The organism is Klebsiella sp. BIGb0132 (assembly GCF_024810075.1).
GTDB lineage: Bacteria > Pseudomonadota > Gammaproteobacteria > Enterobacterales > Enterobacteriaceae > Klebsiella > Klebsiella terrigena.
Map to the genome: position 1 here is coordinate 1 of NZ_JANUDW010000002.1, position 115,343 is coordinate 115,343.

97 protein-coding genes, 2 tRNA genes, 2 other RNA genes, 3 pseudogenes and 1 other annotated feature (1 of these 105 running past the window's edge) are annotated in these 115,343 nt (G+C 56.5%); of the genes and pseudogenes, 62 read left to right on the forward strand and 42 right to left on the reverse strand.

Features of this window, described 5'->3' with window-relative positions; translation table 11 throughout:
• The 8 genes from M2416_RS06875 to M2416_RS06910 all read left to right on the forward strand — a co-directional run.
• On the forward strand, window positions 1–1,266 hold a 1,266-nt coding region (locus M2416_RS06875), incomplete at its 5' end, for a type VI secretion IcmF C-terminal domain-containing protein (RefSeq protein WP_310505756.1).
• The gene (gene tssA / locus M2416_RS06880) at window positions 1,266–2,852 is read left to right on the forward strand and encodes a type VI secretion system protein TssA (protein WP_259222884.1); all 1,587 of its coding nucleotides are present in this window, start codon (window positions 1,266–1,268) and stop codon (window positions 2,850–2,852) included. The genes M2416_RS06875 and tssA, both read left to right, overlap by 1 nt.
• Window positions 2,853–3,218: 366 nt before the next feature.
• Window positions 3,219–4,973, forward strand: coding sequence for a type VI secretion system baseplate subunit TssF (gene tssF / locus M2416_RS06885; protein ID WP_259222885.1), 1,755 nt, complete (start codon window positions 3,219–3,221; stop codon window positions 4,971–4,973).
• Window positions 4,937–6,022, forward strand: a complete 1,086-nt coding sequence (tssG, locus tag M2416_RS06890; RefSeq protein ID WP_259222886.1) for a type VI secretion system baseplate subunit TssG — start codon at window positions 4,937–4,939, stop codon at window positions 6,020–6,022. The genes tssF and tssG overlap by 37 nt, the downstream gene beginning before the upstream one ends.
• Window positions 6,000–6,545, forward strand: a complete 546-nt coding sequence (gene tssJ, locus M2416_RS06895; protein WP_259222887.1) for a type VI secretion system lipoprotein TssJ — start codon at window positions 6,000–6,002, stop codon at window positions 6,543–6,545. The genes tssG and tssJ overlap by 23 nt, the downstream gene beginning before the upstream one ends.
• Window positions 6,545–7,000: a type VI secretion system baseplate subunit TssE gene (gene tssE / locus M2416_RS06900; protein ID WP_123708335.1), complete on the forward strand. Its 456-nt coding sequence runs from the start codon at window positions 6,545–6,547 to the stop codon at window positions 6,998–7,000. Before tssJ ends, tssE begins: the two co-directional genes overlap by 1 nt.
• Window positions 7,001–7,103: 103 nt before the next feature.
• Window positions 7,104–8,444 carry a VasL domain-containing protein gene (locus M2416_RS06905; protein WP_259222889.1) on the forward strand — a complete coding sequence of 447 codons (1,341 nt, stop codon included), beginning with the start codon at window positions 7,104–7,106 and terminating at the stop codon, window positions 8,442–8,444.
• Between the two features lie 258 nt (window positions 8,445–8,702).
• Complete coding sequence (locus tag M2416_RS06910) at window positions 8,703–8,915, forward strand: transposase domain-containing protein (RefSeq protein ID WP_259222890.1); 213 nt, start codon at window positions 8,703–8,705, stop codon at window positions 8,913–8,915.
• A 330-nt stretch (window positions 8,916–9,245) separates the two neighbouring features.
• Here the strand turns inward: M2416_RS06910 and M2416_RS06915 are convergent.
• The 10 genes and pseudogenes from M2416_RS06915 to M2416_RS06960 form a co-directional block, all read right to left on the reverse strand.
• Window positions 9,246–9,376: pseudogene (locus M2416_RS06915) on the reverse strand (phage integrase central domain-containing protein); the annotation flags it as partial.
• Window positions 9,377–9,536: 160 nt separating this feature from the next.
• Window positions 9,537–10,271 carry a hypothetical protein gene (locus tag M2416_RS06920; RefSeq protein ID WP_259222891.1) on the reverse strand — a complete coding sequence of 245 codons (735 nt, stop codon included), beginning with the start codon at window positions 10,269–10,271 and terminating at the stop codon, window positions 9,537–9,539.
• Entirely contained in the window at window positions 10,268–13,006 is a 2,739-nt protein-coding gene (locus M2416_RS06925) for a glycosyltransferase (protein WP_259222893.1), read from the reverse strand. Before M2416_RS06925 ends, M2416_RS06920 begins: the two co-directional genes overlap by 4 nt.
• A gap of 16 nt (window positions 13,007–13,022) precedes the next feature.
• Entirely contained in the window at window positions 13,023–20,015 is a 6,993-nt protein-coding gene (locus M2416_RS06930) for a hypothetical protein (protein ID WP_259222894.1), read from the reverse strand.
• A gap of 67 nt (window positions 20,016–20,082) precedes the next feature.
• Window positions 20,083–20,556, reverse strand: coding sequence for a hypothetical protein (locus tag M2416_RS06935; RefSeq protein ID WP_259222895.1), 474 nt, complete (start codon window positions 20,554–20,556; stop codon window positions 20,083–20,085).
• Window positions 20,549–20,845 carry a hypothetical protein gene (locus M2416_RS06940; protein ID WP_154144784.1) on the reverse strand — a complete coding sequence of 99 codons (297 nt, stop codon included), beginning with the start codon at window positions 20,843–20,845 and terminating at the stop codon, window positions 20,549–20,551. Before M2416_RS06940 ends, M2416_RS06935 begins: the two co-directional genes overlap by 8 nt.
• A 20-nt stretch (window positions 20,846–20,865) precedes the next feature.
• Window positions 20,866–24,471, reverse strand: coding sequence for a hypothetical protein (locus M2416_RS06945; protein WP_259222904.1), 3,606 nt, complete (start codon window positions 24,469–24,471; stop codon window positions 20,866–20,868).
• A gap of 43 nt (window positions 24,472–24,514) precedes the next feature.
• The gene (locus tag M2416_RS06950; protein ID WP_259222905.1) at window positions 24,515–24,880 is read right to left on the reverse strand and encodes a hypothetical protein; all 366 of its coding nucleotides are present in this window, start codon (window positions 24,878–24,880) and stop codon (window positions 24,515–24,517) included.
• 158 nt (window positions 24,881–25,038) lie between these two features.
• Entirely contained in the window at window positions 25,039–25,407 is a 369-nt protein-coding gene (locus M2416_RS06955; protein ID WP_259222907.1) for a hypothetical protein, read from the reverse strand.
• Window positions 25,408–25,611: 204 nt separating this feature from the next.
• A complete protein-coding gene (locus M2416_RS06960) occupies window positions 25,612–26,088 on the reverse strand; it encodes a hypothetical protein (protein WP_259222909.1) in 477 nt (158 codons plus the stop codon).
• A 177-nt stretch (window positions 26,089–26,265) separates the two neighbouring features.
• On the opposite strand from M2416_RS06960, the pseudogene M2416_RS06965 reads away from it, so the two are divergent.
• A pseudogene (locus M2416_RS06965) lies at window positions 26,266–26,396 on the forward strand (IS3 family transposase); the annotation flags it as partial.
• Between the two features lie 139 nt (window positions 26,397–26,535).
• Window positions 26,536–27,370, forward strand: a pseudogene (locus M2416_RS06970) (IS3 family transposase); the annotation flags it as partial.
• A gap of 179 nt (window positions 27,371–27,549) precedes the next feature.
• Here the strand turns inward: M2416_RS06970 and ychF are convergent.
• Entirely contained in the window at window positions 27,550–28,641 is a 1,092-nt protein-coding gene (ychF, locus tag M2416_RS06975) for a redox-regulated ATPase YchF (protein ID WP_041146109.1), read from the reverse strand.
• A 117-nt stretch (window positions 28,642–28,758) separates the two neighbouring features.
• Window positions 28,759–29,343: an aminoacyl-tRNA hydrolase gene (pth, locus tag M2416_RS06980; protein WP_041147674.1), complete on the reverse strand. Its 585-nt coding sequence runs from the start codon at window positions 29,341–29,343 to the stop codon at window positions 28,759–28,761.
• Between the two features lie 271 nt (window positions 29,344–29,614).
• Between pth and ychH the strand changes: the two genes are divergently transcribed.
• Window positions 29,615–29,890, forward strand: coding sequence for a stress-induced protein YchH (gene ychH, locus M2416_RS06985; RefSeq protein ID WP_041146108.1), 276 nt, complete (start codon window positions 29,615–29,617; stop codon window positions 29,888–29,890).
• Window positions 29,891–30,118: 228 nt separating this feature from the next.
• Window positions 30,119–31,162, forward strand: a complete 1,044-nt coding sequence (locus M2416_RS06990) for a MerR family transcriptional regulator (protein ID WP_259222915.1) — start codon at window positions 30,119–30,121, stop codon at window positions 31,160–31,162.
• Here M2416_RS06990 and dauA read toward each other — a convergent pair whose 3' ends face one another.
• The 4 genes from dauA to lolB form a co-directional block, all read right to left on the reverse strand.
• Window positions 31,163–32,842 carry a C4-dicarboxylic acid transporter DauA gene (gene dauA / locus M2416_RS06995; protein ID WP_259222916.1) on the reverse strand — a complete coding sequence of 560 codons (1,680 nt, stop codon included), beginning with the start codon at window positions 32,840–32,842 and terminating at the stop codon, window positions 31,163–31,165.
• Between the two features lie 251 nt (window positions 32,843–33,093).
• Window positions 33,094–34,041 carry a ribose-phosphate diphosphokinase gene (gene prs, locus M2416_RS07000; protein WP_004863536.1) on the reverse strand — a complete coding sequence of 316 codons (948 nt, stop codon included), beginning with the start codon at window positions 34,039–34,041 and terminating at the stop codon, window positions 33,094–33,096.
• 183 nt (window positions 34,042–34,224) lie between these two features.
• Window positions 34,225–35,073: a 4-(cytidine 5'-diphospho)-2-C-methyl-D-erythritol kinase gene (gene ispE, locus M2416_RS07005; RefSeq protein WP_259223948.1), complete on the reverse strand. Its 849-nt coding sequence runs from the start codon at window positions 35,071–35,073 to the stop codon at window positions 34,225–34,227.
• Window positions 35,073–35,684: a lipoprotein insertase outer membrane protein LolB gene (gene lolB, locus M2416_RS07010; protein WP_041146104.1), complete on the reverse strand. Its 612-nt coding sequence runs from the start codon at window positions 35,682–35,684 to the stop codon at window positions 35,073–35,075. Before lolB ends, ispE begins: the two co-directional genes overlap by 1 nt.
• Before the next feature lie 271 nt (window positions 35,685–35,955).
• Between lolB and hemA the strand changes: the two genes are divergently transcribed.
• The 6 genes from hemA to kdsA all read left to right on the forward strand — a co-directional run bounded on the left by hemA (window position 35,956) and on the right by kdsA (window position 41,346).
• Window positions 35,956–37,212: a glutamyl-tRNA reductase gene (hemA, locus tag M2416_RS07015; RefSeq protein ID WP_041146103.1), complete on the forward strand. Its 1,257-nt coding sequence runs from the start codon at window positions 35,956–35,958 to the stop codon at window positions 37,210–37,212.
• 42 nt (window positions 37,213–37,254) lie between these two features.
• Window positions 37,255–38,337, forward strand: coding sequence for a peptide chain release factor 1 (gene prfA, locus M2416_RS07020; RefSeq protein ID WP_045858977.1), 1,083 nt, complete (start codon window positions 37,255–37,257; stop codon window positions 38,335–38,337).
• Window positions 38,337–39,191: a peptide chain release factor N(5)-glutamine methyltransferase gene (prmC, locus tag M2416_RS07025; protein WP_259223950.1), complete on the forward strand. Its 855-nt coding sequence runs from the start codon at window positions 38,337–38,339 to the stop codon at window positions 39,189–39,191. The genes prfA and prmC overlap by 1 nt, the downstream gene beginning before the upstream one ends.
• A complete protein-coding gene (gene sirB2, locus M2416_RS07030; protein WP_123708328.1) occupies window positions 39,188–39,580 on the forward strand; it encodes an invasion regulator SirB2 in 393 nt (130 codons plus the stop codon). Before prmC ends, sirB2 begins: the two co-directional genes overlap by 4 nt.
• Before the next feature lie 3 nt (window positions 39,581–39,583).
• Window positions 39,584–40,396 carry an invasion regulator SirB1 gene (gene sirB1, locus M2416_RS07035; protein ID WP_045858970.1) on the forward strand — a complete coding sequence of 271 codons (813 nt, stop codon included), beginning with the start codon at window positions 39,584–39,586 and terminating at the stop codon, window positions 40,394–40,396.
• A 95-nt stretch (window positions 40,397–40,491) separates the two neighbouring features.
• A complete protein-coding gene (kdsA, locus tag M2416_RS07040) occupies window positions 40,492–41,346 on the forward strand; it encodes a 3-deoxy-8-phosphooctulonate synthase (RefSeq protein WP_041146098.1) in 855 nt (284 codons plus the stop codon).
• 96 nt (window positions 41,347–41,442) lie between these two features.
• Here kdsA and chaA read toward each other — a convergent pair whose 3' ends face one another.
• Window positions 41,443–42,543, reverse strand: a complete 1,101-nt coding sequence (gene chaA, locus M2416_RS07045; protein WP_076947671.1) for a sodium-potassium/proton antiporter ChaA — start codon at window positions 42,541–42,543, stop codon at window positions 41,443–41,445.
• Between the two features lie 265 nt (window positions 42,544–42,808).
• Here chaA and chaB point away from each other — a divergent pair, with 265 nt between their 5' ends.
• Both chaB and M2416_RS07055 read left to right on the forward strand, forming a co-directional pair.
• Complete coding sequence (gene chaB / locus M2416_RS07050) at window positions 42,809–43,039, forward strand: putative cation transport regulator ChaB (RefSeq protein WP_041146096.1); 231 nt, start codon at window positions 42,809–42,811, stop codon at window positions 43,037–43,039.
• Between the two features lie 152 nt (window positions 43,040–43,191).
• On the forward strand, window positions 43,192–43,872 hold the full coding sequence (locus M2416_RS07055) for a gamma-glutamylcyclotransferase (protein ID WP_076947670.1): 681 nt from the start codon (window positions 43,192–43,194) through the stop codon (window positions 43,870–43,872).
• Window positions 43,873–43,941: 69 nt separating this feature from the next.
• Here the strand turns inward: M2416_RS07055 and M2416_RS07060 are convergent, their stop codons facing one another.
• Together M2416_RS07060 and M2416_RS07065 are read right to left on the reverse strand one after the other, a co-directional pair.
• The gene (locus M2416_RS07060) at window positions 43,942–44,184 is read right to left on the reverse strand and encodes a DUF1883 domain-containing protein (RefSeq protein ID WP_076947669.1); all 243 of its coding nucleotides are present in this window, start codon (window positions 44,182–44,184) and stop codon (window positions 43,942–43,944) included.
• A gap of 240 nt (window positions 44,185–44,424) precedes the next feature.
• A complete protein-coding gene (locus tag M2416_RS07065; protein WP_259222930.1) occupies window positions 44,425–44,778 on the reverse strand; it encodes a DsrE/DsrF/TusD sulfur relay family protein in 354 nt (117 codons plus the stop codon).
• A 68-nt stretch (window positions 44,779–44,846) separates the two neighbouring features.
• On the opposite strand from M2416_RS07065, the gene nasR reads away from it, so the two are divergent.
• The 7 genes from nasR (at window position 44,847) to M2416_RS07100 (ending at window position 57,393) form a co-directional block, all read left to right on the forward strand.
• Window positions 44,847–46,043, forward strand: coding sequence for a nitrate regulatory protein NasR (gene nasR / locus M2416_RS07070; protein WP_259222931.1), 1,197 nt, complete (start codon window positions 44,847–44,849; stop codon window positions 46,041–46,043).
• Window positions 46,044–46,292: 249 nt separating this feature from the next.
• Complete coding sequence (locus M2416_RS07075; RefSeq protein WP_259222933.1) at window positions 46,293–47,549, forward strand: CmpA/NrtA family ABC transporter substrate-binding protein; 1,257 nt, start codon at window positions 46,293–46,295, stop codon at window positions 47,547–47,549.
• 1 nt (window position 47,550) lies between these two features.
• Window positions 47,551–48,444, forward strand: coding sequence for a nitrate ABC transporter permease (ntrB, locus tag M2416_RS07080; RefSeq protein ID WP_041146091.1), 894 nt, complete (start codon window positions 47,551–47,553; stop codon window positions 48,442–48,444).
• 8 nt (window positions 48,445–48,452) lie between these two features.
• Window positions 48,453–49,241 (forward strand): ABC transporter ATP-binding protein, encoded by a 789-nt coding sequence (locus M2416_RS07085; protein ID WP_259222935.1) that lies wholly within the window; start codon window positions 48,453–48,455, stop codon window positions 49,239–49,241.
• A gap of 9 nt (window positions 49,242–49,250) precedes the next feature.
• Window positions 49,251–53,312 carry a nitrite reductase large subunit NirB gene (gene nirB, locus M2416_RS07090; protein WP_259222937.1) on the forward strand — a complete coding sequence of 1,354 codons (4,062 nt, stop codon included), beginning with the start codon at window positions 49,251–49,253 and terminating at the stop codon, window positions 53,310–53,312.
• A complete protein-coding gene (locus tag M2416_RS07095) occupies window positions 53,312–55,930 on the forward strand; it encodes a nitrate reductase (RefSeq protein WP_259222939.1) in 2,619 nt (872 codons plus the stop codon). The genes nirB and M2416_RS07095 overlap by 1 nt, the downstream gene beginning before the upstream one ends.
• An 86-nt stretch (window positions 55,931–56,016) precedes the next feature.
• Window positions 56,017–57,393 carry a YchO/YchP family invasin gene (locus tag M2416_RS07100; RefSeq protein ID WP_259222940.1) on the forward strand — a complete coding sequence of 459 codons (1,377 nt, stop codon included), beginning with the start codon at window positions 56,017–56,019 and terminating at the stop codon, window positions 57,391–57,393.
• On the opposite strand, the gene narL is transcribed toward M2416_RS07100, so the two are convergent.
• Both narL and narX read right to left on the reverse strand, forming a co-directional pair.
• Complete coding sequence (gene narL, locus M2416_RS07105) at window positions 57,390–58,040, reverse strand: two-component system response regulator NarL (protein ID WP_041146087.1); 651 nt, start codon at window positions 58,038–58,040, stop codon at window positions 57,390–57,392. The two genes, M2416_RS07100 and narL, sit on opposite strands and share 4 nt — an antisense overlap.
• A 9-nt stretch (window positions 58,041–58,049) precedes the next feature.
• Entirely contained in the window at window positions 58,050–59,828 is a 1,779-nt protein-coding gene (gene narX / locus M2416_RS07110) for a nitrate/nitrite two-component system sensor histidine kinase NarX (RefSeq protein WP_259222942.1), read from the reverse strand.
• Between the two features lie 311 nt (window positions 59,829–60,139).
• On the opposite strand from narX, the gene M2416_RS07115 reads away from it, so the two are divergent.
• The 5 genes from M2416_RS07115 (at window position 60,140) to narI (ending at window position 68,586) form a co-directional block, all read left to right on the forward strand.
• A complete protein-coding gene (locus tag M2416_RS07115) occupies window positions 60,140–61,531 on the forward strand; it encodes a NarK family nitrate/nitrite MFS transporter (protein WP_041146085.1) in 1,392 nt (463 codons plus the stop codon).
• Between the two features lie 392 nt (window positions 61,532–61,923).
• Complete coding sequence (locus M2416_RS07120) at window positions 61,924–65,667, forward strand: nitrate reductase subunit alpha (RefSeq protein ID WP_076947662.1); 3,744 nt, start codon at window positions 61,924–61,926, stop codon at window positions 65,665–65,667.
• Window positions 65,664–67,202 carry a nitrate reductase subunit beta gene (gene narH, locus M2416_RS07125; protein ID WP_041146083.1) on the forward strand — a complete coding sequence of 513 codons (1,539 nt, stop codon included), beginning with the start codon at window positions 65,664–65,666 and terminating at the stop codon, window positions 67,200–67,202. The genes M2416_RS07120 and narH overlap by 4 nt, the downstream gene beginning before the upstream one ends.
• Window positions 67,199–67,909 carry a nitrate reductase molybdenum cofactor assembly chaperone gene (gene narJ, locus M2416_RS07130; protein ID WP_159871198.1) on the forward strand — a complete coding sequence of 237 codons (711 nt, stop codon included), beginning with the start codon at window positions 67,199–67,201 and terminating at the stop codon, window positions 67,907–67,909. The genes narH and narJ overlap by 4 nt, the downstream gene beginning before the upstream one ends.
• Window positions 67,909–68,586: a respiratory nitrate reductase subunit gamma gene (narI, locus tag M2416_RS07135; RefSeq protein WP_041146081.1), complete on the forward strand. Its 678-nt coding sequence runs from the start codon at window positions 67,909–67,911 to the stop codon at window positions 68,584–68,586. The genes narJ and narI overlap by 1 nt, the downstream gene beginning before the upstream one ends.
• 17 nt (window positions 68,587–68,603) lie before the next feature.
• Here narI and M2416_RS07140 read toward each other — a convergent pair whose 3' ends face one another.
• The gene (locus M2416_RS07140; protein WP_076947660.1) at window positions 68,604–69,500 is read right to left on the reverse strand and encodes a DMT family transporter; all 897 of its coding nucleotides are present in this window, start codon (window positions 69,498–69,500) and stop codon (window positions 68,604–68,606) included.
• A 109-nt stretch (window positions 69,501–69,609) separates the two neighbouring features.
• Between M2416_RS07140 and M2416_RS07145 the strand changes: the two genes are divergently transcribed.
• Window positions 69,610–70,053: an Lrp/AsnC family transcriptional regulator gene (locus M2416_RS07145; protein WP_259222950.1), complete on the forward strand. Its 444-nt coding sequence runs from the start codon at window positions 69,610–69,612 to the stop codon at window positions 70,051–70,053.
• 70 nt (window positions 70,054–70,123) lie between these two features.
• On the opposite strand, the gene M2416_RS07150 is transcribed toward M2416_RS07145, so the two are convergent.
• The 6 genes from M2416_RS07150 to M2416_RS07175 all read right to left on the reverse strand — a co-directional run bounded on the left by M2416_RS07150 (window position 70,124) and on the right by M2416_RS07175 (window position 72,282).
• A non-coding RNA gene (locus tag M2416_RS07150) (RtT sRNA) lies at window positions 70,124–70,255 on the reverse strand.
• A gap of 46 nt (window positions 70,256–70,301) precedes the next feature.
• Window positions 70,302–70,433: non-coding RNA, RtT sRNA (locus M2416_RS07155), on the reverse strand.
• 46 nt (window positions 70,434–70,479) lie between these two features.
• Window positions 70,480–70,564: transfer RNA gene (locus M2416_RS07160), tRNA-Tyr, on the reverse strand.
• Window positions 70,565–70,695: 131 nt separating this feature from the next.
• Window positions 70,696–70,780: transfer RNA gene (locus M2416_RS07165), tRNA-Tyr, on the reverse strand.
• A 158-nt stretch (window positions 70,781–70,938) separates the two neighbouring features.
• Window positions 70,939–71,781, reverse strand: a complete 843-nt coding sequence (gene purU, locus M2416_RS07170) for a formyltetrahydrofolate deformylase (RefSeq protein ID WP_041146078.1) — start codon at window positions 71,779–71,781, stop codon at window positions 70,939–70,941.
• 42 nt (window positions 71,782–71,823) lie between these two features.
• Entirely contained in the window at window positions 71,824–72,282 is a 459-nt protein-coding gene (locus M2416_RS07175) for a YchJ family protein (RefSeq protein ID WP_143716341.1), read from the reverse strand.
• 111 nt (window positions 72,283–72,393) lie between these two features.
• Here M2416_RS07175 and rssA point away from each other — a divergent pair, with 111 nt between their 5' ends.
• From rssA to galU, 3 genes are all read left to right on the forward strand, one after another.
• Entirely contained in the window at window positions 72,394–73,296 is a 903-nt protein-coding gene (rssA, locus tag M2416_RS07180; RefSeq protein WP_076947658.1) for a patatin-like phospholipase RssA, read from the forward strand.
• An 89-nt stretch (window positions 73,297–73,385) separates the two neighbouring features.
• Window positions 73,386–74,399 (forward strand): two-component system response regulator RssB, encoded by a 1,014-nt coding sequence (gene rssB / locus M2416_RS07185; protein ID WP_041146075.1) that lies wholly within the window; start codon window positions 73,386–73,388, stop codon window positions 74,397–74,399.
• Between the two features lie 195 nt (window positions 74,400–74,594).
• A complete protein-coding gene (galU, locus tag M2416_RS07190; protein WP_259222955.1) occupies window positions 74,595–75,497 on the forward strand; it encodes a UTP--glucose-1-phosphate uridylyltransferase GalU in 903 nt (300 codons plus the stop codon).
• A gap of 117 nt (window positions 75,498–75,614) precedes the next feature.
• Here galU and hns read toward each other — a convergent pair whose 3' ends face one another.
• Window positions 75,615–76,022: a histone-like nucleoid-structuring protein H-NS gene (gene hns / locus M2416_RS07195; protein ID WP_041146073.1), complete on the reverse strand. Its 408-nt coding sequence runs from the start codon at window positions 76,020–76,022 to the stop codon at window positions 75,615–75,617.
• 560 nt (window positions 76,023–76,582) lie between these two features.
• Here hns and tdk point away from each other — a divergent pair.
• The gene (gene tdk / locus M2416_RS07200; RefSeq protein ID WP_041147671.1) at window positions 76,583–77,200 is read left to right on the forward strand and encodes a thymidine kinase; all 618 of its coding nucleotides are present in this window, start codon (window positions 76,583–76,585) and stop codon (window positions 77,198–77,200) included.
• Between the two features lie 189 nt (window positions 77,201–77,389).
• Here tdk and adhE read toward each other — a convergent pair whose 3' ends face one another.
• The gene (adhE, locus tag M2416_RS07205; RefSeq protein WP_041146072.1) at window positions 77,390–80,068 is read right to left on the reverse strand and encodes a bifunctional acetaldehyde-CoA/alcohol dehydrogenase; all 2,679 of its coding nucleotides are present in this window, start codon (window positions 80,066–80,068) and stop codon (window positions 77,390–77,392) included.
• A gap of 476 nt (window positions 80,069–80,544) precedes the next feature.
• Here adhE and M2416_RS07210 point away from each other — a divergent pair, with 476 nt between their 5' ends.
• From M2416_RS07210 to M2416_RS07240, 7 genes are all read left to right on the forward strand, one after another.
• Window positions 80,545–81,192, forward strand: coding sequence for a YchE family NAAT transporter (locus M2416_RS07210; RefSeq protein ID WP_076947656.1), 648 nt, complete (start codon window positions 80,545–80,547; stop codon window positions 81,190–81,192).
• Window positions 81,193–81,944: 752 nt separating this feature from the next.
• A complete protein-coding gene (gene oppA / locus M2416_RS07215; protein ID WP_076947655.1) occupies window positions 81,945–83,576 on the forward strand; it encodes an oligopeptide ABC transporter substrate-binding protein OppA in 1,632 nt (543 codons plus the stop codon).
• Window positions 83,577–83,660: 84 nt separating this feature from the next.
• On the forward strand, window positions 83,661–84,581 hold the full coding sequence (oppB, locus tag M2416_RS07220; protein WP_076947654.1) for an oligopeptide ABC transporter permease OppB: 921 nt from the start codon (window positions 83,661–83,663) through the stop codon (window positions 84,579–84,581).
• Between the two features lie 14 nt (window positions 84,582–84,595).
• Window positions 84,596–85,504, forward strand: a complete 909-nt coding sequence (gene oppC / locus M2416_RS07225) for an oligopeptide ABC transporter permease OppC (protein ID WP_076947653.1) — start codon at window positions 84,596–84,598, stop codon at window positions 85,502–85,504.
• An 11-nt stretch (window positions 85,505–85,515) separates the two neighbouring features.
• Window positions 85,516–86,529: an ABC transporter ATP-binding protein gene (gene oppD, locus M2416_RS07230; protein ID WP_259222959.1), complete on the forward strand. Its 1,014-nt coding sequence runs from the start codon at window positions 85,516–85,518 to the stop codon at window positions 86,527–86,529.
• On the forward strand, window positions 86,526–87,530 hold the full coding sequence (gene oppF, locus M2416_RS07235) for a murein tripeptide/oligopeptide ABC transporter ATP-binding protein OppF (protein WP_041146066.1): 1,005 nt from the start codon (window positions 86,526–86,528) through the stop codon (window positions 87,528–87,530). The genes oppD and oppF overlap by 4 nt, the downstream gene beginning before the upstream one ends.
• A gap of 45 nt (window positions 87,531–87,575) precedes the next feature.
• On the forward strand, window positions 87,576–88,424 hold the full coding sequence (locus M2416_RS07240; protein ID WP_259222962.1) for an ion transporter: 849 nt from the start codon (window positions 87,576–87,578) through the stop codon (window positions 88,422–88,424).
• A 67-nt stretch (window positions 88,425–88,491) separates the two neighbouring features.
• Here M2416_RS07240 and M2416_RS07245 read toward each other — a convergent pair whose 3' ends face one another.
• Both M2416_RS07245 and cls read right to left on the reverse strand, forming a co-directional pair.
• Window positions 88,492–88,821: an HI1450 family dsDNA-mimic protein gene (locus tag M2416_RS07245; RefSeq protein WP_041146064.1), complete on the reverse strand. Its 330-nt coding sequence runs from the start codon at window positions 88,819–88,821 to the stop codon at window positions 88,492–88,494.
• Window positions 88,822–88,855: 34 nt separating this feature from the next.
• The gene (cls, locus tag M2416_RS07250; protein ID WP_076947651.1) at window positions 88,856–90,316 is read right to left on the reverse strand and encodes a cardiolipin synthase; all 1,461 of its coding nucleotides are present in this window, start codon (window positions 90,314–90,316) and stop codon (window positions 88,856–88,858) included.
• A 144-nt stretch (window positions 90,317–90,460) separates the two neighbouring features.
• On the opposite strand from cls, the gene M2416_RS07255 reads away from it, so the two are divergent.
• Window positions 90,461–90,634, forward strand: coding sequence for a YciY family protein (locus tag M2416_RS07255; RefSeq protein WP_095102028.1), 174 nt, complete (start codon window positions 90,461–90,463; stop codon window positions 90,632–90,634).
• A 50-nt stretch (window positions 90,635–90,684) separates the two neighbouring features.
• Here the strand turns inward: M2416_RS07255 and M2416_RS07260 are convergent, their stop codons facing one another.
• Window positions 90,685–90,981, reverse strand: coding sequence for a YciI family protein (locus M2416_RS07260; RefSeq protein WP_041146062.1), 297 nt, complete (start codon window positions 90,979–90,981; stop codon window positions 90,685–90,687).
• A gap of 210 nt (window positions 90,982–91,191) precedes the next feature.
• Here M2416_RS07260 and tonB point away from each other — a divergent pair, with 210 nt between their 5' ends.
• Window positions 91,192–91,935 carry a TonB system transport protein TonB gene (gene tonB, locus M2416_RS07265; protein WP_076947650.1) on the forward strand — a complete coding sequence of 248 codons (744 nt, stop codon included), beginning with the start codon at window positions 91,192–91,194 and terminating at the stop codon, window positions 91,933–91,935.
• 19 nt (window positions 91,936–91,954) lie between these two features.
• Here tonB and M2416_RS07270 read toward each other — a convergent pair whose 3' ends face one another.
• From M2416_RS07270 to pfkB, 3 genes are all read right to left on the reverse strand, one after another.
• Complete coding sequence (locus M2416_RS07270; RefSeq protein ID WP_041146060.1) at window positions 91,955–92,827, reverse strand: fructosamine kinase family protein; 873 nt, start codon at window positions 92,825–92,827, stop codon at window positions 91,955–91,957.
• A 105-nt stretch (window positions 92,828–92,932) separates the two neighbouring features.
• Window positions 92,933–93,217, reverse strand: a complete 285-nt coding sequence (gene ghoS, locus M2416_RS07275; protein ID WP_041146059.1) for a type V toxin-antitoxin system endoribonuclease antitoxin GhoS — start codon at window positions 93,215–93,217, stop codon at window positions 92,933–92,935.
• A gap of 87 nt (window positions 93,218–93,304) precedes the next feature.
• On the reverse strand, window positions 93,305–94,237 hold the full coding sequence (gene pfkB / locus M2416_RS07280) for a 6-phosphofructokinase II (protein WP_041146058.1): 933 nt from the start codon (window positions 94,235–94,237) through the stop codon (window positions 93,305–93,307).
• Window positions 94,238–94,526: 289 nt separating this feature from the next.
• Between pfkB and M2416_RS07285 the strand changes: the two genes are divergently transcribed.
• From M2416_RS07285 to ihfA, 10 genes are all read left to right on the forward strand, one after another.
• The gene (locus M2416_RS07285; protein ID WP_076947649.1) at window positions 94,527–95,285 is read left to right on the forward strand and encodes a DUF481 domain-containing protein; all 759 of its coding nucleotides are present in this window, start codon (window positions 94,527–94,529) and stop codon (window positions 95,283–95,285) included.
• 269 nt (window positions 95,286–95,554) lie between these two features.
• Window positions 95,555–95,788 (forward strand): YdgH/BhsA/McbA family protein, encoded by a 234-nt coding sequence (locus M2416_RS07290; protein ID WP_041146056.1) that lies wholly within the window; start codon window positions 95,555–95,557, stop codon window positions 95,786–95,788.
• 447 nt (window positions 95,789–96,235) lie between these two features.
• Entirely contained in the window at window positions 96,236–98,164 is a 1,929-nt protein-coding gene (gene thrS / locus M2416_RS07295) for a threonine--tRNA ligase (RefSeq protein ID WP_259222974.1), read from the forward strand.
• 3 nt (window positions 98,165–98,167) lie between these two features.
• Window positions 98,168–98,710, forward strand: a complete 543-nt coding sequence (infC, locus tag M2416_RS07300; RefSeq protein ID WP_049267827.1) for a translation initiation factor IF-3 — start codon at window positions 98,168–98,170, stop codon at window positions 98,708–98,710.
• A gap of 96 nt (window positions 98,711–98,806) precedes the next feature.
• A complete protein-coding gene (gene rpmI, locus M2416_RS07305) occupies window positions 98,807–99,004 on the forward strand; it encodes a 50S ribosomal protein L35 (protein ID WP_001124225.1) in 198 nt (65 codons plus the stop codon).
• Between the two features lie 50 nt (window positions 99,005–99,054).
• The gene (gene rplT, locus M2416_RS07310; protein WP_004102963.1) at window positions 99,055–99,411 is read left to right on the forward strand and encodes a 50S ribosomal protein L20; all 357 of its coding nucleotides are present in this window, start codon (window positions 99,055–99,057) and stop codon (window positions 99,409–99,411) included.
• Between the two features lie 118 nt (window positions 99,412–99,529).
• Window positions 99,530–99,655: a sequence feature (Phe leader region), on the forward strand.
• Window positions 99,535–99,579 carry a pheST operon leader peptide PheM gene (gene pheM, locus M2416_RS07315; protein WP_001386830.1) on the forward strand — a complete coding sequence of 15 codons (45 nt, stop codon included), beginning with the start codon at window positions 99,535–99,537 and terminating at the stop codon, window positions 99,577–99,579. It overlaps the preceding feature by 45 nt.
• Before the next feature lie 169 nt (window positions 99,656–99,824).
• A complete protein-coding gene (gene pheS / locus M2416_RS07320) occupies window positions 99,825–100,808 on the forward strand; it encodes a phenylalanine--tRNA ligase subunit alpha (protein ID WP_041146054.1) in 984 nt (327 codons plus the stop codon).
• A 15-nt stretch (window positions 100,809–100,823) separates the two neighbouring features.
• Window positions 100,824–103,211 (forward strand): phenylalanine--tRNA ligase subunit beta, encoded by a 2,388-nt coding sequence (gene pheT, locus M2416_RS07325; RefSeq protein ID WP_259222976.1) that lies wholly within the window; start codon window positions 100,824–100,826, stop codon window positions 103,209–103,211.
• 4 nt (window positions 103,212–103,215) lie between these two features.
• Window positions 103,216–103,515 (forward strand): integration host factor subunit alpha, encoded by a 300-nt coding sequence (gene ihfA, locus M2416_RS07330; RefSeq protein ID WP_004102960.1) that lies wholly within the window; start codon window positions 103,216–103,218, stop codon window positions 103,513–103,515.
• 55 nt (window positions 103,516–103,570) lie between these two features.
• On the opposite strand, the gene M2416_RS07335 is transcribed toward ihfA, so the two are convergent.
• From M2416_RS07335 to admX, 3 genes are read right to left on the reverse strand one after another with little or no spacing between them, the layout of a single operon-like run.
• Window positions 103,571–103,924 carry a RidA family protein gene (locus M2416_RS07335; RefSeq protein WP_123551559.1) on the reverse strand — a complete coding sequence of 118 codons (354 nt, stop codon included), beginning with the start codon at window positions 103,922–103,924 and terminating at the stop codon, window positions 103,571–103,573.
• On the reverse strand, window positions 103,921–105,186 hold the full coding sequence (locus tag M2416_RS07340; protein WP_259223954.1) for a D-amino acid dehydrogenase: 1,266 nt from the start codon (window positions 105,184–105,186) through the stop codon (window positions 103,921–103,923). Before M2416_RS07340 ends, M2416_RS07335 begins: the two co-directional genes overlap by 4 nt.
• 38 nt (window positions 105,187–105,224) lie before the next feature.
• Window positions 105,225–106,139, reverse strand: a complete 915-nt coding sequence (gene admX, locus M2416_RS07345; protein ID WP_041146050.1) for an HTH-type transcriptional regulator AdmX — start codon at window positions 106,137–106,139, stop codon at window positions 105,225–105,227.
• Window positions 106,140–106,416: 277 nt separating this feature from the next.
• On the opposite strand from admX, the gene M2416_RS07350 reads away from it, so the two are divergent.
• Window positions 106,417–107,850, forward strand: a complete 1,434-nt coding sequence (locus tag M2416_RS07350; protein WP_259222978.1) for a gluconate:proton symporter — start codon at window positions 106,417–106,419, stop codon at window positions 107,848–107,850.
• Window positions 107,851–107,983: 133 nt separating this feature from the next.
• Window positions 107,984–108,970: a vitamin B12 ABC transporter permease BtuC gene (gene btuC / locus M2416_RS07355; protein ID WP_041146048.1), complete on the forward strand. Its 987-nt coding sequence runs from the start codon at window positions 107,984–107,986 to the stop codon at window positions 108,968–108,970.
• Between the two features lie 62 nt (window positions 108,971–109,032).
• Here btuC and M2416_RS07360 read toward each other — a convergent pair whose 3' ends face one another.
• On the reverse strand, window positions 109,033–109,833 hold the full coding sequence (locus M2416_RS07360) for a MetQ/NlpA family ABC transporter substrate-binding protein (RefSeq protein ID WP_259222980.1): 801 nt from the start codon (window positions 109,831–109,833) through the stop codon (window positions 109,033–109,035).
• 225 nt (window positions 109,834–110,058) lie between these two features.
• Here M2416_RS07360 and M2416_RS07365 point away from each other — a divergent pair, with 225 nt between their 5' ends.
• The 4 genes from M2416_RS07365 (at window position 110,059) to selO (ending at window position 113,991) form a co-directional block, all read left to right on the forward strand.
• On the forward strand, window positions 110,059–110,610 hold the full coding sequence (locus tag M2416_RS07365) for a glutathione peroxidase (RefSeq protein WP_045858875.1): 552 nt from the start codon (window positions 110,059–110,061) through the stop codon (window positions 110,608–110,610).
• Window positions 110,610–111,359, forward strand: a complete 750-nt coding sequence (gene btuD, locus M2416_RS07370; protein WP_076947641.1) for a vitamin B12 ABC transporter ATP-binding protein BtuD — start codon at window positions 110,610–110,612, stop codon at window positions 111,357–111,359. Before M2416_RS07365 ends, btuD begins: the two co-directional genes overlap by 1 nt.
• Before the next feature lie 81 nt (window positions 111,360–111,440).
• Window positions 111,441–111,905, forward strand: coding sequence for an NlpC/P60 family protein (locus tag M2416_RS07375; protein WP_041146044.1), 465 nt, complete (start codon window positions 111,441–111,443; stop codon window positions 111,903–111,905).
• A 643-nt stretch (window positions 111,906–112,548) separates the two neighbouring features.
• Window positions 112,549–113,991, forward strand: coding sequence for a protein adenylyltransferase SelO (gene selO / locus M2416_RS07380; protein WP_259222984.1), 1,443 nt, complete (start codon window positions 112,549–112,551; stop codon window positions 113,989–113,991).
• Between the two features lie 53 nt (window positions 113,992–114,044).
• On the opposite strand, the gene hemP is transcribed toward selO, so the two are convergent.
• Window positions 114,045–114,224, reverse strand: a complete 180-nt coding sequence (hemP, locus tag M2416_RS07385; RefSeq protein WP_175636995.1) for a hemin uptake protein HemP — start codon at window positions 114,222–114,224, stop codon at window positions 114,045–114,047.
• A 171-nt stretch (window positions 114,225–114,395) separates the two neighbouring features.
• Window positions 114,396–115,343: the 3' portion of a 3-deoxy-7-phosphoheptulonate synthase AroH gene (aroH, locus tag M2416_RS07390; RefSeq protein WP_259222986.1), read on the reverse strand. Its footprint extends 99 nt past the window's final position; only the last 948 of its 1,047 coding nucleotides appear in the window; the start codon falls outside the window, past its right edge; the stop codon is at window positions 114,396–114,398.

A 115,343-nucleotide genomic window follows, 5' to 3' on the forward strand; every position in this document is an offset into this window, starting at 1 on the left:
TCACCGCTGATTGCCTTAATGAATACAATCGCCTGGCAGGGGCAAACCGGCGAGCGGAGCGAAGGCCTTTCGGACTCTATCATCAAATCCGCTAAGGACCTGATGAGCGGGAAAGACAAACCCATAATTGACCCGTCTGCGTCAGGCCCACAGGGACCACTGGATGAAACCTTTGGCCCGCTGCTGACGCTGATGGGCAAAAGCAAAGGCGGCAATGTGATGTCGGCCGACAGCACCCTGAGCCTGCAAACTTATCTCACGCGAATTACCCGAGTGCGTTTACGCCTGCAACAGGTGGCGAGCGCTACCGATCCGCAGGAGATGATGCAGACCCTGGCGCAGACCGTGTTCCAGGGCAAAAGCGTTGACCTTACCGATACTCAGCAGTACGGCAGCCTGATTTCCGCAAGCCTCGGCGAGGAGTGGAGCGGATTTGGCAGCACGATGTTTGTACAACCGCTGACCCAGGCATGGGAAACGGTCTTACAGCCCTCAGCCGCCAGCCTTAACGACCGCTGGAGTCGCTCTGTGGTGGCGAACTGGCATACGGCCTTTGATGGTCGCTTCCCGTTTGCGGTCAGCAAAAGCGATGCCTCGCTGCCGATGCTGGCTGAATTTATCCGCAAGGACAGCGGACGCATTGACCGGTTCCTGACCACCGAACTTAACGGCGTGCTGCACAAAGAGGGGAGCCAGTGGGTGCCGGATACGGCGCACAGCCAGGGGCTGACGTTCAATCCGGCGTTTCTGCGGGCGGTCAACCAGCTTAGCCAGCTGTCAGACATTCTGTTTACCGACGGTAGCCAGGGAATCAGTTTTGAACTGCAGGCACGACCCGCATCTCAGGTGGTGGAAACCCGGCTGACCATTGACGGGCAGAAATTGCACTACTTCAACCAGATGGCCGAGTGGCACTCTTTCCGCTGGCCCGGGGACACCTTCAAACCCGGAACCATGCTGACGTGGACTTCTACCAGCGCGGGGGCGCGTCTGTTCGGCGATTATAGCGGCAGCTGGGGCTTTATTCGCTGGCTGGATCAGGGTAAACGTCAGCGGCTCGACCGCAGTCAGTGGATGATGAGTTTTACCGCTCCGGACGGCCGCACCCTGCAGTGGGTACTGCGCTCTCAACTGGGTAATGGTCCGCTGGCGCTTCTGGCGTTACGCAACTTCAGCCTGCCGGAGCAGATATTCAGCGTGGATCCCTCTGCGACCTCTCAGGCTCTGGCAAGTTCGGAGAATTTAGCCATAGATGGAATGGAATAATGACGACATTACAAAGTGTACTTCAGGCCTGCTGCGCCGATGAAAAGACGCTCTTGAGCAGTGCCCGGTCGCGCAGCGCTGACTGGGAGCGCTGGCTGAAGCCGATTGGCGACAATGAGCCAACCGGAGTGGATCCTGGATACGACGATGATTTTCAGCGTATCCGTGAAGAGATCAACAAACTTTCCGATACTGATACCGGCCTGATTTGCCGGCTGGCGGAAAGGCTGCTGACCGGCACCAGTAAGGATTTACGTGTTATCACCTTTTACGTTTGGGCACGTCTGCATCAGGATGGTGAGCTTGGGTTTACGCAGGGACTTGAGCTGATGGCCTCGATGCTGGAGCGGTTTGGCAGCCGATTGCATCCTCTTCGCGATCGCAGCCGTAAGGCTGCCCTGGAATGGCTGGGCAGCAGCCGTGTGACAAACAGTCTGTGTCTGTACCCTGAGGTTGATATGTCTATCATGCAGCGCATTACCGCTGCGCTGTTGCTGGCTGAACAGACGTTCCAGACGTTTGATGAGAAAGCCCGGCCAGAATGGGCAGGACTGTACCTGGCTCTGGATAACAGGCTGGTACAAAGCGGTGGAGCCAACAGTCTGGTGCCACAAACGAGCCGGGAAGAGGGCACGATTGCCGCGTCAGCGCCGGTGATGAACACCGTCACCTCGGGACGAGATTTGCTCGATCAGGCCAAAGTGTTGGCGCAATATCTTCGCGATCGACCGGGAGGCTGGCTGGCCGGGCACCATCTGCTGAAGTGCGTACGCTGGGACACGCTAATGGAACTTCCGCCGCTGGATGCGTCCGGGCGCACCCGCCTGGTGCCACCGAAGCCAGACAACAAAGCGCACCTCAAGCGCCTGTATCTGCAGAAAAGCTGGTCTGAGCTGCTGGAGCATACGGACACTTTACTGGCGCAGGGTGTCAACCACCTTTGGCTGGACGTGCAGTGGTATGCATGGCAGGCGCTGGCGAAGCTGGATAACGACACTGTACGTGCAGACATCCTGTGCCGCGATCTTAAGGGCTTACTGGCCCGCCTCCCGGGGCTGGAAGTACTGGCTTTCAGCGACGGCACTCCTTTCGCCGATGAAGCAACGCTGAGCTGGATAAGCGAAAGCGTGCTCGACGATATGCCCGGATGGAAAGATGAGCCGGTATCAGCCGCGGTTGCTGGAGGCGATGATGTACTAACGCTGGAGCCTGAAGTACTGGCGAAAGCAGACGATGAAGGCATTGAAGCCGCGCTCAACTGGCTTCAGGTGCAGCCGGGTTATACCTCCTCCCGGGACCAGTGGCTGATGCGCCTGTTAATGGCCAGGGTGAGTGAACAGTACGGTAAACACGAAATGGCACTGCATCTGTTGGGCGAACTCGACGGAAGCGCCAGGGTACTCACGCTTGAACAGTGGACGCCAGAGCTAATGTTCGAAGTAAAAGCCCGCAGGTTAAAGCTATTACGGGGTAGGGCCGGGCGCAGTGAAGCAGACAAAACGCGGCTGCAACCTGAAATGGACGCTCTGCTATCCGGGCTTATCTCACTGGATCCTGCTCGGGCAGTTGTACTCTGCAGCGGATGATATTACGCGCATCAAAATAGGTTTGAACTGTTCTATAAATATGGGGAATATTCATAAATTCCGACTTCAAATAATATATTTTGATGCTTTTGGCGATACGCCTGATAAATCAGTGCCCCCTCAAGAGAAAAACATTGGTATTGGAATTTAGATAATACTAAAAAGACTGGCGGTGATTTAAAAACTCTTCCGGAGGATTATGTTTAAAAAAGATAAAATTGTTTCGGTATCAATATTAGTTTGTATCAATGTCGTGTTGGCAAAGATTTCGACAAATCAGTAAATCCGAAGTTATTAGGTTTTAGATGCCTTTTTAGAACTTATTATTTCGCTATTCGGTAAACAAACATTAATAAAGACGAATCTATGGACGACTTAACCCTGCGTTATTACGACGCTGAAATGCGCTACCTGCTGGAAGCCGGGGAAGAATTTGCCCGTGCTCATCCTGAGCAGGCGGCAATGCTCAATCTGGATAAAGCGGGCGCGCGCGACCCGTTCGTGGAACGCCTGTTTGAAGGTTTTGCCTTCCTGATGGGCCGATTGCGCGAGAAGCTCGATGACGACCTGCCAGAATTGACTGAAGGGCTGGTCAGCCTGCTGTGGCCGCATTACCTGCGCACCATACCGTCGATGTCGGTGGTGGAGTTCACCCCGGACTGGGGCGAAATGAAGGAGCAGATGCGCATCGACAAAGGCTTTGAGGTACATTCCCGACCGATCGGTGAGAAGGGTACGCGCTGTCGTTACTCCACCACGAAAGCGATAGACCTTCAGCCCTTCTCGCTGGAACGCGTCAGCCTGGCGACCGACTCTGATGGCCGCTCGGTTGTCACGCTGCGCTTTAGCTGCAGCAAGCTGGCGGACTGGAGCCGTATCGATCTCAGCCATGTCCCGCTTTACTTCAATGCCGACGCGCCTCTGGCCTGCGCCATGCACGAAGCCTTCACCATGAATGTGGCCAGGATGTGGCTGCGGATGCCCGGTGATGTGGAAAGAAAACCGCTGGACGGGTATTTCACCGCGCTCGGGTTTGGTGATGATGATACCCTCTGGCCGAAGGGCAGCAGTAGTTTCAGCGGCTACCAGCTGCTGCTGGAGTACTTTACCTTCCGCGAGAAATTTATGTTCACCGGCCTGTGTGGGCTGGAGACCGTCGCGTTCCCGGCTGAGCTCCCCTGGTTTGAAATCGACGTGGTGCTGGCTGAGCGCTGGGAGCATGACTTCAGCTTTACCGGGAAGCACCTGCGGCTGAACTGCGTACCGGTAATTAACCTGTTTCCACTGGAATCCGATCCGCTGACGCTCAACTCGTTGCAGACGGAATACATGCTGCGCCCAATGCGGGTACAGGATGGTCATACCGAGATTTACGCCGTGGATTCGGTGATGTCATCAAGCCAGCATACCTACGTCCCGTTCTCGAGCTTTCGCCACAGGGGCGGGATGATGCGCCATGAAGCGCCGGAATACTACTATCACACCCGCCTACGCCGCGGACCGTCCGGTCTGCATAACACCTGGCTAATTCTTGGTGGCGAAGCGTTTGATACCCATACCGTGCCGATAGATGAAAGCCTGTCCCTGACGCTCACCGGCACCAACGGTCAGCTGCCTCGTCGGGCCCTGCAAAGCACCGTGCTCGATACGGTGGTGAAAACTACCTCAGTCAGCATCGCTGTTCGCAACCTGTGTGCGCCGACGCTGCCTTGCTATCCACCGGATAGGGATCGCTTTCACTGGCGTGTGCTAAGCCATCTTGGCAGCGGTTTTCTCTCGATGATGGATAACGCAGAGGTGCTCCGCGGTACCCTGGCGCTGTATGAGTGGACAGACAGCGAGATGAACCGGCGCCGTCTGGAGGCCATTATCGATGTAAAGCACAGCGAAACCGAGCGTTTTGAGCAGGGCTACCTGGTACGCGGCGTGCAGATTGACGTCATGCTCGATAGCCACGGCTTTGCCGGAAGAGGGGATATCTGCCTGTTCGGCGAGATGCTGAGCCGCTTCTTCGCGCTTTATACCGATATATATCTGTTTAATCGCCTGATTATCATCCTGCAACCGACCGGAGAACGCCTGGAATGGGAAGAGAAGCACAATCGCCGCATTCCCGGCTGACCCTTCAGCTGGAGGCAGATCTTCAGCGTATTAACTTTTACCGTTTCTGCCAGCTGCTGGAAAAGCGCCATCCGGGTAAACCGCTGATGGGCTCAACCAGCCATCCCGCTGATGATCCGGTACGCTTTGCTCCTCATCCGGGAATGGGATTTCCGGTCAGCGAACTGAAAACCGTCGAATACGGCGAAGACGATGACGGCAAACCAGCGGTCATTCGTACCACCTTTATGGGGATGTACGGCGTCGATTCACCGTTGCCGACCGCTTATCTCGATGACATCGCTCAGCTCCGGGAGGGGCATGAGGCACTCCAGAGCTTTTTGGATATCTTCAGCCACCGCATCCTGACCCAGTTTTATCGCATCTGGCGGAAGTACTCCTGGCCTGCCACGTTCGAGCCCGGAGGGGGCGACAATATTTCGCAGTCGCTGTTGGGGCTGGTGGGGCTGGGGATCCCCGGAACCGCAGAGCATATAGCCACCCCGGTGTCGCGCTTTCTGGCTCTGCTCGGCGTGTTACGCCAGCCCGGAAAAACTCAGGAGGGGATGCAGGCGCTGGTGAGCTTGCTGGCACCTGAGACAACGGTGCGGGTGAGTCCGTATTGTCTGCGGCCGGTGGAAATCAGCCAGCCCATGGGGTTTTGCGGCGAGCAGGATTTTCTCCTGGACGGCAATACACCGCTTGGCGACGAGGCGATGGATGCCAGCAGCCAGCTGCTGATTGCGCTTTCAACGGATAACCGGCAGGAAGCGCAGGGCTGGAAGCCGGATGGTCTGCTGTATTCGGATTTTCTGGTGATGCTAAGGGTCTATCTGGGCTGGCGCTTTAAGGCAAAAATCACCCTAACCACGTTGACTCGCTTGTTGGCTGCCCCTCCGCTCGGTGAGGGTCATTTCTGGCTTGGCATGAATGGCGTGCTGGGAGCTGAAGATCGCGTGTTCCTGGACGATATCCCGCAGACCTTTACGACGGAACTGGGTTACTACAGCGGCATGAACCCCGCTATACCACAACAAGGAAACCGATGTGTTACGTACAAGTTCGACTAAAATCGCCTGCTGGCTGCTGCCGTTGGTGGCGTTCAGCCTGACGGGCTGTGGGGTGACGCAGAGCGTCACTGAGGGGACTAAATCGGCCTTTAGCGCCATTTTTTACAAGAAAATTAAAGTCCTGCATCTCGATTTTATAGCGCGCGAGGCGCTGAATACCGATGCACGTGAGAGCAATTCGCTGTCTGAGCCGCTGGTGGTGCGGGTGTATCAGCTTAAGAAACGCAATACCTTCGACAAAACGGTATATCAGCAGCTGCTGAAAGAGGGCGATACCCAGCTGAGCGCTGATTTGCTGGCCACGCGTGATGTGGTCGTGAAGCCGGGTGGTGATGCGAATCTCGATATGCCAATGGAAGCCGATGCGCAGTTTGTGGCCGTTGTCGGGCTGTTCCGTCATCCGGATATGGTGAATAACACCTGGAAGCTGGTCATCGAACGTGAAGACCTCGATCCCGGTAAACCGCGTATCCTGGAAGCCGGAAACAACCATCTGAGGCTACAGCCCGTTAAGGATGATTAATGTCACAGGGACACAATACCCCCTCATTATATGAAATTCTCTACGGCAACTTCACCGGCGGCCTCGACCTCAACCACGTCAACGAGCAGGACCAGGCGATCCTGTCCGTGCTGGACAACATGCAGCGCATTCTCAACTGCCGCGCCGGCACGCTGGCGCATCTGCCGGACTACGGCCTGCCGGATATGACCAAAATCCTGCAGGGTATGCCCGGTACCGCCCATGAGCTTATGGGGACGCTGTCGGCCGTTTTGCTCAAATATGAACCGCGGCTGAAAAGCATTAGCGTTATTCTCCTTGAGCAGGCGATCCCCGGCGAGCTGCGCTATGCGATCGATGCGGAGCTGAAAGGGGTGGGGCTGGTGCGCTATGGTACCGAGTTTATGCCCGAGGGGCGGATATTCATTCGCCACCTAAAGCAACAGCATTATTTCGACAGAAATCCCCGCATGTAGGGATGCCGGGCAGGCCGGCACGACATCTTCCTCGGGACGAATGACCGCCAGCTCCCGGAGTGAATCGCCAATCTCTGTCTGCCAATCCATGGATGAATTCATTATGAAAAGCACAGAACCCCAAGATATTCGCACGGGCGGCGATCCGCGCCCGTTTCCTGACTTCATCGCCCTTCGCGATGAAATTAGCAAGCAGACGCATCCCGCCAGGCCTGATATTCACTGGGAGCGGGTGGAGAAATTGTCGCTGGCGCTGTTTGATAAAAACGGGATTGAGCTGCAGACAGGGGCCTGGTACACCCTGGCGCGCAGCCATCTGGCACGGGTGGAGGGCATGAACGAAGGGCTGAAGCTCGTTGCGACGATGCTCCGTCGCCAGTGGGCGCAGTACTGGCCACGAGCCAGCCACCCACGGGCAGAAATTCTCTCAGGGCTGTTTCAGCGGCTGCAGAAAGTGTTTCGCACCTTTACCCTGAGCCATGAGGATTATCATCCGCTCCTGCAACTGGAGTCGACGCTTGATTCCCTGAGCAGCATCCTTGCCCGTCAGGAACTGCTGCAGATAAGCCAGATAGAGCCGCTGGTGCAGCAGGTATGCAGCGCGTTGACGCGCGTGGAAAATGCGCCAGAGCCACAATTATTATCCGCTGCAGCCATTACTCTTCCTGCCGTGCAGGTTCCGCCGATCGGATTGAACGAATCAACACCGGAGCCCCGGCGGCCGGATGCAATCCCGCCGGGTTCCGCCGTCGCCGTTAACAGGATCCACAAAACGGCGCCTGCGCCAAAGCGGGTCGGCCTATTCGCCTGCGGAATGCTGACGGCCTTTGCGTTGAGTGCCGCAGTCTTTATCGGCGGGCACTATCTGGCTCGCTCGGATCCAGCGGGTCAACAGCCCGACAGCAGCCAGCAGCCGCTACCCTGGCTGCCCGGCGCGGCGGCAGGCGAGACGTTCAGCTCTTCTGGCTCAGCCGCCGGCTGGCTGAAGGATGCCTCGCTGAGGTTAGAGGCGCTTTCTGCCCTCCCGCCTGACTGGCATCTTCGCTATGGTCAGGATTTGATAAACCAGGCTTATGCACTGTGGCCGGGGCTTCCCGAAACTGAAGAGTTGGGTACTCTGTGGCGGCAAAAGCTTGCCCTGAACGGGACGCCCGATGATTCGCTGGCGGGCTGGCATCAGGGCATGCGCAGGCTCCAGAGCCTGAGCGAGCAGCTTAACGCGCTGGATGGGCAAAAGGGGAGATACCTGACGGTCAGCGAGCTGAAATCGCAGGTGTTTGCAGCCGTTCAGGCATTTAATCAGTCGGTGCCGGTGGAGGAGCAGCTCCGGCAGATAGCTGCACGACAGGTGTCGGGGATGATCCCGCAGGCGCAGAAACTGGAGGTGGAGCAGCACCTGCAGCAGCTCATCATCCGATACTCGGCGCTAACCAACAGGGAATAGCGTTGCTCTCCGGGGAGCTTGTTCGCCACGCAACCGGGTAATTGTTCCGCAGTCAGCCCGCCGCTGACCCATCGCTGAATAGCCTCGTAAACAAGCGCCCGAGGCATTTTTACGCACTGCGCAGAGCGGCCTGCAGTATCATCCGCGTCAGAAACAAAAAACCACGCCATGGCATAATACCGATCAGTTAAGGATCGGTTGACCGATCCAGTGGCTGTGTAAGAATCCGGAAATGCTTACCCGTTTCCGGATTCTTTTATGCTTCTAAGTCAGGCACTCAACACCGTTCATAATTTTACGCCGGAGGCGTTTTCCACTCTTTCTGAGCTTCTTTCACCTGAAATTATTGATGAATGCCTCGCCGACACGGGGATTGTCACTGTACGTAAACGTCGGCTTACGATGGAGATGATGGTCTGGGTCATTGTACTCATTGTTGTACTCATTTTGGAGTTGGCTCACATTGCGTAATGCAAAGGCCGTAGATTCGCCCCCCTATTATCGGCACCATTTCAACTTCCCAAAACGTCCGTATTAGTCCGTAAGTGATCTGATTTATAAGTTTTTTTTACTTTATGTCCATAATAATCCGTAACCATCCAGGGGAATTCGATACTGAATGTGTATAGGATTGTGTATATGTTCCTGTTCGGTCTTGGACTCCTATACACATGCCTTTAAACGATATGCAGATTCGCCGCGCTAAGCCTTAAACGAAAGGTGATCCTACCCACGTAATGTGGACACCGCCCTAAGTGAGGTTTTCGTTTTCAAATTGTTCCGGGCTGAGGCCGCCACAGGCACTGTGACGACTGCCAGGTCGAAAACGGATGAGAAACGGTGCGCCGGGCTTTCATGGCAACGGCTGGTGCTCCTTGTTTAGCCGTATCCTGAAATCTCTTAAGAATGTGGTGCGGGGCGATCTCTCTGACCGATTGCGGGGAAAACCATTAGGCTCAGATATATCCCACCCCAGTTTCAGCCCCGCAACCAGTGCATCCAAGTCAATAATTTCATTGTTGCCCTGGAAGGTGTAATGCCCGTTCAGCAAAATGTGCTAGCCAGGCTAGCCAGGCTAGCCGGGGGCAGGGATCACTTCTCATTCAAGAGTTTTACCAACTGGTTAATGCCGTCCAGCGATTTTTGCCAGCCAGGCATCCCATCCCAGCATGCCGGAGCGGGAGTGGTTTTGACATACAGGGTCGGAACATCATTAATCAAAAAACCGCCGCTGCGCAGGTAAAAGCCCTGCAGATCGCAAATGCGGCTGTATTTACCCGCCCCTGGCGTCATGAAACTGGCAATTTTTTGCAGGTCCGAGCGGGTGGCTGCCAGCCCTTTTTCTGAGGTATTACTTCTTATCTCATCAGCTACCTGCGCAATGGTGCCTGCCTCGATAGCGTCATCCAGGTTGACGAATTTCCCCTGTCTTACCCAACTGGCCAGGTAGCCTGTACAGGTTTTGGCTTTTTCAGTGGCACAGTTGAGCGGTGTCAGCAGGCTGGGGCGAAAATCGACCGTCGCCAGCCCGGATTGTTTCACCTTTGTCAGATTGCTGACTTCCTCATTAATCAACGCGTTGCAACTCTTGCCGTCATAGTCGGTATTCTGGCAAACCAGCAGGGCAATCGTAGGGATACTGGCTATCTGACAGGCCATTTTATCCTCACCTTTGGGCGTGGCGGAGCAAAAGGAGGAGTAAGGAATATTGGGTTTAATTTTGTCTATTTTGGCGGCTGCCTGAGAGAAATCATCGGCATAGCTGTTACTGACAGAGGCAAACAGCAGTGCGGCGATGCTGGCAGGCAAAAGGTACCGGGTATTCATCGTGTTGCTCCTGTGACTGAGGTTTCAGGGAAAGTGCCAGACGTAGGGCTGGCGGCACGTTGTGCATGATGAGTGCAAATGGCTTTGATCACCTGCTTAACGAGAATATCGGGTGCAGTATCTGGGGAGGATAAAGCAGGGCTAATCGCCAGTTGCTCCGGCTGTGTCACCACGCGCAGCGCTTCGCCGTACATTGCATGAAGCTGCTGCGCGAGCACGGAGTGCTCTACCGGGCAAACCATCGTCACGCTACCGTCCCAGGGGGCCGAGTATTTTGCGGGCGGCGGGAAGTGTTGACTAAAAGCTGTGCCATGGTGAACCGTACGGAGTTGTTGCAACCGCTGGACGTTCTGCGCGTAGTGTGGGTTGGCGGCAATATGTTCTTGCTGGCGACAGTAACCGGCACTCAGGGGATGATAAAGATGCCAGAGTGGGCGCCCTGTGTCGCGGGTGAAGGCCGCCGTGCCCAGCACGTTGGCCTTGTGGAACCAGGCATTATCCTCTCCCCCCCAACCCACAAACGTTTCATCCATACCGCCGTGGCGGAGGACAAAATCGGTCCGTGCCAGCACGGCTCCTCCCTGTGCGCCACTGCGTTGCTGGAACACCGGCGAACAGGTTTCTGGTTGACGTTGTTCAGCCTGCACCTGCAGGCTCTCTTCTTCGCCGAGGAAATTGATCGTACTCCAGGGGATCAGGCAGTCGAGTTGCCGCGCCTCGCACTCCTGCCAGGCCAGGCGGATAAAATCTTGCGGCAGCAGTAAATCCGCATCCAGCCACAATAGGTAGCGGGTATGCACAAAAGGTAAGGCGATATTCAGAGCCCGCGCTTTACTAAATGGCGATGATGTACAGGCGAACAGGTAGTCGTCGGCAAGCTTCGTCGCAACGGCCTGCGCATGAGGCTGGTTATCCAATTCGACGACCAGCACGCGGCGCACGTCAGGCTGCTGTTTAAGCCCTGCCAGCATACATTGCAATGCCGCTATCCGGGGTTTTCCGGCGAACGGCACTATAATGCTCACACCATCATCGAGCTCTGCGGGCGTCGCCAGATGTGGCACGGTGGACGTGTTACGAAGTAGCGGCGCCCGTGGATGCAGAGAAGGCGGTGTGTTACCCAACAGCGCCTGTATCGCCGGCAACCAGAATTGCGGCCATTGCTCGGCAAAATCCCAGTGTTGTTGTAGCCAGGCCCGGTTTTGCAAGCCGCGCTCGCGCAGGCGCTGGGGGCCAAGTATTATCAGCTCGATGAGGACATTTTCCAGCGTATCCAGGCTGGCGCAAACAAAAGGGGAGCTGGCGTCAGGGGCACACTGCTGTAAAACGGCGGCAATATCGGGTTTAAGCCCTAAACCATTGACCACCACAGCACCTGCCGCCAGGCCTTCCAGGCTGTTGCGATGGTAGCTGCCGGTGACACACTCATCGATAACGATATGCGCGCGCCGTTTCATCTCCATCGATTGTGTAAAATCGACCTGCCCGGTTTCCAGCGTCAGTAGACTAAGTGGATAGCGCTGTGCCAGTCGCGTCAGGATAGCCATTGTTCGTTGGTAACCTTTGCCGTGCCAGTACAAACGATGATTGGCCGGGTACACGTCATGTTTCACACTCGGCGTGTAAGCAATGGTCACCGTGGACTCTTTCTCGGCATCGTCAAAGAGCGGATTGCACAGTGGCATCGGGTTCGGTACCGCCCGCCACTGTGCGAACTCTTCCAGCGAGGCCTGATATTGCGCTACCACCAGCCCGGGCATGCCGCGCGCGACAAATTGTCGATCGACATTGCTGATGTAATTATGGGCGAGGGTGATCACCGGTTTGTTCGCCAGCAATGCCTTGTGCTGCGGCGCGGTAAAACCGTTATGCACGATCAGCAGATCGGCCGCCTCCAGCAGGGCGCAGGCAATATCCGGCTGTTTTTCCCACTCCACTTCACGCTCAAACCGCACGCCATTCCCATAGTGGTTTGTCGCCCATACGGTGCGGCACCGATGCGGGGTGTAATGTTCGATGCATTCGCTCAACAGTTTTGGCACTCCGACAACTGGCGTGGTGGCATAAGAGACGATATTCAGGGATTTAGTGCTTTTCGCCTGGCGGCCGAAAGCGGAAAGCGACTGGTACGGCAAGGTTTCGACAGCGCTGTGCTGGCTGAGGTTAACCACCTCCACACCATGGCGTGCGGCGGCATCAACCAGCCGGGCGTATTCCTGGCGGATTCTCGGCAGTTCATGGCTGAGCGAGTGACGCCCCGTTTGTGCGAAGAAGTGGTGATCGGTGAAATCCATGCCGATAAAACCGATGTGTTTAGCGCCCATGAACATTGCCAGGCACGCCGCAACGTAGGTGGAGTTACGGGTGTAAGGCAACGAATGACGGTCGTTTATCTCCACGCCGCCGTAATGCCCCAGCATGAAACGCACCATCCCCGGATGCGCAATATCCAGTGCAAGATGGCTGAATATCGCTTTCGCCTGCGATTGCTCGATATGAGCAAAGCGCTCGGGGGTGAACTGATGGCGTGAGTTGAGCACGACCAGGTAATCCGGATGAAATTTACGGCCAATGTCGTTTACGCCAATGGTCAGGTAGTGCTCCGCGTCGTGCAACTGGTTGAGGGAGTTACCGCAGCCGCACACCAATATGGTTTCGCCGGCGTGGCGCTGATAATAGTCCGCGAAATTTGCCGGCAGGGCGGGCGGTTGAACTAGCGACTGGGCACTTTCCATCGGCTTTCCTTGTTTCTCAGTCAAAAATCACGGGGATATTGTTGATTTGCACCAGCGGTAATTGCTGGTCGTCGACGGAGCCAAACAGGGTCAGGGAGAAGGACATCCTGGCCGCCGTTGAGGCCTGCAGCGCGGCATGCTGATACCATTGCCAGACTTCCGCTGCTATCTGGTCGGCAAGAGGCTGCGGTGACGTATTATTTATTTCCAGAGCGTTGATCATCAGGACCGGGGACTCCACCAGAAGGTCCGAGCCGGGACGCAGTGGCCAGGCATAGTTCACCTGCAAATTAATCACCGGATCGATGCCCAGGTTACCCACTTTGGTTAGCGGCGTGATGAGCTGCTGAATCATCTGTTGCAGCACGCCGAGGCTAATTGCCCCGACGTGAACCGCTGGCAGGCTATCCCGTTCAATCAGGGGAATCATCACGTCGGGGAAACGCAGCGTATCGGTTTTATAGATAAATAAAGTGTTTGTTTTTTCGTCACTCAACAATTCGTCGTTGCGAACGCTCCAGGCGGAGAACTGGATACTCTGGCAGGTGAGAATAGCCAGAGGTTCCCAGCGCAGCACCGTGGTGGTGAAGTCCGGTCGCTGTTTTAACGTGCAGTTGATTTGCCACCACTCACCCTGTTTTGTGGCTTTGCTACGGTCTGGTGCCCACTGGACATTCCCCGCCAGTTGCAGCGTGGGCCAGATAGCCGGATTTTGCCCGCCGTCATCAGTGCGGCCACGGAGTTGCAGCGTTTTATCGCTGAAACTGAGGCAGAAGTGATCGATTTCACGCACATTAGCCATCAGTGACATAGGCTGATACCAGTTCGTTGGCCAGTTGGTGGCAATGCCGCTGGTCAACTTGCAGAACTCCTGCAGAATCGCGTCGGCATCCGGGGCGGGAGAGCCAGAGCTACTGGACAACTGCAACAGGCTTTCCAGCTTTGGTGCCAGGGCAGGCCAGGCCTCGGTAAAATGTGCCAGAGCGGCGAAAAGGCCATCCAGGATCGGGCCGGTTTGCTGATGGCTGTTAAGCTTCAGTGGCTGCCGGGCCAGTACGTTACGTTCGACGTCAAAATAGAAATCATCCTGATCCTGCAGATCCAGCGAAAGCTGAGTCTGGTAACACCACTGCAACGCCTGGGCGATTTCATCAGCCAGTGAACCAGGGCTACCGGCGGGGGAATGCATCGCGACGCCCAGACCCTGCTGTGAAGCTAATACCGGCAAGGGAGGCTCAAACGGCAGCGGAATGGGGATATCAACCCTGCTTGCAGGCGAGGTGAGATCGGTGATCGGCATCGTGAGCTGTGTGGTTTCCGGGAGTACGAATTTTAGCCAGGTACTTGGAATGTAACCTTGCTGCTCCTCACTCACGGCAAAATCGTGCTGCAGATAGCTGACCTGGTATTCCAGTGGGAGCGAGATAAAGGATTGATCGCCCGGTTTCGCAACTGTCAGCAGGCTGGTGGCCCATTGCGTGCCGGAAGCCAGATCCAGCGTCACTGGCGTAAACTGATACAGATTGTTGCTATCGCCCGCCTGAAGCGGTGAACCTGCCGCAGGCTGTTGCAGAATGCCATACAGCTGCGGGGCTTTCTGGGGACTGGTGTCATCGGCGCTCCCATTAACCTCAACCTCGACTGGGAACTGGACAATCGTCGACACCATGTAAGCACTCGACAGGTTTTCCAGCAGCGCCTGTTCCAGCCTTTTCTGCGCGATACTAACATCGCCACCGTTGTCGATATCTTTTTGCAGCACCGACACCAGCCCGGAAGGAATAGATTTTGCCAGCAGCTGCTTTGCCTGCATCAGCTGGTTGTAACTGGCTGCATCAAGCCTGGCAATCGCCACGCCCATCTGTGGAGACATCACGGTATCAAAGGCGTTGAAGAAGCTTTTTGCCCAGGCATCCATATCGACGTTGTTGTACTGAACGCCGTCAACGAGGCTGTTACGTGGGCTGGTATTCAGGGGACGCAGCGCAAAATAGCGTGGATCGTTGGCGAATTGCGCAGTGAATCCGAGGCTGCTGGCGAAGCGGACCGACCACAGACCCTGGGAGGCATCGCCGCTATCTCCGACCTGGACACCGGCGCGCTGCGCCAGTTTGAGCTGGCCTCCCTTACCGTCAATGTTGCAGAAAGCCTGTTCAAAACTGCGGGCAAAGGGCGTGATATTTCCGCCATCATGTTGTGGACTGGCCTCGGGTGAGAGCTGTGCCAGTAGTGGGTAGGAAACCTCAATGATCTGCGGCAGCTTTTGCGAAACATTGCTGTCAACGCGAGCGGGATCGCGCCAGGCGCGGGCGCTGACGCCAATCGCCACGATGTCGTGTTCCTGCTGGGCCAGCAGGGTAAACGGTATCGTGAAATCCAGCGACCACTGCATTTCGCCGTCGGGTGAGTAATGCGCCGGGCTGCCTGTAGCCTGGGCATTTATATAGTCAATAATCTGTTGTGCTGCCGCCAGTAACGGACTTTGCAAATCACCCGGTACTCCCCCCTGAAGCAGGCTACAGGTCAGGGCATATTGGGTTCCACTGTCCGTCAGCTGCTGGCAAATGCGGCGGTATTTATCCCCCATTCGGCGCCACTGTTCACGTGGGTCGCTGCCTGGAGATGCCACGCTGTCAACGATATCCGGGTTAAAGGCCAGCCGGATTTGCAGACAGGCGCTTTGCGTGGTGTCCGGCACAAAGAAGAAAGTGCTCTGCAACCCAGGCCATTCTCCCAGCGCGATCAGCGGGTCACTGTAGAGCGGCGTAAAGCTGTCATTGTGCCCTTCGGTCAGCGGGTTGCCATACATATCACACAGACGAAATGCCAGATTCACCGTCTGGCCGATAAGCGCATAAGGATTTGTGCCTGGAAGCGCGCTGAACGGCAGAAGTGGCACCTGCTGTTGAAGCTGCCATGTGGCCGCCGGCGAAGTGGTTTCGCCGTTTTCCGTCGGGCCAACCGGCAGGCTCCACACCGAACCACGCCACTGCGGGCTGGCTTCAGTAATACGGTACTGCAGCAAATGGTAAAGATGATGCACCGGGATTGTCGCTGTCGGAGAGGTATCGCCAGCCGGGGTCCAGCTGGCGGTAAAGCCAATATTTCCTGGTGCAAGCGTGGATTGCCAGACATACAGCGGCGTTCCGGCACTGTCATACGCCCGGCAGTTCAGGGCTGCGAGATCGTGCTGTGCCGTTATCCAGAGGCTGTTGTGGTATGACGCTAGCACCAGCGCATTGGCAGGCTGGGTGTCAAAATCGACGACGATCATAAAATCGGCAGTGCCGGAGGAAGTGCCGTCCACGGCCTGCTGGTTTGGATCATTGGGTGAACTGTTTGACGCCGCGGTATCCGCGAACAGCGAATCCGGTAATCCCTGGCCATCGGCAGTCTGGTAATAAAGGTAATAACCTGGCGCCCGCACGACGCTCAGTTCCCAGACGAGCTGCAGGAAATTCTCTACGTTACTCAGGCGTGCGGTATCGCTATTGGAGGTAAACGTGGCCCGCATCATCGTATGCATCTGGCTAACCTGCGCGACCTGATTCAGGGTCGACAGGTTCATTTTCGCCAGCAGCACATCCGGCGAAAGCGTGTCTGATACCCATTCAGATTTACCCGGTGGCAGGTAGAGCAGGCGCAGTGATGTGTGGGAAAGATCGGCGTTTTGTAGTGCCTGATAAATAAGCTCGCGGGTTGTTTCATCGGTGCCGTTCAATTGATAGATCGGCGCGGTCTTAGCATGGTCTGGTGAAGAGGGCGAGCCTGGCGTTTTGCCCTGGGGCGTGGCCACCTGCGTCAGCGACAGGCGGATTTGCAGTGAGCCAAATGTATTGACTGGCGCATCGTCCGTATCATCATCGTAACTGCTGGCTTCAGGTACCAGGCGTAAGGTGCCACCCGCCAGCGACTGAAGGCGGTTAAGCAGCGGCTGGGGGAAAATAAACAGCGTGCGCAGGGCGTCCGGGCTCTGCCAGGCCAGGCTGTTTTTCAGTTGATACCCGAGCGGGGCCGCGATAGCGCCGGGCAAGGGTTGAATCAGCAGTGTACCGGGGGCGACCGGCGCGGGTGACGCAGGTGCAGCGTCAAAAATCCAGTGAGGGTCGGGGTTATCCGGTAACGCGGCAGGCACCGTAAACTGAGTGGTGGCGTTCTGTGGGCTTCCATTCCCAAAGCGTAACCAGTCGACCTCCAGGCCGGGAGTGAAGCTGAGCGTGGCCTGCGCATCTTGCGGGCTGCCGCTGACGACAAACTGTTGCCCGGAAAGAACATACAGCGAAGAGGTTGGCAGACTGGTTATGTTGTCTGGCGTCACTATGGGCGGAATGTGTGACGGATCGGGAAGTTGCAGGCCTGACATCAAATAGCGTGAACCAAACCCGGCGATGCTCCAGTACGCCAGCTTGTCGAGCAGTTCGCTAAGTTCTTTTGTGGGATTATCTGTGAGCCAGGCGAGAACCTGCGCATCCTGAGTGATTAGCGGATTTTGCTCATCCATACCGGCCAATGTCGCACGTTTGGCCCAGCGGCGGAGTGCGGTCTCCTGCTGCTTTTCGTACTGCTTTGCATCTTCAATCAGGGTCGAGAGGGTGTAGCGCGCAATCATCAGGAAATAGTCGCCGAACAAATAGCTGGCCATACTTGGGCCGTCGGGCGGGGTCTCTGAGGCCCGCAGGCTGGCCTTCTGTTTACCATCCGGGACGGATGGTCCTACCAGGCCGACATTATCAAAATAGATTTTTACCGCTTCCGTGTAGTTATTCGGGGTCAGATTGAAGCGGGAGAAATCAATGTCTATGCCGCTGGCCTGCAGATGCAATGCGTCAAACATTGGCAGCATTGCCGCCGTATCAAAGGGCGCTTCTCCGGCACCCAGCCCGCGGAGGACAAAGCGCAGGCGAGAGGCAAAAAAGGCGTTCAGTTTGTCAAGGAACCCATTCCTGCCGCCAAACACCGGGCCAGGCTGCGCACTGCCGTTACCGAGCATATCGGCCACCTGTTGCAGCGTGACTGACAGCGGCCGATCTCCGCCGTTATCCGGCGTGAAAGTCAGCAGCCACTTCACCAGGCGAATGATCATCTCTTCGTAACCGCTGGCGATCGCGGGTGAAGCCAGCGGTGGCTGGCCTGGCGAAGGGCAATCCATCACCAGCGTGGCAATCAGATTGACGGCGGGCGGGTGTTGCGCCTGCCACACAACAGTAGGCTGTAAAACAAAAATTACCTCAAGCTCAACCTGCGTTGCGTCATCGGCCTGCCAGCGCATCCACGGCGCCGGTGTGGCACGAAAGCGCGGAGGTTCCCGGACGTCGTGCAGCGGGCGAAGCGTATCGATCAGTTGGGAACGTTGCAGCGCGGCCAGAGATTTAGCACGTGAGAACAACGCCTGCCATTCCTGCGAGTTGTTTGATAATGGACTTAGTCCTGGCGCAAGAGGACCGTTGAGCGAGGCAGGAGAGCCTTTGCCGATATGAAACGTGTGATGGACAGTTGTGTGGAAAGAAAGATGGATAGTAAAGAACACCACTTTCAGCGATACGCTGACTTTTACCGAAGCGGCAATCGGGATTATCGTTTGATAACCGCATTCAAAGGCAACGCCAGCGCTGACGCTGAAACTGACCAGCACAGAGGCTTTGATGATAGCCAAATCGACACAGCCCTGCAGCACGACGGAAATCGATGCGCTGCCGGCGAACCAGTAGTGATCCGGCTTATTGGCTATCGAGCTACCGCTGGCTTTCCACGCCAGCAGGCCCTGGAAACTGGCTGAGAGATTGACTTCCAGACTGGCGCTGAGAGGCCCGGCATTGATACTGATCCCGGCCGTGACCGCGACGCCGATACCAAATTCAAGGATAGGGTTGTAGTTGACGCTTGGCAGCGCGCCGGGGTTATCGCCACTGCGTAATTTGGCAAAATAGAACCCTGCCCAGCCGGTAAGAATATCGAAGGAAACGCCTATCGCGTTATTCGGCGTGACCGGCCAGCCGACGTTAATGCGAAAGTCGCCATTGGTATAAATCCAGGCGGAAAAACCGGGCAGGATGAGAATAAATCCCTCCAGCGGAATCCGTCTCATACCATAAGGCAGGCTCAGCGCACCGTAGTAGACCCCCAGATTAGGCCCCAGTTTTTGGTAGAGGATTTCAAACAGCAGGCCGCTGAAAAACGACGGCGGGCTGGTCATCGGAATGCTAATTTCGAGGCCGTACATCGCGGGATCGTTAAACAGCATCCGCAGGCGCAGTTCGCGCAAACGCATATCCGCTGCGATAAACCAATCGCGATCCGGTTGGTAAAATGTTTTTGCCAGCTCGGTAATAATGGTTTCAGGATCGCTACCCACCAGTTGGGTTTCCAACTGATTAAAAATGATCTCCATCGGGTTGCCGCTGGCAGGAAGCTTCACCGTAGGGCCAACTCGCTGGCCAATCCCAAGATAGTTCAACTCGAACGAGGAGATAGAGTTCTGGGCGGGCAACGGGAAGGGGAAATTCACCAACTGCTCTTTGCTTTTTTCTGGTGTCGGGCTGCCCGTTGCGAGCAGTGTATTACCGCTGCTGACCGTGGTTTTGATGCGTGCTTTTACCGTCAGGCCGTCGCCTGCGCCGTCATAGCCGATCATCAGGCCGAGAATCGTTATATCCGGTTCAATCGTGATGTCAAAAGGTCCTGCGTTGTAGTGAGTGCCGAGGTGCAGTTCTTCTGCAAGCGTGAGCTGTAAAAACGAGCTTGTATTGCCAGTGTTGCGATCTGGTGTGACCCACAGCGAGGGAATAATCCCCACACCCATTATCTTCTGCCATGGTCCAGGGGGGATCTCTGGCAAGCCCGTTCCAATCACTGTTTTCAACTGGCTACTGAACAGATCCCAAATATCATTCAGGGAGATAGGCTCGACGGTACTAAGCGAAAACGAGACCGGCCCGCCAGCCACCCGCAGTGCGACGTCCATAGGCACCTTAAAGGCGCTCCCTGTAATTTTTAGAATGATATCAGTCATGATCGGCCCATCAGTGAGTGGATGTGGGGATTAGATTCTCTGCAAGTCAGAACGACCAAACCTCGGCTTACGGGCTAGTCGGCACAGTTTCTACTGAACCGATTTCCACGCCGATGGTCTCCAGGCTCAACACATTGAGGATGTTGATGGGAGTATGGGGCGTCATGGTGACGCCAAAGCGGTACTCGCCGCTGGCAGTATTGACCGACAGCACGGTTATCGTGATGGCGGCAGCCAGAATTCCGTTTAGCGCATCTTTGATGTTTTTGATGACCAGCGGCGAGTCCGGGAGCTTGTTGATCATATCCCCCAGATCCTTCGAGGTCAGCGGCACGCCAAAGGTGTCTTTTAGCCAGTCGAGAAAGTTATTGATACTGCCCAGCGTTACCGGCTGCGCGAGCTGGAAGTTAATCCCTTTCTTGACGTTATCGATATCCTGGCTGCTGATCGCCACCGACTGCCCGTTGATAAGAAAGGAGCTGCTGATCGCTACCGTAATAGGATTTGTGGGAGGAGAACCCACCACCGCCAATCTAGTCATCTTGCGTTCCTCTTGTGGTTGAAGGGGTACTGCCGGTTGTATCGGACTGGCGAATGACAATCCGAATCTGAGTCACGGTAAAACGGCTGCCTGAAAGCGGCTGCCAGTCGCCCTCGACGTCAATGCTTTGCGGTAGCGGCGCGTCATCGGGCAATTTATTGACCGCTTTTTGCCATAGGGCGACCACCGAACGGCTCCAGCCTGCCAGCGGCAACAGCGGTAAAGCGAGGCCGTATTTCTGGTTTAACCAACTCATCACGTCGTTGACGACGTGGGATGTTAACTTCATCGCTGCCTCCTTCTTTCCACTCATGGGCTTTTTTTCTGCGGCTGCGCACTGAGAAACCAGGCCAGATTATTGGTATTGGTTGCGACTTTTTGTCCCGGCGTTACGGCCCCGGCGAACACCAGAAAATCAATCAGTACGCCAGGTGGGAAGCGATAGCCGAAGACACTGAGCTGAATGTTATTGAACAGAAAGGCGTACACCGTCTGCTGTTTATCTTTGAGATCCACTTTCAACAGATTTGCTGCACCGAACGTGGTCTTCAGGATCCCTTCGAGTTCGAAACCGCCGGCACCTGCCGAAAGCTGTGGGAGTTGAACAAACAACGCTGCCGCGTCGTTATCCGGCACCGTCGCTGAAGGCCCCCAGCCAAGGATCACCTTGGCATTAAGACGGGCGTTGGCCCCTAGCGCGCCCAATGAGCCGAGCTGCATGTCATATTCCAGGCCATATCGAGCGGAGCTGGTGGCGTAGGAGACCGGCAGGGTGGCGGCGGGTTGCGGTGGCTCGGGTGAAGCGGGAGGTGGCAATGCGCCAGCAGTGGGCAGATGGCCTTCCAGTTGCAGAATATTGACGGTTGTCGCCCCCAGCGTGCTGGCGTTGAGCGGCTTGCCGTCGGTTGCGCTCAGGAAACGCGAAAACTTTAGCGGGATGCTGTAAAGCAGGCTGTCGGGGCGGATAGCCTCATTTTTTGGCTGCACGTTCAGCGTGCTCATATCCAGGGTGACTTTTTTACTGTCAGAAATACAGTTACCGGCAGCATCTAACGTGAACTCAATGTGGGTTGTCAGTCCCGAAATAGGCAGGCCGGTGTTCTCCTGCCCGTAGGAAAAAAGATCCAGTTCACCGCTGATGGGGAAGGGGGTGGCGTTGAACCACAATTGCCCGCCAAGCACAAACTGGGCTTTGACGCATGTCCCCATGGTCGGACTGCCGCTCGGCGTGCTGCTCACCGGCACCAGCGAGGCATTGTCAAACCGGATAGTTTTCACCACGTAGGTGGCGTCATTACTGGCTGGAACGATGTCGTAGATAAAGCCATTATCACTGGTAAACACCACCCTGCCGACGCCGTCACTGGTGGTCTGGTATTTCCCTTTAATGCTCAGTGTATTAGGGTTGCTCGCCGTCGCAGGCGAGGGGTGAGAGCGCAAGGCGACATTGCGGCTGAACAGTTGGTTCAGCGTCAAACCTACGGTGGTATTGAATTGTGCTACAGCCGAGTGGCTGAACACGACAATTAACGTTTCCACTTCATAGTCAACCACCTCCTGTTGCACCACAGGGTTGGGTGGCAAGCTGTTTTCGTCATAAAAAATCACGCCAAAAAGCGATGACTTTTTGATACCCAACTGGGCAGGAGATGCGCGGTGATCAAACATATTGCCCTGGATGCCAACATGGTGGGCTCTCAGACCCCCGTTGATTCCGCCGAGCAGCATTTGCAGGTCTGGCGGCATCCCGTTGCCATCGATGGCCGCGTTGAAAAACAGCACGCCGGTCCAGGCACTATCATTCACTATGCGGTTGAAGTTTTCAAACGGGTTGTCTGGCGCATGAGCCTGGCTGCGGGCGAAGTCGATGGCCTTTATTAACGAGCCTGATACTTTGGCGGGGTCGGTGTTGTAACGTTGCGCGCCGGTCCACAGCGTGTGTTGTTGACACAGCTCTGCCAGCGTGGCGGTGGTGTTGAATTTAAACACCATAATCGTTTGATGCTCAGAGGTACTGGGATCCTGTTCGCCAAAGCCCATATTGAACTGGAAGCCGCCGAGCCATGTTGTGCTGTCAAAAGCCCAGTCATCTCCCGGCACGGTGACGACATAAAAGAGCTGATTTTGCGTCAGGGTCAATGCCAGATCGGTTGGCACGCGTGACGGTGAACCTTTCGATGAAAAACGCAGGAAGCTCTGTGGTTCAGGCGGGCTGGCGGCAGAGTGAGCCTCTTCCATTGACAGCGTCAGGCTGCGCAAGCTGCCCTGTTCATCGATATTAAATAATAAGCTTTGTGGCGTGGTGGCGCTGCGTAATCCTGGGTCGGCTTCGGTTGTGTTTTGCGGCATGAAAATCGGCCCGCCAGACTGTTCAGTTAGCATTCCGTGGCGCACGGCGCCGATGACCGTCGCCTCAAAACGCATAAGATCGGTTCCGCTCCCGGCCAGGCTTTCATCAAGTCCGCCATAGGGAACCCAGGGGAATAGCACGCTGGTGGTGAATGTTTCCAGCAGGACATCAATAGCTATTGGAAATGCGGCCCCGACAATGTCACCGAAAAAAGGGGCGGAAGCTGGCTGGCCGTAATATCGCGCCTCTGCGGGCAGGGAATACCACTGCGCCCACGAGGTTGTATAGGTCGCGTCGAGAATATCCCTGGCATCATGGGCGAGAGCATCCGGCGTGAGCTGGAGCGAAAAGGCCCCCGCTCGTGCAGGTTGATCGGCCACAAATCGAAGGATGTCGTCGCTGTTAATGCGAAAATATTCGCGGGTAAACAGCCCAGGCATGACCTGTAACGCGCTGGTGGTTGACGGGGACTGGAGTCGTGTCACCCGGTAATCACCGACCGGAGAGAGATAGAGTTCTCCGGGGGAAGGGGGGGATGAGACGACAGGGCGCCAGGAGAATGCAAATCCTGCCCCGACAGTATCGGGGGTGGGTGTCTCCGAGGCCCACGGATCGACAGGCTGAAACCGCAGCGTTGCCCCGTCGTTGGCGTAGAAATAATCAGATTTCAGCAGAGAGGCCTGGTTTTGCCAGCTGATTTTGCCGATCCTCCCCGTCGTGTCGAGTTGAAAGCGTGTGGCGCTGGTCTGGCGTGGCAGCAGCGGATTAAGCCAGATCTCAAACGCGCAGTAACTTCCGGGCTGGAACGGCGTGGGGTCGTAGAGTGGATAAGCAAGCGTCTTATTCAGCTGCGTGCCGGGTACATAATGAAAATCCCCGCCAAAGTTGCTCAGCAATTGTGGGATGTTTAAGCCCACGGAGAAATTAAAGCTGCCGGCCGCGGGGCCATCCAGCCAGATATTGACCAACCAGCCTTCGCTACGGTAGCCCAGTGTCTGGGTGACCTGATAATACTGCAGGCCAATCAGATCGGCATCGCCGGGGTCACTGGTGCTCAACTGCAGCGACGGATAGCCGTTCTCGACGATCAACGCCAGCGGTAATCCGCTCTGCATGGTCAGGGATAAGCCTGACCAATTAAACTGAGATTCGTTAGTGACGACATCGAATTGCCCCACTTTTTGTGAGTAAATGCAGTGCAGAGCGGCCGTGATGGCGTCCTGGCGGGTCAACCATACGATATTGTGTGCCACGACAGATGAACCTGACAGCGGAGGAAACCCTTTTCGTGCGGCACGAATAAAGGCTGGGGCCTGCTGCGGGTTAATGGTCTGCGGAGTGAAAAAATACCAGCCTGAAATTGAGTCCCAACTGCTTTGTAAGGTCACCTCCGGGGCGCTTGCCGCTGCCGCTTTCTTTTTTCGTGTTTTTGCAAGCGAACTGCCGCTAGTGGCCGTCAAAAAATAAACCCACAGCGGGCTGCCGTTGGCTTCTGACGATCCCGGCGCAGCAATCAAATAAAGCCCAGGATATATCTCAGGTAAGGGGCTGGTGACGCTCGACATAAATGGCAAGCTCCTCAAGTGTTGCTATGTGTAGGGAATAAAATTACGGTAAGCTAATAGCTTTAATATATTGTCCGGCATTACATACTACTGCGCCGAGATGACTCGCGTCTTTCCAGTAAAGATATATTTGTATTGAGATGGCACTAACGTCCTCTGGAATGTCAATATTCACAGCTCCTGCATATTGCGGGCCGCTGTTTGCAGGATACATTGTCAATATATTATTACCCAATCCTAATCCGCCTTTGGGTGGGTTAAGTTGATTGTAAAAAGCAGGGTAACTAGCAGGGGGCAACGGTGTCCATTGAAAACTATCGCTGGTGTTGGGCAGTTTTATAAAATCGCCATTATTAATGCTGAACATTAACGACACGCCGCTGGTGTTGAATGTATAAACATTTGCCATGCCCCTCCCCTTTTTACTGCATTCAGTTACTGAGGTATTTACGCCTGAATGAATATTCATTCAGGCGTGGTGTTTTCGGCGTAAATGATTAATTTCTGGCTGTGCTTTCAGGTGGTTAATTTGTAAAAAATAATATTAATTTAATGAATGTACTGAGTTTATGAGAGGTTAGCTGGAGATACCTGGATAAACTGGCCGCCATTCAGTGCTGCGAAAGCGACATTTTCGGCGTCTTTCCAGAACAGATACAACTGCAGTGAACTGACCGTAACTTCGGTCGGAATGTTGAGGGTGAAGTTGGCGCTGTGGCTCGGCCCGGAGGTCGATGGGTAGAGGGTAATCGTGTTCGGGCCAAGGCCTAACTGGCCGTTGCCAGGGTTGGTATTATTGACAAACGGAGGCTGAGTCGAGGGAACACTTGGCACCCAGGTGGTACTGTCTGCCGGGTTTACGGACAGGAAACTGCCATTGTTAACGCTTACTGAAATGGCGACACCTGATGCATTGAAAATATATGCGTTTGACATGAGATAATTACCTTGCTATCAGCGGTTGAGTGTTGATCCGGACGCGCCTTTCTGCGCCGTAGTTTATATTTACTACAACATGAGGAAATATATTTAATCAGGCTTAAACTTCACACTGAACAGGTCATTTACTAACTAGGATTAATCCCAATCAGTCAATATAAGTAAAAACTATAGGGGTAAAAATTATTTTTGCAAAATAAATTACAAATTAATTTTTATCTTACTGCCTGCTGGATGAGGGGGGAGGGGCATCTTGTTGTTTTCTAATGGATACTGAATGGCAGAGACGGCATTTAATAACATGCTTGTGGTTGCCCTGGTGATGATTACTGCCTGGAATGGTTGTCCATCCTGCAGAACAATAGCCGCAACACTGGTAGCATCTTTCCAGAAAAGATAGAGTTGTATTGAGTTTATAGGAATATTTTCGGGGATGGTTATTGTGCAGATTCCTGCCGTGGCTGGACCGGAAGTTGATGAATAAGCTGTTATTATATTGTCACCCAGCTTCAATTGCCCGGTGGCAGCCGTGGTATTGTTAACAAAAGTGGGCGGGGAAGCTGCTTGACCCGCCTGCCATGAAACTTGAGTAGCAGCATTTACTGTAAAAAAACTGCCATTATTAAGGCTGACATAAATATCTGATTTACTTGCATTAAAAACCTCCACCTGCCCCATAATGCTGTCTCCTGAATGAGTTTACGGAAATTAGCGGTTTAATAAGATGATTTCTGCTACGTAAAATAATTCCAACAGGTTACTTACTTTATCATATGAGTGGCTTGGTGCTTTTCATGACTGAATCAGTAATATTTTACCATAAATCCTGAATTTCGAAAAAAAGGTGGTGCCCATTCTTCTTCCGAACGTGAGCAGGAAATGTCTGTTGAAATCGCCCGCCTTAAGCGGCAACTGGCTGAACGGGATGAAGAACTGGCCATGCTACAAAAGGCCGCGACATACTTCGCAAAGCGCCTGAAATGAAAAATCCACGCAATTGCGTGGATTTTAGAGGATTTTGTGAGTTTCATGAGATTTTCTGACACTGATCTCCTCCCTGAAAACAGTGCCAGTCTAAACTGAAGTCTCCGGTCTTTCTTCCCGCTCACAGAGGGGCTTATTGCAATGAAAAAGACCCGCTATACCGAAGAACAGATTGCGTTTGCGCTGAAACAGGCCGAAACCGGCACCCGCGTCGGGGAAGTCTGCAGAAAGAGGGGCATTTCTGAAGCCACCTTTTACAACTGGAAGAAGAAATTTGCTGGTCTGGGCGTGACGGAACTGCGACGTCTGCGGCAACTGGAAGATGAAAACCAGCGGCTGAAGAAGCTGGTCGCTGATCTGAGTCTGGATAAAGAAATGCTGCAGGAGGTACTGAAGCAAAAGTTCTGAGGCCGGCTCAGAAGCGCCAGGCGGTGCATTTCCTGCAGGAAGCATACCGTATCAGCGTCCGCCGGGGATGCGGGTTGCTGATGCAGTGCAGAACTGTCTACCACTGGCAGAGCCGGCGTGACGCTCGGGCGATAACCCTGCGTATCCGGGAGATCGCAGAGACCCGATACGGTATGGGTGTCCGCGTATTCATATCCAGCTGCGGCGGGAAGGCTGGCGGGTTAACCATAAGAAAACACACCGGATTTACTGTCTGGAAGGCCTCAACCTGCGCAGAAAGCGCCCCCGTAGACATGTCAGTGCAGCACATCGCCAGCAACGTCCGGTGCTGACCCATATCGATCAGGGCTGGAGTATGGATTTCGTGTCGGATAATCTGTTTAACGGGCGGCGTTTCCGGGCGCTGACTATAGTCGATAATTTTAGTCGGGAGTGTCTGGCGATCCATGCCGGAAGGTCGCTGAAAGGTGAGGATGTGGTCGGTGTGATGGAAGGGTTGAGGGTGCTGGGTAAGCGCCTGCCGGTGCGTATTCAGACAGATAACGGCAGCGAGTTTATCTCAAAAAGTGCGTGGAACTAAAACAGGTGTGCTTACAATTGTACTGATGTCTGTACTCATTTTCGACTGCGCTGTCATGAGACGGATGAGACGCCATGAAAAGAAAAATCCACGCAACCGCGTGGATTTTATGAGTTTTGTCAGTCTTCACGAGATACATTGAGATCCCATGAGACAACAAACTTTAATTAGACGTTGAACAGGAAGTTCATGACGTCGCCATCTTTAACGATGTAGTCTTTGCCTTCGGCGCGCATCTTACCGGCTTCTTTCGCACCCTGTTCGCCTTTGTAAGTAATAAAGTCTTCATAGGCGATAGTCTGAGCGCGGATAAAGCCTTTTTCGAAATCGGTGTGGATTTTACCCGCCGCCTGCGGTGCGGTCGCGCCGACAGGGATGGTCCACGCGCGGACTTCTTTAACCCCGGCGGTGAAGTAGGTTTGCAGGTTCAGCAGCTCGTAGCCGGCGCGGATAACGCGGTTCAGGCCCGGCTCTTCGATGCCCAGTTCGGCCATGAACTCATCGCGGTCAGCGTCGTCAAGTTCCGCAATATCGGATTCAACGGCGGCGCACACGGCAACCACTACTGAGCCTTCGGCGGCAGCGATTTCGCGGACTTTATCGAGGTACGGGTTGTTCTCGAAGCCGTCTTCGTTGACGTTGGCGATGTACATGGTTGGCTTCAGGGTCAGGAAGCTCAGGTATTTGATGGCCGCTTTATCTTCGTCCGTCAGCGCCAGCGCGCGCAGCATGCCGGCGTTTTCGAGCTGCGGCAGGCATTTTTCCAGTGCGACCAGTTCAGCTTTCGCGTCTTTATCGCCGCCTTTTGCCCTTTTCTGTACGCGGTGAATGGCGCGTTCGCAGGTGTCAAGATCGGACAGCGCCAGCTCGGTATTGATAACGTCGATATCGTCAGCCGGATCCACTTTGTTGTTAACGTGGATGATGTTGTCGTTTTCAAAGCAGCGAACAACGTGGCCGATAGCTTCGGTTTCACGAATGTTGGTCAGGAACTGGTTGCCCAGGCCTTCGCCTTTAGATGCGCCTTTTACCAGGCCGGCGATGTCGACGAATTCCATGGTAGTCGGCAGGATGCGCTGCGGTTTAACGATTTCGGCCAGCTTATCCAGACGCGGATCGGGCATCGGTACGACACCGGTGTTCGGCTCAATAGTACAGAAGGGGAAGTTGGCCGCTTCAATACCCGCTTTGGTGAGCGCATTGAACAGGGTGGACTTGCCGACGTTGGGCAAACCGACGATACCGCATTTGAATCCCATGATTTAAATCACCTTAATCTTTGGATAATCAACCTGTTACATTGAACAGATTGTAGAAAAGTAAATAGCTTTGCCTATTATACACGGTGTGCGGCAAAAATTCCGCACGTCGGCCGTTTATTGCGCCTTAAATGCGTGTAAACGGTTGGTGGCTTTGGTCAGACCTTCTTTCAGCCAGACTTCCGTGCAGCGCGCGGCTTCATCAACCGCTTCATCTATCAGTTTCTGCTCGCTAAGGGGCGGTTTACCTAACACAAAACCGACAACTTTGTTTTTATCGCCCGGATGGCCGATTCCGACGCGTAAGCGGTGAAAGTTCGGGTTATTGCCCAGTTTGCTGATGATATCTTTCAGGCCGTTATGCCCGCCGTGGCCGCCGCCGAGCTTAAATTTCGCCACGCCTGGCGGTAAATCCAGCTCATCGTGCGCGACCAGAATCTCGTCGGGATTAATCCGGTAAAAGGTGGCCATCGCCGCCACGGCTTTACCGCTGAGGTTCATAAAGGTGGTCGGCACCAGCAGGCGCACATCCTCGCCGGCAAAGTTAATCCGCGAGGTGTAGCCGTAGAATTTGCTCTCTTCGCGCAGCGGGGCGCGGTGGCGGTCGGCCAGGAGGTCTACATACCAGGCGCCCGCGTTATGGCGTGTCGCCGCGTATTCCGCACCGGGGTTAGCCAGGCCGACAATCAGTTTTATCGTCACTTTTATATCCTGCATGGGTCGTTCTCTGGCGCGTAGTGTACTGTCTGCGAGCGCGCTTGACAAAATTCTGCCAGCGCAGCGCTATCGACACGATAATTTCGCCGGTGAACCATTAGAATTTGATGTTGTTCAGTAGGTTATTTGTAAACTTTTGTTGGTTTGATGTTCGCTAATGTGATCGCCAACGCAATCAATCTTCTGCCCGTTGTCTATACTACACCTATAAGTTCTGAGGATATTCTCAGACAACCCAAGGTTCCGGAGGTGACATATGAAACGCAGAAACGCTTCGTTACTCGGTAATGTACTGATGGGTTTAGGGTTGGTCGTCATGGTTGTTGGCGTCGGCTACTCCATTTTAAACCAGCTCCCGCAGCTTGACCTGCCGCAGTTTTTCGCGCACGGCGCGATTCTCAGCATCTTCGTCGGCGCCGTTCTCTGGCTTGCCGGCGCGCGTATTGGCGGCCATGAACAGGTTTGCGACAGATACTGGTGGGTGCGCCACTACGACAAACGTTGCCGTCGTGACCAGCACCGCCACAGCTAGGTCAGTGCGTTATCTGCACCTGTCGCCAGACGGGTGCAATTTTGTCAACGTATCCGCTCTGCAGCCAGCCATTATCCTAACGGCTGGCTGACTATATTACTCCTGCTTATTTTACTCCCGCAACGGCCGCCCCGCTGATATTGTTGCCCCTGTTGATAAACTCTTTGCTTGACCCTGACGTAACGTCAGGCAGCAGAGTAGCGCCACTGGCAGACAAAAGGAGCAGTCATGTTAATTCAGGTGGGGGAGCTGGCGAAACGCGCCGGAATGACCGTCCGTACGCTACATCACTATGAACAGACCGGGCTGCTGACGCCTTCGGCCAGAAGCGCGGCGGGTTATCGGCTATACGATCTGGCGGCCGTTCAGCGGCTGCATATGATTAAGGCGCTGGCACAGGCCGGGCTGGAGCTCGCGGCTATTAAGGAGCATCTCGATTGCGGTTCGCTTTCGTTATCCGATCTGCTGGTGCAGCAAATTACCACCCTCGATACGCAGCTGCGCACTATCTCAACGCTGCGCGAAAGGCTGGTGCTGCTCCGCGACGAGTTGGGTAGCGGCCGTGAACCCGATCTGGAGTCCTGGCTACAGACCCTGGAGCTTATGAAAATGTACGATCGTTGGTTTAGTCCGCAGGAGTTACAAACTCTGCCGTTCGCCGAGCAGGATGAACAGCGCAATCAAATTTGGCAGGCGCTGGTTATTGAAGCGCAGCGGCTGATGCAGGAGAGCTGCCCGCCTGACTCGCCGTCGGCGATGGCGCTGGCCACCCGCTGGATGGAGCGCCTGGAGCTAGATACCGCCGGGCGACCGGAATTTCTCACCCGGCTCAATGAGATGCACGCTACGGAACCGCAAATGCGCGCGCAAACAGGCATTACGCCCGAGATTGTGAACTACATTACCCACGCCTTTGCGCAAAGCAAGCTCGCGATCTGGGCGCGCTATCTCAACGCCGAGGAGCTGGCGTTTACCCGTGAGCACTATTTCGATCGGCTAATGGAGTGGCCGGGGCTGGTATCGGCGCTGCATCAGGTCTGCGCTGAGCAGACCGATCCGGCATCCGAGGCCGGGCAAAAGCTGGCGCGTCAGTGGCTGGAGCTGTTCCAGTCGTATGCCGGAACCAGCCCGCAGACCCAGCAAAAGTTTCGCCACGCGATGGAGTGCGAACCGCATCTGATGAAGGGGACGTGGATGACGCCGCCGGTGCTCGGCTGGCTCCAGCAGGCGATAGGGGTGATGATGCAGGCGCGAACGCCCGCATCCCGCTAGTTAAATATCCGCCAGCGCGGCGTTGCGATCGGGGTAGAAGCTCAGGCGTCCGGCAATGGGCTGGACGCCGGCGCGTGCCAGGGTACGCAGCGGCTGAAACTCAAGATTAGATACCCGCAGCTCGCAGCCTTCCGGCAGCTTTTTCACGAAGCGCTGGAAGGCATCCAGGCCACCGGCATCCAGCACCGGCACCGCATCCCATTTCAGCACCACGATCCGCTTACCCTCAATACGCGTTTCCAGATCGTTAAATAGCCCCTCGGCGGCGGCGAAGAACAGCGGGCCGATAACCCGCAGCACCAGCACGTCGTCGGGCACGTCGACGTTGACCGGGGCCAGGCGCGTCATGCGGGCGATACGGCGCATAAACAGCAGCGAAGCCAGCACGATGCCGACGCTGATCGCGATGACCATATCAAACAGCACCGTCAGCGACATGCACATCAGCATGACCACGATGTCGTCCTTCGGCGCATAGCGCAGCAAATTCACTACCTTGTGCGCTTCGCTCATATTCCACGCCACCATCAGCAGCAGCGCCGCCATCGCCGACAGCGGCAGCCAGGAGAGCAGCGGGGCGAGGATCAGCAGCGCCATAATCACCAGCAGCGCATGGATCACCGCAGAAACCGGCGAGGTCGCACCGGCGCGCACGTTGGCCGCCGAGCGGGCAATCGCCGCGGTCGCGGTAATGCCGCCGAAGAAAGGCGCGACGATATTGCCCAGACCCTGACCGATCAGCTCGCTGTTCGCCTTATGCTTGGTGCCGGTCATACCATCCAGCACCACCGCGCACAGCAGCGACTCAATGGCGCCGAGCATGGCCATGGAGAACGCCGCCGGCAGCAGCGCCTGCAGCGAGGCCCAGCTGAGGGTGAAATCAGATCCCGGCATATCCCAGGGCAGCACCAGCTGCGGCAGCAGCTGCGGAATGCCGCTTCCCTGGCTGCCGTCGGCGAGCGTGTAGTGGAACTGAGAGCCGATGGTCGCGACGTGGCCGCCCAGCAGAGTGACGATCGCCATCACCGCGCAGCCCGCCAGCAGCGCGGGAAGATGGCCCGGCAGGCGGATCCCAAGGCGCGGCCAGAGGATCAGAATAGCGAGCGTCACGATACCAATCGCGGCGTCGCCAACGTTGACCGTCGGCAGCGCCATAATCAGCGCGGAAACTTTCTGCAAATAGTGCTCCGGCACGTGCGCCATCTGCAGGCCAAGGAAGTCCTTAATCTGCATGGTACCGATAGTAATACCGATACCTGAGGTGAAACCGAGGGTCACCGAGAGCGGGATATATTCAATCAGCCGGCCGAAGCGGGCGAGGCCGAAGAGAATTAAAAAAATGCCGGACATCAGCGTCGCGACCAGCAGCCCGGCGAGGCCAAACTGCTGAGACACCGGGTAGAGGATCACCACAAAGGCGGCGGTCGGCCCGGAAACGCTAAAGCGCGAGCCGCCGGTCAGGGCGATGATGATCCCGGCTACGGCGGAGGTATAGAGTCCATACTGCGGCGCTACGCCGCTGCCAATTGCCAGCGCCATTGCCAGCGGGATTGCGATAATCCCCACCGTTATCCCGGCAATCAGGTCGCGAGTGAAGCGCGAAACGGTATATTTTTCTTTCCAGCAGGCGTCGATGAGGGCGCGGAAAGGCATCACGTGTGAGGAAAATAATCTGTTCACGATAATGTTTCATCCATGGGCGCATCATCTGTCAACTAAATGGCAGGTGAAGGAGGCAATAGTCATTTCCACGTCATCCTTCGGGATGCCTCTTTGTTGGCTGCGTTCATTTACTCCGGTCACGTACTACCTGTACGCTCCCGGGGATTCATTCACTTGCCGCCTTGACGCATACCGAATGATTTTGTGGAGGAATAAAAGGTTCAGAGACAAAAAAACCCGCCTTAGCGGGTTTCTTTGGCCTGGCTCGATTAATGCTCGAACATAGCAGAGATAGATTCTTCGTTGCTGATACGACGAATCGCTTCTGCCAGCATACCGGACAGCGTCAGGGTACGAACTTTTTCCAGGGCTTTGATTTCTGGCGCCAGCGGGATGGTATCGCAGACGACGAATTCATCAATCACAGAGTTTTTAATGTTCTGGATTGCGTTGCCGGAGAAAATTGGGTGAGTGGCGTAAGCAAAGACGCGTTTAGCACCACGTTCTTTCAGCGCTTCTGCTGCTTTGCACAGCGTGCCGCCGGTATCGATCATGTCGTCAACCATGACGCAGTCGCGGCCTGCCACGTCGCCGATGATATGCATCACCTGGGAGACGTTAGCGCGCGGACGACGTTTGTCGATGATTGCCATATCGGTATCGTTCAGCAGTTTGGCGATAGCGCGGGCGCGCACGACGCCGCCGATGTCCGGAGAAACCACGATTGGGTTATCCAGATTCAGCTGCAGCATATCTTCCAGCAGGATTGGGCTGCCGAATACGTTATCAACCGGAACGTCGAAGAAGCCTTGGATCTGTTCAGCGTGCAGGTCAACGGTCAGTACGCGGTCAACGCCAACGCTGGACAGGAAGTCCGCAACCACTTTAGCAGTGATTGGCACACGGGCGGAACGAACGCGGCGGTCCTGACGAGCATAGCCGAAGTAAGGAATAACAGCGGTGATACGACCCGCCGAAGCGCGACGCAGGGCATCAACCATAACAACCAATTCCATCAGGTTGTCGTTGGTGGGAGCACAAGTGGACTGGATGATGAAAATATCACCACCGCGTACGTTTTCATTGATTTGTACGCTGACTTCGCCGTCGCTAAAACGACCTACAGCGGCGTCGCCAAGAGAAGTGTACAGGCGGTTGGCAATACGTTGTGCTAGTTCCGGGGTGGCGTTACCAGCAAAAAGCTTCATATCAGGCACGAGAAGAACCTCAGGCATGCGTCCAGTGGTGGATGAAAAGGGCCAAAAACTGTGCGGCGGCGCCGTTTCATCCAGGCGGTGTATTTAAAGAGAACGATGCAACGTCTGGAACAGGGTGACGTTGTCACCGTAACTCAATTTGCCCGGCGTACTTATCGTTACTCACGCTTAAAACGGAGCAACTTAGGGTAGGGCTAGCCTGAGCGGCGAGATGTTAACTCCTCGCGCAACAAAGCCTTGTAGCCATTCCGGGGCTTTCTCCAGCACCTGACGAGCGGCAGATTCGGTGTCAAATTCAGCAAAGACACACGCTCCTGTGCCAGTCAGGCGCGACGGCGCATATTCTAACAGCCAGGAAAGCGCCGCATCAACCTCGCGAAAACGTTTTCTTGCGATAACCTCGCAATCATTGCGAAATTCACATTTTAGCAACGTATTTATTGGCCTGATCGGGGTGTCTCGTGGTAGCTCGGGGTCGCGAAAGATGATCGGAGTCGGAATACTGACCCCTGGGTGGGCGACGAGGTACCACTTTTCCGGCGGTTCGACCGGGGTCAGAACTTCGCCAATGCCTTCGGCAAAGGCCGCATGACCGCGGACGAAAACCGGCACATCGGCGCCGAGCTGCAGCCCAAGCGTCGCCAGCTGGTCTTCCGATAGCCCGCAGCCCCAAAGCTGATTCAGCGCCACCAGCACCGTGGCGGCGTTGGACGAGCCGCCGCCCAGCCCGCCGCCCATCGGCAGGCGCTTCTCAATGCTGATATCGGCACCGCTGCCGGATGGCAGCCGCCCGCGGTCTGCCGCCGCCTGCATCAGCAGCCTGGCGGCGCGAATAATCAAATTCTCTTCATTCGGCACGCCGTCCACCGGCGTCAGCAGACGCAGCTCGCCGTCATCGCGCGCCTCAATGGTTAACGTATCGCCATAGTCGAGAAACTGGAACAGCGTCTGCAGCTGGTGATAACCGTCGGCGCGCTGCCCGGTTATATACAAAAACAGGTTCAGCTTCGCGGGAGAGGGCCAGCGGGTCATCATTTCACAATCCAGTTATCCATTTTCAGCTTGATGCGCTGACTGCCGTTGTTGAGCTCCATATTGGCCGGCAGCGATGGCGTGGTATCGCTGGTATATCCGCCGTAAGTGACGCGCCAGGTTTTGCCGTCTTGCGTATAGTTTAGGGTGCTCAGACGATACTGCTGATCGAGGGTGTAATCGGTGGCATCGCCCGGCAGGCCGACGATCCACTGGCGCAGGCTGTTCAGCGGGATAGGCATCCCGGTCAGGCGGCCAATCATCTCTTCCGCGTCGGTTGCGGTGTAGGTCTGACCCTTGTTATCGATCAGCGTTACGCCACCCGGCTGCGCGGTCAGCGACAGCTCGGTACTGCCCAGCGGGTTGGTCAGCAGCAGGCGATAGCTATCCTGACCGGTCTGCTGCCAGAAGAAACGGGCGTAAACCTTTTGCTCGTCGGAAAGCCAGGCAAAGGCGCCGCGGGTCTGGAACTGGCTAAGATTGCGGACATCCTGCTGGTGCTGACGCCACTGCGGTGAGTCCGGGCTTTTACCGGGGCCTTTCGGGGCATTGAGGGTACAGGCGGTCAGGACCAGGCTTGCCAGGGGCAACAGGCGGAGCAGTCGATTCATAATGATGACAAATCCTTGATGTCTACAGTGAAATCCGGCGAAGGGTGAATACGCACACGATTTGTGTAGCGGGTTACAATAATAACTCTTAATGCTAGCGTTGCCCGGCGGTAGCGTCTACGTTCAAATTGTCTGAAATCAAAAAATTACCGTTAGTGGCTGTTACGCATTGGCTATTACTCCAAAAGGGGAGCGTCTCTTTTATTGATTCCGCGCATCCTGTATGATGCGCTCAGACTAACCTTAGCAACGCTGGTACTACTCCCTCACAATGACCCTTTTAGCTCTTGGCATTAATCACAAAACAGCTCCGGTAGCGCTGCGAGAACGCGTAACGTTTTCGCCGGACACGCTCGATGAGGCGCTGGAGAGCTTGCTGGCTCAGCCAATGGTGCAGGGAGGTGTGGTGCTGTCGACCTGTAACCGCACGGAGCTCTATCTCAGCGTTGAGGAGCAGGATAATCTGCAGGAAGTGCTCATCCGCTGGCTGTGTGATTACCACCATCTTAATGAAGACGATCTGCGCAACAGCCTCTACTGGCACCAGGATAACGATGCGGTCAGCCATCTGATGCGCGTCGCCAGCGGCCTGGATTCGCTGGTGCTCGGCGAACCGCAGATCCTCGGCCAGGTTAAAAAAGCCTTTGCGGACTCCAGCCGCGGACATCTCAACGTCAGCGAGCTGGAGCGTATGTTCCAGAAGTCGTTCTCCGTGGCTAAGCGCGTGCGCACCGAAACGGACATTGGCGCCAGCGCGGTCTCCGTCGCGTTCGCCGCCTGTACGCTGGCGCGACAAATCTTCGAATCGCTCTCCAGCGTGACCGTGCTGCTGGTCGGCGCCGGGGAGACCATCGAGCTGGTGGCCCGCCATCTGCGCGAGCACCACGTGCGCAAAATGGTCATAGCTAACCGCACCCGCGAACGCGCCCAGGCGCTGGCGGATGAGGTCGGCGCTGAGGTTATCGCCCTGAGCGACATCGATGAGCGGCTGAAAGAGGCCGATATTATTATTACTTCCACCGCCAGCCCGCTGCCGATTATTGGCAAAGGGATGGTGGAGCGTGCGCTGAAGGCGCGCCGCAATCAGCCGATGCTGCTGGTCGATATCGCGGTGCCCCGCGACGTCGAGCCGGAAGTGGGCAAGCTGGCGAACGCCTATCTCTACAGCGTCGACGACCTGCAAAACATCATTCAGCACAACCTGGCGCAGCGTAAAGCCGCTGCGGTACAGGCGGAATCGATCGTCGAGCAGGAAACCAGCGAATTTATGGCCTGGCTGCGCGCCCAGAGCGCCAGCGAGACTATCCGCGAATATCGCTCCCAGTCCGAACAGGTCCGCGAGGAGCTGACGCTGAAAGCGCTGGCGGCGCTGGAGCAGGGCGGTGATGCCCAGGAAATCATGCAGGACCTGGCGCGTAAGCTGACCAACCGCCTGATCCACGCGCCAACCAAATCTCTTCAGCAGGCTGCCCGTGACGGGGACGATGAACGCCTGCATATTCTGCGCAACAGCCTCGGGCTGGAATAGCGCCATTTCTCTCTTTTTTCAGGACAGGGTTAATTCACACCTATGAAGCCTTCTATTGTTGCCAAACTGGAAGCTCTGTACGAACGCCATGAGGAAGTTCAGGCGCTGCTGGGGGATGCTGCAACCATCGCCGATCAGGATCGATTCCGCGCGCTGTCGCGCGAGTACGCGCAGCTGAGCGACGTTGCACGCTGTTATACCGAATGGCGCCAGGTGCAGGATGATATTGAAACCGCGCAGATGATGCTCGACGATCCGGAGATGCGCGAAATGGCGCAGGAAGAGCTGCGCGACGCCAAAGATAAGAGCGAAGAGATGGAGCAGCAGCTGCAGGTTCTGCTGCTGCCGAAAGATCCCGACGATGAGCGTAACGCCTTTGTCGAAGTCCGCGCCGGTACCGGCGGAGACGAAGCGGCGCTGTTTGCCGGGGATCTGTTCCGCATGTACAGCCGCTACGCGGAAGCTCGCCGCTGGCGCGTTGAGATCCTCAGCGCCAACGAAGGCGAGCACGGCGGTTATAAAGAAGTGATTGCCAAAATCAGCGGCGACGGCGTCTACGGCCGGCTGAAGTTCGAGTCCGGCGGCCACCGCGTGCAGCGCGTACCGGCGACCGAATCGCAGGGGCGTATCCACACCTCCGCCTGTACCGTCGCGGTGATGCCGGAGCTGCCGGAAGCCGAAATGCCGGACATCAACCCGGCCGACCTGCGTATCGACACCTTCCGCTCCTCTGGGGCGGGCGGGCAGCACGTTAACACCACCGATTCCGCTATTCGTATTACCCACTTGCCGACCGGTATCGTCGTGGAGTGTCAGGACGAACGCTCTCAGCACAAGAACAAGGCCAAGGCGCTGTCGGTGCTGGGCTCGCGCATTCGCGCCGCCGAAGTGGCCAAGCGTCAGCAGGCGGAAGCGTCTACCCGACGTAACCTGCTGGGCAGCGGCGATCGTAGCGATCGTAACCGTACCTATAACTTCCCGCAGGGCCGCGTGACCGACCACCGCATCAACCTGACGCTCTACCGTCTGGATGAAACGATGGAAGGTAAGCTGGATATGCTCATTGAGCCGATTGTCCAGGAGTACCAGGCCGATCAGCTGGCAGCGCTTTCCGAGCAGGAATGATGATTTTTCAACAGTGGCTGGCGCAGGCGATTGCCCGACTGAGCGACAGCGAAAGCCCGCGCCGCGACGCGGAGATCCTGCTGGGACACGTGACCGGCAGGGCGCGGACTTACCTCCTCGCCTTTGGCGAAACGGCGCTGACCGACGGCCAGCTGGCCGAGCTGGAGGCGCTGCTGAGCCGCCGCCAGCGCGGCGAGCCGATCGCGCATCTGGTCGGTCAGCGCGAATTCTGGTCGCTGCCGCTGCTGGTGTCACCGGCAACCCTGATCCCGCGTCCCGACACCGAGTGTCTCGTCGAGCAGGCGCTGGCGCGGCTGCCGGCGACGCCGTGTCGGATCCTCGATTTAGGCACCGGCACCGGCGCGATTGCGCTGGCGCTGGCCAGCGAGCGTCCAGACTGTCGGGTGACGGCGGTCGATTTTATGCCCGACGCCGTCGCATTAGCCGCGCGCAACGCGGCTCAGCTTGCCATCACCAACGTGACGGTGCTGCAGAGCAACTGGTTTAGCGCGCTGGCGGGCCAGCAGTTTGAAATCATCGTCAGCAACCCGCCCTATATCGACGAAACCGACCCGCATCTTGCGCAGGGCGACGTTCGCTTCGAGCCGAAAACGGCGCTTGTTGCCGCCGATAGCGGTCTTGCTGATTTGGCGCACATCATTCGCGAAGGACGTCGATTCCTGAGCCCTGACGGCTTAATGCTGCTGGAGCATGGCTGGAAGCAGGGCGCCGCGGTGCGCGGCCTGTTCCACGATGCGGGATATCTCGACGTGGTGACCTGCCGCGATTACGGCGATAACGACCGCCTGACGTTAGGACGTTTTCCGGCTATGGATAAGAAGGTTGGCGTATGAATCTGTTTACCGCAGTGCTGTATCTGCATATTGCGGCGGTGGTCGTGTCGGTCAGCCTGTTCGCGTTACGCTACTGGTGGAGCTACAGCGACAGCCCGTGGCTTAACCGCCGCTGGGTACGCATCGTGCCGCACTGCAGCGACACGATACTCTTTCTCAGCGGCGCCGGATTAATGGCAATAACGCACTATCTGCCGTTTACTGAAGACGGCACATGGCTGACTGAGAAGCTATTTGGCGTTATTATTTACATCGCATTGGGTTTTATCGCGCTGGGCCGTCGACGTCCGCGCAGCCAGCAGAGCAGGTTTATCGCCTTCCTGCTGGCTTTGGTGGTGTTGTTCATCATCATACAACTCGCCATCACAAGAACACCGTTACTGGGGTAAGTCATGAGGTCACTAGCTGATTTCGAATTTAATAAAGCGCCACTGTGCGATGGAATGGTCCTCATTTCTGAATTGATCCGCGACGACTTTCCGACGGGTTACGTGCAGGACGAACTGGAGCGGCTGCTGAGCCTGGCGCAGGAAGAGATCGCGACCTCGTGGGATCAGGAACGTCAGCTGGAGCGGCTGCTGGAGCTTTTCTATCATGAATGGGGCTTCAGGGACTCCCACGGCGTCTACCGGCTTTCCGATGCCCTGTGGATCGATAAGGTATTGATTAACCGTCAGGGGAGCGCCGCGTCGCTGGGGGCGATTGTGCTGTGGATTGCCCAGCGCATGTCTCTGCCGGTGGTACCGGTGATTTTCCCGACGCAGATGCTGCTGCGCGCGGACCCTGAAACCAGCGAAGAGATGTGGCTGATTAACCCGTTCAACGGGGAAACGCTCAATGAGCACACGCTGGAAGTGTGGCTGAAGGGCAATATTAGCCCGGTGGCCGAGCTATTCAATGAGGATCTTGATGAAGCGGATAACGCGGAAGTGATCCACAAGCTGCTCGACACCTTAAAATCGGCGCTGATGGAAGAGCGGCAGATGGAGCTGGCCCTGCGCGCCAGCGAAGCGCTGCTGCAGTTCAATCCGGAAGACCCGTACGAAATTCGCGACCGCGGGCTGATATACGCCCAGCTCGAGTGCGACCACGTTGCGCTGCTGGATCTGAACTATTTCGTCGAACAGTGTCCTGAAGACCCGATCAGCGAAATGATCCGCGCGCAAATCAACACGATTTCGCACAAACAAATTACATTGCATTAGTCGATATACGCGAAATACGCTGCGCTGAGGCGATTTTAAGGTATGACGCGTATTTATCTGGAATGATTCCGGTTACACCCTGATAAGGCGATCTTATGAAACAAAAAGTGGTTAGCATTGGTGATATCAACGTAGCAAACGACCTGCCTTTCGTCCTGTTTGGCGGGATGAACGTGCTGGAATCCCGCGATCTCGCGATGCGTATCTGCGAACACTATGTGACGGTGACGCAGAAGCTGGGCATTCCTTATGTGTTCAAAGCCTCTTTTGATAAAGCCAACCGTTCTTCCATCCACTCCTATCGCGGGCCAGGTCTGGAAGAAGGGATGAAGATTTTCCAGGAGCTGAAGCAGGCTTTCGGCGTGAAAATCATCACTGACGTTCATGAAGCCAGCCAGGCGCAGGCCGTGGCCGACGTGGTTGACGTGATTCAGCTGCCGGCGTTCCTCGCCCGCCAGACCGACCTGGTTGAAGCCATGGCGAAAACCGGCGCGGTGATCAACGTTAAGAAACCGCAGTTCGTCAGCCCGGGCCAGATGGGTAACATCGTCGACAAGTTTATTGAAGGCGGCAACGACAAGGTTATTCTGTGCGACCGCGGCGCTAACTTCGGCTACGACAACCTGGTTGTTGATATGCTGGGCTTTGGGGTGATGAAAAAAGCCTCCAACAACTCGCCGGTTATCTTTGACGTCACCCACGCTCTGCAGTGCCGTGACCCGTTTGGCGCCGCTTCCGGCGGTCGCCGTGCGCAGGTTGCTGAACTGGCGCGTGCCGGTATGGCGGTGGGTATCGCCGGCCTGTTTATTGAAGCGCACCCGGACCCGGAACATGCGAAATGCGACGGCCCGTCCGCGCTGCCGCTGGATAAGCTGGAGCCGTTCCTCAAGCAAATGAAGGCTATCGACGATCTGGTTAAAGGCTTTGACGAGCTGGACACCAGCAAGTAGCGGCCCCTGAGATGACAAAAGCCTGCCGGTTGCAAAACCGGCAGGCTTTTTTATGCATCCTCCCCCGGTTCGCGTCGCGCGGCCGGGGGAGGTGAATCAGGCAAAAATGGTCATCAGATAGGCGGCGAATAGCGCCAGGTGCGCCGCGCCGTTGAGCACGTTGGTGCGTCCGGTCGAGAACGAGATCTGGCACAGCAGCAGGGATGAAACCATGACGATCATCTCCGGCGACCCGAGGCCAAAGTGCAGCTCATTGCCGGTTAAAAAGGCAATCAGGGTCACGACCGGTACGGTCAGAGAGATGGTTGCCAGCACCGAACCGAAGAACAGATTCATCGCGCGCTGTACCTGATTGTTTAATACCGCCTTCAGGGCACCCAGGCCTTCCGGGGAGAGGATCAGCAGCGCCACCAGGAAACCGGTAAAGGCCACCGGCGCGTTCATGCTGGTCAGCAGCGTCTCCAGCGGGTTGGCGTTCATCTTGGTCACCGCAATCACCGCAATCAGGTGAATGAGCAGCCACGCGGTGTGCCAGCCGCTGCTGTGCGCCGACGGCTTGCCGTGATGCGGGTCATCGTCGTCGCCGTCATCTTCATGCTCATAAATAAACAGGCTCTGGTGCGTTTTGGTCTGAATCAACAGGAAAACGCCGTACATGGCCGCCGAAATAAGCGCCACCAGCAGCGCCTGACCGGTGGAGAAATTGGCGCCAGGCAGGGCCATGGGAAACACCAGTACGATAATCGCCAGCGGGAAGAGGGCGATTAAATACTGCTTGATACCGAACAGATTCATGTACTGGGTGGCGAACTTACGCCCGCCCAGCAGCAGCGAGAAGCCGACCAGGCCGCCGGTAACGATCATGATTATCGAGTACAGGGTGTCGCGCATCAGCGTCGGCGCAGCGTCGCCGGTGGCCATCAGCGCGGAAATCAGGCTAACTTCAAGAATAACAACCGACAGGCTTAGAATGAGCGAACCGTAGGGCTCGCCCAGGCGGTGGGCCAGCACGTCCGCGTGGCGTACTACGCTGAATGCGCTGCTGAGAATGCCGACTAACGCCAGAATATTAATCGCAATAACCACTGGCAGTGACTGGCTACTTCCGAAGAAGAAAAGCACCGCCAGTGCCAGCAGCGGAAATACGAGGGACGTCTCCTTGTGGCGGGTTTTTACCGCCTCATGTGCATGGGTCATGAACCATCTCCATATTGTGCAGGTGTTATAATTATAGATACTGTAAGTTGATAAAATAACAGACATTACGTGAATTGATTGGTTTTTTTACTTAAATTTACCGCTATCAACCACTAATGGTGTTAGATTGCTATAACCTGCTGTTATTGCGCTTTTATATTTACTATTCAGATAATTACTAAAGTCAACTTCTCACTCCCTCCCGCCTTGCGTAGGGCAATATTGCGTTCCAGACTTAAATTCCAGCCCCTTTCTGGAGAACACTATGCCTTATCACAGTAAAAAAGACCTACCCGACAGCGTCCGCCACGTCCTGCCTGAACATGCTCAGGAGATTTATAAAGAAGCCTTTAATAGCGCCTGGGACCAGTACAAGCATAGCGAGGACCGTCGGGGCGACGCCAGCCGCGAAGAGACGGCGCATAAAGTGGCCTGGGCGGCGGTAAAACATGACTATCAAAAGGGAGACGATGACCGCTGGCACAGGAAGTCATAGCCGATCCTGCTACCCGCGCGGCGCCTGAGCGGCGTTAATTGCTAATTGCCAAATAAAGCTGGATAATAATTCAGCAATGTTTCATAAGAATGTTTCACAAGGATGGCATCAGATAAACGCCGGGAAGCGGGCAGTGGCGGAGGTAGTAGACAGTGTTAACACGTGATTTCTTAATCAATGCGGATTGTAAAACGGCGTTTGGCGCTATTGAGGAATCGCTACTCTGGTCGGCAGAGCAACGGGCAGCCTCCCTGGCAGCCACTTTAGCCTGTCGTCCGGACGCGGGATCGGTATGGATTTTTGGCTACGGTTCGCTGATGTGGAACCCGGCCCTCGAGTATCGCGAGTCCTGTACCGGTACGCTGCCGGGCTGGCACCGCGCCTTTTGCCTGCGGCTCACCGCCGGGCGCGGAAGCGCGCATCAGCCTGGGCGCATGCTGGCGCTGAAGGAGGGCGGGCGCACCACCGGCGTCGCCTATCGCCTGCCGGACTGCACGCTGGAAGAAGAGCTCACCCTGCTGTGGAAGCGGGAGATGATCACCGGCTGCTATCTGCCGACCTGGTGCAAGCTGGAGCTCGACGACGGGCGGACGGTCAACGCGCTGGTCTTCATTATGGATCCGCGTCATCCGCTGTTCGAAGCCGATACCAGCGCCCAGGTGATCGCGCCGCTGATCGCCAAAGCCAGCGGTCCGCTTGGCACCAACGCCCAGTACCTCTTCTCGCTCGAGCAGGAGCTGCGCAAGCTCGGCATGCACGATGATTGCCTCGACGACCTGGTCGGCAAGGTGCGAAATCTGCTGGGCGATTGCGGTCAGCCGGGGCTGGCCTGAAAAATGCCCGGGAGACCCGGGCATGAAGAGAGGTTTGATGCTGCAGTCACAACGCGCCAGGCGCATGCCTCAGGCGGGAACGTAGCTGATTGAGTGCTCCAGCGACTGGCTGTGGCTGTCGATAAGCACGTTCCAGGTGCCGCTGTAGGGCACGGTCATATACGCGCTGTCCCGATCCTGCACGCTCAGCACATCCGCGTGGCTGTCGCCTGGAACCTTCGCGCTCATCAGGTGAATATGGCAGCGCTCTGAACAACGCACCACCAGCGTATCACCGCCAAACAACGTCAAACTTGCTTTTACCATTGCCATTTTCCAACCCCGTCTTTGTCAGCCCACGGCATCCTGCCCGTTCAATCCTGCGCGTGATATTGTTCACACTTTGCTCATGGCATAACACCAAATGGGGAAGGTGCGGATGATGATTTTGATCAAAAAAAAGGATAAAGATTAAACAAAAATGATGTTGTTCCTGAAAGCATTCAGCTGGCATATCTTTTAACGCAATAAACGCTGCCAGCCTGACATTTAATCCTGCTAAAGAGGGTTAACTCAGAAGGTCAGGACTTTATCCGCCGCCAGCGTCCACTGCGCCAGCTCAACCAGCGTGCCGATCTCAACGCCATCGATCAGCGGCAGGGAGGTTATCCCCCGGCCGTCGGTGCAGGTTTTGCACAGCTTCACCGGCACGTTCTGCGCGGTGAGGATCTCCAGCATCTGCTGAATGTTATAGCCTTCCGCCGGTTTTTGACCGCGTAGCCCGGCGGTAACCGCGTCGGACATTAAAAACACATTCAGCGTCAGTTCGGACTGCTGTTCGCGCAGGGCAATCGCCAGGCGCAGGCTGTTGAACAGGGATTCGCTACCGTAGGCAGCGCCGTTGGCGATAAGCACAATACTTTGCATAAGGACTCCTTTGTATAAGGCACGGTTATTGCTTAGCTGAAGTATAAAGCGTTAACCCTGGAGAGAGCATGAATAATACGGCCGGCACCGTGCCTGAAGCAAACGACTGGTTCCAACATGCGCGCCAGCTCCAGAGGCAGCAGCTCCGTCAGCTGGCGCAGCAGGGCGCGCTGGCCAATCAGATAAGCGCCCTGGTGCATATGCTGCAGTGCGAGCGCGGAGCCTCCAATATCTGGCTATGTTCCGGCGGCCGACTCTACGCCGCGGAGTGTCGCGCCGGCGGGGCGCTGGTAAATGAGCAACTGGCCATCTTTCGCCAGGCCCTGGAGCCGGCGCGCGCCAGCGCCAGCAGCGCCCTGTGCTGGCGTATCGCCAGCGCGGTGTGGTATCTCGGGCAGCTTCCCGCCCTGCGCGAGGCCGTGCGCCTGCGCACTATTGCCGCCGAAGAGGCGACCGGCCAGTTCAGCCGCATTATCCGGCATCTGCTGAATATCGTCCCACAGCTCAATGACAGTATCGACGATCCGCAGATAGCCGGAGGGATGGTGGCGCTCTACAGCTTTATGCAGGGCAAGGAGCTGGCGGGGCAGGAGCGCGCGCTGGGGGCGTTGGGCTTTGCCCGCGGCCGGTTCAGCGACGAGCTGCGCCAGCTGCTGGTGGACCGTATCGACGGGCAGCAGCCGTGCTTTGACAGCTTTCTGGCCCTGGCCGACGCGGCGCAGACCGCGCTGTTTAATGAGCAGTGCCAGGCCAGCATCGAAATAGAGCAGCTTCGGCGTATCGCCTGTACCCGTCAGCCCTCGGAGGACAACGGCGAGACGGCGCTGCGCTGGTTCTGCGCCCAGACGCAGCGTCTGGAGCTGATGCGCGGTCTGGAAGAGCGGCTGATTAGCGATCTGCTCGATGCCGCCGATCGGCTGCTGCAGGGGAGCGGACCGGAGATGCCACCCGACCGCTGGCCGGAAGAGGACGGCGGCGATGACGTTGCGCGACGGCTGGACAGGCAGCTGCTGCCGCTGGTTCGCCAGCAGGCGTATGAGCTGCAGCAGCTCTCCGGCCAGCTGGCGTCGCTAAAAGATAGTCTCGAAGAGCGCAAGGTCATTGAGAAGGCCAAAAGCGTCCTGATGTCCCATCAGGGAATGAATGAAGAGCAGGCCTGGCAGGCGCTGCGCAAGATGGCGATGGATAAGAATCAGCGGATGGTTGAAATCGCCCGCGCGCTGCTGATGGTCAAGTCATTATGGCCGCTAACCCCAAAGGAGTAGATGCACAATCGGCGGGCATTTTGTGCCTGTCGACGGTGCAATTTTTGCCCCGACAGCCGCTTTTGCAGGCAGGAAACGCGCCAAAAGCGGCCATCGGGAAAACTGGCATCCCGTTTGCATTAGCTAAATCGAGTTAGTTCACCATTTTTGGGCAGCAGGCCAACGGCGGCATGCGGGTCCATGGATAAAGGCGTCCTGCAGTGCGTAAGCACTGTCGGGCGCTTTTTTTTTGCGCGTTCTGGAGCGGGTATGGGCGATAAGATTTCGATGACACGGCGGCGTTTTCTACAGGCAGGGGCCGCGCTTGGCGGCGCGATGCTGCTGCCTGGGCTGATGCAGTCAGCGTGGGCGGCAGGCTCCGATAAGCCGGAGCAAACCACCGTGCGGGTGGGCTTTATTCCGCTAACCGACTGTGCGCCTTTGGCGATCGCGTCGCTGAAAGGCTTTGATAAAAAATATGGCTTTACCCTTGTGCCGACCAAAGAGGCCAGCTGGGCGGCGGTGCGCGACAAGCTGATCTCCGGCGAACTGGATGCGGCGCATATTCTCTACGGCCTGCTGTACGGCCTCGAGCTGGGTATTGCCAGCAAACCGCAGTCCATGGCTAACCTGATGACCCTCAACCGCAACGGGCAGGCTATCACCCTGTCACGCGACCTGCAGGACAAAGGTGTCACCGATCTTCCCGGCCTGAAGCGGCTGATTGGCCAGAGCGCGCCGGGCAGCTACACCTTTGCCCATACCTTTCCTACCGGCACCCACGCGATGTGGCTCTATTACTGGCTGGCCAGCGGCGGCATCAATCCGTTTGACGATGTGCGCACCGTCGTCGTGCCGCCGCCGCAGATGGTGATGAACATGCGGATCGGCAACATGGTGGGCTTCTGCGTCGGCGAGCCGTGGAACGCGCGGGCCATCAACGATCGCATCGGTTTTACCGCCGCCACCTCTCAGGAGATCTGGCCGGATCATCCGGAAAAAATTCTCGGCACCCGCAGCGAGTGGGTAGAGCGTAATCCGAATACCGCCCGGGCGCTGGTTGCGGCGGTAATGGAGGCCTCGCGCTGGATAGAGGCTTCGCCAGAGAACACCCGCGAGACGGCGCGCATCCTGGCGAAACGCGCGTGGCTGAATACCAAAGAGCAGTACCTTACCGGGCGGATGCTGGGCGAATACAACAACGGACTGGGGCGCAGCTGGCAGGACGCGCACCCGATTCGTTTCTACGATCGCGGCGAAGTCAGCTTCCCGTGGCTGTCGGATGGCATGTGGTTCATGACCCAGTTCCGACGCTGGGGGCTGCTGAAAGCGGCGCCGGATTATCAGGCGGTGGCGCAGCGTATTAACCGAATTGACGTATGGAAAGAGGCGGCGCAGGCCGTTGGCGGCATCAGCGCGCCGGGTCAGGTGATGCGCAGCAGCACATTGATGGACGGAACGGTCTGGACGGGGGCCGATCCTGAAGGCTACGCCCGCGGCTTTGCGATTCAACGTATGGGGGCATGAGATGAAACACGCGCAAAAAAATAGTACCCAACCCGCAGTCGCCAGCGCTGAAAAAGCGCCGGGCGAAGTCATTATCCTGCCGCCGGTGCAGGTCCGGCGGCCAACGCCCGCCGTCACGCGCTGGCTGCGCGAAGGCGTCCAGCGCGTGCTGCCGCCGCTGCTGGGGCTGGGGCTACTCCTGTTCTGCTGGCAGATGGCGGCGATTAACGGCAAAGGCTTCCCGACGCCGCTCAGCACGCTTGATTCGGCGCTGACGCTGTTTGCCGACCCGTTTTATCAGGACGGCCCTAACGACATGGGTATCGGCTGGAACGTGCTGGCCTCGCTGCAGCGCGTGGCGGTGGGTTTCGGCCTCGCGGCGCTGGTGGGTATTCCGCTGGGCTTCCTGATCGGTCGTTCGCTGTTCTTCGCCCGCATGTTTAATCCGCTGATCGCGCTGCTGCGTCCGGTCAGCCCGCTGGCCTGGCTGCCAATCGGCCTGCTGCTGTTCCAGAAAGCGGAGCCCGCGTCGAGCTGGACCATCTTTATCTGCTCCATCTGGCCGATGGTGATCAACACCGCCGAAGGCGTCCGGCGGATCCCGCAGGACTACCTGAACGTGGCGCGCGTTTTGCAGCTTTCCGAATGGACGGTGATGCGCCGCATTCTCTTCCCGGCGGTGCTGCCCGCCGTGCTGACCGGGGTGCGCCTGTCGATAGGCATCGCCTGGCTGGTGATTGTCGCCGCTGAAATGCTCACCGGCGGTCTGGGGATTGGGTTCTGGATCTGGAACGAATGGAACAACCTCAACGTGGAAAACATCATTATCGCCATCGTCATTATCGGCGTCGTCGGCCTGCTGCTTGAGCAGGGCCTCATGCTTATCGCCCGCCGCTTCAGCTGGCAGGAAAAATAGGAGTCGCTATGAAACCATTAATTCAGGTACAGGCCGTCAGCCAGCGTTTCAATACCACCAGCGGCGAGTTTTTGGCTCTGCAAAACGTCTCCTTCGATATCTACGAAGGGGAAACCGTCAGCCTGATCGGCCACTCCGGCTGCGGCAAATCGACGCTGCTGAATCTGATTGCCGGGATTACGCTGCCGACGGAAGGAGGCCTGCTGTGCGATAACCGCGAAATCGCCGGGCCGGGGCCGGAGCGGGCGGTGGTGTTTCAAAACCACTCCCTGCTGCCGTGGCTGACCTGCTTTGACAACGTCGCGCTGGCGGTGGATCGGGTCTTTCGCCGCACCATGAGCAAGGCCGAGCGCCGGGAGTGGATTGAGCACAACCTCGACCGGGTGCAGATGGGCCATGCGCTGCACAAGCGCCCGGGGGAAATCTCCGGGGGAATGAAGCAGCGCGTGGGGATCGCCAGGGCGCTGGCGATGAAGCCAAAGGTGCTGCTGCTGGATGAACCCTTCGGCGCGCTCGACGCCCTGACCCGCGCCCATCTGCAGGACGCGGTCATGCAAATTCAGCAGGCGCTGAACACCACTATCGTGATGATTACCCACGACGTTGATGAGGCGGTGCTGCTGTCGGACCGGGTGATGATGATGACCAACGGTCCGGCGGCGACGGTCGGTGAAATCCTCGATATCAATCTGCCCCGGCCGCGCAATCGCGTGCAGCTGGCGGACGATAGCCGCTATCACCACCTGCGCCAGCAGATCCTGCATTTCCTCTACGAAAAACAGCCTAAAGCGGCGTAGGGGGCGGCGATGAAGCGGCAACTGGTGATTATCGGCAACGGGATGGCGGCCACCCGATTAGCCCAAACGCTGGCGGCGCGGGCGGACGGCGCGTTTCACATCACGATTATCGGGGATGAGCCTTGCCAGGCCTATAACCGCATCCAGCTGTCGCCGGTGCTGGGGGGCGAAAAAACGCTGGCCCAGACGCTGCTGCTGCCCGCGCAGTGGTATCAGCAGCACGACGTGACGGTACGGACCGGGGAGAGGGTTGAGGCCGTCGACGTGCAGGCGCAAACCCTGCGCACCACCCGGGGCGAGCTGCGCTGGGATGAGCTGATTTTCGCCACCGGCTCGCAGGCGACTATCCCGCCGCTGGCGGGCGCCGGGCTGCCGCACGTTTACGCCTTTCGCACGTTTGCCGACGTCGAGGCCATTATGGCGCTCGGCGGTCCGGCGGTGGTGATTGGCGGCGGCGTGCTGGGCGTCGAGGCGGCCGCCGCGCTGCGCCGTTCCGGCGATGAGGTCACTTTACTGCACCGCGGCGAGTGGCTGATGGAGCAGCAAACCGATGCGTTCGCCGGCCAGCAGCTGCAGAGCCAGCTGGAGGCGCGGGGAATTGGCTGCGTGATGGCCTGCCGTATCGCGGCCATTCGCGAGCACGACGTGGTGCTGGAGGATGGCAGAACCTTCGCCGCCAGCCGCGTGGTGCTGGCAACCGGCGTACGTCCCAATATTGAGCTGGCGCAGCGCAGCGGCCTTGAGTGCCGACGGGGAATTGTCGTCGATCGCCAGATGGCGACCGCGCTGCCGGGCGTCAGCGCAATTGGCGAATGCTGTGAAATTGACGGCCGCACCTGGGGGCTGGTAGCCCCCTGCCTGCGCCAGGCCGAAGTGCTGGCCGCAAGGCTGTGTGCGACGCCGGGAGCCGATTTTAGCTGGCAGGACAGCGGTACCCGTCTGAAGGTGACCGGTATTGAGCTGTTCAGCGCCGGAGAACTGGTTGCCGGCGAACGGGATGAGCAGTGGACCAGCTGGGATCCGCTGGCCCAACACTACCGCCGACTGCTGCTGCGAGACGGCAAGCTGCGCGGCATTTTATTGCTCGGCGACTGCGCGAACGCGGCGCCGCTGACGGCACAGCTGGGAACCAGCGCGCCGCCGGAATGGCTTTTTGATCCTTCTTCAACGCAGCCGCGCGCTGCAGGACAAATCACTATGACAAAACCTGTTTTGGTGCTGATCGGACACGGCATGGTCGGCCACCACTTTCTTGAGCAATGCGTCAGCCGTAACCTGCATCAACAGTATCGTATCGTGGTGTTCTGCGAAGAGCGCTACGCCGCCTATGACCGGGTGCATCTGTCGGAATATTTCGCCGGCCGCAGCGCGGAATCGCTGTCGCTGGTGGAGGGCGACTTCTTTGCCGCCAACGGAATTGAGCTGCGCCTCAGCGAGCCGGTTGCCGCCATTGACCGCGAGGCGCGGGTGGTTCGCGATGCTCACGGCCACGAAACCCACTGGGACAAGCTGGTGCTGGCAACCGGCTCTTACCCCTTCGTTCCGCCGATGCCGGGCCACGATCTTGACGGCTGCTTCGTCTACCGTACGCTGGACGATCTTGACCAGATTGCCGCCTGCGCCAGCGGGGCGAAGCGCGGGGTGGTGATTGGCGGCGGCCTGCTGGGGCTGGAGGCCGCCAATGCGCTCAGGCAGCTGGGGCTGGAAACCCACGTGGTGGAGTTTGCGCCGAACCTGATGGCGGTGCAGCTGGACGGCCCGGGAGCGGCCATGCTGCGGGAAAAAATTAGCGATATTGGCGTCGGAGTGCATACCAGCAAGGCGACCCAGCAGATCGTCCGCGAGGCCAGCGGGCTGGCGCTTAACTTTGCCGACGGCGGCTCGCTCAGCACCGATATGGTGGTGTTCTCCGCCGGTATCCGCCCGCAGGACGCGCTGGCGCGCAGCAGCGGGCTGGCGGTGGGTGAGCGGGGCGGTATCTGCATCGACGATCGCTGCCGCACCTCCGACCCGGACGTGCTGGCCATCGGCGAGTGCGCCCTGTGGGAGAATAAAATTTACGGTCTGGTTGCGCCGGGCTACCAGATGGCGAGAACGGCGGCGGCGGATCTGGCCGGAGAAGAGGCGCGCTTCGGCGGGGCGGATATGAGCACCAAACTCAAGCTGCTGGGTATCGACGTCGCCTCCTTCGGCGACGCTCAGGGCCGCACGCCCGGTAGTCAGAGCTATCAGTGGACTCACGGACCGGAGCAGATCTATAAAAAAATCGTCGTCAGCCAGGATGGCAAAAAGCTGCTTGGCGGCGTGCTGGTGGGCGACGCCAGCGATTACGCCACTCTGCTGCAGATGATGCTCAACGACATGGCGCTGCCGTCACGCCCGGAAAGCCTGATCCTGCCTGCCCTTGAGGGCAGCGCGCCGAAGGCGCTCGGCGTGGCGGCGCTGCCGGACAGCGCGCAAATCTGCTCCTGCCACAACGTCAGTAAAGGCGATATTTGCCAGGCGGTCAGCGGCGGCGCGGGTGATATGGCGGCGATCAAAAGCTGTACCAAAGCCGCGACCGGCTGCGGCGGCTGCGGCGCGCTGGTCAAGCAGGTCATGGAGTATCAGCTTTCGGCCCAGGGTGTCGAGGTCAAAAAGGACATCTGCGAGCACTTCCCGTGGTCGCGGCAGGAGATTTATCACCTCGTGCGCGTCAACCACATCCGCACCTTTGAACAGCTGATTGCCCGCTACGGCCAGGGGCACGGCTGCGAAATTTGTAAGCCGCTGGTGGCCTCGGTGCTGGCCTCCTGCTGGAACGAATATCTGCTGAAGCCGGCGCATTTGCCGCTGCAGGATACTAACGACCGCTACTTCGCCAACATTCAGAAGGACGGCACTTATTCGGTGGTTCCGCGCATGGCGGCCGGCGAGGTGACGCCGGACGGTCTGATTGCTATCGGGCAGATTGCCAAACGCTACCAGCTGTACAGCAAAATTACCGGCGGCCAGCGGATCGACCTCTTTGGCGCTCGTCTGGAAGAGCTGCCGGCTATCTGGCGCGAGCTGGCTGATGCCGGGTTTGAAACCGGCCACGCCTACGGTAAATCCTTGCGCACGGTGAAGTCCTGCGTCGGCTCCACCTGGTGCCGCTACGGCGTGCAGGATTCGACCGGCCTGGCGGTGACCCTCGAACATCGCTACAAGGGCCTGCGCGCGCCGCATAAGATTAAAATGGCGGTCTCCGGCTGCACGCGTGAATGCGCCGAGGCGCAGGGCAAAGATATCGGGGTGATCGCCACCGAGAAGGGCTGGAATCTTTACGTCTGCGGCAACGGCGGCATGAAGCCGCGCCACGCGGACCTGTTTGCCAGCGATATCGACGACGCGACGCTGATCCGCACCGTCGACCGCCTGCTGATGTTCTATATCCGCACCGCCGATCGCCTGCAGCGAACCAGCACCTGGCTGGACAACCTTGAGGGCGGCATCGACTATCTGCGCGAGGTGATCCTCGAGGACAGCCTCGGGATCGGCGAAGAGCTGGAGCAGGAGATGGCGCGGGTGGTGGACAGCTACCAGTGCGAGTGGCAAACCACCCTTAACGATCCGCAGCGCCTGTCGCTGTTCCGCTCCTATGTCAACAGCGAGCAGCCGGACGATGCGGTGCAGCGCCAGCCGCTCCGTGGCCAGCCGCAGCCGGTGGCGGCGCCGGTGCTGCATGAAGGCGCGCCTTCGGCCCGTCCGTGGCAGGCGATTTGCGATCTTGAGGCGATCCCCGCCGAGGCCGGGATCGGCGCGCGGCTCGGCGAGCGGCAGATAGCGCTGTTCCGCTTTGGCGAGCAGATTTACGCGCTCGATAATCTCGAGCCCGGCAGCGACGCCAACGTGCTGTCGCGCGGGATCCTCGGCGACGCCGGAGGAGAGCCGATCGTCATCTCCCCGCTCTATAAACAGCGCATTCGCCTGCGCGACGGCCGCGCCTGCGACGGCGGCGAGCAGGCGGTACGCGCCTGGCCGGTAAAAGTGGAGAACGGCAAAGTGTGGGTGGGCAACCAGGTTCTGCTGGCGCGCGCGGAGGCTTCCTGATGGCGGAGATCCGAACTACCTGCCCCTACTGCGGAGTGGGCTGCGGCGTGCTGGCTGAGGTCGATGCCGCGGGCCAGGTCAGCGTGCGGGGCGATGCCGAACATCCGTCCAACCTCGGGCGCCTGTGCGTAAAGGGCGCGGCGCTCGGGGAGACCACCGCCCTCGCCGGGCGGCTGCTGACGCCGGAGCTGGATGATAAGCCCGTCGGCTGGTCGCAGGCGCTGGCAGCCGCGGGTTCGCGGCTGCGGGAGATCGTCGACCGCTACGGGCCGCAGGCGGTGGCGTTCTATGCCTCCGGCCAGCTGCTGACCGAGGACTACTACGCCGCCAACAAGCTGATGAAGGGCTTTATCGGCGCGGCCAATATCGATACCAACTCGCGGCTGTGCATGTCCTCGGCGGTGACGGGCTACAAGCGGGCCTTTGGCGCCGACGTGGTGCCGTGCAGCTATGAAGACGTTGAGAACAGCGATCTGGTGGTGCTGGTGGGCTCAAATGCGGCCTGGGCGCATCCGGTGCTTTATCAACGTCTGGTGCAGGCGAAGCGCGACAATCCGCAGCTGCGGGTGGTGGTTATCGATCCCCGGCGCACCGCGACCTGCGATATTGCCGATGTGCACCTGGCGCTGGCGCCCGGCAGCGACGGCGGCCTGTTCGTCGGCCTGCTGAACGCCATTGCCGGTGCCGGACCGCTGGCCGGCGATTTTAGCGACCAGCAGCAGGCGCTGGCGGCGGCGCAGATGTGGGACGTGGCTACCGTTGCCGAATTCTGCGGCCTTGAGCCGCAGCAGGTGGCCGATTTTTATCGCGACTTTATCGCCGCGCCGCGCGCCGTCACCCTCTACACCATGGGGATTAACCAGTCGGCCAGCGGCAGCGATAAGTGCAATGCCATCATTAACGTTCACCTGGCGAGCGGTAAATATGGCCGCCCGGGATGCGGACCGTTTTCGCTGACCGGACAGCCAAATGCGATGGGCGGTCGTGAGGTGGGCGGGCTGGCAACCATGCTGGCGGCGCACATGAACTTCGAACCGCAGGATTTACATCGCCTCTCGCGCTTCTGGGGTACCGAACGGCTGGCGCAGACGCCGGGGCTGACGGCGGTAGATCTGTTTGCCGCCATCGGGCGCGGCGAGGTGAAGGCGGTATGGATAATGGGCACCAACCCGGTGGTTTCGCTGCCGGATAGCCACGCGGTGAGTCAGGCGCTGGCCGCCTGCCCGCTGGTTATCGTCTCCGACGTTGCCGCTGACACCGATACCGGCCGCTTTGCCCATATTCGCTTTCCGGCGCTGGCGTGGGGCGAAAAGAACGGCACCGTCACCAATTCGGAGCGCCGTATCTCCCGCCAGCGCAGCTTTCTGCCGCCGCCGGGCGAGGCGAGGGCCGACTGGTGGATAATCGCCCGCGTCGCGGCCGAGCTGGGCTTTAGCGAGGCCTTTGCCTGGCAGCACGCGCACGACGTCTTCAGCGAACACGCCGCGCTGTCAGGGTTCGAGAATGACGGCCAGCGGGCGTTTGATATCGGCGGACTGGCCAGCCTTAGCCGCGAGGAGTGGGAAAATCTGGCACCGGTATGCTGGCCGGTCAGTCGCAGCACCGCCGCGCTGAACCTGCACCGGGGCTGGCACCGCGATGGCAAGCTGCGCATGGTGCCGGTGACGCCGCAGGGCACCCGCGCTGAAACCGACGCTTTCTATCCGCTGATCCTCAACAGCGGGCGCATCCGCGATCAGTGGCACACCATGACCCGCACCGGAACCGTGCCGCGTCTGATGCAGCATATTGCCGAACCGGTGGTGGAGGTGGCTCCGGCTGATGCCCGCCGCTGGCAGCTGCGGGACGGCGAGCTGGCGCGGATCTGGTCGCGCAACGGCGTCATGGTCGCTAAAGTGCTTATCAGCGACGGGCAGCGCCGCGGCTCGCTGTTTGTACCGATGCACTGGAATAATCAGTTTGCCCGCCAGGGGCGGGTGAATAATCTGCTGGCGGCGGTAACCGATCCGCACTCCGGCCAGCCGGAGAGCAAGCAGGTGGCGGTGGCAATTGCCGCCTGGCTTCCGGCCTGGCACGGCGAGCTGTTCTGCCGTCAGCCGGTTCCGCTGCCGGAATGGCTCCACTGGCGCCGGCGAGCGGCGGTGGGGGTTACGCATCTCTCGCTGGCGGGGGATAAAAGCCCGCGCGCCTGGCTTACCGACTGGTGCCAGCGCCAGGGCTGGCAGGTCCAGATTGCCGAGGCCGGCGCGCTGTGGAATCTGCTGGCGTGGCACGAGGGTGCCCTGATGCTGGGCTGGTGGAGCGACGCCCGCGAACCCGTGGTGGAGAGTGAATGGATTATCGCCGCCTTTAGCTCGCCGCCAGCGACGGCCGAGCTTCGCCACGCGCTGCTAAGCGGCAGAAAAGGGGGCGACGTCGCGCCGCGCGGGCGGATCATCTGCAGCTGCTTTAGCGTCGGTGAACGGGCGATCGTCGAGGCCATCGCCGGGGGCTGCCGCACGCCGGCTGAGCTGGGGGAGAAGCTAAAATGCGGTACCAACTGCGGCTCCTGTATCCCGGAACTGAAAGCGCTGTTAACGGAAAATAATTCCCGGGTGGAAGATTCAGCATATTCCTGAAATTGGCCCGGGGGCTGCGGGCGATGGCAAAAAACGGTAAACTTAGGTTCTGTTGCCATCCTTCGCGAGCCTCTGTCATCCGTTTAATGCCTTTGCTATTTCGTTTTACGCCACTTCTCCCCATCCTCCTGCTGCTGGCCGGCGCACCGGCTCGTGCCCTGCAGGGAAGCAACGCCTTCAGCGAGAAACAGACGGCGCTGCCCGATCTCGGCATCGCTCCCCAGCTCGATCAGGATGCGCAGCATTTTGCCGAAATGGCGAAGAAATTCGGCGAAGCCAGCATGAGCGATAATGGCCTTACAACCGGCGAGCAGGCGCGGATGTTTGCGATCGGCAGGATTGGTTCCGAGGTCAGCCAGCAGCTGGAGAGCTGGCTATCGCCGTGGGGCAACGCCAACGTCGATTTGCTGGTGGATAAGGAGGGGCACTTTACCGGCAGCAAGGGCAGCTGGTTTGTGCCGCTGCAGGATAATGGCGACTTCCTCACCTGGAACCAGTATTCGGTGACCCAGCGCGATAGCGGCCTGGTGGGTAATATCGGCCTGGGGCAGCGCTGGCGGGTTGGAACGTGGCTGCTGGGCTATAACTCCTTCTACGATAAGGTGCTGGATGAGCGCCTGGCGCGCGGCAGTATCGGGGCCGAGGCGTGGGGAGAGTCGGTGCGCCTGTCGGCTAATTACTACCACCCGGTGGGGAGCTGGCAGCAGGGCGACAGCCTGGCTCAGGAGCAGCGGATGGCAAGCGGCTACGACGTCACGGCCCAGGCGCGGCTGCCGTTTTATCAGCATATTAATACCAGCGTCAGCGTCGAGCAGTATTTCGGCGACAGTGTTGACCTGTTCCATTCCGGGACCGGCTACCATAACCCGGTGGCGGTATCGGTGGGGCTCAACTACACCCCGGTTCCGCTGGTCACGGTGACGGCGAAGCATAAGCAGGGTGAAAGCGGGCTCAGCCAGAATAACGTCGGGCTGAAGCTGAACTATCGCTTCGGGGTGCCGTTAAAGCAGCAGCTGGCGGCCGACGAGGTGGCGATCAGCCGCTCTCTGCGCGGCAGCCGCTACGACAGCCCGGAGCGCGATAATTTGCCGGTGGTTGAGTATCGCCAGCGTAAATCGCTGTCGGCCTATCTGGCGACGCCGCCGTGGGATCTGCAGTCGGGGGAAACGGTGCAGCTTAAGCTGCAGATTCGTAGCCTGCATGGAATTAAATCGCTGAAGTGGCAAGGGGATACGCAGCTGTTGAGTTTGACGTCGCCGGTAGATGCCAATAGCCCTGACGGCTGGAGCGTGATTTTGCCGGCCTGGAGCGGTGAGCCGGGCGCGACCAACCTGTGGCATCTGTCGGTGGTGGTTGAAGATAAAACGGGTCAGCGCGTCTCTTCCAATGAGATCGCACTGGCGCTGACCGAGCCGCTGGTAAAATTCTCGGCCCAGGGCGTATCCTGGCGAGAACTGCCCTAGAAAACGCGCTCCTGGTGTACCCAAACCGCGGCTTCGACGCGCGATTTCAGCTTCATTTTCTTCAGCATATGCTTAACGTGTACTTTCACGGTGCTTTCGGTTATCTCCAGACGGCGCGCGATCATTTTGTTCGGCAGGCCCTGGGCGATAAGCTTGAGGATATCGCGCTCGCGCGGGGTCAGCTGGCTGATATCGCGGTCCGAGGTGGCGCGGTTGGCGCGCAGGCTGGCCGCCAGCACCGGCGTTAACGCCTCGCTCAGCACCATCTCACCGGCAGCCGCCTGCTGCAGAGCCTTAAGCAGATCTTCCGGCTCCATATCCTTGAGCAGGTAGCCGTCGGCGCCGCGTTTTAAGGCGGTGACCACGTCCTCTTCATGGTTGGAGACGCTGAATACCACCACCCGGCCAGAGAGTGATTTCTCGCGCAGCTTATCGAGGGTTTCCAGGCCGTTCATGCCCGGCATGTTGAGATCCAGCAGGATCAGGTCTGGGTCCAGCGATTCCGCCAGCGCAATACCTTGTTCGCCGTTGCTGGCTTCGCCGATCACCTGAATGTCGGATGCCATACTAACCAGCTGTTTAACGCCGGTGCGCAGCATCGGGTGATCGTCAATGAGAAGGATGGTTGCCCGTTCCTGTTGACTCATGGGGTTCTCCTATTGGATTGAAAACGATTTTTCCGGGATAAAAGTGACGACCACTTCGGTACCGCCCGTCTCGCGACGGCGTACCTGGCAGTCTCCGCGCAAGCTCTGGGCGCGATCCCGCATAATAATTAAACCGTAATGGTTACTCCGTTCGGCATGGTCTGGTACGCCGCGGCCATTATCCGCGACCACCAGCCTGACCTGATTATCCCGCAGCGACACGGTTACGGTGACCTCCGTCGCTTTGGCGTGCTTCAACGCATTACTGAGCGCCTCGCGGGCGATTTGCAGCACATGGATCGCCTGGTGCGAGGGAACGAAACGCGGCGGCAGCTGGTAGTCCAGCCTGACCGTAAAGCCGAAATGGGCGCTGTATTCCATGCAGCTGGCTTCCAGCGCCGGACGCAGCCCCGGTTCGGTTAACTGTAGCCGGAAGGTGGTCAGCAGCTCGCGAAGCTGTGCCCAGGAGGTGTTCAGCTCGTTACGGATCTGACCCAGCAGCTGGCGACTCTCTTCCGGTAAATGTTCTCCCTGCATCTGCAGACAGCTGACCTGCATCTTCATGCAGGAGAGCGACTGGGCAATCGAGTCGTGCAGTTCGCGCGCGATAGTGGCGCGCTCCTCCATCACGATCAGCTGCTGCTGACGCTCCTGATGCCTGTCCAGCGCCAGGGTCGAGGTCAGCTGTTCGACCAGGGTATCCACCAGCTGCTGCTGATCGTGGCTCAGATGGCGGCCCACCGGCAGAGTGGCCAGCAGAATGCCGTACTGGTTATGGGCATCAGAGAGCCGCCACTTCAGCGTTGCCCCGCCGTCGGGCAGCGGCGGCAGATCGCGCGGACATAAATAACAGCCTTTATCATCGCAGTGTAAATCTGAATGACAGGCGAATTCCTGATGGTTGTCTTCATCTTCGAGATCATAGACCCTGACTTCAATATCGCGCAGCAGCGTCAGCCCCTGCAGGCCGTTAAGCACCGGCGAGATCCGCTCGCAGAGCGGGGCGCTGGAGTGCAGTCGGCGGTTGGCCTGCCACAAAAAAGCGAGGATTTCGTTTTTCTGCTCCAGACCGGCGGTTTTTTCCTGCACCCGCCGCTCGAGTACGGAATAGCTTTCCGCCAGCTCTTCCGACATGTTGTTCAGCGCCATCCCGAGGGTGGCCATTTCATCGCGTCCGCTGATGCGCACGCGCTGGGTAAAGTCGCGATGGCTTATCGCACGGGCCATCTCCAGCAGCTGCTTCCACGGACGCAGCAGCCGCGCCCGCAGCCAGACGATGGTGAACAGAAACAGCAGCGCCATGCCGCAGCCAAGGATCCGCTGGATCCAGACCACGTGCCTGATGCGCCGTTCGGTCGTATGGTCAAAGGCGGTGACCAGATGGTCTATACGGTCGACAAAGCTGGCGACGTCGGTGGCGACGGTCGCCTGATTCTGCGCGTGCCGCATCCCCGGCGCCAGCTCCTGCTGCCAGTAGTGCTGCAGCGCTTTCAGCTGGTTTTGCTGGCCGTCCCGCAGGGCGGCGTTCTGCAGCTCTTCGCTAAATACGGTGGCGGTCATCTCGTCGATAAGCCTGCCGTCGCTCTCGTTGAGCGGCACCGCGGCCAGCAGGCGATAGCTCTGCATTCTCAGCGATCCCGCTTTATTAATCGCGTGTGCGCTTCCCTGGACGCCGTGCACCAGCCGCGCGGAGATGCCGATCCCCGTGACGCCAATGGCCGTCGAAAGCAGGACAATCAGCGCCAGTTGATTCACCAGCGTGAGCGGGGTAAAAAGACGTTTTAACATAGAATGCGTGGCTCCTGACCGGCAAACCATCCGGGAGTGGGACCTATTCTCGGATATCCGATGGAGTATACCCATACCTATAAAGGATTACCCCTTAATTGTCGGTGGTAGGTAGTCCGCCAGGAGGGGATCGGTGAAAGCGGGCAGCCTCGTGAAAAACCACACTTTTTTAAGCGAAAATAACTACTCCCTTTGAGTGATGATTTTTTTTTAAGCAAATTGGTGACAACTTTTCCTTTGATTTATATCAACTTACTGCCGCCTGTAATCCCTAATGTATCTGCGGGATATATGAATAATCAGAGGTATATATGAGTCAATCTTCCCTCCCGGAGAAGACTACCACTTCAGTCATCACCGACTGGCGTCCGGAAGATCCTGAGTTTTGGCAGCAGCGCGGTCACCGCGTCGCCAGCCGCAACCTGTGGATCTCCGTGCCGTGTCTTTTGCTGGCGTTTTGCGTTTGGATGTTGTTCAGTGCCGTGGCCGTTAACCTGAATAAGGTTGGCTTTCAGTTTACGACCGATCAGTTATTTATGCTGACCGCGCTGCCGGCGCTGTCTGGCGCGCTGCTGCGCGTGCCTTACGCGTTCATGGTACCGCTGTTCGGCGGCCGCCGTTGGACGGCATTCAGTACCGGGATCATGATAGTGCCTTGCGTCTGGCTGGGCTTTGCGGTGCAGGATACCTCTACGCCGTTCAGCGTCTTCGTTATCATCTCCCTGCTGTGCGGTTTTGCCGGGGCAAACTTTGCTTCCAGCATGGCGAACATCAGCTTCTTCTTCCCGAAACAGAAGCAGGGCGGCGCGCTGGGTATTAACGGCGGTCTTGGCAACATGGGCGTCAGCGTCATGCAGCTGGTTGCACCGCTGGTGGTTTCTCTGTCTATTTTCGCCGTCTTCGGTGGGACCGGCACCGAGCAGCCGGATGGCTCTATTCTGTATCTCGAAAACGCGGCCTGGATTTGGGTTCCGTTCCTTGTCGTCCTGACTCTGGCGGCATGGTTCTTTATGAACGACCTGTCGGCATCGAAAGCTTCACTCAGGGAGCAGCTGCCGGTGCTCAAGCGTGCGCATCTGTGGATTATGGCGCTGCTGTATCTGGCAACCTTCGGCTCGTTTATCGGCTTCTCCGCCGGTTTTGCGATGCTGTCCAAAACGCAGTTCCCGGACGTGCAGATCCTGCACTATGCCTTCTTCGGGCCGTTTATTGGTGCCCTGGCGCGCTCTACCGGCGGGGCTATCTCCGACCGTCTGGGCGGGACCCGCGTGACGCTGATTAACTTTGTGGTGATGGCCATCTTCTGCGGCCTGCTGTTCCTGACGCTGCCAACGCACGGTGAAGGCGGTAACTTTATCGCGTTCTTCGGCGTGTTCATGGTGCTGTTCCTGACCGCCGGGCTGGGTAGCGCGTCTACCTTCCAGATGATTTCGGTTATTTTCCGTAAAATGACCACCGATCGGGTGAAGGCGCAGGGCGGTAGCGAAGCGCAGGCGATGCGTGAAGCGGCGACCGATACGGCGGCGGCGCTGGGCTTTATCTCAGCGATCGGCGCGATTGGCGGCTTCTTCATTCCGAAGGCGTTCGGTATCTCTCTGGATCTGACCGGTTCTCCGGCGGGGGCGATGAAGGTCTTCCTCGTGTTCTATATCGCCTGCGTAGTCATTACCTGGCTGGTTTACGGACGTAAGCAGAAGTCCTAAGCGACGAGCTTTACCGCTATAAGGCGCAACCTGATTTGCGCCTTTTTTTTATCCTGCACTTAGTTACAACATGCTATCGTGCGGCGCTGCTCCGGCAAGGCGCATCGGTCCGGCAAAATAATCCCCTGTCTTGCGCTCTACCCCTTAATACCTATGGGGATATTGCCCGCGCTGCAAATGGCGAGCTTTCTCATAAAAACCCTTTAAAAACAGATAGATATAAAATAGGAAAAGATACTACTAAGGTGGTATTCGTCCGTTTTGCCGATGTTCATAAGGCATTTCGTATTGATCGTTATCAATTCTCTCCCTCTTTCATAGCGTTACCTTCGCTGCAAATCCAGCAATGTCGATTTATCAGAGAGCCGTCAGGCTCCAAACAGGAGAAACCCATGAGTAAATTCCTGGACCGGTTTCGCTACTTCAAACAGAAGGGCGAGACCTTTGCCGATGGGCACGGCCAGCTTCTACACACCAACCGGGACTGGGAGGATGGATACCGCCAGCGTTGGCAGCATGACAAAATCGTGCGTTCCACTCACGGTGTGAACTGCACCGGCTCATGCAGCTGGAAAATTTATGTCAAAAATGGCCTCGTCACCTGGGAAACCCAGCAGACGGACTATCCGCGTACCCGCCCGGACCTGCCCAATCATGAACCGCGCGGCTGCCCGCGTGGCGCCAGCTACTCCTGGTACCTCTACAGCGCCAACCGCCTGAAGTATCCGCTGATGCGTAAGCGCCTGATGAAAATGTGGCGTGAGGCTAAGGTTCAGCACAGCGATCCGGTTGCGGCATGGGCTTCGATTATTGAAGATGCTGATAAAGCGAAAAGCTTTAAGCAGGCCCGCGGTCGCGGCGGCTTCGTACGCTCCTCCTGGCAGGAAGTGAACGAGCTGATTGCCGCGTCCAACGTTTATACCGTCAAAACCTACGGCCCTGACCGCGTGGCGGGCTTCTCGCCGATCCCGGCGATGTCGATGGTTTCCTACGCTTCCGGCGCGCGCTACCTGTCGCTGATTGGCGGTACCTGCCTGAGCTTCTACGACTGGTACTGTGACCTTCCGCCGGCCTCTCCGCAGACCTGGGGCGAGCAGACCGACGTACCCGAATCCGCCGACTGGTATAACTCGAACTACATTATCGCCTGGGGTTCTAACGTTCCGCAGACCCGTACCCCGGATGCGCACTTCTTTACCGAAGTCCGCTACAAAGGCACCAAAACCGTTGCTATCACCCCTGACTACGCCGAAATCGCCAAGCTGTGCGATCTGTGGCTGGCACCGAAGCAGGGTACCGATGCGGCGCTGGCGCTGGCGATGGGCCACGTTATGTTGCGCGAGTTCCATCTCGACAAACCGAGCCAGTACTTTACCGACTACGTCCGCCGCTACACCGACATGCCGCTGCTGGTGATGCTCGAAGAGCGCGACGGCTACTACGCGGCGGGCCGCATGCTGCGCGCCGCCGACCTCGTCGATTCGCTGGGCCAGGAAAACAACCCGGAATGGAAAACCGTGGCGATCAACGCCGACGGCAACATGGTTGCGCCGAACGGCTCAATCGGCTTCCGCTGGGGTGAAAAAGGCAAATGGAACCTCGAGCAGCGCGACGGCACATCCGGTGACGAAACTGAACTGCAGCTGAGCCTGCTGGGCAGTCAGGATGAGATCGCCCAGGTGGGCTTCCCGTACTTTGGCGGCGAAGGCACCGAACACTTCACCAGCGTTGAGCTGGAGAACATCCTGCTGCATAAGCTGCCGGTAAAACGCCTGCAGCTGGCGGATGGCAGCACCGCTTTGGTGACTACCGTTTATGACCTGACCATGGCCAACTACGGCCTGGAGCGCGGTCTTGACGATGAAAACTGCGCCAAAAGCTACGATGACGTTAAGGCGTACACCCCGGCGTGGGCTGAAAAAATCACCGGCGTTGCTCGGGCCAACATCATTCGTACCGCCCGTGAGTTCGCCGATAACGCCGATAAGACGCACGGCCGCTCGATGATTATCGTCGGGGCCGGTCTGAACCACTGGTATCACCTCGATATGAACTATCGCGGTCTGATCAACATGCTGGTGTTCTGCGGCTGTGTCGGTCAGAGCGGCGGCGGCTGGGCGCACTATGTGGGCCAGGAAAAGCTGCGTCCGCAGACCGGCTGGCAGCCGCTGGCGTTTGCCCTCGACTGGCAGCGTCCGGCGCGCCATATGAACAGTACTTCCTATTTCTATAACCACTCCAGCCAGTGGCGCTACGAGTCGGTCACCGCGCAGGAGCTGCTCTCTCCGCTGGCGGATAAATCGCGCTACACCGGCCATCTGCTGGACTTCAACGTTCGCGCCGAACGTATGGGCTGGCTGCCGTCCGCGCCGCAGCTTGGGACTAACCCGCTGCGCATCGCGGAAGAGGCGAAGAAAGCCGGTATGACGCCGGTTGACTACACCGTGAAGGCGCTGAAAGAAGGCACTATCCGCTTTGCAGCGGAGCAGCCGGAAAACGGTAAAAACCACCCGCGCAACCTGTTCATCTGGCGTTCTAACCTGCTGGGTTCTTCCGGTAAAGGTCATGAATATATGCTGAAGTACCTGCTGGGTACCGAGCACGGTATTCAGGGGATGGATCTCGGCAAGCAGGGCGGCGTCAAGCCGGAAGAAGTGGAATGGCAGGATAACGGCCTCGACGGCAAGCTGGACCTGGTGGTGACGCTGGACTTCCGCCTGTCGAGCACCTGTCTGTACTCCGATATCGTGCTGCCGACCGCAACCTGGTACGAAAAAGACGACATGAATACTTCGGATATGCATCCGTTTATTCACCCGCTGTCTGCCGCCGTCGACCCGGCCTGGGAATCGAAAAGCGACTGGGAAATCTACAAGGGCATCGCGAAGAAATTCTCCGAAGTCTGCGTGGGCCACCTCGGAAAAGAAACCGACGTGGTGACGCTGCCCATCCAGCACGACTCGGCCGCCGAACTGGCGCAGCCGTTCGACGTGAAGGACTGGAAAAAAGGCGAATGCGAGCTGATCCCAGGGAAAACCGCGCCGCACATTATTCCGGTTGAACGTGATTATCCGGCGACCTATGAGCGCTTTACCTCCATCGGGCCATTGATGGAAAAAATCGGTAACGGCGGTAAAGGGATTGCCTGGAACACCCAGAGCGAAATGGATCTGCTGCGTAAGCTCAACTACACCAAGGCAGAAGGCCCGGCGAAAGGCCAGCCGATGCTGGATACGGCGATTGACGCGGCTGAGATGATCCTCACCCTGGCCCCGGAAACCAACGGTCAGGTGGCGGTGAAAGCCTGGGCGGCGCTGAGCGAGTTTACCGGCCGTGACCACACGCATCTGGCGCTGAATAAAGAAGACGAGAAAATTCGCTTCCGCGATATTCAGGCGCAGCCGCGCAAGATTATCTCCAGCCCGACCTGGTCAGGACTGGAAGATGAGCACGTTTCCTATAACGCCGGCTACACCAACGTTCATGAGCTGATCCCGTGGCGTACGCTCTCGGGTCGTCAGTCCCTCTATCAGGACCACCAGTGGATGCGTGACTTCGGTGAAAGCCTGCTGGTGTACCGTCCGCCGATCGATACCCGCTCGGTGAAAGCTGTGATGGGTAAGAAATCAAACGGTAACCCTGAGAAGGCGCTGAACTTCCTGACGCCGCACCAGAAGTGGGGTATTCACTCGACCTACAGCGACAACCTGCTGATGCTGACCCTCGGTCGCGGTGGGCCCATCGTGTGGATGAGCGAAGTGGATGCCAAAGAGATGGGCATTGAAGATAACGACTGGATTGAAGTCTTCAACAATAACGGCGCCCTGACCGCGCGTGCGGTAGTAAGCCAGCGCGTGCCGGCCGGAATGACCATGATGTACCACGCGCAGGAACGTATTGTGAACCTGCCGGGTTCTGAAATTACCGGCCAGCGCGGCGGGATCCATAACTCGGTGACCCGCATTACGCCGAAACCGACGCATATGATCGGCGGCTATGGGCACCTGGCATACGGTTTTAACTACTACGGCACCGTCGGATCGAACCGCGATGAGTTTGTGGTGGTACGTAAGATGAAGAACATTAACTGGCTGGATGGCGAAGGCAATGACCAGGTACAGGAGAGCGTAAAATGAAAATTCGTTCACAAGTCGGCATGGTGCTGAATCTCGATAAATGCATCGGCTGTCATACCTGCTCAGTCACCTGTAAAAACGTCTGGACCAGCCGTGAAGGGACCGAGTACGCCTGGTTCAACAACGTTGAAACCAAACCGGGCCTCGGTTTCCCGACCGACTGGGAAAACCAGGAAAAATGGAAGGGCGGTTGGGTTCGTAAGATCAACGGCAAACTGCAGCCGCGTATGGGTAACCGCGCGATGCTGCTGGGTAAAATCTTCGCTAACCCGCATCTGCCGGGTATCGACGACTACTACGAGCCGTTTGATTTTGACTACCAGACGCTGCATAACGCGCCGGCCGATAGCAAAGCGCAGCCGATCGCGCGTCCGCGCTCGCTGATCACCGGCCAGCGCATGAATAAGATTGTCAAGGGTCCGAACTGGGAAGACGATCTGGGCGGTGAGTTCGAGAAGCTATCGAAAGATAAGAACTTCGAGAACATGCAGAAGGCGATGTACGGCCAGTTCGAAAACACCTTCATGATGTATCTGCCGCGCCTGTGTGAGCACTGTCTCAACCCGGCGTGCGTGGCGACCTGTCCGAGCGGCGCTATCTACAAGCGTGAAGAAGACGGCATCGTACTGATCGACCAGGACAAGTGCCGCGGCTGGCGTATGTGTATCACCGGCTGCCCGTACAAGAAGATCTACTTCAACTGGAAGAGCGGTAAGTCTGAGAAATGCATCTTCTGCTACCCGCGCATCGAAGCGGGTCAGCCGACCGTGTGTTCAGAAACCTGCGTCGGCCGTATTCGCTACCTTGGCGTGCTGCTGTATGACGCGGATGCGATTGAAACCGCAGCGAGCACCGAAAACGAAAAAGATCTCTATCAGCGTCAGCTGGACGTGTTCCTCGATCCGCATGACCCGAAAGTCATCGAGCAGGCGCTGAAGGATGGCGTACCGCAGGGGGTTATCGACGCTGCCCAGAAGTCGCCGGTCTACAAGATGGCGATGGACTGGAAGCTGGCACTGCCGCTGCATCCGGAATACCGCACGCTGCCGATGGTCTGGTACGTGCCGCCTCTGTCACCGATTCAGTCCGCGGCGGACGCCGGCGAGCTGGGAAGCAACGGTATTCTGCCGGACGTGGAAAGCCTGCGTATTCCGGTTCAGTACCTGGCAAACCTGCTGACCGCAGGCGATACCCAGCCGGTGCTGCTGGCGCTGAAGCGTATGCTGGCGATGCGTCACTTTAAACGCGCTGAAAGCGTTGATGGCGTAGTGGATACCCGCGCGCTGGAAGAAGTGGGTCTGAGCGAAGCCCAGGCGCAGGAGATGTATCGCTACCTGGCGATTGCCAACTACGAAGATCGTTTCGTGGTACCCAGCAGCCACCGCGAGCAGGCGCGCGACGCCTTCCCGGAAAAAAGCGGCTGCGGCTTCACCTTCGGCGACGGCTGCCACGGTTCGGACAGCCAGTTCAATCTGTTCAATAGCCGCCGCATCGACTCTATCGACGTGACCAGCAAAACGGAGCCGCACTCATGATTGAACTCGTGATCGTGTCGCGCCTGCTTGAGTATCCTGACGCTGCCCTGTGGCAGCATCAGCAGGAGATGCTGGAGGCGCTGGCGTCATCGGAAAAATTAGTCGCGGAGGATGCCCGCAAGCTGGGCGACTTCCTGCGCTACCTGACCGCCCGTGACGTGCTCGACGCTCAGGCGGATTACAGCGAGCTGTTTGACCGCGGACGGGCGACGTCGCTGCTGCTGTTCGAACATGTTCACGGCGAGTCCCGCGATCGCGGTCAGGCGATGGTCGATCTGATGGCGCAATACGAGCGTCATGGCCTGGAGCTCGACAGCAATGAGCTTCCTGACCACCTGCCGCTGTACCTGGAGTATCTGGCGCAGCTGCCGGAAGATGAAGCTATCGCCGGGCTGAAGGACGTGGCGCCGATTCTGGGTCTGCTAAGCGCTCGTCTGCAGCAGCGCGAAAGCCGCTATGCGGCGCTGTTCGAACTGCTGCTGAAGCTGGCGGATACCCGGGTTGATAGCCAGAAGGTGGCAGAAAAAATAGCCGACGAAGCCCGCGACGATACGCCGCAGGCGCTGGACGCAGTATGGGAAGAAGAACAGGTGAAATTCTTTGCCGATAAAGGCTGCGGCGAGTCAGAAATTGCCGCTCACCAGCGTCGTTTTGCCGGGGCCGTGGCCCCGCAATACTTGGATATCTCTAACGGAGGACCGCAATAATGCACTTCCTGAATATGTTCTTCTTTGACATCTACCCGTACATTGCCGGTTCGGTATTTCTGATCGGCAGCTGGCTGCGCTACGACTATGGTCAGTACACCTGGCGGGCCTCGTCCAGCCAGATGCTGGACCGCAAAGGGATGAACCTGGCGTCTAACCTGTTCCATATCGGGATCCTCGGTATCTTCGCCGGCCACTTCCTCGGAATGCTGACTCCGCACTGGATGTATGAGTCCTTCCTGCCGATGGACGTGAAGCAGAAGATGGCGATGATTGCCGGCGGTGCCAGCGGCGTGATGTGTCTGGTCGGCGGCGTGCTGCTGCTCAAGCGCCGCCTGTTCAGCCCGCGCGTGCGGGCAACCACCACGACCGCGGATATCCTGATCCTCTCGCTGCTGCTCGTTCAGTGTGCGCTGGGTCTGCTGACGATCCCGTTCTCGGCGCAGCATATGGACGGGAGTGAAATGCTTAAGCTGGTAGGCTGGGCGCAGTCGGTGGTGACCTTCCACGGCGGAGCGTCACAGTATCTGGACGGCGTGGCGTTTGTGTTCCGCCTGCACCTGGTGCTGGGGATGACGATGTTCCTGCTGTTCCCGTTCTCCCGCCTGGTGCATATCTGGAGCGCGCCGGTAGAGTACCTGACGCGCAAATATCAGATTGTTCGCGCTCGTCGCTAGTTCAGCTATCGGTTGTATCAAACCCCGCTTCGGCGGGGTTTTTTATTGCTCAGCGCCAGCCCATCTCCCCAGCCCAGATTGTTTCCCGCTGCCGCCAGCAGGATCAGCGCGCCTCCGGCCAGCTGCACCGGTGCCAGCGCATGGTCGAAGACCAAATAGTCGACCACGATCGCCACAATTGGATAGATAAAGGAGAGTGAGCCGATCGCTGGCGTAGGCAGCTTCTGGATCGCGCTGTAGAGCAGCTGGTACATGATGCCGGTATGCACAACGCCGAGAATCAGCAGGTATCGCCAGGGGAACGCAGCGCTAAAATCGGGGACGTGAACCAGCGGCAGCAGCATAATTGTCCCGACGATGACCTGAATAAAGGCAATATGCTGGGGCGGGAGCGGGCGTAGCTTGCGGGCGATCATCGCCGTTAGCGCGTAGAAAAAAGCGGCGCCAAGAGCCAGCGCAATGCCCGCCGCCAGTTGGCCGCCGTGCGCCTGCATCAGCTCGCTGGAGAGCAGGACCACCACGCCGGAAAAGGCCAGCGCCAGCCAGCCCCATTTAATTAGCGCAACCCGCTCACCTGCCAGTATGCCCATCAATACCAGCATAAACGGCTGGGTGTTATAAACAACGGTGGCCATGCCAATAGAAATTCGGGCGTAAGCTGCAAAAAGCAGCAGCCAGTTAATGACCAGGGCGACGCCTCCGATAATTGCCAGCAGCAGCGTGAGCCGCGTGAGCTGGCTGAACGGCTGTCGGCTGAGAGTGATGAAGCCCGCTAAGGTCAGCGCGCCAATAAGGCAGCGCCAGAAGACAACGTCGATAACCGGCAAACCGGAGAGTAAAACGAACGCGCCAATCGAACCCGAAATTATCATCGCCAGGCTCATTTGCCAGACGCCCGTCACCGTATGTTTCATTTTTTCTACCTCCGTTTGCGTATCGCTATTGTCGTTAATCAGATGACAGGTTGATATGCATGATCTAAGGTGAAAACCTGATATCGCTTTTATTTAGCAGGTAAAAAGAGTGGAACACTTAATTGATAACATCGATCGCGCCATTCTGGCCTGTCTGACGGAAGATGCGCGTATATCGTTAAAGGTGCTGAGCGGGCGGGTAGGGCTGACCTCGCCCAGTACCGCCGAGCGGGTGAAGCGTCTGGAAGAGCGCGGGGTGATTCAGGGATATGGTGCCCGGATTAATCTGGCCGCGCTGGGCTATAGCCTGCAGGCGCTGGTGCGCGTCAGACCTTTGCCGGGGCTGCTGCAGAAAGTGGATAAATACATTCAGGCGATGCCGGAATGCATCGAATGTGACAAGGTCACGGGGGAAGATTGCTTCGTCATGCGCCTGGTGGTGCGCGATATTGCGCAGCTTGATACCCTGCTGGATGGCCTGGCAGAACACGCCCAGTGCAACACCTCGATAGTAAAAAGCTCGCCGGTGGCGCGCCGTCTGCCGCCGATGTAGCGCTCTCCTGGACAGGCCGAATGTGCAATGCTGATGCTTGTTTGGGAGTGACGAGATATCTGGGAAGTGATGGTGGTGGGGGTAGGATTATTCGTCGCTTCGCTCCTCACCCTTCGGGCCGTTGCCTGCGGCAACGTTCTCTCGCTGACGCTCGAGTCGAACCTTAGTCGAAGCTTCTCATCCTTCCCGCATGGGCAGAATGTGTAACGCTGGCGTTTGTTTGGGAGTGATGAGCTATTGGGAGGTGATGGTGGTGGGGGAAGGATTATTCGCAGCTATGCTGCTCACCCTTCGGGCCGTTGCCTGCGGCAACGTTCTCTCGCTGACGCTCGAGTCGAACCTTAGTCGAAGCTTCTCATCCTTCCCGCATGGGCAGAATGTGTAACGCTGGCGTTTGTTTGGGAGTGATGAGATATCAGGAAGTGATGGTGGTGGGGGAAGGATTCGAACCTTCGAAGTCGATGACGGCAGATTTACAGTCTGCTCCCTTTGGCCGCTCGGGAACCCCACCAGGGGTAAAATCAAATTGTAGCTATTCAACTGCGCGAATAATGGGGTAGAGAAGGATTGTTCCTCACCCTTCCCGACAAGTGCAAACCTCGCTAAGGCTCATCGGGGTTACCACATTGCTGTGGTGAATAATGGTGGTGGGGGAAGGATTCGAACCTTCGAAGTCGATGACGGCAGATTTACAGTCTGCTCCCTTTGGCCGCTCGGGAACCCCACCACGGGGTAATGCTAATACTGGCCTGCTTCCTTCTGGGGAAGCGGGGCGCATCATACCAAATGACGCGCCCCTGTAAAGCATTCCGTTGATAAAAATAAACTGGTTGCCTGCTTTTTGCGCGCAAAGACGCAAAGCTAACCAGCTAATTTATCTATCGATTAAAGAATAATCGTTCGGTTGCCGTAAACGAACACGCGCTGCGCCAGCACCTGATACAGAGCGCGACTCAGCACGTTCTTCTCAACATCACGGCCGGCGCGCATCATATCTTCCGCGGTGTAGGTGTGATCGACATGAATCACGTCCTGCATAATGATCGGGCCTTCATCCAAATTATCGTTCACATAGTGCGCGGTGGCGCCGATGATTTTTACACCGCGCTCGTAGGCCTGATGATACGGACGTGCGCCAATAAAGGCTGGCAGGAATGAGTGGTGGATATTGATAATCTGGTTCGGGAAGCGGGAAACAAACTCTGGCGTCAGCACGCGCATATATTTCGCCAGCACCACATAGTCCGGCGCTAACGCTTCGATAGCATCGCCCATCTGCTTATCGTGCTCTTCACGCGTCAGGCCTTCATGGCTGACCAGCTGGAACGGAATATCAAAACGTTCAACCAGCGTACGCAGCGTCTCGTGGTTACCGATAACCGCGGCAATCTCCACATCCAGGCCGCCGTAGTTAGCTTTCATCAGCAGATCGCCGAGGCAGTGCGCTTCTTTGGTGACCAGAATGACCACGCGACGACGACCCGCAGGCGTCAGCTCGCGAATCGAACCCTCCGGCAGAGCGCTATCCAAATCGGCCAGCAGAATGGCATCATTGAAAATACCTTCCAGCTCGGTGCGCATAAAGAAGCGGCCGGTTCGGTGATCGACAAACTCGTTGTTTTGCACGATGTTCAGCTCGTGCTTGTAGCAAATGTTGGTGATACGCGCGATGAGTCCTTTCTGATCAGGGCAAATAGTGCGTAGTACTTTACGTTGTAATGAATGCATCGCGGGGGAAATCCTGTAGTGTTTGCTATTGCTGATGCCGGTTTATTGGCCGCAGCATTTTTTAAATTTTTTACCTGAGCCACAAGGGCAGGGGTCGTTACGACCAACCAGCGGTCGCGTGCCGTCGATATAGTACCACTGTCCATTTTCTTTTAAGAATCTGGAACGTTCAATAATTACGCCGGAACGGTTATCGTCGTTAAATCGCGCAATAAAGCTGACGAATCCTTCATCGGGATTTCGCCCCTCATCGGCGGCAAAGACGCTCAGGCCCAGCCAGTGCGTTTTGGCAAAACCGCTCTCCAGATCCGCGCGGAACTGCTGCGCCTGGCAAGAGGGGTGCCAGGTTTTAATCAGATAATCGGCATCTTTCATCACAAACGCGCTGTAGCGGGATCGCATCAGCTGTGACGGGCCTGGCGCTGGCAGCGCGCCGTCCAGATAACGCTGGCAACATGCGCTATACTGCAGAGCGCTGCCACAGGGACATAATGGCGACAAAGCGGCCTCCATGGAAAAAGAATGACGGCGCATCGACGCCAAAGTGTTTTATGTTAACTGAGCTGTGGCGATGATGCCATGTTCGCGGTGGAAGGATGTGTATCGGTAATAATGAGAAAGCTTAAGATTGGTCTGGCCTTAGGGGCGGGAGCTGCCCGAGGGTGGTCGCATATTGGTGTGATTAAAGCGCTACAGCGGGCAGGTATTGAAATTGACGTTGTTGCAGGATGCTCTATCGGATCGCTGGTTGGCGCGGCCTACGCCTGCAACCGTCTTCCGGTACTGGAAAGATGGGTATGTTCGTTTAGCAACTGGGACGTGCTGCGGTTAATGGATCTCTCCTGGCGTCGCGGCGGCCTGCTGCGCGGGGAGCGGGTATTCAATCAATTTCGACTAGTCCTGCCTACCGCCGAAATTGAACGCTGCGATCGCCGGTTTGCGGCGGTGGCGACCAATCTGAGCACCGGCCGCGAACTGTGGTTTACCGAAGGCGATTTGCATCTGGCGGTACGCGCCTCCTGCAGCATGCCCGGCCTGATGTCGCCCGTTATGCACAATGGCTACTGGCTGGTAGACGGCGCCGTCGTCAATCCCGTCCCGGTCTCTTTGACGCGCGCGCTGGGGGCCGACATCGTCATCGCCGTCGATCTTCAGCACGATGCGCATCTGATGCAGCAGGATTTATGGTCTATTGAGAAGCCGCGAGCTGAAGATGAAAAAGATTTTTCCTGGCATTCGCGCCTGCGCGCGCGACTGACGGGAATGACCTCCCGGCAGACGACCACCGCTACGCCTACGGCAATGGAGATTATGTCCACCTCTATTCAGGTGCTGGAAAATCGCCTGAAGCGTAACCGTATGGCGGGTGACCCACCGGATATTCTGCTACAGCCCTTTTGCCCACAAATATCTACGCTTGATTTTCATCGCGCCGGTGAGGCGATTGCTGCCGGTCACCAGGCGGTGGAGAAAAAGATGGATGAACTATTACCTTTGGTGCGCGCCTCGGCGTGACGCCCTTGACTTAGACTTCAGTAAATTCTGACAGGCGATAGTGTGAATTGCATGCCAATATTTAATTATCGTCAGCCAGAGGAGAGATCATGACGCAGCCATTGGCGGGGAAACAAATTCTGATCGTTGAAGACGAGCCCGTTTTCCGCACTCTTTTGCACTCCTGGTTAACCTCGCTAGGCGCTACGACCGTGCAGGCTGAGGATGGCGTTGAGGCACTACAAAAAATGGCCGAGTCAAAGCCCGACCTGATGATCTGCGATATCTCGATGCCGCGCATGAATGGGCTCCAGCTGGTTGAGTATCTGCGTAACCAGGGCGAGCAGATGCCGATTTTGATGATTTCAGCGACGGAAAATATGGCGGATATTGCTAAGGCGCTGCGCCTTGGCGTGCAGGATGTTCTGCTTAAGCCGGTAAAAGATTTTAACCGCCTGCGTGAAACGGTTTACGCTTGCCTCTATCCCCATATGTTCAGCTCGCGTGTGGAAGAGGAGGAGCGGCTGTTTGAGGACTGGGATGCGCTGGTCAGCGACCCGAGCGCCGCGTCCAGGCTGCTGCAGGAGCTACAGCCTCCGGTGCAGCAGGAAATATCGCACTGCCGCATCCACTATCGCCAGCTGGTCACCGCTGACAGGCCAGGCCTGGTTCTCGATATTGCGCCATTATCAGAAAATGATTTGGCATTTTACTGTCTGGATGTCACACGAGCAGGTGATAATGGCGTTCTCGCGGCGCTGCTGCTGCGCGCGCTGTTTAACGGTCTACTTCAGGAACAGCTTGCTCATCAAGGCCAGCGCCTGCCGGAAATGACCGGGCTGTTAAAGCAGGTCAACCAGCTGCTTCGTCAGGCGAATTTGCCGGGGCAATTTCCGCTGCTGGTGGGTTATTACCACAGCGGGTTGAAAAATTTGATTTTGGTATCGGCGGGGTTAAACGGCACGCTCAATACCGGAGAACATCAAATACAGATTAGTAATGGTGTACCGCTTGGCACATTAGGTAATGCTTATCTCAACCAAATTAGCCAGCGCTGCTCCTCGTGGCAGTGCCAAATTTGGGGGGCTGGCGGCCGTTTACGCCTGATGTTGTCTGCGGAATGAACAGATAAGTTTATTTTCACGCTGGTAGGATTACCGCACTCTCTTTGACAGTGATACTATCGATGGGTTTTATACGTATAAGTCCTAATTCGAGAGAATCCGCACCTTTCAGACCAGGCTTACCTGGATGGGCTGATATACTGGGTGCGTTATTATTATGACTAGTTTAAAAAACATACAGTCCAGGAGATTTCAATGGCTGCCGTTAATTCTAAAGTAAGAAAAGCTGTTATCCCGGTTGCGGGATTAGGCACCAGGATGCTGCCCGCTACCAAGGCTATTCCGAAAGAAATGCTGCCACTGGTAGATAAGCCTTTAATTCAGTATGTTGTTAACGAATGTATTGCGGCCGGGATTACTGAAATTGTTCTGGTCACGCACTCTTCCAAAAATTCTATCGAAAACCATTTCGATACCAGTTTTGAACTGGAAGCTATGCTGGAAAAACGTGTAAAACGTCAGCTTCTTGAAGAAGTCCAATCTATTTGCCCGCCACACGTCACCATTATGCAGGTTCGTCAGGGCCTCGCTAAAGGTCTTGGCCATGCCGTGCTGTGCGCGCATCCGGTGGTAGGCGATGAGCCGGTCGCGGTTATTCTGCCGGACGTTATTCTGGATGAATTTGAATCCGACCTGAGCCGCGATAACCTGGCGGAAATGATGGCTCGTTTCGACGAAACCGGATCCAGCCAGATTATGGTTGAGCCCGTGGCTGACGTCACCGCCTATGGCGTTGTTGATTGCAAGGGACAGTCCCTGCAGCCGGGTGAAAGCGTGCCGATGGTTGGCGTGGTGGAAAAGCCGAAAGCCGACGTTGCACCTTCCAATCTGGCCGTCGTTGGTCGTTACGTGCTGAGCGCGGATATTTGGCCGCTGCTGGCTAAAACTCCTCCGGGCGCAGGCGATGAAATCCAGCTGACTGATGCCATCGATATGCTGATCGAGAAGGAAACGGTTGAAGCCTACCATATGAAGGGTAAGAGCCATGACTGTGGTAATAAACTCGGTTACATGCAGGCTTTCGTTGAATATGGCGTGCGCCATAAAACGCTCGGCGCAGAATTTAAAGACTGGCTGGAAAAAGCAATCGCTAAGTAATCGTTATCTTTAGATATCAGAGCCGGGGTGCAGGTATTGTTCCCCGGCTTTTTTATCGCCGTAAGTTAAGATAAAAAAAATCCCGCCGAAGCGGGATTTTTCAAATCTGACGATTTATTACAGCAGGAAATCGTCCAGAGATTTGCCCTGCTCATCCATCGCTTTTTTGATCACTGCCGGGGTGCGGCCCTGACCAGTCCAGGTTTTGGTTTCGCCGTTTTCATCAACGTAGCTATATTTCGCCGGACGTGCTGCGCGTTTGGCTTTGGTGCCCGCTTTAACTGCAGCCATGGTGCTCAGCAGTTCATTCGGGTCAATACCATCAGCGATCAGCATTTCACGGTATTGTTGCAGTTTACGAGTACGCTCTTCAATTTCTGCAGCCGCAGCGCTTTCTTCTTCGCGACGTTCGTTAACGACAACTTCTAATTTTTCCAGCATTTCTTCTAGCGTTTCAAGGGTGCATTCTCTCGCCTGCGCACGAAGAGTACGGATGTTGTTCAAAATTTTAAGTGCTTCGCTCATTGTAGTAATCTCAAACTTATATTGTGGGGTGGTTTGTTGAACTAATAATAGAGCGATATAATCAGATGTGCAATAGGGTAGAATGTAAGGAATTCAAAATTACCTGTTATTTGTCCCGGTAATTAATTAATTTAAGTTAAATTTTTCGTGCCAGTTCACATCTTTCTCGCTTATAGCTTAACCGGCGCCGCAAGCTAAAACCCTGAGATAGTATGCTTTTCCCAGCGGCCAGCGAGTAAAATTATACTTTGCAGGGATAAATATCCCCCTTCAGTATTAGCGCATTAGTTACAGTGATGTTTAATATAAAACGCTGAACAAAATCCGTTATAACCGCCTGCAAAATGCACCGATTCGCACGAAAGGACAACTGCTCCAGCCGGTTGCACCCCGCGGTGAGGGCAAATAACCGACGGCCTGATTGTATTAAGAGGCTTAATCTTTCAGAAGCTGGCTGGCGCAACATACACCTCTCGCCCATCCCTGAAGGGGCCGACAGCGGCAGAAAATATGCTACAATCCCGCCGCGATTAAACACATTGATTGGGGTTATGCAGCCGATGGCACAACTTTATTTTTACTATTCTGCAATGAATGCAGGTAAGTCGACTGCGCTACTGCAGTCCTCATACAATTATCAGGAACGAGGCATGCGTGCCTTAGTTTATACGGCTGAGATTGATGACCGCTTTGGTTCCGGTAAGGTCAGTTCAAGAATTGGACTCTCATCGCCGGCCCGGCTGTTTAACCCGCAGACTTCATTATTCGCCGAGATTAGCGATGAGCACGCAAAGCAGCCGGTTCATTGTGTATTAGTCGATGAGAGCCAGTTTCTGACCCGTGAGCAGGTGCATGAGCTATCCGAGGTTGTTGATGGGCTGGATATCCCGGTGCTGTGCTACGGCCTGCGTACTGATTTTCGCGGGGAGCTGTTTATCGGCAGCCAGTATTTATTAGCCTGGTCAGATAAACTGGTTGAATTAAAAACGATCTGTTTTTGTGGCCGTAAGGCGAGTATGGTGCTGCGCCTCGATCGGGAAGGGCGGCCGTACAACGAGGGCGAGCAGGTAGTTATTGGCGGCAATGAACGCTACGTATCGGTCTGCCGTAAACATTATAAAGAGGCCTTAAAAGAAGGTTCTCTAACGCTGGTGCAAAACAAGCAGCGCTCCTGCTAATCTCCCTTCGTCGACCCCGCTCAGGCGCGCACCAGGCGCCTGATGACGTCCCAGTGTAATTCCCGCGTATATTTTAACGGTCTGTTGCTTCAGCGTTGCTGTGCGTCGCTGAAGCGACCCCAGGCAAAAATAGCGGCGAAAAAAAGGCCTCATCAAAAGATGAGGCCTCGTATTGATTACCGGCGTAAATTAAGCGGATTTTTTCGCTTTTTTATCGGCCTTTGGTGCTGCAACAGTCTCTTTCTTCGCGGCAGCTTCGCCTTCGCTGAACTCGTTACCGTAGAAGGTATCGAGCAGAATCTGTTTCAGTTCGGCAATCAGCGGATAGCGCGGGTTAGCGCCGGTGCACTGGTCATCGAATGCGTCTTCAGACAGCTTGTCAACGTGGGCCAGGAAGTCAGCTTCCTGCACGCCAGCTTCACGGATAGACTTAGGAATACCCAGTTCAGCTTTAATGCTTTCCAGCCATGCCAGCAGTTTCTCGATTTTCGCTGCAGTGCGGTCACCAGGTGCGCTCAGGCCCAGGTGGTCAGCAATTTCTGCGTAGCGGCGACGCGCCTGCGGACGGTCGTACTGGCTGAATGCGGTCTGCTTGGTTGGGTTATCGTTCGCGTTGTAGCGGATAACGTTACAAATCAGCAGGGCGTTCGCCAGGCCGTGCGGGATATGGAACTGAGAGCCCAGCTTGTGCGCCATCGAGTGACATACGCCGAGGAAGGCGTTCGCAAACGCGATACCGGCAATAGTCGCTGCACTGTGCACGCGTTCACGCGCTACCGGGTTCTTAGAACCTTCATGGTAGGACGCCGGCAGGTACTCTTTCAGCAGCTTCAGCGCCTGCAGAGCCTGGCCGTCGGAGAACTCAGATGCCAGTACGGAAACGTAGGCTTCCAGGGCGTGAGTAACGGCATCCAGACCACCGAAGGCACAAAGGGACTTCGGCATATCCATGACGAGGTTAGCATCGACAATCGCCACATCCGGAGTCAGCGCGTAGTCTGCCAGCGGATATTTCTGACCGGTCGCATCGTCGGTAACGACCGCAAACGGGGTCACTTCAGAACCGGTACCGGAAGTGGTAGTGACGGCGATCATTTTCGCTTTCACGCCCATTTTCGGGAACTTGTAGATACGTTTACGGATATCCATAAAGCGCAGCGCCAGGTCTTCGAAGTGGGTTTCCGGATGTTCGTACATCACCCACATGATTTTCGCCGCATCCATCGGGGAACCACCGCCGAGGGCGATGATGACGTCCGGCTTGAAGGAGTTGGCCAGGTCTGCACCTTTACGTACCACGGTCAGAGTCGGGTCAGCTTCAACTTCAAAGAACACTTCGGTTTCAACGCCGGATGCCTTCAGCACGGAGGTGATCTGGTCGGCATAGCCGTTGTTGAACAGGAAGCGGTCGGTCACGATCAGCGCGCGTTTGTGACCATCAGTAATCACTTCATCCAGTGCGATTGGCAGAGAGCCACGACGGAAGTAGATAGATTTCGGAAGTTTGTGCCACAACATGTTTTCAGCTCGCTTAGCAACGGTTTTCTTGTTGATCAGGTGTTTCGGACCAACGTTTTCAGAGATGGAGTTACCACCCCAGGAACCACAACCCAGAGTCAGGGAAGGCGCAAGCTTAAAGTTATACAGGTCACCGATACCACCCTGAGAAGCCGGGGTGTTAATCAGAATACGTGCGGTTTTCATCATCTGGCCGAAGAAGGCCACGCGAGCAGGCTGGTTATCCTGGTCGGTGTACAGGCAGGAGGTATGACCGATACCGCCCATCGCCACCAGTTTTTCAGCTTTATTCACGGCGTCTTCGAAGTTTTTGGCGCGATACATTGCCAGGGTCGGAGACAATTTTTCGTGAGCAAACGGCTCGCTTTCATCAACGTCGGTCACTTCACCAATCAGAATTTTGGTGGTGGTCGGAACGGTGAAGCCTGCCAGTTCGGCAATTTTGTATGCCGGCTGACCAACGATAGCGGCGTTCAGCGCGCCGTTTTTCAGGATGATGTCCTGAACCGCTTTCAGCTCTTTGCCCTGCAGCAGGTAGCCGCCGTGGCTGGCGAAACGTTCACGAACGGCGTCGTAGACGGAATCAACAACGACAACGGACTGTTCAGATGCACAGATAACGCCGTTATCGAAGGTTTTGGACATCAGTACCGACGCAACGGCACGTTTAATGTCAGCGGTTTCGTCAATAACAACCGGCGTGTTACCTGCACCTACGCCGATAGCCGGTTTACCGGAGCTATAGGCCGCTTTAACCATGCCCGGACCACCGGTCGCAAGGATCAGGTTAATGTCTGGGTGGTGCATCAGGGCGTTGGAGAGCTCAACAGAAGGCTGGTCGATCCAACCGATCAGGTCTTTCGGTGCGCCGGCAGCAATCGCAGCCTGCAGAACGATGTCAGCCGCTTTGTTGGTGGCATCTTTAGCACGCGGATGCGGAGAGAAGATGATCGCGTTACGCGTTTTCAGGCTGATCAGTGATTTAAAGATTGCTGTAGAAGTTGGGTTCGTCGTTGGGACGATACCGCAAATAATACCGATAGGCTCTGCGATGGTGATGGTACCAAAGGTATCGTCTTCGGAGAGAATACCGCAGGTCTTTTCATCTTTATAAGCGTTATAGATGTATTCAGAAGCGAAGTGGTTTTTGATCACTTTGTCTTCGATAATGCCCATTCCGGATTCGGCAACGGCCATTTTTGCGAGAGGGATTCGAGCGTCAGCGGCGGCCAGAGCGGCTGCACGGAAGATCTTATCAACTTGTTCTTGAGTGAAACTGGCATATTCACGCTGGGCTTTTTTTACGCGCTCTACAAGTGCGTTAAGTTCAGCGACATTAGTAACAGCCATAATGCTCTCCTGATAATGTTAAACTTTTTTAGTAAATCAGTAGCTCGATTCGACAGTATAGACAGGCGGTTAATAGCTTGCATCTAAATGTTAACGTATCGAATTTTGCTCTGCTGACTTCACCGATTTACTAAAGAAGCTTTATTTCTTTATCTTCAGGTCCTGCCGGCTTGCACTCTTTGGTGTAAACAAGATTACTCACTTCTGAGTACGATTTATGTGATTTAGATCAATTTTATGTCAAGCTGACACCTTTCAGCAGGCTATTTTATGACCACATAGATCAAGTGTAATGAAAAGGTATGCAGAATAAATGAATAAATCGAGTAAAAGACACAAGTATATAACATACACACTTTATCATTAGGGTATGCATTTTTGAGATGAATTATGCTGTTAAAAAGCGTATCTTCTGCGCGAATATTTTATGACACCCACTGTCAACAGCCATATTTAATGATGCTGCGGAGCGCACTGTGACTCTACCGTTGTTTGATTTTTCAGCTTATTTCAAGTTTTTCATCGGGTTATTTGCACTGGTTAACCCGGTTGGCATCATTCCGGTGTTCATTAGTATGACCAGCTACCAGAGTGCGGCGATCCGTAACAAAACCAACCTGACGGCGAACCTTTCCGTTGCCATTATCCTGCTGACCTCGCTGTTCCTTGGGGACGGTATTTTACAAATCTTCGGTATCTCCATCGATTCATTCCGTATTGCCGGGGGGATCCTCGTCGTCACCATCGCGATGTCGATGATCAGCGGCAAGCTCGGGGAAGACAAGCAGAATAAGCAGGAAAAGTCAGAGACGGCTATCCGCGAAAGCATTGGCGTAGTGCCGCTGGCATTACCGCTGATGGCCGGCCCAGGGGCGATTAGCTCCACCATTGTTTGGGGAACGCGTTACCACACCGTTGCCCACCTCTTTGGCTTCTCGGTGGCGATTGCGCTGTTTGCCCTGTGCTGCTGGGGGATTTTCCGCATGGCACCGTGGCTCGTTCGACTGCTTGGGCAAACCGGGATTAACGTGATAACGCGTATTATGGGGCTGCTGCTGATGGCCCTCGGGATTGAGTTTATCGTTACCGGCCTGAAGGCGCTTTTCCCAGGCCTTCTGGTCTGAAGCACCGCGTTGCGCGGGGCCTGAGGCTCCGCGCTTGCTCTATTATTAGCAAAACATATCAATAAAGCGGATATAGACGAGAAGAATAACTTTCCGTGATGATGTTTTATTTCTTTTAATATCAATCTATTATCTTTTTACTCCACCTTCTTCCCTCTCTTTTCCGCACCGCCGCCACTGTTATTTTCTTCACATCATTCTCTGGTGCTTGCCGTCAGATAATTGAAATGATATTAGTAATTTCATAACAGCGGCAGATGAATGTGCTAAATAATAACCGATTGTTAAATTTTCGTACAAAAAAGCGCCTTTTCACCCTTTGGCGGCATGCGGAACGACATGTTTTTTGTATGTAAATGATAAATAACTATTTTAGTGCTCCTCGCGCGGAAGTAACCGGCAGAGTTCTGCCGCGACAGGGGCGATAAAAGAGAATCCGGTAACATATTTGCAAATTGCATTGGCGGATGAGAAAGCCTTTTGGTACTTTCCGGCGTTATCGCTTACTGAATAACAGACGTAAATGAGAATTATTATTAAATAACTCATTGCGTCAAAGCCGCCCCAGGACAGGGGGGTAAAGAATCGACGTCAAGGCTGCCGTTTGAGCGGTCGTAATAAATAAGTCGGTGATAGCAAGCAGTAAAGTCTGACAGCAGCAAAAACTCCTGCACTGTACAGAATCCCGAATAAGGGAAAAAAAAGAGGCTGGTTAAATAGCCAGTAATTATAATGAGTGGAGTAACAACACAATGACCATCATCACCAAAAAAAATCTGGTAGCAGCGGGGATTTTCTCTGCGCTATTTACGGCGAACGTTGCTATGGCAGCAGATGTACCTGCAGGGGTGCAGCTGGCGGATTCACAATCGCTGGTACGTAATAACGGAGCAGAGGTTCAATCTCTGGATCCGCACAAAATTGAAGGTGTGCCTGAATCCAACATTAACCGCGACCTGTTTGAAGGTTTAGTGATTGGCGATATTCAGGGCCACCCGATTCCTGGGGTTGCCGAATCCTGGGATAATAAAGATTTTAAAGTCTGGACCTTCCATCTGCGTAAAGACGCTAAATGGTCCGACGGTACGCCGGTAACCGCACAAGATTTCGTTTATAGCTGGCAGCGCCTGTCCGATCCGAAAACCGCCTCACCGTACGCGAGCTATCTGCAGTATGGCCACGTTGCCAACGTTGATGAAATTATCGCCGGCAAAAAGCCAATCACCGATCTGGGCGTTAAAGCGCTCGATGATAAAACCTTCCAGGTTACTCTGAGCGAGCCGGTTCCTTATTTCTATAAACTGCTGGTGCACCCGTCCGTTTCACCGGTGCCAAAAGCGGCTATTGAAAAATATGGTGAGAAATGGACTCAGCCGGCCAATATTGTCACCAACGGCGCCTATAAGCTGAAGGACTGGGTCGTTAACGAACGTATCGTTCTTGAGCGTAATACTCAGTACTGGGACAACGCGAAAACCGTTATTAACCAGGTAACCTATCTGCCTATTTCTTCAGAAGTCACCGACGTTAACCGCTACCGCAGCGGCGAAATCGACATGACCTATAACAATATGCCGATTGAGCTGTTCCAGAAGCTGAAAAAAGAGATCCCGAAGGAAGTTCACGTCGATCCGTATCTCTGCACCTACTACTACGAAATTAACAACCAGAAAGCGCCGTTTACCGACGTCCGCGTGCGTACCGCGCTGAAGATGGCGCTGGACCGCGACATTATCGTTAATAAAGTGAAGAACCAGGGCGATCTGCCAGCATACAGCTACACCCCGCCTTATACCGATGGCATGAAGGTCGTTAAACCAGAATGGTTTACCTGGACTCAGGATAAGCGTAACGAAGAAGCGAAAAAACTGCTGGCTGAAGCCGGATATACCGCGGATAAACCGCTGACCTTTAACCTGCTGTACAACACCTCCGATCTGCATAAAAAGCTGGCCATCGCCGTGGCATCCATCTGGAAGAAAAACCTCGGCGCCAACGTGAAGCTGGAAAATCAGGAATGGAAAACCTTCCTCGATAACCGCCATCAGGGCACCTTTGACGTGGCGCGTGCGGGCTGGTGTGCCGACTACAACGAACCCACCTCATTCCTCAATACCATGCTGAGCGACAGCTCAAACAACACCTCGCACTATAAGAGCCCGGCGTTCGATAAAATTATCGCGGAAACGCTGCAAACCAATGATGACGCCAAACGCGCAGATCTGTATGCGCAGTCGGAGCAGCAGCTGGATAAAGACTCTGTCATTGTGCCGGTCTTCTATTACGTCAACGCCCGTCTGGTTAAACCGTGGGTAGGTGGCTATACCGGTAAAGACCCGTTAGATAATATCTACGTTAAAAACCTGTATATTATCAAACATTAATGGCAAGACGTGGGGCAGGCATCGCTTGCCCCACCGTGTCTGAATTCATCGCATACGATAGGCACACGCCAGAAGGTACGGGCAATGTTAAAATTTATTTTTCGTCGCTGTCTGGAAGCGATTCCGACGCTGTTTATTCTTATAACTATCTCTTTCTTCATGATGCGCCTTGCGCCGGGAAGTCCCTTTACCGGCGAACGTACGCTGCCGCCAGAAGTGCTGGCGAATATTGAAGCAAAATATCATTTAAATGACCCCATCATGACCCAGTACTTCAACTATCTGAAGCAGCTGGCGCACGGTGATTTCGGTCCCTCTTTTAAATATAAAGACTATTCGGTGAACGATCTGGTGGCGTCAAGCTTCCCGGTCTCCGCCAAATTAGGCTTTGCCGCCTTCCTGCTGGCGATCGTTCTTGGCGTGAGTGCCGGCGTTATTGCGGCCCTCAAGCAAAATACCAAATGGGATTATGCGGTGATGGGGGTGGCAATGACCGGCGTCGTCATACCCAGCTTCGTGGTTGCGCCGCTGCTGGTGATGATTTTTGCCATCACCCTGCACTGGCTACCCGGTGGCGGCTGGAACGGCGGGGCGCTGAAGTTTATGATCCTGCCGATGGTGGCGCTGTCGCTCGCCTATATTGCCAGCATCGCGCGTATCACCCGCGGCTCGATGATCGAAGTCCTGCACTCTAACTTTATCCGCACCGCGCGGGCGAAGGGGCTGCCGATGCATCGTATCATCCTGCGCCACGCGCTGAAGCCTGCGCTGCTGCCCGTCCTCTCCTATATGGGCCCGGCGTTCGTTGGCATTATCACCGGCTCGATGGTTATCGAGACTATCTACGGTCTTCCGGGGATCGGCCAGCTGTTCGTCAACGGCGCGCTTAACCGCGACTACTCCCTGGTACTCAGCCTGACGATTCTGGTCGGCGCGCTGACCATTCTGTTTAACGCGATTGTTGATGTGCTGTATGCCGTTATCGATCCGAAGATTCGCTATTGAGGCCGGGGTTCGCCATGATGTTAAGTAAGAAAAACAACGAGGCGCTGGAGAACTTCAGTGAAAAGCTGGAAGTCGAAGGGCGTAGCCTGTGGCAAGATGCCCGCCGCCGCTTTATGCATAACCGCGCGGCCGTGGCCAGCCTGGTGGTGCTGATCGTTATCGCGCTGTTCGTGACCATTGCGCCGATGGTGTCGCAGTTTTCCTACTACGACACCGACTGGGGAATGATGTCCAGCGCGCCTGATACGGCGTCCAGCCACTACTTCGGTACCGACTCATCCGGTCGCGACCTGCTGGTGCGCGTTGCTATCGGCGGGCGTATCTCGCTGATGGTTGGCGTTGCCGCCGCGCTGGTGGCTGTGATCCTCGGTACGCTCTACGGCTCGCTTTCCGGCTATCTCGGCGGTAAGGTCGACTCCGTCATGATGCGCCTGCTGGAGATCCTCAACTCCTTCCCGTTTATGTTCTTCGTTATCCTGCTGGTGACCTTTTTTGGCCAGAACATACTGCTGATCTTCGTCGCCATCGGAATGGTTTCCTGGCTGGATATGGCGCGTATTGTGCGCGGCCAGACGCTGAGCCTGAAGCGCAAAGAGTTTATCGAAGCGGCCCAGGTCGGCGGCGTCTCGACCTTCAGTATCGTGACGCGTCACATCGTGCCTAACGTCCTGGGCGTGGTGGTGGTGTATGCCTCGCTGCTGGTGCCGAGCATGATCCTGTTCGAATCCTTCCTGAGCTTCCTCGGTCTGGGTACTCAGGAGCCGCTCAGCAGCTGGGGAGCGCTGCTGAGCGATGGCGCAAACTCAATGGAAGTGTCGCCGTGGCTGCTGATGTTTCCTGCGGGGTTCCTGGTGGTAACGCTGTTCTGTTTTAACTTTATCGGCGATGGCCTGCGTGATGCCCTCGACCCGAAAGACCGCTAAGGAGCGCCGTCATGAGCATAATTGAAACGGCAAAAGCGCCGCAGGCGCAGCAACAATCCGGGCTGCTGCTGGATGTTAAAGATCTCCGCGTGACCTTTAAAACGCCGGATGGCGACGTCACCGCGGTAAACGACCTCAACTTTAACCTGCGGGCCGGGGAAACGTTAGGCATTGTGGGTGAGTCGGGCTCCGGTAAGTCGCAGACCGCCTTTGCGCTGATGGGGCTGCTGGCAGCCAACGGCTATATCGGCGGCTCGGCGACCTTTAACGGTCGGCAGATCCTTAACCTGCCGGAACGTGAGCTGAATAAGCTGCGCGCCGAGCAGATTTCGATGATTTTCCAGGACCCGATGACCTCCCTGAACCCGTATATGCGGGTCGGCGAGCAGCTGATGGAGGTTCTGATGCTGCACAAAGGGCTGGGGAAAGCCGAGGCCTTTGAAGAATCAGTGAAGATGCTGGATGCGGTCAAGATGCCGGAAGCGCGCAAGCGGATGAAAATGTATCCGCATGAGTTTTCTGGCGGGATGCGGCAGCGCGTGATGATCGCTATGGCGCTGTTGTGCCGGCCAAAGTTGCTGATCGCTGATGAGCCGACGACGGCGCTGGACGTGACGGTGCAGGCGCAGATTATGACCCTGCTGAATGAACTTAAACGCGAATTCAATACGGCGATCGTTATGATTACTCACGATCTGGGCGTGGTCGCCGGGATCTGTGACAAAGTTTTGGTGATGTACGCCGGCCGCACCATGGAGTACGGTCACGCGCGCGATGTCTTTTATCATCCGTCGCATCCGTACTCTATCGGCCTGCTGAATGCGGTTCCGCGCCTGGACGCCGAAGGTGATGCGCTGTTAACCATCCCTGGCAATCCGCCGAACCTGCTGCGCTTGCCGAAGGGCTGTCCGTTCCAGCCGCGCTGTCCGCATGCGATGGAGATTTGTAATAGCGCTCCGCCTCTGGAGGAGTTTGCCCCTGGCCGCCTGCGTGCCTGCTTTCAACCGGTGGGAGATCTGCTATGAACGCCGTGACTGAACAAAGAAAAGTCCTGCTCGAAATCGCCGATCTAAAAGTCCACTTTGATATTAAAGATGGCAAGCAGTGGTTTTGGCAGCCGTCTAAAACGCTGAAGGCGGTTGATGGCGTAACGCTGCGTCTGTATGAAGGCGAAACGCTGGGCGTGGTGGGCGAGTCCGGCTGCGGTAAATCGACCTTTGCCCGCGCGATTATTGGCCTGGTGAAAGCGACCGAGGGCAGGGTAGCGTGGCTTGGCAAAGATTTGCTGGGCATGAAGCCGGATGAGTGGCGTGACGTGCGCAGCGATATTCAGATGATTTTCCAGGATCCGCTGGCGTCGCTGAACCCGCGCATGACCATCGGCGAGATTATTGCCGAGCCGCTGCGCACCTATCATCCGAAAATGACGCGCCAGGAAGCTCGCGATCGGGTGAAGGCGATGATGATGAAGGTTGGCCTGCTGCCCAACCTGATTAACCGCTATCCGCACGAGTTTTCCGGCGGCCAGTGCCAGCGTATCGGTATTGCCCGCGCGCTGATCCTTGAGCCCAAGCTGATTATCTGCGATGAACCGGTGTCGGCGCTGGACGTGTCGATTCAGGCCCAGGTGGTCAACCTGCTGCAGCAGCTGCAGCGCGAAATGGGTCTGTCGCTGATCTTTATCGCCCATGACCTGGCGGTGGTGAAGCACATCTCCGATCGCGTGCTGGTGATGTACCTCGGGCACGCGGTGGAGCTGGGCACCTACGATGAGGTGTACCACAACCCGCTGCATCCTTATACCAAAGCGCTGATGTCTGCGGTGCCGGTTCCCGACCCGGATCTGGAAAAAAATAAAACCATCCAGCTGCTGGAAGGTGAGCTCCCTTCGCCGATTAATCCGCCGTCGGGATGCGTTTTCCGCACGCGCTGTCCTCTTGCCGGGCCGGAATGTGCCAAAACGCGGCCGGTGCTGGAAGGAAGTTTCCGTCATGCGGTTTCCTGCCTGAAGGTAGACCCGTTATAATCTCCGGGGCTGACGCTGGTCAGCCCTTTTTTTTGTGAGGTTAACGTGGCTGTCAATATTCATGCCGCCCGTCAGCGGCTATTTCATGTGCTCTTCGATCAGCATCAGCGATCCGGGCGCCGCTTTGAAGGGCTGTGCGGCGTTTTTGCACTCCTCAGCGTGGTGGTTATTTTTGTCGAGTCGGGTCTGGGAACTCAGTACCACCTGACCGTTGATGAATGGCATATTTTCATCTGGCTGGAGCTGTTTGTTACCATCGTTTTTACTCTCGAATATATCCTGCGCATCGTTAGCTGGCCCAATCCGCTCAGGTATATTTTCAGCTTCTGGGGGCTGATTGATTTAGCGACGATTTTGCCGCTGTACGTGATGTGGCTATGGCCGGAAATAAGCATTAATTACGTCTTTGCCTGGCGCGCGATGCGTGCGATCCGAGCCTTGCGTATTCTCAAGCTGCTGCGCTTTATGCCGTCGTTGAATATCTTCTGGGCTGCTATCGTCAGCGCCCGCCATCAACTGATACTGTTTTACTCATTTATTGCCATTGTGATGGTGATTTTCGGCTCGCTAATGTATCTGATTGAGGGGCCGCAGTACGGATTCACCACGCTTAATGCTTCGGTGTACTGGGCTATCGTGACGATCACCACGGTAGGTTATGGCGATATTACGCCGCACACGCCGCTGGGAAGAATACTGGCATCGGTGCTGATATTAATCGGCTATTCCATTATCGCCATCCCAACCGGGCTGATTACGACCCATATGACCACCGCCTTTCAGAATCGCCGCAGCCAGCGGATCTGCCAGAACTGTCAGCACGGGCCTCATGATAAAAACGCGCGGTACTGCAACGCCTGCGGGAGTGCGCTTGCGCAGCAGGCGGACGGGTAAATAAAAATGCCTGCCGGTCGTTAAACGGGCAGGCATTTTTCAGGCCAGCAGAGGCCGGAATAAAATCTTATTCACGCCACAAAATATGGCACAGCTTGTGATCTTTCTCGCGGCACAGCAGGACGCGGGCGAAGATATCGTTGATTTCGCCACCGTCGGTGTCGGCAAGACCAATCACCACCTCGGCGAAGAAATCCGGGTTGAGATCGAAATCAACGTGCTCTTCCCAGTCTTCAGCCGGGTCAAAGAGCTCGGCGCCGCCGCGCTCTTCAAACTGCAGGTTAAACAGAATGACATCCGCCGGGTCGAGGTTGTCGACCGCCAGCTCGAGAAAGATATCGTAAGCCTGCTCAAGCGTTTCATCTTCGGTCAGGCGATTGTTTAAATCCATATCCATGATAGCTACCCGTTTAACATCTGATTGGCACGTTTTACAGCAACGGACTGAAGAAGTAAAACAGTCGCTCCGCTATCCGCTGCCAGAGCGGACGTTTTAACCATAGGCGGGCGTCGAGCAGGCGCGAGCGGGAGATATAATCATCCTGGACCGCCGCCAGATCGCTGCCAAAACCGGCGTCATCAATCACCAGCGTAATCTCGAAATTGAGCCACAGGCTGCGCATATCGAGATTGACGGTCCCCACCAGGCTCAGCTCGCCGTCGACCAGCACGCTTTTAGTGTGCAGCAGCCCGCCTTCAAACTGATAAATTTTCACCCCGGCTGCCAGCAGCTCGGTAAAGAAGGCCCGGCTGGCCCAGCCGACGAGCAGCGAGTCATTTTTGCGTGGCAAAATGATGCTGACATCAACCCCGCGCTGGGCGGCGGTGCAGATAGCGTGCAGCAAATCGTCGCTGGGCACGAAGTAGGGGGTGGTCATGATCAGATGTTCTTTGGCGGAATAGGCGGCGGTCAGCAGCGCCTGGTGAATCAAATCTTCCGGGAAGCCTGGGCCCGAGGCGATGGTATGGATGGTATGTCCGCTGGCCTCCTCAAACGGCATAATATTGAGGTCCGGCGGCGGCGGCAGGATCCGTTTACCGGTCTCGATTTCCCAGTCGCAGGAGTAAACGATACCCATCGCCGTGGCGACCGGGCCCTCCATGCGCGCCATTAGATCGATCCACTGGCCAACGCCGGAATCCTGCTTAAAGAAGCGCGGGTCCACCATATTCATACTGCCGGTATAGGCAATATAGTTATCAATCATGACCATTTTGCGGTGCTGACGCAGATCCATCCGGCGCAAAAATACGCGCATCAGATTAACCTTCAGCGCTTCGACCACCTCGATGCCGGCGTTGCGCATCATCGCTGCCCACGGGCTGCGGAAGAAGGCGACGCTGCCTGCGGAGTCCAGCATTAAGCGGCAGTGCACGCCGCGTCGGGCGGCGGCCATTAGCGATTCTGCAACCTTATCGGCCATCCCGCCGGGCTGCCAGATATAAAACACCATCTCGATATTGTGGCGAGCCAGCTGAATATCGCGGATCAGCGCCTGCATGACGTCGTCAGACTCGGTGAGCAGCTGCAGCTGATTGCCCTTGACGCCGGCGATCCCCTGGCGGCGCTCGCAGAGTTGAAACAGCGATTCGGCGACCGGACTATTATCGTCGGCAAAGATATGCTTGCAGGCCTTGAGATCGTTGAGCCACTTGGCGGTGGAGGGCCACATTGCCCGCGCCCGTTCGGCCCGGCGCTTGCCGAGATGGAGTTCACCAAACGAGAGATAGGCAATAATTCCGACCAGAGGAAGAATATAAATAACCAGCAACCATGCCATTGCTGAAGGGACGGCGCGCCGTTTCATCAATATGCGTAATGTTACACCGGCGATAAGTAACCAGTAACCGAGGATGACTAGCCAGTTCACCACCGTGTAAAAGGTTGTCATAGATGAAAAATCCTTTTGAATGACTCTATTTTATGAGTTTACGCATCAACATCCATCTGGCAAATAAAAACGCAGCGAAAGCGTTGGTCAGCCAGATTCATAGGCCTATAATGCAGGCTGTTTTTCACTTGTAGAGTAGTAGCAATGAAGCGTAGTAGAACGGAAGTAGGGCGCTGGCGCATGCTAAGACAGGTGAGCCGCCGTAAGTCACGCTGGCTGGAGGCCCAATCGCGCCGCAATATGCGCATCCTCGCCATCCGCAAGGAGCTGGTGAAACGACAGCGTCATTCCCTGTTGTTCGTCTTCACTGAGTACTGAAATAAAAGGCACCGCATGCGGTGCCTCTGTGTTTTTGACGACGGCTGGCCCTAAAATACCTTTTTGTAAGGCTTCACCGCGACGTTCTGGTACACCCCGGCAGCAATATAAGGGTCGTCGTTCGCCCATGACTGCGCGGCTTCCAGTGATTCAAACTCGGCAATAACCGTTGAACCGGTGAACCCCGCAGCGCCAGGTTCATTGCTGTCTACGGCAGGCATTGGCCCGGCGGTCAGCAGACGACCTTCATCATGTAGCAGTTGTAAACGCGCCAGGTGGGCGGGACGGACTGACGACCGCTTTTCCAGAGAATCGGCGATATCTTCAGCGTAGATTACGTAAAGCACGGCAAGGCTCCTTATCAATAAATGGGCGAATCACGTTAAGTGAATCCGGCCTTGACTGCAATGCAAAGATGCTCAGCGGGTTAAAATGCCCGCTACCGGGCTTTTTTTTAGCGGAAAGACGGCAAATTTTGATGCAAGCCAATAAGGCTTATTGAATATGATTGCTATTTGCATTTAAAATCGGGGCATCATTTTTCAACTGAAACGACTATGAGCGCAATGACCATTGATTTACCTCGCCGCTTCCCGTGGCCGACGCTGCTGTCCGTGACTATCCACGGTGCCGTTGTGGCGGGGTTGCTTTATACCTCGGTACATCAGGTTATTGAACGGCCATCTCCCTCCCAACCGATCGAGATAACCATGGTGGCTCCTGCGGATCTCGAGCCTCCTCAGGCCGCACAGCCGGTCGTGGAACCGGTTGTTGAGCCGGAGCCAGAACCCGAACCTGAAGTCGTGCCAGAGCCGCCGAAGGAAGCGCCGGTAGTGATTCATAAGCCTGAGCCGAAACCCAAGCCGAAGCCAAAACCGAAGCCGAAGCCGGAGAAAAAGATCGAGCAGCCGAAGCGTGAGGTTAAGCCTGCGGAAACGCGTCCGGCATCGCCGTTTGAAAATACCAACACTGCGCCAGCGCGTACGCCGCCATCCACATCCACGGCCGCCGCGAAGCCAACGGTTACCGCACCGAGCGGCCCGCGGGCGCTCAGCCGTAACCAGCCAACTTATCCGACTCGCGCCCAGGCGCTGCGTATTGAAGGTGTGGTGCGCGTGAAGTTTGACGTCACGCCGGACGGCCGCCTGGACAATGTCGAGATCCTTTCCGCGCAGCCGGCGAATATGTTTGAGCGTGAAGTGAAAAGCGCCCTGCGTAAGTGGCGCTACGAGCCCGGCAAACCGGGTACCGGCGTGACGATGACCATTAAGTTCCGTCTTAAAGGCGTTGAGATCGACTAACCGCCGTCAATAAGGCCCCTTACGGGGCCTCCTCTGCGAACACATCGTCGAGCGCTTTTTGCGCCGTCACGAGGTGCTGACCGCCGAACAAGATTGCCCGGTTGAAGAGCGTATAGAGCTGGTAAATAGGCTGGCGATCGAGGAACCCGGACGGCAAAGGTGAGACCGACTGATAGCCGTCGTATATTTGCGGCGGCTGCTCAGGATGCAGCGGCAGCATGGCGAGGTCGCACTCTCGGTCTCCCCAGTAGCAGGCCGGATCGAAGATATAAGGTCCGTTCGGCCCCAGCGCGCAGTTGCCGGACCAGAGATCGCCGTGCAGCAAAGAGGCCTGGGGCTGATGGCCGCTGAGGCGCTGCTGCACGTACTCAACAATGGTATCGATATCGCCGAAATGCAGTCCTTTCTCTGCCGCCAGCTCAAGCTGCCAGCCGATGCGCTGCTCGGCAAAAAATGTCGACCAGCGGCGTTGCCAGGCGTTGGGCTGGGGTGTCGTGGAAAGGTCATTATCAAAATCGAGCCCAAACTGCGGCTGATCGCTCCACTGATGCAGATGCGCGATTTGCTGACCGAGCAGAAAAGCGTTATGCGCGTCGAGCGGGCGAGGGGGCAAATACTCCATCACCATAAAGCTGTAGTCGCGGTCGCTGCCGACGGCAAACACCTGCGGTACGTGAACGGTTTTACTCCGCGACAGCAGCTCGAGCTGATCCGCCTCGGCGGTAAAGATAGGCAGTAGCTCACGTTCGTCACATTTCACGAAGTAGTCCTTCCCACCGAAGCGCAGGTGCCATGCTGCGTGGATTTCTCCGCCGGGCAGTTCGTTTCGCAGTTCGATTTCAGCTGCTTCAGTATGCCACTCGCTTAACAAATTGCTGATAGCCTGCCACATGCCGTCTCTCCCCATGTTTTCCACCATTTCATAAGGTTAGCGCATAACCTCGGCGTAAAATTCGAACTGACGCACAACTGACGCTTTCCACCGCGCCAATCGCACTTATTGAGCTTTCAGCCACTGAGAAAATGTGGTTACCGTGACTTCAGCAGGCCGCCCCAGCGCCGTTTCCGCTAATCCCGCGCTCAGATCCTGCACCTCTTGCGCGCTTTGCGGGGAAACCAGGCCAAAGGTGTTGGTTCCCAGCTCGTGAGGTTTTCCCTCGTCGTCATTCAGTACAAGGGTGAAGCCCGCGCGGGTAAGGTGATTGCTTAGCTCGTTAATCTCGGTAAGCGTCTCTTCGTGAAAACGGATCGTCACGACATGGGTTTGAATTTCGGCGCTCATTTTTCACCCCGTTGTTATCCATGGAATTTTCAGCATAGACCATGCTGGTTATTTGGCGACTCCCTCTGCCTGAGCAGAGGGAAGGGATTAGCGATCGCACAAATAGGCGTAAATTTTATGTGTGTTCTCCTGCGAGCAGAGGCGGGTGCCCTGATTGACGGTAGCGGCGCTGCCCGCCGCGACGCCAAAGCGCACCATGTCCTCGAGTCCGGCATCTTCGGCGAGGCGCAGGGTCATCGCACCCACCATGCTGTCGCCTGCGCCGACGGTGCTTTGGCTTTTCATCGGCGGTGGGACAACCTGCACGCTGCCGCTGCTATCGACACCCAGCGCCCCCTGTGGGCCGAGGGAGACGACGACTCTTCGGGCTTTGCCCGAGCGGATCAGCTCCTGTGCCGCCTGTCGAACGTCGTTCGGCTGGCTCAGATCGCGCTGGACGAGCGCGCTCAGCTCTTTTTGGTTAGGTTTGACGAGCTCAATGTTGCCCACCTCAAGCGCGGCCGCGAGCGCTTCTCCGGAGCTGTCGATAATGCAGCGCAGCTGGTGCTGCTGTGCTTTTTTTACCAGTTGGGTCAGATTTTCAATATCGATTCCCGGCGGCAGGCTGCCGCTGATCACCAGCAGCGAGCCGGGCTCAATCGCCAGCACCTTCTCCTCGAGAAGGCGGAACTCCTGCTGGGTTAGCGCCGCGCCGGGCATCACGAAGCGATACTGTTCGCCGCTGGAATCAACGTGGACGTGCAGATTTTGCCGCGTCCAGTCGCCGGTCTCGACGGTTTCTACGGGGACCTGCTCATCGGCAAGCAGGGCGGTGAGATGTTCCCCGGTTGCGCCGCCGGCGGGGAAAATTGCCGTGGCGTGGCCGCCGAGAAAGGTAATTGCGCGGGCGACGTTAATGCCGCCGCCCCCGGGTTCGAAAACCGGTGCGCTGCAGCGTAGTTTACCTTCCGGATAGATCTGCGGGGTCTGGGTGGCGCTGTCGAGCGAAGGAGCCAGAGTAAGCGTATAAATTTTGGTCATCAAATTTCCTCCATGATACGAGTCGGCTGTTCTTTTTTTAAGCATGGCACTTCTTATTGCTAAGGGAAAGCATACGCGGCGGGGATTTGTCGGGAAGAGGCTATTTTCATTATAAAATAAAGATAGTTCTGAGGGCCTTCTTATTCAAAAAATGAAAGAGTAATTGATTGCTATGTTAATCGTGCTTTTTTATAATTTACCGCCTTTCATTGGACCAGCAGCAGCGATCCTCGCGAAAGTTTCCGGGACCATCTGGGTCTCTCTTTTTGTTGTACGGACTCTAAATTAAATGAAGCTTTTGAAGACAGTACCCGCAGCGGCTATGCTGGCGGGGGGGCTATTTGCGTCTGCGTGCGCAATGGCCGACGATTCCGTTTTTACTGTTATGGATGACCCTTCCACTGCCAAAAAACCTTTCGAAGGTGCTGTTAACGCCGGCTATCTGGCGCAGTCCGGAAATACGAAAAGTTCCTCAATGACCGCGGATTCTACGCTCACCTGGTATGGCAATACGACAGCATGGTCGCTGTGGGGCAACGCCAGCAACACCTCGTCTAACGACCAGCGCTCTTCCGAGAAGTACGCGGTCGGCGGCCGTAGCCGTTATAACATGACCGACAGCAACTACCTGTTCGGCCAGGCCAGCTGGCTGACCGACCGCTATAACGGTTACCAGCAGCGCGATGTGCTGACCGCCGGTTACGGTCGTCAGATTCTCAACGGGCCGGTGCACAGCCTGCGTTTTGAATTTGGTCCTGGCGTGCGCTACGACGAATATACCGATGGCGATAATGAGACTCAGCCGCTGGGCTACGCCTCAGGCACCTGGGCATGGCAGATGACCGATAACGCCAAATTCACCCAGGGCGTTTCCGTGTTCGGTTCCGAAGATACCACGCTCAACTCAGAAAGTGCGCTCAACGTCGCTATCAACGCCCACTTTGCGCTGCGTGTTGCCTATAACGTGACCTGGAACTCCCAGCCGCCGTCATCGGCGCCGGAGCACACCGACCGTCGTACGACGCTGTCGCTCGGCTATAAGATGTAATATTTTCAGGCCGGTTATTCCGGCCTGATTGTTTTAAATTTAGCAATAAGTGACATTATTATTTTTGGTCTTTTGTTTTGTTTTTTATAAAAAGAAAATAACCTCCATAATTTCCTCATAATTGATTATCTTGATAAATATTTAACTTTTTTGACACGAATAGCTAAATATTTAGTCGGACAAAAATGTGATCTGGATCTATACTATCCGTCACAGGCAGAGAGGATATCTTTGCTCGAAATCCTTACGTAAATAAGAGAATCATCACTATGAAAAATAGCAAAATCGCAACTGCGGCCGTGATGCTGTGCGCGCTATCGTTCGGCGCCTTAGCCGCTAATCCAGTCCCACAGCCAGGCAGCAAGGACCATACCCAGGTCGGCATTGCTAAAGCGACCGACGTTGAAGCAGGCTCTAATATTGCCCCGGGATCGCAGTCCACGGGTCAGACAATGGGCGATGCTTTTAATGTCCATAAACTCGTTGCCGGCGAATGGTCCTGATATTTCATTCGTCCGTCGGGCTGTCTCTTATATTTTGAGAAATATAAAGCCGGGTAAAGATGTACCGGTTTGACAGGCATATGTTTGGCTCCGCGTTTCGATTTTGCCCGCTACCCCCTACCGCACGTAAGCAATACGGCGCGGGCGCTTATTTTTGTCCTTTTTATCTCAGCCCGTCGTTCCTGGCGATCTTTCGCCTCTTCCTCCTTGTTTTATCATTAATAGCAGCCATTTAGTGGGTTGTGACTTTTATCACGCACTAATGATGTGTAAACTAAAGCCCGGTGTTATCAGCAGGCGGCTGCAGGTGAGAACGGTGGGGTTACCCTCGTGCTCATATTTTCGCAGAGTGAAGCGGGAGCTCGGTCTGAACTTGTTGATAATTATGATTATATTGTTTTGTATGTGCTCTTTCGTGTGGGGCACCACTGCAAATAAGGACATGAAATGCCTGTAATTACGCTTCCTGATGGCAGCCAACGGCAGTTTGACCACGCGGTTAGCCCGCTTGACGTTGCCCTCGATATCGGCCCTGGCCTGGCGAAAGCCACCATCGCTGGCCGTGTGAACGGCGAGCTGGTTGATGCCTGCGATCCCATCGAAAACGATGCAACGCTCTCTATCATCACCGCTAAAGATGAAGACGGCCTGGAGATTATTCGTCACTCCTGCGCGCATCTGTTAGGTCATGCGATTAAGCAGCTGTGGCCGAACACCAAAATGGCTATCGGCCCGGTTATCGATAACGGCTTCTATTATGACGTTGATATCGATCGTACGCTGACCCAGGAAGACCTCGACGCGCTCGAAAAACGTATGCACGAGCTTGCCGAGAAAAACTACGACGTCATCAAGAAAAAAGTCAGCTGGCATGAAGCGCGTGAAACCTTCGTGCAGCGCGGCGAGACCTATAAAGTGTCGATCCTTGATGAGAATATTGCTCATGATGACAAGCCCGGCTTGTATCATCATGAAGAGTACGTCGACATGTGCCGTGGGCCGCACGTGCCGAACATGCGTTTCTGTCATCATTTCAAACTGATGAAAACCGCTGGCGCCTACTGGCGTGGCGATAGCAACAATAAGATGCTGCAACGTATTTATGGCACCGCGTGGGCGGATAAAAAGGCGCTCAACGCCCATCTGCTGCGCCTGGAAGAAGCATCTAAGCGTGACCACCGTAAGATCGGTAAGCAGCTTGACCTGTATCATATGCAGGAAGAAGCGCCGGGTATGGTATTCTGGCACAACGATGGCTGGACTATCTTCCGTGAACTGGAAACTTTCGTCCGCTCTAAGCTGAAAGAGTACCAGTATCAGGAAGTCAAAGGCCCGTTTATGATGGACCGTGTGCTGTGGGAAAAAACCGGCCACTGGGACAACTACAAAGATGCGATGTTCACCACCTCTTCTGAGAACCGTGAGTACTGCATCAAGCCGATGAACTGCCCGGGTCACGTGCAGATCTTTAATCAGGGCCTGAAATCCTACCGCGATCTGCCGCTGCGTATGGCGGAGTTCGGTAGCTGCCATCGTAACGAGCCGTCAGGCGCGCTGCATGGCCTGATGCGCGTTCGTGGCTTTACTCAGGATGACGCGCATATTTTCTGTACTGAAGAGCAGGTGCGTGATGAAGTTAACGCCTGTATTCGTATGGTCTACGATATGTACAGCACCTTTGGCTTCGAAAAAATCGTCGTCAAACTCTCAACTCGTCCGGAAAAACGTATCGGAAGCGACGAGGCCTGGGATCGTGCTGAGGCGGATCTGGCAGTCGCGCTGGAAGAAAACAATATCCCATTTGAGTATCAGCTGGGTGAAGGCGCGTTCTACGGTCCAAAAATTGAATTTACTTTGTATGACTGCCTCGATCGTGCATGGCAGTGCGGAACGGTACAGCTGGACTTCTCTCTGCCGCAGCGTTTAAGCGCCTCTTATGTAGGCGAAAGCAACGAGCGACAGGTACCGGTAATGATTCACCGTGCTATCCTTGGTTCTCTGGAGCGCTTTATTGGCATCCTGACCGAAGAGTTCGCCGGCTTCTTCCCAACCTGGCTTGCGCCAGTGCAGGTAGTGGTCATGAATATTACTGATTCTCAGGCCGATTACGTTAACGAATTGACGCGTAAACTACAAAATGCGGGAATTCGTGTAAAAGCGGACTTGAGAAATGAGAAGATTGGCTTTAAAATCCGCGAGCACACTTTACGTCGTGTCCCGTACATGTTGGTCTGTGGCGACAAAGAAGTCGAAGCCGGTAAAGTAGCCGTGCGTACCCGTCGCGGGAAAGACCTCGGCAGCATGGACGTAAATGAAGTGATCGAAAAGCTGCAACAAGAGATTCGCAGCCGCAGTCTTCAACAACTGGAGGAATAAGGTATTAAAGGCGGAAAACGAGTTCAAACGGCGCGTCCGAATCGTATTAATGGCGAAATTCGCGCGCAAGAAGTTCGCTTAACAGGTCTGGAAGGCGAGCAGCTTGGTATTGTGAGTCTGAGAGAAGCTCTGGAAAAAGCTGAAGAAGCCGGAGTAGACTTAGTCGAAATCAGCCCTAACGCCGAGCCGCCGGTTTGTCGTATCATGGATTACGGCAAATTCCTCTATGAAAAGAGTAAGTCTTCTAAGGAACAGAAGAAAAAACAAAAAGTTATCCAGGTTAAGGAAATTAAATTCCGACCTGGTACCGATGATGGCGACTACCAGGTAAAACTCCGCAGCCTGGTTCGCTTTCTGGAAGAGGGTGATAAAGCTAAGATCACGCTGCGTTTCCGCGGTCGTGAGATGGCTCACCAGCAGATCGGTATGGAAGTGCTTAACCGCGTCCGTGACGATCTGAGTGAACTGGCAGTGGTCGAATCCTTCCCATCGAAGATCGAAGGCCGCCAGATGATCATGGTGCTCGCTCCGAAGAAGAAACAGTAAGGCCTTCAAGTAGCAATTCCTGTGGAGCCTCTGGGCTTCGCAGGGACTGTTCGCCTACGTTTCGTTTATTAACAATGCGAAGTGGAAGTTATTAAAATGCCAAAAATTAAGACCGTACGCGGTGCTGCTAAGCGCTTCAAAAAAACCGGTAAAGGTGGTTTTAAGCACAAGCACGCTAACCTGCGTCACATTCTGACCAAAAAAGCTACCAAGCGTAAACGTCACCTGCGTCCGAAAGCCATGGTTTCCAAAGGCGATCTGGGCCTGGTAATCGCGTGCCTGCCGTACGCATAAGTCGTTAACCCTTTTAACTTTTTAATTAGAATAGATACAGGAGAGCACATATGGCTCGCGTAAAACGTGGTGTAGTTGCCCGTGCACGTCACAAGAAAATTTTGAAACAAGCTAAAGGCTACTACGGTGCGCGTTCTCGCGTATACCGCGTTGCCTTCCAGGCTGTTATCAAAGCAGGTCAGTACGCTTATCGTGACCGTCGTCAGAAAAAGCGTCAGTTCCGTCAACTGTGGATTGCGCGTATCAACGCAGCAGCACGTCAGAACGGTATTTCTTACAGCAAATTCATCAACGGCCTGAAAAAAGCCTCTGTTGAAATCGACCGTAAGATCCTGGCTGACATCGCAGTATTCGACAAATTAGCGTTCACCGCTCTGGTCGAAAAAGCGAAAGCAGCTCTGGCATAAGCCAGTTGAAAGAGGGAGCTTGTCTCCCTCTTTTTGTTTCAACTCTATCAATACATTGACTTTTATTGCTGTAAGCTTTTCAATACAGGTCTTACGTTTCGTGCCAGACAAGGTAATGCAAGCATGAATGCTGCTATTTTCCGCTTCTTTTTTTACTTTAGCACCTGAACTCAGGAGGCTAGCGCGTGAGAAAAGAAACGAAAAACAGCGCCAGAAAGCCTCCCACCGTGGAGGCTTTTTTCGTATATGAACTGGCTCGTTCTATTTCAAGCTGCAGGTGCGTGGCTTAATGCGCGTCATCCCGCCGGAATCTTCGTGCTGGATAACGGCTTTACCCGCTGCCTGCGACTCGAAATAGTCAGAGCAAAATAATGACCATAACCGGTGTCTGCACCGACATAATGAGGAAAACCATGTCACATCTCGCAGAGCTGGTTGCCAGTGCGAAGGCAGCCATTAATGAGGCATCAGATGTTGCCGCGCTGGACAACGTCCGCGTGGAATACCTGGGAAAGAAAGGGCATCTGACCCTTCAGATGACGACCCTGCGTGAGCTGCCGCCAGAAGAGCGCCCGGCTGCAGGCGCGGTGATCAACGAAGCCAAAGAGCAGGTCCAGCAGGCGCTCAACGCGCGTAAAGCCGATCTGGAAGGCGCCGCGCTGAATGCGCGTCTGGCCGCTGAGACCATTGACGTCTCGCTGCCGGGGCGTCGGGTCGAAAACGGCGGCCTGCATCCGGTTACCCGCACTATTGACCGCATCGAAAACTTCTTCGGCGAGCTCGGCTTTACGGTGGCAACCGGTCCGGAGATCGAAGATGACTATCATAACTTCGATGCGCTGAATATCCCGGGCCACCACCCGGCGCGCGCTGACCACGATACCTTCTGGTTTGATGCCACTCGCCTGCTGCGTACCCAGACTTCCGGCGTACAGATCCGTACCATGGAACATCAGCAGCCGCCGATTCGTATTATCGCCCCTGGCCGCGTTTATCGTAACGATTACGATCAGACCCATACCCCGATGTTCCATCAGATGGAAGGTCTGATTGTTGATAAGAACATTAACTTCACCAACCTGAAAGGGACGCTGCACGACTTCCTGCGTAACTTCTTTGAAGAAGATCTGCAAATTCGTTTCCGTCCGTCCTACTTCCCGTTTACCGAACCCTCTGCTGAAGTTGACGTCATGGGTAAAAACGGCAAGTGGCTGGAAGTGCTCGGCTGCGGCATGGTGCACCCGAACGTTCTGCGCAATGTCGGCATCGACCCGGAAGTCTATTCCGGCTTCGCCTTTGGTATGGGCATGGAGCGTCTGACCATGCTGCGCTATGGCGTAACCGACCTACGCGCGTTCTTCGAAAACGATCTGCGTTTCCTCAAACAGTTTAAATAAGGGCAGGACAGAACAATGAAATTCAGTGAACTGTGGTTACGCGAATGGGTTAATCCGGCGATCGACAGCGAAGCCCTGGCGAATCAGATTACGATGGCCGGCCTCGAAGTTGACGGCGTTGAGCCGGTTGCCGGCAGCTTTAACGGCGTCGTCGTCGGTGAAGTCGTCGAGTGCGGCCAGCACCCGAACGCTGACAAGCTGCGGGTGACCAAAATTAACGTCGGCGGCGAACGCCTGCTGGATATCGTGTGCGGCGCGCCGAACTGCCGCCAGGGTCTGAAGGTTGCGGTTGCTACTATCGGCGCCGTACTGCCGGGCGACTTCAAAATTAAAGCGGCAAAACTGCGCGGCGAGCCTTCCGAAGGGATGCTGTGTTCGTTTTCCGAGCTGGGTGTTTCCGACGATCACAGCGGAATTATCGAACTGCCGGCAGATGCGCCGATTGGTACCGATATCCGTGAATATCTGAAGTTTGACGACAACACCATCGAAATCAGCGTGACGCCGAACCGTGCCGACTGTTTAGGTATCATCGGCGTCGCTCGCGACGTGGCGGTACTGAATAAAGAGCCGCTGAACGCGCCGGAAATCACGCCGGTTGCGGCGACGATTGCCGATACGCTGCCGATCACCGTTGAGGCGCCGGACGCGTGCCCGCGCTACCTGGGACGCGTTGTTAAAGGCATCAACGTTAAAGCGCCCACTCCGCTGTGGATGAAAGAGAAGCTGCGCCGCTGCGGCATCCGCTCTATCGACGCGGTGGTGGATGTCACCAACTACGTTCTCCTCGAGCTCGGCCAGCCGATGCACGCCTTTGACCGCGATCGCATCGAAGGCGGCATCGTGGTGCGGATGGCGAAAGAGGGCGAAACGCTGGTGCTGCTGGATGGTTCCGAAGCCAGGCTCGACGCTGACACCCTGGTTATCGCAGACCACCAGAAGGCGCTGGCGATGGGCGGCATCTTTGGCGGCGAGCACTCCGGCGTGAACGACGAAACGCAGAACGTGCTGCTGGAGTGCGCATTCTTCAGCCCGCTGTCTATCACCGGTCGCGCGCGCCGTCACGGCCTGCACACCGATGCCTCCCACCGCTATGAGCGTGGGGTCGACCCGGCGCTGCAGCACAAGGCCCTGGAGCGTGCAACCCGCCTGCTGATCGATATCTGCGGCGGCGAAGCCGGCCCGGTGATCGACGTGACCAACGATGCGACCCTGCCGAAGGCGGCAACTATTACCCTGCGCCGTAGCAAGCTGGATCGCCTGATTGGCCATCACATTGATGATGCTCAGGTCAGCGATATTCTTAGCCGCCTGGGTTGTGAAGTGACCGCGGGCGAAGGCCAGTGGCAGGCCGTCGCGCCGAGCTGGCGTTTTGATATTGCGATCGAAGAAGATCTGGTTGAAGAAGTTGCCCGCGTATACGGCTATAACAACATTCCTGACGAACCGGTCCAGGCTGGCCTGATTATGGGCACCCACCGCGAGGCGAACCTGTCGCTTAAGCGCGTGAAAACCCTGCTCATCGACAAAGGCTATCAGGAAGTTATTACCTATAGCTTCGTTGACCCGAAAGTACAGCAGCTGATTCACCCGGGTGAAGAGGCGCTGATCCTGCCAAGCCCAATCTCCAGCGAAATGTCGGCGATGCGCCTGTCGCTGCTGACCGGCCTGCTGGGCACCGTGGTGTATAACCAGAATCGTCAGCAGAGCCGCGTGCGCATCTTTGAGAGCGGTTTACGCTTTGTTCCTGATACCGAGGCTCCGCTGGGGATCCGTCAGGACGTGATGCTGGCCGGCGTAATTTGCGGCAATCGCGTTGATGAGCACTGGAACCTGGCAAAAGAGTCCGTCGATTTCTATGATTTAAAAGGCGATCTGGAGTCCGTTCTCGACCTGACCGGTAAATTATCCGCCATCGAATTCCGCGCAGAAGCGAACGCCGCGCTACATCCGGGACAGTCGGCAGCGATTTATCTGAAAGGTGAACGCATTGGTTTCATTGGGGTTGTTCATCCTGAGCTGGAACGTAAACTGGATCTGAACGGTCGCACTTTGGCGTTTGAGCTGGAGTGGAACAAGCTTGCAGACCGCGTGGTGCCTCAGGCGCGCGAGATTTCTCGTTTCCCGGCTAACCGTCGCGACATCGCCGTCGTCGTCGCTGAAAACGTACCCGCAGCTGATGTTTTGACCGAGTGTAAGAAAGTTGGCGTAAATCAGGTAGTTGGCGTAAACTTATTTGACGTGTACCGCGGTAAAGGCGTTGCAGAAGGCAGTAAGAGCCTTGCAATCAGCCTAATCCTTCAGGATACCAGCCGTACACTCGAAGAAGAGGAGATTGCCGCTACCGTCGCCAAATGTGTAGAGGCATTAAAAGAGCGATTCCAGGCCTCATTGAGGGATTGAACCTATGGCGCTTACAAAAGCTGAAATGTCAGAATATCTGTTTGATAAGCTTGGGCTTAGCAAGCGGGATGCCAAAGAACTGGTAGAGTTGTTTTTCGAAGAGGTTCGTCGTGCTTTGGAAAACGGAGAACAGGTAAAACTCTCCGGGTTCGGCAACTTCGATTTGCGTGATAAAAACCAGCGCCCGGGTCGTAACCCGAAAACGGGGGAAGATATTCCGATTACAGCCCGGCGCGTGGTGACCTTCAGACCCGGCCAGAAACTTAAAAGCCGCGTCGAAAACGCTTCGCCCAGAGACAAATAATCTGAACTAACTAAAAAGGCCGCTGATGCGGCCTTTTTTCTTTTCATTTTCAGGATCAGGCTTTTACGGCAGTGACCATCACTTCGACGAGAATATCCGGGCGCGCCATCTCTGCCTGGACGGCCGCGCGCGCCGGGCTGTGGCCTTCCGGCAGCCAGGCAACCCAGGCTTCGTTAAAACCGGCAAAATCGCGGGCCATATTTTTCAGCCACACCTGCGCGGAAAGAATGTGCCCGTTGTCGCTACCGGCTGCCGCCAGCAGAGCGTCGATTTTCTCTAAAACTTCCCGCGTCTGCTGCATAATATCCTCCTCGCTGCTTTTCGGCGTTTGCCCCGATAAAAAGATCAGGTTGCCATATTCGACGCTGGCGGAAAGACGCGGCTGCGGATTGTTACGGATAATGTTCATGCTGATTTTTTCCATGTCAGGCCATCTAAAGCGATGGCGGGGTTTTCGCTATCGAGCAGGGCGCCGAGCACCGCCGCGCTGCCGGCGGCGAGGGTGAAACCCAGGCTGCCCTGGCCAAGGTTCATCCACAGGTTTTGGTAGCCGGCGCGTCCCAGCAGCGGAGGGCCGGCTGGCGTAGAAGGGCGCATACCGCTCCAGGCCTGCGCATCCTCAATGCCCTGGAGCTCGGGGAAGCTGCCGGCCACAATTTTTTTCAACGCCGCAATACGCTCAGGACGCAGTCCGTCACCGTCGTAGCCGATATCAACCATCGCGGCGATACGCAGCTGCTCTCCGAGGCGGGCATAGACAATTTTGTGCCCATAGTCGGTGACGCTGATATCCGGCGCGATCCCGGCCTGGGCCGGATAGGGCAGCGTCAGGCTGTAGCCTTTCAGGCCGCAAAGCGGCACGTGAATTCCGGTGCCAGCCAGTAACGGGCTGCTGCCATTGCCGGCGGCAACCACAAAATCATCGCCGACAATCGTTCCCCGGCTGGTTTCCGCCGATTGAATACGACCGCCTTTTTTATTCAGACGGCGAACGTCACAGTCGCCAGTGAGGGTAAAGCCGGCGCTGGCGTTGAGTTTCTCCAGCAGCGCCAGGCAAAACTGATGGCAGTCAGCGGTTTCGTCGCCGGGCGAATAAATACCGCCGCAGAGCGAGGCGCGGATATGCTTGAGCGCGGGTTCAAGTTCGATACACTCGGCTCCGCTCAGGGAGCGCTGATATTGCGGATTGATCCCTGTTTCCGCTTTATTCAGATCGTACTCCCGGCGATGGACGACTAATTTCCCGCAGCTTCGCCAGTGAAAGTCGCTCAGATTATCCTCATTCAACCACGCCTGCATAACCTGACGGCTGAGCAGCGACAGGCGAAGAATATGATCGCCGTTAACCTTATTGGTCCGGCTGTTGCAAGCGCGCAGGAACTGCAGCAGCCAGCGCCACTGGTCTGGGGACATCCGCAGGCGCATATTGAGCGGCGAGTCGCTCCTGCCCATCCACTTTATTCCCTGTAGCGGCACGCCGCGGTCGGCCAGCGGCGCGACGTAGCGGTAGCTAAGCTGGCCGCCGTTAGCAAAGCTCGTCGCCAGGCCGGGGGTCGCATTGCGCTCCAGCAGCTGGACCTCGTGGCCGCGCTTAATGAATACGTAGGCTGTCGCCAGCCCGATAACGCCGCCACCGATAATAACAATGCGCTTTTTCATAACCTGAGATATCCACCGCTGATAAATGCAATGGCGTTATGTCAAAGCATTTACCCCTGCGGCGCAATTGACTTTTTATTTTCAGGGTATAACCCCAGGTTAATTTCCTGCAGCTGTTTACGCAGCTGCCGGCAGATAAAATCGACAAATTTATGCGCAATCGGACTCAGGGAAACATCCGCCCGACGCAGCAAGCAGAGAGGGATCGTCATCGGCGGCGAAATAGGGTGGATCATCGTCGGGGTCAGGTTATGACGCGCGGAAAAAATATCGGTAATGCTGCAGCCCATGCCGCGTTTAACAAATTCAGTGGCCATGTAATAGGTCTGAACGTTGAGGCGGGTCGTCGAGAAGTCGCGACGGGTAGCAATGGCGGCCGACAGCGAGTGGGGGCCGGGAGAGATCCAGCGCTGCTGGTCTATCTCATCAATCGCCACCACGCCCTGGCGGTAGTCACGATCGATGTAGACCAGCGGCACTTCGGCAATGGTGGTGGTGATGATTTCGCCCTGCTGAACCGGCTGGAGCGTCAGCGCCAGATCGATCTCGCGCAGATCCAGTTTCTTGACCAATGTCTCAGTATGTTCCGTGGTCAGGGTCATCACCAGATTCGCGTTTTGCTGATAGAAGTCGGTCACCATTTCCGGCACCAGGCTCAGCCCGAGGCTGGGTAAACAGCCGAGGCTAATTTTTGCCCGCGGGTCGCGCGCCAGGTTGTCGGCAAGCAGGCGCAGATTATCCAGATCCTGGTAGATATTCTGCGCCTTCTCGAACAGCGTCAGCGCTTCGCTGCTCGGCAGCAGCTTGCCGCGAACGCGCTGAAAGAGTTTAAAACCCAGCTTCATTTCGGCGTTTTTGAGCGCCTTACTGGCCGCCGGTTGAGAGATATTCAGCGACTCCGCTGCTCGTGAAAGGGTGCCGCAGGTCATCACGGCGTGGAAGATTTCCAGGTGACGCAGTTTCATCAGGGGTTAACTCAGGGTTATAGGGGCCAGATAAAAATTCATTTTCTAATAACAATAAATTAACATAAATTCAATTCACAATCAGCGTTCTGTTTACTTATTGCGCTTTTTGCCCCGCCGGCAGGCGGAAAATCCGATTCTCAGAACAATACCTGTTGTCCCTACGCAAACCCTCAGGCCTTCGCGCCAACAATTATAACGAGGGGGATATTTTCTGAGCTGGCCCAAATGCGCTGACCTGAAATAGCGGTTGGTTTTATTGGCATCAAGGAGTTGTATGAGTGACTCAACGCTCTCCGGTAATCCTGTTACCCGAAGAACTATTACCAGAAAAAATATCGTTATTGGCCTGCTGTCGGGGCTATTTTTACTGATCGCCTTTTGGTGTCATGGCCGCCCCAGCGCAGAGCTGGGACTTCTCAGCTTTACCCCGCTGGTAGCATTAGCCGTGCTGTCGCTTATTGGCGTGGATATCGTGCTGGCGGTTATTTCATCAATTATTATTGCGATGATCATGACCTCTACCGGGCTGCCGGAAATGGGCACGATGCTGGCGAAATCGACCGGCTCTTTTATTGCCACCGTCGGGCTCATCATTATGCTCGGCGCCGGGGTGGGGGAGGTGGCTACCCGCACCGGCGCGGCGGTAGAGCTGGTGAAATTCGTGGTTCATCGCATAGGGCTCTCCAGCCAGACGCGGGTGAAATTTGGTATTGTCGCCTCCTCGATTCTGATTTGCGGCGCCCTGGGCACCATGGCCGGCGGTAACGCCATTATCGTCGCGGTGATTATTCCCATCGCCGCAGCGGTGCGCCTGACGCCGCCCACGGTGGCCGCGCTGATGATGACCGCCGGTTCTATCGGGCTGTTTACCGGCCCCTTTACCCCGAGTACGGTGACTATTCTTAAGCTCGGAGGCCTGAGCTATCCGGACTATTTACTCTACGTCGGTCTGCCGATGAGCGCCGTCACGCTGCTGGCCGGCTGGGTCATGGCGGGGCGTATCCAGAAAATGACCGAGGGCAAGCTTCGCTATGAGGTTAACCTTGCTGAGCAGCCGCAGGATGAGAATAATCCGACTCTTGCCCGCCGCAGAAAGCTGAGCGCGCTGGCCTTTGCGGCAACGATTATCGTGATGGCGGTGGTGGGGGTGGTTATTAAGGCCGGCTTTAGCTTCGCTATTATCGTGATGCTGCTGGTGGCGCTGATTACTGGCCTGGTCGGGGGGCTGCGGCCAACGCAGATCCTGCAGGCGCTGTATCACGGCTGCGGTCGGCTGGTGTGGATGTTCCTGCTGTACTGGCTCTATAACCCGATTCTTGAACTGATGGACGGGCTGCACGCTTACCAGGGGCTGCTGGACTACACCCAGCCGCTGCTCGAGGGGATCTCTCCCGCCTGGCTGTGCTTTAGTATTTTTGCTTTTAATATTATTGGCCATGTCCCCGGCGCGGCGGTAGCGCAGATGACTTTTACCCATAAAATCTTCGGCCCGATGCTGATGGCGGCAGGCGTCCCGCCGCAGGGGACAACCGCCGTGCTGCTGGCATCATCGCAGGTTGACTGGTTTGGTCCGTTCCCGTCGTCGGATATGTTTGGACAGATGGGGCTGGCGCAGTCCACGCATTTGAAATATATGCTCTACAACGGCTGGGCCATCGTTCTGGCTAATATTGTTCTCTTCGCCGTTCTGTTCCAGGTCCTGGTGTAGCAGCTGCGCGAGCGGGCAGCGCGATTCTGCCCGCTCGCGTCCGTCGATATGCGCCATACGCCGATGTTTTGCTTTTCTCCCCGCAATACCCACCGTAAAATCAAATACATCTCTTTCTTGCATCCCGGTATTTATGCAGACCTTTGCTCAAATTCAACAGCGCCGCAGCCGGCGCTGGCTCGTTGCTTTACTGCTGCTGCTGCTGGCGATGATGGCCGCCAGCCTCTGCGCGGGCGATCTCTGGATCCCGCCGCAGGAGTGGTTCAGCGCCAGGGGGCAGCTCTTCATCTGGCAAATTCGCCTGCCGCGCACCCTGGCGGTGCTGCTGGTGGGCGCCGCTTTAGCGCTCTCCGGGGCGATCATGCAGGCGTTGTTCGAAAACCCGCTGGCGGAGCCGGGGCTGCTGGGGGTCTCTAACGGCGCGGGGGTCGGGCTCATCGCCGCCGTGCTGCTGGGTAAAGGATTCCTTCCTGGTTGGGTGCTGGGGCTGTGCGCCATTGCCGGCGCGCTGGTTATCACCTTTATACTGCTGCGCTTTGCCCGTCGGCATCTGTCAACCAGCCGTCTGCTGCTGGCAGGCGTAGCACTGGGCATTATCTGCAGCGCGCTGATGACCTGGGCCGTCTATTTCTCCACCTCGTTCGATTTACGTCAGCTGATGTACTGGATGATGGGCGGCTTTGGCGGCGTAGACTGGCAGCAGCTGTGGCTGATGCTGGCGCTTCTGCCGGTGCTGGCCTGGGTGGGGCTACAGTCGCAGCCGCTGAATATGCTGGCTTTGGGAGAGGTATCGGCTCGCCAGCTGGGCTTACCGCTGTGGCTGTGGCGTAAGCTGCTGGTAGTCGCCACCGGTTGGCTGGTGGGGGTGAGCGTGGCGCTGGCCGGAGCCATCGGTTTTATTGGGCTGGTGATCCCGCATATCCTGCGGCTATGCGGCTTAAGCGATCATCGCGTTCTGCTGCCGGCCTGCATGCTTGCCGGGGCCAGTGCGCTGTTAGGCGCCGATATCGTCGCCCGCCTGGCGCTGTCGGCAGCGGAGCTACCGATCGGCGTGGTGACCGCGACGCTGGGCGCGCCAGTGTTTATCTGGCTGTTGCTGAAGTCCGTGCACGCGCAATAAGCACCGAATCCAGGCGCATCGGCAGGGCGTCTATCGCCTGCCGATGCGCAGATTAAGTGCTATTACCACCCCTTGATAGCATCACCTTTATAAACTTCCAGCGCTTTGTCAGCGACCTCTTTAGTCTGGAACGCCTCTTTCAGCTCCTGAACTTTTTTGCTGTCTTTATTATCTTCGCGAGACACGATAGCGTTCACGTACGGCGAGTCCTGGCCTTCCATAAACAGACCATCCCGCGCGGCGGACAGGCCAACCTGCGCCGAGAAGTTGGTGTTAATAATCGACAGGCTAACGTCAGGATCGTCCAGGGTACGCGGCAGCTGCGGGCTGTCCACTTCGACAATTTTCAAATGCTTAGGATTGTCGATAATGTCCAGCGCCGTTGGCAGATAGCCGACGCCATCTTTCAGCTTGATCAGGCCCTGCGCCTGCAGCAGCAGCAGGCTGCGCCCCAGCGTCGTGGTCTCGTTGGAAATAGACACCGTCGCACCATCCGGCAGCTCGTCGATATTTTTTATCTTGCGAGAGTAGGCGGCGATAGGGAAAACAAAGGTTTTGCCGACGACGGCGAATTTGTAGCCGCGCTCTTTCGACTGCGCTTCGAGGTAGGGCAGCGTCTGGAAGGCGTTAGCGTCGACGTCTTTATTATTTAACGCTTCGTTAGGCAGGACGTAATCATTAAAGGAAATCACCTCGACGTCGAGGTTATATTTGTCCTTGGCCACCTGCTCAACGACTTTCCAGATAGCCTCATCCGGACCGGTATTGATCGCCACCTTGACCTTATTATTATCGTCAGGGGAGCAGGCCGATAACAGCACCACCGATGAGGCAATCAGTACCGAACTCAACAGCTTCTTCATCTATAAAACTCTCTTAAATTAATCATTAACGAAATGCTATTACATCCATTTAACACTGTACACTGAATTGCGCGACGTCCCTATTGAGAGGAATTCATGTTGCCGTATGAGCACGGTACGGTATGCCGGTCAGACGATTCAAAGTACAATGACCGCGCCTCAATCCGCTACAGTAGATAGGGATCACCTGAACCAGAAATCGCTTTTATTCACAGAGGGAAGGCTATGCAACACACTATTCTTGATACCGAAGTTACCACGATCGATGGCGAGAAAACGACGCTTAACGCCTATGCGGGCAAAGCGCTATTAATCGTTAACGTGGCCTCAAAATGCGGCCTGACGCCGCAGTATGAACAGCTGGAAGCGCTGCAGCAGGAGCTTGAGAACGATGGCTTCACGGTGCTGGGTTTCCCCTGTAACCAGTTCCTTGGACAGGAGCCGGGCAGCGAGGAGGAGATCAAAACCTTCTGTAGCACCACCTATGGCGTGACCTTCCCGCTGTTCAGTAAAGTTGACGTTAACGGCGAACATCGTCATCCGCTCTACCAGAAACTGGTTGAGGCCGCCCCGCAGGCCGTAGCGCCGGAAGGCAGCGGCTTTTACGAGCGAATGGCAAGCAAAGGCCGCGCGCCGCAGAACGATGGCGATATTTTATGGAATTTCGAAAAGTTCCTGCTGAGCGCCGATGGCCAGACTATCCAACGCTTCTCGCCCGATATGGCGCCGAACGATCCGCTGCTGCTGGCGGCGATTAAAGGAGCTTTAGCGAAATAATGTCGTTTTTGATGCAGCTACAGGACGTAGAAGAGCCGGGGCGGCTGGCAGCGTTTAGCGCCGAGGTTCGACCGGGAGAAATGATCCATATCGTCGGGCCAAACGGGGCCGGGAAGAGCACGCTGCTCATGCGCATGGCCGGCCTGACGACGGGGCCCGGGCGCATCATTTTCAACGAACGGCCGCTAAAGATGTGGCCGGCCTCCGAGCTGGCGCGACATCGCGCTTACCTCAACCAGCATCAGGCGCCGCCCTTCGCGATGCCGGTCTGGCACTACCTGTCGCTGCATCTGCAAAATAACGCGCGGAGCGATCTGCTCGGCGCGGTAGCCGAGAGGCTGGGGCTGAGCGATAAGCTTGGGCGCCAGGTCAATCAGATTTCGGGCGGCGAGTGGCAGCGCGTGCGGCTGGCGGCGGTCATTCTGCAAATCGACCCGCTGGCCAACCCCGCGGGACAGCTGCTGCTGCTCGATGAGCCGATGAACAGCCTCGACGTGGCGCAGCAGGCGGCGCTCGACGGCGTTCTCAGCGAACTGTGCGCGGCGGGGATCGCGGTGGTCATGAGCAGTCACGATCTCAACCACACGCTACGGCATGCGCAGCGGGCGTGGCTTATCTGCCGGGGAAAAAAGATAGCCTGTGGTTATACCTCAGAGGTATTGACCGAAGAGAATTTAACCGCCGCCTATGCGATTTCTTTCCAGCGGGTGGCGTTTGGCGGTCATTTTATGCTCATCGCGTCACAGTAGCGCGAAGCAAGCTTGCCAGTTCATTGATAAACCAGCTAAATTATCCTGACAATAAGATAAGGAACAGAGGAATCGTCTGAGATGCGTTTGTGGTTCATTCTTTTGACGGCACTATTTCTGGCAGGCTGCAGCAGCCACCGGGCGCCGCCGCCCAATCCCCGGCTTGCGGATTCTATTACCGTCATCGCTAATCTTAACGATCAGCTGCGGAACTGGCGGGGGGCGCCGTATCGCTACGGTGGGATGACGCCGCGCGGGGTGGACTGTTCCGGCTTTGTGGTGAGAACCTTCCGCGATAAGTTTTCCATGCAGCTGCCGCGTGAAACCCGCGAGCAGGCAGAGATCGGCACCCGCATTGATAAAAGCGAACTGCTGCCCGGGGATCTGGTGTTCTTCAAGACCGGCTCCGGCGAGAGCGGTTTACACGTAGGGATCTACGATACCGATAACCAGTTCATCCATGCTTCGACCAGCAACGGCGTTACGCGCTCGTCGCTGAATAACGTGTACTGGAATAAAAAATTCTGGCAGGCGCGCAGAATATAGCGTCACGCGCGGTTTGCCGGGTTCACGTCGGTCGGCTGTGAGGTGTTCCGTTCACCGGACGCCTGGCAGAACATGCGGCTTAGATGTAAGGAGACCGTGGCCAGCGAGCGGGGAATGGAGACCGCTGCGGAGCGATCCCCCAGGTCAGCTGAGAGGAGGTTCCGTTCACCGGACGCCTGGCAGAACATGCGGCCTCGACGCCAGGTGACCGGGTTAAGGGGAAGATAACCGTCTTCCCCTTAACAATCCCCGCGGTCCCGCACGGAAATCGGTGCTGCGCACTGCGCTCACCTCCCGGCCTGCAGCCTGCGGTCGGCTCAACTCGACCTGCTCGCCCGTTCCGGGGCTCGCTCCTGTCTCGATTCGCCTCTTGCCTCCATCCCTGGCGGCCAGCCCTTGTCTTCCGGCCTTCGGTTCGCCGATTTCAGCGGGGGTCAGGGCCCCGCTGCACGATTTTCTATCACTAAACGTTCAGTGTTGCGAAGAGACGGACGGGTGAGGGCAGTAACCTCCGGGTCTCTTAGTTAACAAACACAGGTGCAAACGCGAGACCTCCGGCTTCCTCACTTTTATCTTGATAACCCTGCCATTCGCCCGTGTTAATACTTTGTTGAAGGCACTACACTGAAGACCGGAGGAACCCATGACCCTGTCTTTTACAACCCACTGGCGTGATGAACTGCCAGATTTCTACACCGCCCTGACCCCGACGCCGCTGAGCAACGCGCGGCCGATCTGGCACAACGCGCCGCTGGCGAAAACGTTGGGCGTGCCTGAGGCGCTATTTCAGCCGTCAACGGGCGCCGGCGTTTGGGGCGGCGAAACGCTGCTACCCGGCATGTCGCCGCTGGCGCAGGTCTATAGCGGCCATCAGTTCGGCTCCTGGGCCGGACAGCTGGGCGACGGCCGCGGGATCCTGCTGGGCGAGCAGCAGCTGCCCGATGGCCGGCGGATGGACTGGCACCTGAAGGGCGCCGGACTCACGCCCTACTCGCGAATGGGCGACGGGCGCGCGGTGCTGCGCTCGACGATCCGCGAAGGCCTGGCATCGGAAGCGATGCACGCTCTGGGCATTCCTACCACCCGCGCGCTGTCGATCGTGACTAGCGATACGCCGGTGTATCGTGAAACCGTCGAGCAGGGAGCGATGCTGATGCGCATCGCTGAGAGCCACGTGCGCTTTGGCCACTTCGAGCACTTCTACTATCGCCGGGAGGCGGAAAAGGTGCAGCAGCTGGCCGACTACGTGATTCGTCATCACTGGCCCGAACTCGACGGAGAGGCGGATAAGTACATCCTGTGGTTCCGTGACGTTGTCACCAGAACGGCGACGCTTATCGCCAGCTGGCAAACGGTAGGCTTTGCGCATGGGGTAATGAATACCGATAACATGTCTATTCTCGGCCTGACGATGGACTACGGCCCGTACGGGTTCCTTGATGACTTCAAGCCTGATTTCATCTGCAACCATTCGGATTACCAGGGGCGCTATAGCTTTGAGAATCAGCCGGCGGTAGGGCTGTGGAATCTGCAGCGTCTGGCGCAGTCACTGTCGCCGTTCATCAGCGCCGATGCGCTAAACGCGGCCCTGGATGGCTACCAGCACGCGCTGCTGAGCGCCTACGGCCGCCGCATGCGCGACAAGCTTGGCCTGTTCACCCCGCAGCAGGGCGATAACGATCTGCTGGACGGCCTGTTTGCGCTGATGATACGTGAAGGCAGCGATTACACCCGCACCTTCAGGATGCTGAGCGCCAGCGAGCAGCTCAGCGCCGCCTCGCCGCTGCGCGATGAGTTTATCGATCGCGCCGCTTTTGATAGCTGGTTCGACGGCTACCGTGCGCGGCTGCGTGATGAGCAGATTGATGATGCGCGGCGCCAGCAGCGCATGCGTTCCGTCAACCCGGCGCTGGTACTGCGTAACTTGCTGGCGCAGCGGGCCATTGAGCAGGCGGAGCAGGGGAATATTGGCGAACTGGAGCGGCTGCACGAGGCGCTGGCTCAGCCGTTTACCGACCGGGAAGATGATTACGTCAGCCGCCCGCCGGACTGGGGGAAAGGGCTGGAAGTCAGCTGCTCCAGCTGATAGGCCAGTGCAATCGGGGGCCGTGCTCTCCTCGTGCCAGGCGGCGGGGAGGGCTATTTTGTCAGGATCAGCTTGCCGGCATGGGTTTGACGCAGCAGATAGCGCTGGCCATCATGCTCGATAACTACCCGACCTTCGGGACCTAGCAGCGCCCGGCTGCAAATTTTGCGATCCGTGGCGACAGGGTAAGGGGCATTGTCTTTTGTTTTTTCAGCTGTGGCAGTGTTATCCATTCGCGTCATAGCACCAAAAATAAAAATAAAAGTAACAATGATAATCATTATCAGTAATGTTAATTTTCACGGCAAGCGTTTTTTATCAAAGTACTATATTTGGCAGGTTAGCGGTGGGGATATTCCGGCACGTGGGGGGAGTCCCACCGCCATCGCGGTGGGAGAGTAAGCCTACAGGCGAGTGGCGGTTGCCGCAGCCAGTTCAGCCAGCAGGCGCTCGCTGTCTTCCCAGCTCAGGCACGGGTCGGTAATCGACTGACCCCAGGTCAGCGGCTGCCCGGCGACCACTTTCTGCGTCCCTTCCTTGATGAAGCTTTCCGCCATGATGCCGGCGATGGCCGTCGATCCGTCGCGGATCTGCTGACACACGTTCTCGCACACTTCCAGCTGGCGACGATGCTGTTTCTGGCAGTTGCCGTGGCTGAAGTCCACCACCAGCTGCTCCGGCAGATCAAACTCGCGCAGCGCATCGCAGGCGGCGCTAATATCCGCCGCATGATAATTTGGCCGTTTGCCGCCGCGCATAATGATATGCCCGTAAGGGTTGCCGCTGGTCTGATAGATGGTCATCTGACCCTGCTTGTCCGGAGAGAGGAACATATGGCTGGCGCGGGATGCGCGAATCGCATCAACGGCGATGCGCGTGTTGCCATCGGTGCCGTTTTTGAATCCGACCGGGCAGGAGAGCGCGGAGGCCATTTCACGGTGGATTTGGCTCTCGGTAGTGCGCGCGCCGATGGCGCCCCAGCTGATTAGATCGGCAATAAACTGTCCGGTCACCATATCGAGGAATTCGGTGGCGGTCGGCACGCCCAGCTCGTTGATCTGCAGCAGCAGGCGACGCGCTACTTCGATACCGTGATTGACCCGATAGCTGCCGTTCAGGTCAGGGTCGGAGATCAAACCCTTCCAGCCGACAACGGTGCGCGGTTTTTCAAAATAGGTGCGCATCACGATTTCCAGCTGCGGCTGGTAGCGCTCGCGCATCGCCTGCAGGCGCTGCGCATACTCCAGCGCGGCCTCGGTATCGTGAATGGAACATGGGCCAATAACCACCAGCAGGCGGCGATCTTCCCCGTTAAGGATCTTTTCAATTCGGCGGCGGGAAGCGGAGACGTG

What these genes read in the sequence shown, in the direction of transcription:
- M2416_RS07085 (WP_259222935.1), top strand. Translation starts at nt 48,453, where the DNA reads ATGAAACCATTAATTCAGGTACAGGCCGTCAGCCAGCGTTTCAATACC.
- oppB (WP_076947654.1), top strand. Translation starts at nt 83,661, where the DNA reads ATGTTAAAATTTATTTTTCGTCGCTGTCTGGAAGCGATTCCGACGCTG.
- M2416_RS07060 (WP_076947669.1), bottom strand. Translation starts at nt 44,184, where the DNA reads ATGGCAATGGTAAAAGCAAGTTTGACGTTGTTTGGCGGTGATACGCTG.
- oppD (WP_259222959.1), top strand. Translation starts at nt 85,516, where the DNA reads ATGAGCATAATTGAAACGGCAAAAGCGCCGCAGGCGCAGCAACAATCC.
- M2416_RS06990 (WP_259222915.1), top strand. Translation starts at nt 30,119, where the DNA reads ATGTTAATTCAGGTGGGGGAGCTGGCGAAACGCGCCGGAATGACCGTC.
- chaA (WP_076947671.1), bottom strand. Translation starts at nt 42,543, where the DNA reads ATGACCCATGCACATGAGGCGGTAAAAACCCGCCACAAGGAGACGTCC.
- M2416_RS07065 (WP_259222930.1), bottom strand. Translation starts at nt 44,778, where the DNA reads ATGCAAAGTATTGTGCTTATCGCCAACGGCGCTGCCTACGGTAGCGAA.
- narI (WP_041146081.1), top strand. Translation starts at nt 67,909, where the DNA reads ATGCACTTCCTGAATATGTTCTTCTTTGACATCTACCCGTACATTGCC.
- tssF (WP_259222885.1), top strand. Translation starts at nt 3,219, where the DNA reads ATGGACGACTTAACCCTGCGTTATTACGACGCTGAAATGCGCTACCTG.
- sirB2 (WP_123708328.1), top strand. Translation starts at nt 39,188, where the DNA reads ATGAATCTGTTTACCGCAGTGCTGTATCTGCATATTGCGGCGGTGGTC.
- narL (WP_041146087.1), bottom strand. Translation starts at nt 58,040, where the DNA reads ATGAGTCAACAGGAACGGGCAACCATCCTTCTCATTGACGATCACCCG.
- kdsA (WP_041146098.1), top strand. Translation starts at nt 40,492, where the DNA reads ATGAAACAAAAAGTGGTTAGCATTGGTGATATCAACGTAGCAAACGAC.
- cls (WP_076947651.1), bottom strand. Translation starts at nt 90,316, where the DNA reads ATGACAACCTTTTACACGGTGGTGAACTGGCTAGTCATCCTCGGTTAC.
- M2416_RS07350 (WP_259222978.1), top strand. Translation starts at nt 106,417, where the DNA reads ATGAGTGACTCAACGCTCTCCGGTAATCCTGTTACCCGAAGAACTATT.
- pfkB (WP_041146058.1), bottom strand. Translation starts at nt 94,237, where the DNA reads ATGACCAAAATTTATACGCTTACTCTGGCTCCTTCGCTCGACAGCGCC.
- prmC (WP_259223950.1), top strand. Translation starts at nt 38,337, where the DNA reads ATGATTTTTCAACAGTGGCTGGCGCAGGCGATTGCCCGACTGAGCGAC.
- rssB (WP_041146075.1), top strand. Translation starts at nt 73,386, where the DNA reads ATGACGCAGCCATTGGCGGGGAAACAAATTCTGATCGTTGAAGACGAG.
- pheT (WP_259222976.1), top strand. Translation starts at nt 100,824, where the DNA reads ATGAAATTCAGTGAACTGTGGTTACGCGAATGGGTTAATCCGGCGATC.
- M2416_RS07120 (WP_076947662.1), top strand. Translation starts at nt 61,924, where the DNA reads ATGAGTAAATTCCTGGACCGGTTTCGCTACTTCAAACAGAAGGGCGAG.
- M2416_RS07285 (WP_076947649.1), top strand. Translation starts at nt 94,527, where the DNA reads ATGAAGCTTTTGAAGACAGTACCCGCAGCGGCTATGCTGGCGGGGGGG.
- rplT (WP_004102963.1), top strand. Translation starts at nt 99,055, where the DNA reads ATGGCTCGCGTAAAACGTGGTGTAGTTGCCCGTGCACGTCACAAGAAA.
- ychF (WP_041146109.1), bottom strand. Translation starts at nt 28,641, where the DNA reads ATGGGATTCAAATGCGGTATCGTCGGTTTGCCCAACGTCGGCAAGTCC.
- ychH (WP_041146108.1), top strand. Translation starts at nt 29,615, where the DNA reads ATGAAACGCAGAAACGCTTCGTTACTCGGTAATGTACTGATGGGTTTA.
- adhE (WP_041146072.1), bottom strand. Translation starts at nt 80,068, where the DNA reads ATGGCTGTTACTAATGTCGCTGAACTTAACGCACTTGTAGAGCGCGTA.
- btuD (WP_076947641.1), top strand. Translation starts at nt 110,610, where the DNA reads ATGTCGTTTTTGATGCAGCTACAGGACGTAGAAGAGCCGGGGCGGCTG.
- hemP (WP_175636995.1), bottom strand. Translation starts at nt 114,224, where the DNA reads ATGGATAACACTGCCACAGCTGAAAAAACAAAAGACAATGCCCCTTAC.
- M2416_RS07360 (WP_259222980.1), bottom strand. Translation starts at nt 109,833, where the DNA reads ATGAAGAAGCTGTTGAGTTCGGTACTGATTGCCTCATCGGTGGTGCTG.
- rssA (WP_076947658.1), top strand. Translation starts at nt 72,394, where the DNA reads ATGAGAAAGCTTAAGATTGGTCTGGCCTTAGGGGCGGGAGCTGCCCGA.
- M2416_RS07140 (WP_076947660.1), bottom strand. Translation starts at nt 69,500, where the DNA reads ATGAAACATACGGTGACGGGCGTCTGGCAAATGAGCCTGGCGATGATA.
- M2416_RS07095 (WP_259222939.1), top strand. Translation starts at nt 53,312, where the DNA reads ATGGCGGAGATCCGAACTACCTGCCCCTACTGCGGAGTGGGCTGCGGC.
- M2416_RS06920 (WP_259222891.1), bottom strand. Translation starts at nt 10,271, where the DNA reads ATGAATACCCGGTACCTTTTGCCTGCCAGCATCGCCGCACTGCTGTTT.
- sirB1 (WP_045858970.1), top strand. Translation starts at nt 39,584, where the DNA reads ATGAGGTCACTAGCTGATTTCGAATTTAATAAAGCGCCACTGTGCGAT.
- ihfA (WP_004102960.1), top strand. Translation starts at nt 103,216, where the DNA reads ATGGCGCTTACAAAAGCTGAAATGTCAGAATATCTGTTTGATAAGCTT.
- oppA (WP_076947655.1), top strand. Translation starts at nt 81,945, where the DNA reads ATGACCATCATCACCAAAAAAAATCTGGTAGCAGCGGGGATTTTCTCT.
- M2416_RS06940 (WP_154144784.1), bottom strand. Translation starts at nt 20,845, where the DNA reads ATGAAGTTAACATCCCACGTCGTCAACGACGTGATGAGTTGGTTAAAC.
- ghoS (WP_041146059.1), bottom strand. Translation starts at nt 93,217, where the DNA reads ATGAGCGCCGAAATTCAAACCCATGTCGTGACGATCCGTTTTCACGAA.
- chaB (WP_041146096.1), top strand. Translation starts at nt 42,809, where the DNA reads ATGCCTTATCACAGTAAAAAAGACCTACCCGACAGCGTCCGCCACGTC.
- M2416_RS06930 (WP_259222894.1), bottom strand. Translation starts at nt 20,015, where the DNA reads ATGACTGATATCATTCTAAAAATTACAGGGAGCGCCTTTAAGGTGCCT.
- rpmI (WP_001124225.1), top strand. Translation starts at nt 98,807, where the DNA reads ATGCCAAAAATTAAGACCGTACGCGGTGCTGCTAAGCGCTTCAAAAAA.
- galU (WP_259222955.1), top strand. Translation starts at nt 74,595, where the DNA reads ATGGCTGCCGTTAATTCTAAAGTAAGAAAAGCTGTTATCCCGGTTGCG.
- lolB (WP_041146104.1), bottom strand. Translation starts at nt 35,684, where the DNA reads ATGAATCGACTGCTCCGCCTGTTGCCCCTGGCAAGCCTGGTCCTGACC.
- tssA (WP_259222884.1), top strand. Translation starts at nt 1,266, where the DNA reads ATGACGACATTACAAAGTGTACTTCAGGCCTGCTGCGCCGATGAAAAG.
- M2416_RS06955 (WP_259222907.1), bottom strand. Translation starts at nt 25,407, where the DNA reads ATGTCAAACGCATATATTTTCAATGCATCAGGTGTCGCCATTTCAGTA.
- ntrB (WP_041146091.1), top strand. Translation starts at nt 47,551, where the DNA reads ATGAAACACGCGCAAAAAAATAGTACCCAACCCGCAGTCGCCAGCGCT.
- M2416_RS06910 (WP_259222890.1), top strand. Translation starts at nt 8,703, where the DNA reads ATGCTTCTAAGTCAGGCACTCAACACCGTTCATAATTTTACGCCGGAG.
- admX (WP_041146050.1), bottom strand. Translation starts at nt 106,139, where the DNA reads ATGAAACTGCGTCACCTGGAAATCTTCCACGCCGTGATGACCTGCGGC.
- M2416_RS07245 (WP_041146064.1), bottom strand. Translation starts at nt 88,821, where the DNA reads ATGGATATGGATTTAAACAATCGCCTGACCGAAGATGAAACGCTTGAG.
- nirB (WP_259222937.1), top strand. Translation starts at nt 49,251, where the DNA reads ATGAAGCGGCAACTGGTGATTATCGGCAACGGGATGGCGGCCACCCGA.
- M2416_RS07290 (WP_041146056.1), top strand. Translation starts at nt 95,555, where the DNA reads ATGAAAAATAGCAAAATCGCAACTGCGGCCGTGATGCTGTGCGCGCTA.
- hemA (WP_041146103.1), top strand. Translation starts at nt 35,956, where the DNA reads ATGACCCTTTTAGCTCTTGGCATTAATCACAAAACAGCTCCGGTAGCG.
- M2416_RS07375 (WP_041146044.1), top strand. Translation starts at nt 111,441, where the DNA reads ATGCGTTTGTGGTTCATTCTTTTGACGGCACTATTTCTGGCAGGCTGC.
- oppF (WP_041146066.1), top strand. Translation starts at nt 86,526, where the DNA reads ATGAACGCCGTGACTGAACAAAGAAAAGTCCTGCTCGAAATCGCCGAT.
- prfA (WP_045858977.1), top strand. Translation starts at nt 37,255, where the DNA reads ATGAAGCCTTCTATTGTTGCCAAACTGGAAGCTCTGTACGAACGCCAT.
- narX (WP_259222942.1), bottom strand. Translation starts at nt 59,828, where the DNA reads ATGTTAAAACGTCTTTTTACCCCGCTCACGCTGGTGAATCAACTGGCG.
- M2416_RS06935 (WP_259222895.1), bottom strand. Translation starts at nt 20,556, where the DNA reads ATGACTAGATTGGCGGTGGTGGGTTCTCCTCCCACAAATCCTATTACG.
- M2416_RS07115 (WP_041146085.1), top strand. Translation starts at nt 60,140, where the DNA reads ATGAGTCAATCTTCCCTCCCGGAGAAGACTACCACTTCAGTCATCACC.
- narH (WP_041146083.1), top strand. Translation starts at nt 65,664, where the DNA reads ATGAAAATTCGTTCACAAGTCGGCATGGTGCTGAATCTCGATAAATGC.
- narJ (WP_159871198.1), top strand. Translation starts at nt 67,199, where the DNA reads ATGATTGAACTCGTGATCGTGTCGCGCCTGCTTGAGTATCCTGACGCT.
- M2416_RS06950 (WP_259222905.1), bottom strand. Translation starts at nt 24,880, where the DNA reads ATGGCAAATGTTTATACATTCAACACCAGCGGCGTGTCGTTAATGTTC.
- M2416_RS06905 (WP_259222889.1), top strand. Translation starts at nt 7,104, where the DNA reads ATGAAAAGCACAGAACCCCAAGATATTCGCACGGGCGGCGATCCGCGC.
- tssG (WP_259222886.1), top strand. Translation starts at nt 4,937, where the DNA reads ATGGGAAGAGAAGCACAATCGCCGCATTCCCGGCTGACCCTTCAGCTG.
- M2416_RS06925 (WP_259222893.1), bottom strand. Translation starts at nt 13,006, where the DNA reads ATGGAAAGTGCCCAGTCGCTAGTTCAACCGCCCGCCCTGCCGGCAAAT.
- oppC (WP_076947653.1), top strand. Translation starts at nt 84,596, where the DNA reads ATGATGTTAAGTAAGAAAAACAACGAGGCGCTGGAGAACTTCAGTGAA.
- ispE (WP_259223948.1), bottom strand. Translation starts at nt 35,073, where the DNA reads ATGACCCGCTGGCCCTCTCCCGCGAAGCTGAACCTGTTTTTGTATATA.
- M2416_RS06960 (WP_259222909.1), bottom strand. Translation starts at nt 26,088, where the DNA reads ATGGGGCAGGTGGAGGTTTTTAATGCAAGTAAATCAGATATTTATGTC.
- thrS (WP_259222974.1), top strand. Translation starts at nt 96,236, where the DNA reads ATGCCTGTAATTACGCTTCCTGATGGCAGCCAACGGCAGTTTGACCAC.
- tdk (WP_041147671.1), top strand. Translation starts at nt 76,583, where the DNA reads ATGGCACAACTTTATTTTTACTATTCTGCAATGAATGCAGGTAAGTCG.
- pheS (WP_041146054.1), top strand. Translation starts at nt 99,825, where the DNA reads ATGTCACATCTCGCAGAGCTGGTTGCCAGTGCGAAGGCAGCCATTAAT.
- M2416_RS07270 (WP_041146060.1), bottom strand. Translation starts at nt 92,827, where the DNA reads ATGTGGCAGGCTATCAGCAATTTGTTAAGCGAGTGGCATACTGAAGCA.
- M2416_RS06945 (WP_259222904.1), bottom strand. Translation starts at nt 24,471, where the DNA reads ATGTCGAGCGTCACCAGCCCCTTACCTGAGATATATCCTGGGCTTTAT.
- tssE (WP_123708335.1), top strand. Translation starts at nt 6,545, where the DNA reads ATGTCACAGGGACACAATACCCCCTCATTATATGAAATTCTCTACGGC.
- M2416_RS07075 (WP_259222933.1), top strand. Translation starts at nt 46,293, where the DNA reads ATGGGCGATAAGATTTCGATGACACGGCGGCGTTTTCTACAGGCAGGG.
- M2416_RS07335 (WP_123551559.1), bottom strand. Translation starts at nt 103,924, where the DNA reads ATGAACATTATCCGTAACAATCCGCAGCCGCGTCTTTCCGCCAGCGTC.
- hns (WP_041146073.1), bottom strand. Translation starts at nt 76,022, where the DNA reads ATGAGCGAAGCACTTAAAATTTTGAACAACATCCGTACTCTTCGTGCG.
- M2416_RS07100 (WP_259222940.1), top strand. Translation starts at nt 56,017, where the DNA reads ATGCCTTTGCTATTTCGTTTTACGCCACTTCTCCCCATCCTCCTGCTG.
- nasR (WP_259222931.1), top strand. Translation starts at nt 44,847, where the DNA reads ATGAATAATACGGCCGGCACCGTGCCTGAAGCAAACGACTGGTTCCAA.
- purU (WP_041146078.1), bottom strand. Translation starts at nt 71,781, where the DNA reads ATGCATTCATTACAACGTAAAGTACTACGCACTATTTGCCCTGATCAG.
- btuC (WP_041146048.1), top strand. Translation starts at nt 107,984, where the DNA reads ATGCAGACCTTTGCTCAAATTCAACAGCGCCGCAGCCGGCGCTGGCTC.
- tonB (WP_076947650.1), top strand. Translation starts at nt 91,192, where the DNA reads ATGAGCGCAATGACCATTGATTTACCTCGCCGCTTCCCGTGGCCGACG.
- selO (WP_259222984.1), top strand. Translation starts at nt 112,549, where the DNA reads ATGACCCTGTCTTTTACAACCCACTGGCGTGATGAACTGCCAGATTTC.
- M2416_RS07365 (WP_045858875.1), top strand. Translation starts at nt 110,059, where the DNA reads ATGCAACACACTATTCTTGATACCGAAGTTACCACGATCGATGGCGAG.
- M2416_RS07255 (WP_095102028.1), top strand. Translation starts at nt 90,461, where the DNA reads ATGAAGCGTAGTAGAACGGAAGTAGGGCGCTGGCGCATGCTAAGACAG.